The following is a 102,940-nucleotide window of genomic DNA, read 5'->3' as shown; positions in this document are numbered from 1 at the left end:
GCTTCGCCGTGCGAGCGCGGTCATGGTTCCGTGAGTTCCGCGAAATCGCGCTGATGTGTGTCGTCTATAACATCAAACGCCTCGTCAAACAGTGAATTCCAACGCCTTACAGCGATTCAACACGGCCTCTCGGGGGTATCGAGCGGCTCGCTCGTCGGGGATCAGGCATTTGTGTGCGTCGCCCCTTCGCCGATCCGATGGCAACCGGTAGCGAATCGGCGGGGAGTCGCGCGGGCGAGACGCCCGACGGCGTCCGCGCGGGCGTCGCGATCCACGGCGCGGGGAACTGTCCGGTCGTCGCGGCGTCGACCGCCCACGACGGCCCGATCACGGGCGTCAACTGGACGCACGCGGGCGACACGCACACCGAGGAGTTCCGCGCCCGCGACCCCGACGCGGTCGACCGGGCGGACGGCGTTCCGGCGGCCGCGTCCGTCGTCGACCTCGGCGACGAGCGGGTGTACCGGTACGACCGCCCGCGCGACGGGGAGTGCGCCTGTCGGGTGATCGAGGAGCTCGACTGCCCCATCGCCGACGCGCGCGCCGAGGACGGCGTGCTCCTGTTGACGCTCCACCTCCCCGACCTCGAACGCCTCCGCGACATCGTCTCGGCGCTCGACGGGATCGCGGACCGCGTCGAGGTCCGGTACCTCGTCCACGGCGCGGCGACCGACGACGCGGTCCCCGACCGGACCCTCGTCGACCGCGGCCGGCTCACCGACCGCCAGTGCGAGGTGTTACGGACCGCCTACCGGATGGGGTACTTCGAGCGCCCCCGAGACGCCAACGCGAGCGCGGTCGCCGAGGCGCTCGACATCGCTCCCTCGACGTTCGCCGAGCACCTCGCGGCGGCCCAGCGGAAGCTGCTGGAGGAGACGCTCGGCGAGGTCTGAGGTCGCGTCAGTCACCCCCGAGTTCGTTCGCTCTCCCGCCCTACGCCGCCTCTTGTCGGTCCAACGCCTCGTTGACCGCGAGCGGCACGACGACCCCGCCGCCGATGAACAGCGCGAGCGGGACCCACTCCGGGTACGCCAGGTTCAGCGACTCGACCGCGAGGGCGAGCGCGACGGTGAGGGTGATGCACGTCCCGATGACCGCGTTCTCGCGGGAGACCATGGGCGTGCGATCGGGACGAACCGATATGTGCATTTTGTCGCGGCGTCGCTCAGCCGTGGTCCCCGAGGCCGATCGCCGCGAGGTCGACGTTGTCGGCGACGAGGTCGGCGGCGCGGTCGTAGGGGGTGCGACCGTCGGTCGCGCCGGCGGCGTCCGCGTCGCCCTCGCCTCCCCCGACCGGCGGCCGCGGCTTTCCCGCCGCCGCGAATGTCCGGTCAACGAACGCCTCCCGGACGCCCTCGTTCTCGAAGAGGCCGTGGAGGTAGGTGCCGAGCGCCCGGTCGGTCGCCGCGCTCTCCGGGCCCAGCGGGGAGGCGACCGCCGCGGTCGGCGACGACCGGCCCATGTGGATCTCGTAGCCGGTCGCGGTCCCGTCCGCGCCGGCGAGCGGGCCGACTCCGTCGACCGACCGCGTCACGCGCTCCACGCGCTTCTCGGTCGAGAACCGCGTCTCGACCGGCAGCACGCCGACCCCCTCGACCTCGGTCGCCGCGCCGGTCCCCTCCACGTCGGCGTTCGTCAGCCGCTCGCCGAGGATCTGGTAGCCGCCGCAGAGGCCGACGATCGGCCCGGAAAACTCGCGGAGCGCGTCGTCGACGCCGGCGTCGCGGAGCGCGAGCAGGTCGTCGACGGTGTTCTTCGACCCCGGGATGACGACCGCGTCGGCGTCGCCGAGGGGATCGTCCTCCTCGCCGCGGGACGCGTCGAGCGGGACGTACGCGACCCGCACGCCGGGCTCGCGCGACAGCGGCTCTAGGTCGGTGAAGTTCGAGATCCGCGGGAGCCGGGGGACGGCGACCCGGACCGCGTCGGCGTCGGCGACCCCGTCGTCCGCGCCGAGGACGTTCGACCCGCCCTCGCTTCCTTCCTCGCCCGCGTCCGGCAGCGAGAGGCTGTCCTCCGCGGGGAGGCCGGGGTCGTCGTGCGGGATCACGCCGATGATCGGGACGCCCGTCCGCGCCTCGATCTCGTCGATGCCGGGCTCCAGCAGGGCGGGATCGCCGCGGAACTTCGTGACGACCGCGCCGGCGACGCGCTCGCGGACGTCGTCGGGGAGGAGTTCGAGGGTCCCGTAGAGGCTCGCGAAGGCGCCGCCCCGCTCGATGTCGACCGCGATCACGACTCGGGCGTCGGCGAACCGCGCGCACTCGATATTGGCGAGGTCCCGGTCGTGGAGGTTGATCTCGGCGATGCTGCCCGCCCCCTCGGCGACGATCACGTCGCGGTCGGCGGCGAGGCGGCGGTGCGCGGCCACCGCGGCCTCGCGGGCGCGCTCCCAGTGCGACTCGTAGTACTCGCCGGCCGCGTAGTGCCCGACCGCCTCGCCGTCGATCACCAGCTGGCTCTCGCCGTCGCCGCGCGGCTTGAGGAGCACGGGGTTCATGTCGGTCGTCGCCGGGACGCCCGCGGCCCGGGCCTGCACGTACTGGGAGATCCCGATCTCACCCCACTCGCCGTCCGGGGCGAGCGCGACCCGCGCGTTGTTGCTCATGTTCTGAGCCTTGAACGGGGCGACCGCGACGCCGTTCCGGGCGAGGTGCCGACAGAGCCCGGCCGCGACCGTGCTCTTGCCGGCGTGGCTCGCCGTGCCGGCGATCAGGAGCGTCTCGGCGTCGGGGTCGGAGTCGGTCACGGCCGCCTCCGCCGGGCCGCGCGTCGCCACCGGGGCATCTCAGTACTCCGTCCCCCGCCGCGCCCGGTGGCCGGCGTCGAAGGGGTGCGCCACCTTCCGGACGTTCGAGATCAGGTCGGCGACCCCCTCTAGGTACTCGGGCTCCGCGTGGCTCCCGGTGAGGACGAGTTCGAGGCCCTCGGGCTTCGACTCGGCGAGCGCGACGACGTCGTTCGGGTCGACGAGCCCGCGGTCGGCCGCGTACAGCAGCTCGTCCAAGATCAGCATGTGGACCCCCTCGTCGGGGTCGCCGTCGAGCGGGAGCGGCGCCGCCAGGTCGGCGTCGGCGGCGCCCGCGACGAGCGCCTCGGCGCGGTCGAAGGCGGCCGCGGCCTTCGCCTCGTGCTCGTCGTCCGCCGAGCCGTCGAGGAGGCCGTGCCAGCCGTAGTGACCGGCGTTCTCGTAGCTGAACCCCGGCATCGCGGCGATGGCGTTGTACTCGCCGCGGACGCCCTCGACGCTGTCGGCGCCCCCCTTCATGAACTGGAGCATGTGGACGCGGTAGCCGTGCCCCGCCGCCCGGAAGCCCATCCCCATCGCCGCCGTCGTCTTCCCCTTCCCGTCGCCCCACCAGGCCTGCACGAGCCCGAACTCCTCGGGCGCGGCCGGCTCGACGGGCTCCGGCTCGGGGGCCGCGCCGCCGCCGGGGGTCCGGGCGGCCGGGTCGCCGTCGCTCGAATCGCCGTCGGTCGGGTCGCCGGCCCTCGAACCGCCGTCGGCCGGATCGGTCTCGCTCGATTCGCCGCCGTCGGTGATGGTGTCGCTGTCGTCTGTCATGGGTCGAAGACCTCCGCCCGCCCGTCGGCGACGACGCCGTGCTCGGCGTCGCCGGCCGGCCCGGGCAGGTCGCCGTCCGGGTACCGCGACCGCAGGCTCGCGCGCACCGCGTCCCGGACGCAGACGCGGGCCGCCGCGCCGACCGGGGTGGCGCTGCCCGAGAACGCCGCCGGCTCGCCGTCCGGGTCGTCGGCGATCACGACCGCGTCGCTCGTGGTCCCCGGCACGCCCGCGGTCGCCAGCAGCGTCGCCGCCTTCGCCTCGGCCGCGACGGCGACGAGGTTCGCCGCGGCGCCGTCGGCGAGCCGCCGGGTCGTCCCGACGGTCAGGTTGACCGTGCCGGGTCGCCGGGGCGGTCCCTCGGTCGTCGCCTCGGGCTCGCGCTCCGGGTCGTCGGCGACCGCGTCGCCGCGGTCGGCCGCCGCTCCCCCCGGCTCCATCGGGAGCATCGCCGGGTTCGAGAGGCCGGCGGTCGCGTACGCGACGACCGGCCCGCGGCGCGCGCCCCGCGCGTGGTCCATCGCGACGCCGGTGAACAGGGTTGGCGGGTCGCGCTCGGCGTCCCCGTCGCGTGCCGGGCCGCCGCCGTTTTCGAACCCCGCCCGCGCCAGCCGCTCGTCGCGGTACGCGCCGAGGTCGGTGCGGTCGAACCCCTCGGGGACGGTCACGTTGTACGCGGCGGGACCCCGCGAGCGCCCGCCGTCCCACCCGGTCGAGAGCCAGCGCGTCCCCGGGCGTCGCAGGCGGAGGACGCCGTCGCGCACGGTCGCCTCAAACATCGTCGCCCTCCGAGTCGGTCGCCGTCTCGTCGGCCGCCTCCGCGCCGGCCGCGGTCTCGTCGCCGACGCCCAGCGCCGCCAGCAGCCGGTCGTTCTCGGCCGGCCGGCGCACCGCGACCCGGACGTGCGAGTCGAGCCCGCGGAAGGTGGTCGCGTCCCGGACCGCCACGCCGCGCTCGCGGGCGTCGGCGACGACCGCCTCGACCGACCGGCCGTCCCCGCTCACGTCGAGCAGGAGGAACGGCGCGTCGGAAGGGCGGACCGCGTAGCGCTCGGCGAGGGCCGCGCGCATCCGGGCCCGCTCCGAGCGCACGCGCTCGCGCGTCTCTCGGACGAACCCGTCACGCCCCATGCAGTACGCGCCGGTCGCGAGCGCCGGGGCGCTCAGGTTCCACGGGCGCCGGGCGCTCGCCAGCGCCGCGCCGAACGCGCCCGGCGCGACCGCGAAGCCGGTCCGGATCCCGGGGAGGCCGAACAGCTTCGTGAGCGACCGGGCGACGACGACCCCCTCGGTCCCCGCGAGCGACGGCCGGTCGGTGAACCCGAGGAACGCCTCGTCGACGAGGAGGCGCGCGTCGGCCTCGCGGCACCGCGCCGCGAACCGCTCCAGCGCCGCGCGGTCGTACCCGGTCCCGGTCGGGTTGTTCGGGTTGCACACCACGGCGAGCGCGTGGCCGCTCGGGTCGGCGTCGAGGACCTCGCTCGCCGGGACGAACGCCGGTTCGCCCCCCTGCAGCCGCACCTCGCGGGCGTACTCGCCGAAGCTCGGCGCCGGGAGGAGGGCGGTGTCGCCGGGGTCGACCGCGAGCGCGACCGCCGCCCGGATCGCGGCGAGCCCGCCGGGCGCCGGGATCACGGACTCGGGGTCGCAGTCGACGTAGTCGGCCGCGGCCTCGCGGAACCCCGCCGGCGGCTCCGGCGGGTACCCCCGCGCCTCGGCGAACGCCTCGCGGTAGACCGCCTCGACGCCGTCAGGCACTTCGGGGTTGGTGTTCGCCGAGAAGTCCAGCAGGTCGGGGTCGTCGCTGCTCCCGTGGGGCGCGCGGTCGAGGTCGGCGGCGGCGTCGAGGTTCATGGGTTCGGGTTCATCCGTCGGGCTCCGGGTCGTCGGGCTTCGGGTTGTCGGGCTCCCCGTCGCCGAGGAGGCGCTCGGCTACCCGCACGTCCGACGGGTAGTTGACGTTGACGGCGAGCCGGACGTCCTCGGTGACGTGGACGGCGGCGTCGCCGTCGTCGGTCTCGTCGCTGCCGTCGTCGGTCTCGTCGTTGCCGTCGTCGCTTCCGGCCGCTCCGTCCCCGACGACGTTGATCCCGGCGGGAACGACTTCGCGGCCGTCGACCTCGGTCACCGCGTCGGCGCTGACGCCGAGTTTGCGCTTGCGCGCGGCCGGAACGCAGACGGTGAGCGACCGCGGCGCGTCGCCGTCGCCGGCGGCCCGGGCCGCGTCGATCACGGCGTCGACGGCCGCGGCGTCGAGGAGCGGGAGGTCGGCGGCGACGGTGAGGAGGGGCGGCCCTCCGGATTCCGCGCCGCCGACCGCCGCCATCGCGTACTGCAGGTCGGCGACGTAGCCGTCGCCCGGCGCGTCGATCACGGGGAGGTCCGGGCGGCGCTCGTCGACGAGGTGCGCGCGCGTCGCCGACGCGTGCGGCGAGACGACCGCGTGCGCCGTCTCGGCGCGGCTCCCGTCGAGCGCGTCGCACACGCGGTCGACCATCGGCCGCCCCGCGACCGGCGTCAGCGGCTTCTCCGTCTCGCCGCCAAGGCGGGTGCCGCGGCCGCCGCACATCAGAAGCGCGTCCACGCGATCACCCCCGCGTGCAGCGCGGCGACCCGCGCCAGCTCGTTCGTCGCGCCCAGCACGTCCCCGGAGACGCCGCCGAGCCGTCGCCCGGCCCACCGCCGGACCAGCCCCGCCGTCGCCAGCGCCGCGAGGAGCGCGGCGACCCCCGGGAGGAGCCGCGGCCACCCGAGGAGCGCGGCGGGCGAAGCGAGCGCGAGCACCGGGAGCGCCGCCCCGGGGCCGACCTCCTCGGTCAGCGCGGAGCCGAGCCCCTCGTGGGCCGCGTCGCCGACGCAGACGAGCGTCGCGGTCGCGGCCTTCGCGCCGACCTCGCTCGCGACGACGATCCCGACCGCGACGGCGACGCCGCCGACGGCCCGCGTCCCGACCGCGCCCGCCGGCCTCGCGGCCTCGGCCAGCCCGAGCGCGGCGGTCGCCAGCCCGAGGACGACGGCGGCGAGCGCGACCGTCCCGCCGACGCCGAGCGCGGAGTCCCGCATCACGTCGCGACGCTCCTCGGGGCCGCCGTGGACGACCGCCGCGTCGCCGAGGTCGGCGACCCCGTCGAGGTGCGTGATCCCGGTCACGGCGTAGACGGCGACCGGGAACGCCAGCGCGACGGTCGGCGCGGGCACGGGCGCGAGCAGCGGGAGCGCGACGAGCGCGCCGACGAGGTAGCCGACGACCGGGAACGCCCACGGCGCCCCCGCGAACGCCGCCCACGACTCCTCGCCGCGACCGACCGGGACCCGCGTGAGGAAGCCGAGCGCGCCCCGGAGCGCGGCGACGGTCAGGACCACGCGACCACCCCCGCGACCGCCGCCAGCCACCCGGCCGTCCCCGCGACGGCGACCCCGCCGGCGACGCCGACGAGCCGGACCGCCCGCTCCGCGTCGGCGACGCTCGGCGCCGCCGCGGTCGGATTGAGCGCGTAGTGACCCGGCTTCGCCAGCCGCACGTCGAGCGCGGCCGCCGCGGTCGCCATCGGCCACCCGGAGTTCGGCGACCCCGGCTCTCGCGCCCACGACCGCGCCCGCGAGAGGGCCCCGACCGAGCCGGCCGCGACCGCGAGACAGCCGGCGGTCGCGCGGGCCGGGAGGAACATGACCGCGTCGTCGAGCCGGGCGCTCGCCCACCCGGCCGGCTTCGACCGGTAGCCGAGCATCGAGTCGAGCGTGTTGACGGCCTTCGCCCACGCCGCGCCGGCGACGCCCAGCGCGAGCGGGAGGACGGCCTCGGAACCCCCGACCGCGAGCCCGACCGTCGCGCCGGCCGCGAACCCCACGAGCGGGGCGACGAACCCGTCGGCGAGGTTCTCGGCCGCGCTCTCGACGGCCGCGCTCCGGAGGGCCCCCGGCGAGAGGTCTCCGGTATCCCGCCCCACGAGCGCCCGGATCGACTCGCGGGCCGCGTCCGGGTCGGTCTCGGTCAGCGCGACGACCTCGGCGGTGACCTCGCGCAGCATCCGGAGGCTGACGGTCGAGAAGAGCAGCCCGCCCGCGACGGGGACCGCGAGGAGACGCGCTCCGACGCCGAGGCGCGGCGCGAGCGCGGCCGCGCCCCACACGGTCCCCCCGGCGATCACCGCGGCGACGGTCGGGAGCCCGACCGCGGCCGCGACGCCGACGGATCGCGGCCGCGACCACGACCGGTCGATCGGCTCGACGAGCGAGCCGAACAGCGCGACGGGGTGGACGCGCGCCGGCGGCTCCCCGATCGCGAGGTCGAGGGCGACGGCGAGCGCTAGCGCGGCAAGGGGAGCGACGACGGGGAGCCCGAGGGTCGCGGGGAGCGACATCGCGATCAGAGCCCGTCGAGAAACGCGTCGAACGCCCCGCTCGCGGCGTGGACGTGACAGTACGTTCCGAGCGTTCGGTGTTCGATCAGCCCGTCGCGCTCGCCGTCGATCCCGGTCCCGCGCTCCACGTCGAAGGCGAACCGGGCGTCGCTCGCGACGTCGGCGTCGGAGTAGTGGAACTCGTGGCCCCGCAGCGTCTCGCCCGCCGACGCGGTCGGCGCGTCCCGCGTCGCCCGCAGCGCCACGTGGTCGAGCGCCTGGTACCGGTCGCGCATCGTCACGTCGGCCGGGAGCGCGCCCGCCATGGCGTGCGTCTCGCCCTCGACGGTCGTCAGCGACTCCGCGAGCGCCATCAGCCCGCCGCACTCGCCGAGCACCGGGACCCCCTCGGCGGCCGCGGCCGCGATGTCGTCGAGCGCCGGGCTCGCCGCGAGGGCCTCGGCGTGTAGCTCGGGGTAGCCGCCGGGGAGGTAGACGCCGTCGCACGGCGGGAGGGGGTCGCCCGCGGTCGGCGCGAACGGCTCGACGGTCGCCCGCTCGCGGAGGCGCTCGACCGTCGCCGGGTAGACGAACCGGAAGGCGTCGTCGCGGGCGACCGCGACGCGGGGGCGGTCGCCGTCGGTCGGCTCGTCCGCGGCGATCGGCTCGACCGCCCCCGCGGCCTCCGCGACCCCCGCCGGCTCCCGCGCGACGTCGAGCAGTCGGTCGGTCCGGAGCCCCTCGGCGGCGGCGTCGAGGGCGTCGTCGGGGAGGGGTGACTCCTCGCCCATGTGGAGCCCGAGGTGGCGCTCGGGGACCTCCAGGTCGCCGTTCGGCGGGACCCGGCCGAGGTAGGTCAGCTCCTCGGGGAGCGCCTCGCGGATCCCCTCCTCGTGGCGCCCGCCGTGCGCGCGCTGGGCGATGACTCCGGCGACGTCGATATCGCGGCCCGCGCGCTCGGCGTACGCCCGGAAGCCGAGCGCGGTCGCGGCGACGCTCTCCATCCCCGCGCTCGCGTCGACGACGAGGGCGACCGGGAGGTCGAGCGCCTCGGCGACCGCGGCCGTGCTCGACCCGTCGCCGTCGTATAGCCCCATCACGCCCTCGACGACGCAGACGTCGCCCTCGCCGCGGGCGTAGTTCCGCCGGAGCCCGCCCTCGCCCTGCAGCCACAGGTCGAGCGTCCGCGAGGGGCGCCCCGCCACGCGCTCGTGGTGGCTCGGGTCGATGAAGTCGGGGCCGGCCTTCGCCGGCTGGACCGCACGGCCCGCGTCGCCGAGCGCCCGGATCGCCGCGAGCGCCGCGACGGTCTTGCCGACGCCGGAGCTGACCCCGCCGAGGACGACCCCCTTCATCGCGGATCGACCCCCTTCGCCTCCGTCGCCGTCGCGTCCCGCCTCTCCGCCCCGCGCTCGCCGAGGAGTCGGTCGGTGACCGCGGCCACGCGCTCGCGGAGGGCGGCGTCCGAGACCCCGGCGCGGTCGGCCAGCGCCAGCGCGCCGCCCATCCCGACGCCCTCCTTCGCCTCGCCGCGGGCGTACGCCCGCATCCCCGGGCGGTCGCTCGCGTCGAATCCGGGGTCGGTCGCGGTCAGCGCGAGGTCGAGGTCGTCCGCGAGGGCCGCGACGTCCGCGGTCGGGTCGTCGGCGACGAACGCGGTCGTCGCCAGCGGGAGCCGCCCCTCGACCCCCGCGTGCCGCGCCAGCGCCGCGACCGTCGCCAGCTGGGTGCCGCCCGCGAGGGTCACGTCGATCCCGCGCTCGACCGCGCCGACGACGAGCCCGGCGGCCGCCGCAAGGACAGGATCGCCCGTCAGCCGGAGCGCGTCGACCGGGTCGTCGGCGCGGTCGCCGGGGTCGATCCCGCTCGCGGCCAGCCCCTCCCCGACGACCGCGCGCTTGGTCGCGAGCGGGTTCGCCGCCAGCGACGAGGAGACCGCCGGGCGCTCGCCGAGCGCGGTCAGGACGCCGAGCGCGGTCGTCGTCCCGCCGGGGACCGTTTCGGCGACGAGGAGTTCGCTCGGGGTGTCGGCGGCGTCGCCCGCGTCCGCGCCGTTTCCCGTGACGCCGCCGTTCCCCGCGATCGCTCCGGCCAGCTCCCGTCCCCGGTCGAAGATCGACGCCGCGTCCGGCACCGGTTCGGGGTCCCGGACGTCGCCGCCGGGCGCGGCGCCGGCGTCGTGGACGGTCGCGTCCGACGGCGCCGTCGGCACGGCGAGGCCGGCGTCGACGCCGACGAAGCCGAGGCCGACGAGCTCGCGGACCGCCCGCGTGACGACCGCCGGCGTCGGGCAGCCCGAGGGGCTGACCGGCACCGGCGACCCGGACGCGGGCCGCCCGTCCGCGACGATCTCCAGGTCGGCGCTCGGCGTGTGTCGCCGGAGCGTCGGGTCGGCGCCTGCGGCGCTGATCCCGTCGATCGCGGCCGTCTCGGTCGCGCCCGCGACGACGACGAGGGTCGCGTCGCTCACGCGACACCCCCGGCCCGCCGCGTCGATCGAGCCCGCACGTCGGCCGCCGCGTCGGTGATAACCACTAGCGGTTAGTTAGGACAAGTCGACTTTAATCGATCGGGTCGAGAGCGGTCGGCGTCGCCTCCCGTATCCGCCCGACTCACTCGACGGACGGCGCCGTCTCGTCGGTTCGCCCGGGAATCTCGACCTCTATCTCCAGCTCCTGTTCGCCGTACCCCTCGTACTCCACTTCGAGCTCGACCGGCTCTCCGAAACTGAACGGGAGCTTCCACTCGTCACCGGTAATGGTCAGCTCGTCGCTCTCCTGAAGCTGTTCACCGATCTCGACTAAGAAACGCCCCGCCTCGGCGGCGGACAGACGGTACTCCTGTTCGAAGTCCCGGCCCTCTCTGATGAGGGTCGGCTCGCTTTCCGTCTCGTCTTGAGCGTCGGCGTCGGACTGCGTCATCACGTGTTATTTTAGGTAGACCTAAATAAATGGTGTGGTACCGTCACCGCACAGCGAGCAGTGAGGATACCGCGGCCCCTCTCGGGGGAGCTCATTGCGCTCCGGCCTCTCAAGCGTAACCGCCCGTCTCGGTCCGCCCTTCGAATCTTACTCGTATTCGGGGCTCGCTCCCGACCGCTGGCGCAGGCGCTCGAAGGAGGTGCTACCGACACAGGACGGGTCCCGAACGCGTCTAACGGCCGAGGATCGACGATACCGGAACGGAACCGATCCCATGAGTATATACATCTCCACGCCGTCGTCGACCCGACTATTCGCCTATTATAAGCGCTCAAGTCGCGGCTGGGGGTGGGCACCAATGTAGAACGGATGACCCGCGACACTGATCGGACATCGGTGGGTACTGAGGCGAAAGGAGAGGAGTCGGCCGCCGGCGGGAGACGCGAGTTAGTCCACGAAATCAATAGACGGCCTTCCGCCCCGGACCGGGTGACGGTGTTCCCGGCCGGTGCGAGCGGCGACGCAAAGCGATCGACTTGGCTAAGCGTCGACGCGAACTGCGTCGTCAACTCCGAATGCTATCGATAGCGGCCGTCGCGACGAACTGTTACAATTCGCGTTGCGGTCCCCGCGCGGACGTTCGCCGGTCTTCATCCGCGCGGTCGCTTTCGTCACCTAACCTCGCCCGACGGTGGGTATGAAGCGACGAAGCCTTCTCGAAAAGGTAATTGACCGTATTGCGATCGGCGCCGGTGTGTCCGTATTCCTCAGTGAACTTCGAGAGTCGTACGCCGCCGTCTCACCAGATTCGAACGCGACTACGAAACCACCGCGAGTCGGCACGGGAGGCTTGGTTTCGCGGGAAGTCACCGAGAGCCGTTACGTGATGACGTACGAGTGGACCGACCGCCTACAGCGACGGTGGCGCTCCACGTTCGCGTTGGACCGAACCGCGTACTCGGAGGCGGCTCAGGAGCATCACGGATACCTCGGCGGATTCGAGACGGCGAAGACGAGCCGGGACGTCGAACGGTTCGCGGCGCGTCTCGCCGCTGCCGATCTGATGACGGAGGACGCCGCCCGGCCGATTTCTCGAACGGCTCGACTCGAACGGGCGATCGGATTCGTCCGCTCCCTCGGATACACGACCGATATCGACTCGAAAGGCGTTCCGGATTACGTCCGGACCGCCGAGGAGACGCTCGTCGACGGCCGCGGCGACTGCGAAGACCTCGCGTATCTCCTGATCGGGATTCTTTCGAATCCGCCGTTCGAATACCGGACGGCGACGGTGATTCCCCCCGGTCATATGCTGGCCGGTGTACACGGAGACGATCTCCCTGCCGTGTACGCCGATACGCCGACGCTTCCCGGGAACCGATACGTCGCGATAGAGAGCGTTACCTCCCGGCCGGTCGGCAGCTTTCAGGACGATCCCGTGTTGCTGATCTATAACGACGGTATCGAGTACGTCGATCGGTCAGCGATCGCCGAGGCGACCGGCGATGTTCTCCGCAACCCGTCGGAGTTCCAGACGATCGCCGATCTCCGCGGTTGACGTTCTTTCCTCCGACCCGCCGCAGTCCGATTTCCCGGATCGACGACGGAACGGGATGGTCGTCGTCAAAACGCGCAACGCTACGGCGTCGTTATCTCGGGTAAATTTGAGCCGTGATCTCCACGGGAAACACACCAACTCGTACTCCGTAGCGTTCTATACACCTATATCCGTCCCGACGGAGTCTGGCGATTATTCGGACTGGTGACCGCTCGAACGACAGCGGTCGCGTCCGGCAACCCCTTCATTTCGCATGCACGAACGGACCCTCCGGAACCGGTCGGACGTCCGTATCGCGTCCCGACCGCCCGTTCCCGCCACCGAAACGGCCGTGATACACGTCAGCGGCTACCGGGTGTCCGTTCGGCTCCGCCGCGAGCTTCGGTCAGTGACGGCTGCGGTCTCGCCGAACAGGGAATCGAGTCGGACGGTGATCTCTCGGAGGCCGGCTTGCGTCCGGTGTAACCGTGAGGACAGCGAGATCGAGGGCTTCTACGGAGCCGGCGGACAGTGCGCTCGATATCCGTTCTCAGGCCCCTCCGAGAACACGAAGGTGTGAGTCAGTGAGTCCGAAGCACACTCGGCGAAATCGGTCCGTATCACGCGCCCGTCGATCCCTTCGAACACGTACATGATCGCCGCGCCGGGCTCCCAGGCGCCGAACGAGGCCGTCGTCGTCTCGTTCGCCGGGACGGCCACCCGGCGTTCCGTCGCGTTCCACCCCCCACCGAGGGAGTGATTGAAATACGGTCCCTCAGTTTCGAGTCGAGCGAGTCCTACCGTTTTCCTAGCACCCGTCTCGTTCGTCACCTGAAACGTGATATTACCCGCGCCCACTGGCTCTTCGAACACGTAGACCGTCATCTGGTATCGCGACGACTCCGAATTCTCGACGGTCACGTCGGCCGAGGAGGCGTCGAACGCCGCACACCCGGCAGTCGTCAGAACGAGTAGGACGACGAGCGGGAGGGCCACGTCTCGGCGCGACATCGGTTCGGATACGACCGACCGTTCCAAAGTATCTGTGGGCTCCGTCGAAATTCTTTATTGGTTGTTCTGTTGGAATACTCAGGTATTGATACGAACCGGCTGCTGAATACAGAGTATGCAGTCAGCAACGGAACCTCGTTATTTTCCATCCAAATTCTGAACCAACCGATGGAACGGGCTTGCAGACTGACTGCTGACACTTCTACCAGAGTCGGTTGATGTTCAGAGTCGCGTGCGGGATACGGGGTGTGAATCGGCCATTGGTTAGCCCTCATTGTCGGTTCAGAGTGGTAGCCACAGCACTAAACGTATGATATTGAGGGTCCAATATCGCTCTATAGCAATCATAGAAACCGACATCCCTCGGCATCGTCTCCGGCAGCGTATGAGTAATGATCACGTGACGTTCGGATTTGTCTGTGTCCAGAACGCCGGGCGTAGTCAGATGTCCGCTGCCTTCGCAGAGCGGGAGCGACAGCGCCGCGGACTGGAGGACAGGGTGGAGATAATCACCGGGGGTACCCATCCCGCGGACGAGGTCCACGCTGAAGTTGTCGACGTGATGAAAGAGCTCGACATCAACCTCACGGGCCGCGTCCCACAGGAGGTCTCAACGGCGATGTTGAACGAATGTGACGTTGTTCTGACGATGGGATGCTCAACGTTGGAGTTGGACGCCTCAGTTGAGGTTCGGGATTGGGCGCTTGATGATCCACATGGTCAGGACATCGACCGCGTTCGAGAGATTCGCGGCGAGATCGAGGGGCGTGTCACCGACCTCTTCGACGAGTTCTTCGGTGACGAATAACGTCGGCTATTGTTCAGCGATACTATTGGAGACGAGCACCTGCCGCTGCAGAATGTACCCTCTGTCTGTAGCACGCCAGTTCTGACGCGAATTCGACACACGCCCCAGTGGTACCCCGACAGAACAGAACCGTCGGACATGGACAGGACCAGTCAGTTGGTTGAACTCGTCGTAATGTTCACAGATAGTCCCAACCTACAGTCGTTCAATAACCACGAATGAGCACGACCACAGCGAAGCTACGGACGGACCACCTCTCGTTCGTCGTCAGCGACGATCAAATTATAACCGATGTTAACCTCACCGTCCACGCCGGTAAGACACTCACTATCATCGGCCCCTCTGGCGCTGGGAAATCTACTCTGCTCCGCCTTCTGTGTCGGATTGAAGAGCCGACTGAGGGCACAGTCTACCTTGACGGAGCAGACTACCGGACGCTCGTCCCGACAGATCTCCGTGCTCGTGTCGGAATGGTGCCGCAGGACCCGGCGCTCCGAGACGGGACCGTCCGCGACAACGTTACGATCGGTCCCCGGCTCCGCGGCGAATCGGTCGAACCGAGTCGCGTAGAGGAGCTGTTGGGTCGCGTGGACCTGAGCGGCTACGCAGACCGCGAGGTCGCCGGGCTCTCCGGCGGCGAGGCCCAGCGCGTCGCAATCGCCCGCACGCTGATGATGGACCCCGAGGTGCTATTACTGGACGAGCCGACTGCCAGCCTCGACCCGCAGGCTCAGGCCGAGATCGAGGCGCTGCTAGAGGAGTTACTTGACACGTCGGAGCGGACAGCGGTCTTCGTCACCCACGATCAAGCACAGGTCGACCGGATCGCCGACCGAGTCGTTCGGTTCGTGGACGGCCGTATCCACGCGATAGGTACCGCACGTGAGGTGCTCGGATGAATCCATTCACGGACCTCCCGCTTCCGCCGGAACTCCGGGATCCCGTTTTAGTGAAAGGACTTCTCCAAGTCGCGGCCGCCACCGCCCTCGCGGCTGTCGTGCTCGGACTGTCGTACGTGCGTGACCTCGATTTGGAGCGGGAGCTCGGCGGCTCGTTCGCCCGCGGGTTCGTACAAGTTCTGGCGATGGGTGCGCTCATCGGTGTGTTGTTCTCGATTCCACTGGCGTTTTCGGGGATTGTTCTCGGAGCGATGATGGGGTACGCGGCGTGGGAGTCCCGCAAGCGTGGTGACGGGGTGCCACAGGCGTTCAGAGTCTCGCTGACCGCGATCGGACTCGGTGCGTCAGTGGTAATCGTGACGATGCTCGTCGCAGGAGCCATCGAATCGACGGTTCGGAACCTCGTGCCGGTTGGCGGGATGATCATCGCAAACGCGATGAAGACGAACTCGTTGGCGTTAGACCGGTTCAAAAGCGAAATCGAATCTAACCGCAACGAGATCGAGGCACTACTGGCGATCGGTGTGCCGCCACAGGCGGCAGTTTCCGAACACGTCACCGAATCGGTGCGGGCCTCGCTCATCCCCGTCGTTGATGCGATGCGGACGCTCGGACTGGTGTACATTCCCGGGATGATGGCAGGGATGATCCTCGGTGGGGCGAACCCGATCTACGCCGCCCAGTACCAGTTCGTGATTATGGGGATGATCTTCGCGGCTGGCGGGTTGACCAGTATGACGACGAGCCTGCTGATCGGCCGGTATGCGTTCACTGAAGCTGCCCAGCTCAGACACTTTGAGGAGTCACAGCCGACGGCACTCTCGATGCTTCGGTCACTCCGATGAATATATCCGCTGTATCTCGTACGTGGTTTCTGACGGAATGTGTGTATCTCGATGATATTCGTCGGTAGATAGATCCCCTGTACTGACCGACCTCTCTCCGGTGAATCAGCCCCGGTTCGTACCACATTCACGCCCTCTATTCAGCACGCCGCCGAAAGCAATATCACCGTTTGAAGATTTCAACAAATCCTTCTCAGTGATAGTTAAACCCCGGTCCCGCTCGGTACGGTCTCTATACCGCTCAATACCAATCTTAGATAGTGTCATGCTTGTTTTGATACTAGACATCGCACGAACGATGAGAGGGTAACGCTTGGTTTCGTTTGCGTACAGAACCCGGGCCGAAGTCAGATGGCGACAGCGTTTACCGAACGGGAACGCTCACGGCGCGGGCTCGAAGACGCAGTACACATCTTAACGGGGGAACACAGCCCGCTGAGGAGGTCCATCCCGAGGTCATCGAAGCGATGGCGGAGATCGATATCGACCTCTCTGACCGTGTACCACAAAAAGTCTCGACGACGGGCCTCAATAACGCGACCGTCGCCGCAACGATGGGCTGTTCGACACTGGAACTCGACGCGGACATCGAAGTCCGCGACTGGGTACTCAACGATCCGCACGGACGGTCATCAGAAGAGGTTCGCCGTATCCGAGACGAGATCCGGCAGCGCGTTTCAACGCTCTTCGACGAGTACGCTTCCGAGCAGTAGGCAAGTCTCGTAAACCGACTGTTTCAGACGGGAAATTTGTCCGAGGAACGGGATCTCAGCGGGCCCATCGGTGGGATACGGCCGCCCTGACTCCGTCCGCCTCATTCGACGCGCGCTTCATTTCCGGTCTATGAGGTTCAACGGAGCCGCTCGTTCGAGTCATCCCGTGGATGTCATTCATCGGCCGTATCGGGCGGCCGCTTCGACGGGAGATACAGGTGGACGACGTTCCCTTTCGGCGTTCGGGTGTCGAACATCACTTCGCCGCCGAGGGACTCGATACACCACTTCATCACGAACAGACCGATTCCGGATCCGTGAGACGTGTTCGTGGTCTCGGCCGGTGCGAACAGCGCCTCGATTTCTTCTGGCGGGATCGCCGGATTTGCGTCTTTAATCCGGATCTCGACGCGACCGGTGTTCGGTGAGGGCCCGACCGTTATCTCGACGGTCGGGACCCGTTCGGTGCTGTGAACGATCGCGTTTTCGACCGCGTGTCTGACCGCATACCCGAACGCGTCGTTCACTTCGACCCACATCTCTTCGCGCTCGTCGACGGATATCCTCGCCGCGGGGTACTCGGACCTCGTTCGGGCGGCGACGTCATCGACGATAGCCAGCACGGGCTGCCGGACGTGTTCCGCTCGGGCGTCCGTGATCGCCTGTTCGATCTCTTTCACCGACTCGGCCATACTACCGAGGTTTTCGCCGCGGGAGCGAATCGCAGCGATGCTCTCCGCTATCCCCTCGACTCTACTGTGTGTCGTGATCTGATCCGCATGCCCCAAGATGATCGCCGCCTCGTTTCGGAGGTTATGTCGGAGGATACGCCAGAACAGCTCGGCCCGGTGACGCGATTCGTAGTGATCGGTGATATCCCGGACCTCGACGATGACGCAGTCCCGCTCTGAGAAGCGCTGCTGAGATACATGCAGCTGAAGCCAGATGAGCTCGCCGTCGGCGCGTTTGGCCCGCCAGATGAACCGCTGCGGGTCGCCGTCGGCGCTCGTCCGGAGCCGGTCACGGAACTCGGACGCCGACTGCGGATACGTGTTCGCTGTGTACGTGTCCACCGAGAGCCTGCGTAGCGTATCGAGGGGGTATCCGAGTATCCGTTCCAACCGTTCGTTCGCATCTAGAATATCTCCGGAGCTCGGGTCGTACAGTCCGATACCGAGGTATAGTGTGTCGTATTCCGACGGGAGCGCCACCGACTTTTTTGAGGACATACGACGGGATGAAAGCGAGCGGTACGGCTCTTTACCCTTACTATGAGAGATATATACTCCTCTATCGAACCGGCTAGCGGTCGTGCGGTGCGCTCGTCATTTACTCGCTCCGGTTAGCCCGAATGACGGGGTCTCGGCTACCCGCGGATCCTAACCTACCGACTATCGTTCGTTGCGTCGACCGTCGATCCCCCGTTCGCCTCAGATCCGGGCTCGAAGCGACTATTCGCGCGAGCGGCGGGGAGCCACGCAGGCGGTGCGACGCCGCTCGCCGACCGAGACGTGACGCTGTACTGGAACCGCTTGGGCTCGCCGCCCTGGTCGTACAGGAGTTGAGCCTCTCGAACGACCCCGTCCTCGCCCACGGTCAGATATCCCCGAACGTCGGTCGCGTTCCGGACGGCGACGTCGGTGATCGCGTATCGGATGCGGCGTTCGCCAGCGTTCTCGGTGACCCGGACCGCTCGAAACTCGCCGATCGTCAGAATCCTGGAGACCACCGCCCACATCGAGTCGGCCGCGCGGAACCGGGTCTCGTCGACCGAGCCGTTCGTCGCCTCGAAAGCGGCCTGCCCGTTCCGCCCGCTACGGCTGTGTCGAACGTTCGACTCGACGTAAACGTCGCTCTGACTGACGTCGGCGTACCCGTTGTGCACGTCGAGACGGAACCGGGCCCGCGTCGCGCTCGCTTCGTACTGGTAGTCGGCGTACGCGCCGGGACGGAATCGTTCGAGAGCGACCCCGGACACCGGCTCCGTCCGGAGGAACGCGATCGACTGCCTGCGGGCCGTCGCGATCTCGATCTCCGACCGGGAGAACCCCTCCGGGAACTCGGCGTCGGCGAGCGCCTCGTTGGGGACGGCGGTCGCGTTCGATGTCGGATCCGTCGCCGAGGGGTCCGTTGTCCGGGCGTGGTCGTCGAAGGCGACGCCCCCACACCCTGCGAGAGCGAGGAGAAACACGACCGCGATCGCGGCGGAGATCCTCCGAGACACGTCGTTTTCTCGTGGTCACCGGATAATGAAGCTGTTGACGCCCCGCGCTGCGATCGCCACCGCCGACGCTGCACTAATCTGTCCCCCGATCGGGGGTCGGATCGGAAACGGAGTCATCGGGGGGCAATCCGGGCGACCCGTCCTCAGTCCCCGCTCGATCTGTCGGCCTGGATCCCCTCGCGTGCCCTCTGAATTACCTCGTCGACGCGACCCCAGGCGACCGGCGGGTCGACGGCCGAGAGCGCGTCGTCGAGCTCGTCCAGCCGCTCCTCGAACCGATCGTCCCAGTCCGGACGGTCCGCCAGCGCCGAGGCGCTCGCCGCCGCCTCGTCGCGGATCGATTCGATCCGCGCCTCGACATCGTCCGGGAACGACTTATCCTCGCGCTCCGCCCACTCGCGGAGGCCGGCCGCCTCGGTCCGGAGATCGGCGACGACGACATCGAGGACGCGCGCCTGCACGGCGGCGTCGAACCGCCGCTCCGGGTCGGGGTCATCCGCATTCCGAAGCGACTCGACGGTCTCTTCCAGGGACTCGGCGGACTCTTCCGCGGCCTCGACGTCGTCGACGAGCGCGTCGCGTCGCCGATTGGCCGACCCGAGCCACGCCTCGAACGCTTCGACCTCGGTTTCGAGGTCGTGGGCGACGCGGACGATCCGCTGCGCGTCGGTCGTTATCTCGTGGAGGTCGACAGCGGCCTCGTAGACATCGACCGGCGAGTCGAGGTCGTTCGCCGCGCCCGAAAGCTCCTCGCCGAGCCCCTCGACGTCCGACCGGAGGTCGGCGAGCCGCTCCTCGAAGGCGCGCTGTCGGACCCGAATAATCTCCAGATCCGGGGCGTCGGCGACGGCGTCGTTCGCCTCCTCGACGGTGCGCGTCGCGAGGTCCACCCGCGTCTCGGCGGTGGCGAGTATCTGGGAGACGTCGGTGACGGTCGCCTCGATCGCCTCGGGCGTGACGGTCCCGTCGTCGGTGAACGGGTCGAGCCACGTCCGGACCGACTCCGGGTCTTCACCCGTCCGGTCGGCGACGTCGTCGACGAGCTCGTCGAGGGGGACCTCCGGGGGCGCCGGCTCACTCATACCCCGCCGTTTCCGACGGGGGGTGGTATACTTTCCGTCAGAGTCGATCATTCATGAATTGTTCCCAGCATACCGATATTGCGTAGTATATAGCCGAAAGGGCGGCATATAGAAGGGGTACCGCTACGTGGTCCTCCACCTCCGAATATATCAAAATTATAAGCTGTTTTAGTGAGGCAAGGTGTGGACTCACGTGATGTCAGACCGGAACTGGACTGACGGCGGCGTATCGCGGCGGAAAGTCCTCATCACCTCGGGAGCGCTCGGCACCGCCGGCCTGGCGGGTTGCGGCGGTCAGAGCGAGAGCGGCGACGGCGGCTCCGGCGGATCTGGCGGCGACGGCGGTGACGAAATGGACGACGACTCCGGCAGCGACGGCGACGACGGCGGCTCCGGGCCGAGCACGGCGCTGCTCAACGCGGAGGGCTCCTCGACGGTGTACCCCATCTCGAACACCGGGAGCTCGTACTGGAACTCCAACGCCCCGCCGAGCGACGGCGAGTACTGGGGCGCGAACGATGAGGGCTCGGTCCCCGGCTGGAACGCGCTCGCGTCCGACGGCGCGGACGACATGCTCATCGCCGACTACTTCGCCTCGAAGTTCGGCTTCGAGCCGACCGACCAGCGCTCTTCGCCGCCGTTCCCGACGACGGTCGGCCTGAGTCACTCCGGGACCGGCTGCGAGGCCGTCACCGAGGGGCTCGTCGACATCGGCAACTCCTCCGGACCGATCACGGCCGAGCTCGGCTGGAGCGAGGAGAAGGCCCAGAGCGAGGTCGTCGACAACGTCGTCGGCCGCGACGGGCAGCCGGTCGTCGTCAGCTCCGACGTCGCGGACGCCGGCGTCAGCCAGCTGACGGGCGAGGACATCCGCGGGATCTATCAGGACGAGATCACCAACTGGAACGAGATCGAGGGCGTCGACTACGACCAGGAGATCTACGCCATCGGCCGCGCCGAGGGGTCCGGCACCGACACCTCGTTCCGGCTGAACATGCTCGGCGGGGCCGACGCCGCGATGCCCGGCGTCGACACCCGCTTCGGCCAGAACCAGCAGGTCGCGCAGGCGGTCGCCCAGAACGAGGGCGCCATCGCGTACATGGCGCTGGCGTTCACCGGCGAACAGGTCCAGCCCATCGCGATCGACTTCGACGGCACGCTGTACGAGACCAGCCGCGACGCGGAGAACACGATCTTCGACAGCAGCTACCCGCTCAACCGCGACCTCCACATGTACACCCTCATCGAGGAGAGCAACCCCGACGGCGGCGGGTACGACCGGCGCGAGGCGGCGTTCGTCAACATGTTCCTCAACGAGTTCGGACAGAGCGTCTTCGTCGAGGGGAACAACTACATCCCGCTCCCGACGAGCGACCTCGAATCGATGAAAGAGCAGGTCTCGTCGGTCGCCACCGAGGACCTGCTGACGCCCTGACGACGGGGGACTTCGGTCACGCGCTGTCGGGATCCGCCGCGCTCCCCGAGGGCTCGGCTCCCCTCGGACGCCTGCGCCCCTGTGGCGTTCGGAACCCGCCTTCGACGCAGACGACGTTTCTACGACACACGGAACACACATGCCACTCATCCCAACTCCATGGCACAGGTAACAGACCCCCGAGACGGACGGATCCGGAGCGCGGTCGACGAGCAGGTCCGGCGAACCAGGCGGTTCGTCGACGAGACCGAACCGGCCGCGCTGGCGGTCATCGCGGTGATGGCGCTATCGCTCCTCGGCGCCCTCGTCGGGTTCCTCGCCGTCTCGAACTGGACGATCGTCCCCTTCGCCGCCTTCCTCGCCTCGTCGGCGGTCGGCTGGGTCCGCTATCAGGAGGAGACGGCGTACGTCATCGCGCTGATGATGACCGTGTCGACGATCCTCATCCTCGGCCTGATCATCGTGTTCATCTTCCGGGAGTCGATCCCGGTGATCCGGTACGAGAGCGCGACGGTGTACGGGATCACCGTCCCCGGCCTCCGGATGTTCATCCAGCCGAACTGGGACGCGGTCTCGCCGCCCATCCGGTACTCGATGGTGCCGATGATCCACGGCACGGTGATGGTGACGCTCATCGCGTCCGCCGTCGCCGCGCCGCTCGGCGTCTCCGCGGCGCTGTTCCTCTCGGAGATCGCTCCCGCGACCGTCCGCGAGGTCGTCAAGCCCGGCGTCGAGATCCTCGCCGGCATCCCCTCAATCGTCTACGGGTTCATCGGCTTCACCGTGCTCGGGCCGTGGGCCTCCGACCAGTTCCAGACGACCGGCCAGGGGTCGTACCTCTTCGTCGGCATCGTCGTCGGCCTGATGGCGCTCCCGACCGTCGTCTCCGTCGCGGAGGACGCGCTGAGCAGCGTCCCGGAGTCGATGAAGAGCGGGTCGCTGGCGATGGGGACGACCGACTGGCAGACGATGACCTCGATCACGCTGCCGGCGGCGTTCTCCGGCGTCTCCGCCGCGGTCCTGCTCGGCGTCGGTCGCGCGATCGGCGAGACGATGGCCGCCACGGTGATGCTCCGCGGCGTCCCGCGCCTCACGGAGCCGCTCGTCAACGTCTTCTACGGCCAGGAGACGCTGACCTCGATCATCGCCCGGAACTACGGCGAGGCCGACGGGCTCCAGATGGACGCGCTGTTCGTCGCCGGCGTGATCCTGTTCGTCACCGTCCTCGTCATCTCGATCGGCGCGCAGTACATCGAGTGGCGGATGCACAAGCGGCTGGGGGGTGAGATCTGATGGCGGGAGCGGGCCGGACCGACACGCGGCTGGTCGAGTCGGAGACGACCGAGACGGACGCCGTCGCCGCGGTGGCCGTCGGGCTCTCGGCGGTCCTGTTCGCGCTCGCCGTCGCGGCGATGTTCGAGCGCGTCAGCCTCACCGGGTCGCTGCTCGGAGTCCGGACCGTGACGCTGCTCGGCGGCCTCCTGACGGCGCTCGGCGTCGCGGTGGCCGCCTTCGGCGTCGGGTCGCGGTTCGGCTACGTCGAGACGAATCCGGACCCGAGCGCCGGGCTCGTCGCCGGGTTCGGCGCCGCCGTCCCGTGGGTGCTGATCGGGGGCAGCGTCGCGAGCCAGACGCTCGGCCTCGGCGCGGGAGTCGGCGTCGTCGCCGGGGTCGCTACCGGCGCCGTCGCCTTCGCGCTCACCGTCCTCCCGCGCGAGGACCTCGGATCGACGCTCCCGCTCGGCGCCCTCCTCGCGCTGACGGGGCTCGTCTTCCTGACCGGGATCATCGGTCCGACGTGGACGTGGGAGCTCGGCTGGGAACAGCAGGCCGCGATCACCGCCGAGTTCCTCATCCCCGCGGCGACGCTGTTCACCGCGCTGTACGGCGGGTGGGCGTCGGCGAAGGCGTACGGCGGCTTCGGCGCCCGCGGGCGACACATGGGCGCGTACGTGCTCGTCTACGTGAACGCGCTCTCCATCGTTGCCTTCCTGTTCATCCTCGTCGCCTTCGTGGTCGTTCAGGGAATCCCCGGCCTGCTGAACGGCACCGAGTTCGGACTCGGGAGCGGACCGACGACGTCGATCTTCGGCGTGTCGGTCGCGCTCCCGGTCTCGGTTCCGTTCCTCATGAACGGCGTCGCCCTGTTCAACGACTTCCAGGGCGTGCTGCCGGCGATCGTCGGCACGGTTTGGCTCGTCGTCGGCGCGGTCGTGCTGGCGGTCCCGCTGGGCGTCGGCGCGGCGCTGTTCCTCACCGAGTACGCCGAGCGCGGCCGGTTCACCCAGGTCGTCGAGGTCGCCACCAACGGCCTGTGGAGCACCCCGAGCATCGTCTTCGGGCTGTTCGGGTTCGCCTTCCTCATCCCGCGGTTCGGCAACGGGAAGTCGCTGCTCTCGGGCATGATCACGCTCGGCTTCATGCTGCTGCCGCTCGTGGTCATCACCTCGCGCGAGGCGATGCTCTCAGTTCCCGACGAGTACCGCGACGCGAGCGCCGCCCTCGGCGTGTCGAAGTGGCAGACGATCCGGAGCGTCGTCCTCCCCGCGGCGCTCCCGGGCGTCGTCACCGGCGTCATCCTCGGCGTCGGCCGGATCGCCGGCGAGACGGCGCCGATCCTGCTGACGATGGCCGGCGGGACGTTCGTCCCGGGCTCCCAGACGGCCGACGTCATCGGCGGCTTCCAGTTCACGTCGGCGCCGCCGTTCGTCGCGAACCCGGAGCTCCTCCAGGCCACCTCGGCCCTCCCGTACCAGCTGTACGCGCTGATCACGGCCGGCGTCGGCGCGAGCAGCAACGTCGGCAACGCGGACGAGTTCCGCTGGGCGACGGCGCTCGTGCTGCTCGTCGTCGTCCTCTCCTTCTACGCGATCGGCATCGCGACGCGCTACTACTTCCGGCGGCGGCTCAGACACACCTGATCACCAATGAGCGAGAACACCAACCCACGGACCCAGACGGAACCGCAGACCGAGACCGCGACGACGGAGACCGACCAGCCGCTCACGACGACGACCGGCGAGACGGACGAGCAGGCGCAAGACGAGTGGACCGAGTACGAGTTCGCCGGCGAGGCGAAGATGACCGTCGAGGACCTCGACGTCCACTACGGCGACGACCACGCGCTGAAAGGGGTCTCGATGGAGATTCCTGAAAAGAGCGTCACGGCGCTGATCGGTCCCTCGGGTTGCGGCAAGTCGACGTATCTCCGGTGTCTCAACCGGATGAACGACCGAATCAAGTCGGCGGACGTCGACGGGTCCGTCCGTCTCGACGGCGAGGAGATCTACCAGGACGGCGTCAACCTCGTCGAGCTGCGGAAGCGGGTCGGCATGGTGTTCCAGTCGCCGAACCCCTTCCCGAAGTCGATCCGCGAGAACATCGCGTACGGGCCGAAGAAGCACGGCGACCTCGATACGGGCCTCCTCGCCAGGCTGTTGAACCGGAGCGACGCCGAGGAGCGCGACCGACTCGTCGAGCGGTGCCTCCGCGACGCGGCGCTGTGGGACGAGGTGAGCGACCGGCTCGACGACAACGCGCTCGGGCTCTCCGGCGGGCAGCAGCAGCGGCTCTGTATCGCCCGCTGCCTCTCCGTCGACCCGGAGATCATCCTGATGGACGAGCCCGCGTCGGCGCTCGACCCGATCGCCACGGCGAAGATCGAGGACCTGATCGACGACCTCTCCGAGGAGTACACGGTCGTCATCGTCACCCACAACATGCAGCAGGCCGCGCGGATCTCCGACCAGACCGCGGTGTTCCTCACGGGCGGCGAGCTCGTCGAGTACGGCGAGACGGACCAGGTGTTCGAGAACCCGCGCAGCGAGCGCGTGGAGGACTACATCACGGGGAAGTTCGGGTAATCGCATGCCCCGGGAACGCTATCAGGACTCGCTCGACGAGCTCCGGTCCGACGTGCTCGCGATGGGCGATCGGGTCGTCGAACGGCTCGATGAGGGCCTCGAAGCCATCGAGACCCGCGACGAGTCGCTGGCGCGGGACGTCGTCGACGGCGACGCCGAGATAAACGAGACGTACCTGCGGTTGGAGGACCGCTGCGTCGACCTGTTCGCGCTCCAGCAGCCGGTCGCCGGCGACCTCCGGTTCGTCACCGCCTCGTTCAAGATCATCACCGACCTCGAACGGGTCGGCGACCTCGCCGTCAACCTCGCGAACTACTCGCGGGCCGCGACGCGGACGGTCGCGCCCGACGCGGAGATCGACGCGATCGGGGAGGCGGCGCGCGCGCTTCTCGAACGCAGCCTCGCGGCGTACGCGGCGCGAGACGCCGACGAGTGTCGCGCGATCGCCGAGGCCGACGACGAGGTCGACGCGATGTGTCAGCACGCCAGCGAGAGCGTCACCCGAGACCTGATCGCGCAGAACGACGACGACTCGTGGGCCGCCGAGCGGCTGTTGGACGACGTCTCGCGCGTGCTGCTGACGATCCGAGACCTGGAGCGGGTCGCGGACCACGCCGTGAACATCGCGGCGCGCACCCTGTACATGGTCGAGAACGACCCGGAGCTGCTCTACTGATCATGGAGACGCGAAAGGTTCAGACCGTCGGAAACGGAACGTACACCGTCTCGCTCCCGAAGGCGTGGGCCGAGTCGCACGGCCTCTCCGCCGGCGACGTCGTGACGCTGCACGACCACGTCGACGGGGTGTTGGCGGTCCAAGCGCGGGAGCGAACGCACGACGAGGCGCCGGTCTCCGCCCGGATCGAGTCGAGCGACCCGGCGGTGATCGAGCGCGCGCTGCGGGCGGCGTACGCGGCCGGCGCGCGGGAGGTCGCGATCGAGCGCGACGGGCCGCTCACGCCGGAAGCCCGGCGCGTCGTCGAGCGGGTCGCCCGCGAGCGGATCGGGGTGTCGGTGGCCGCGGAGTCGGAGGCCGCGACGACGGTGCGGATCATGCTGGACTCTGAGGAGGTGTCGGTGAGCCAGTCGCTCCGGCAGCTGGCGTTCACCGTGCGCTCGGTCCACCGCGACGCCGTCGCCGCCCTCGCGTCGCCTCCGGACTCGCCGCCGATCGGCTCCCGGGACGAGCAGGTCGACCGCCTGTCGGCGATGGTCGAACGCTCCGTCTCCTGCGGCATGGCGGACCTTGGTGAGGTCGACTCCCTTGGTAAGAACCGCTCGGAGCTGTTCGAGACGTGGACCGCGATGCGCGAACTGGGCCGCGTCCGCGACGCCGCGGGAGCGATCGGCGACGCGGCGGCGTCCCTCGACGACCCCCCCACGGACGCGAGACTGGAGACGTGTCGCGACGTCGGCGACGCGGTCCGCGAGATCGTGTCCGACGGCGTGGACGTCGTCCTCGGCGACGCGGACGTCGACGCGGCGCGAGACGCCATCGGCGACCTCCGACGGGTCCGAGAGCGCCTCGACGCCTTCGATCGAACGCTGGACGACGCAGAGGGAGACACGGCGGCACTCCGCCGCGTCTCGCGGGGACTGCGCCGAACCGCGGAGTGCGGCGACCGGATCGCGGAGGTCGGGCTCCGCCGCGCGGTCCGTTGCGGGGAGCCGATAGGCGATCCGGAGCCGGAACGGCTGGACTAACGTCGCTGACCCCTCCTGACGTCGCGACGGTCGACCCGCGCCCACGAGGGCTACATAGCGATATAGTCCGCTATTAGAAACGGCTTAACCGGGCGAGCGGCTACGCGTGTTCGAACGCGTCCCCTAACACCACCATATGAGCACGAAACCTCAGTTCGGCGCCGACCTCGAAGCACGTCACGCGCGGTTCGACGTCGATCGGTACGAAGACGTCTACGTCGTCGGAGACGTTCACGGGAGCTTGGACGCTCTCAAGCGGCTCCTCGCGCGGCTCGAATTGAACGACGACGACCTCGTTATCTTCGTCGGCGACCTCGTGCGGAAGGGCCCCGACAGCCCCGGTGTCGTCGACTTCGTCCGCGCGGACCCGCGTCTCGTCAGCGTCCGCGGGAACAACGAACAGAAGATCCTGCGCGGCGACAAGGACCCCGACTGGCTCCGCGAGGGGGACCGGGAGTACTTCGAGTCGCTTCCGATCGCGATCTCGTTCGACGCCGCGCTCGTCGTTCACGGCGGCGTCGACCCCGAACGGTCGCTCGAAGACCACACCGCCGACGAGCTGCTGACGATGCGTTCCCCGCACGGCGACGGGTACGACGGGCCGTTCTGGTACGACGACTACGACGGACCGCACCGCGTCTTCTTCGGTCACACGGTCCACGATCGGCCGGTGGACCGCGAACACGCCGTCGGCCTCGACACCGGCTGCGTCTACGGCGGCGAGCTCACCGCGTACGACTACCGGAACGACGAGTTCCGTACCGTCGCGTCGAAGACCCATCAGGATCGCGCCAGCTCGAAGGTCGTCGACCCCGCCTGAGCGGTCTCACCGGCCTGCGGTCGAGTCCGTCTCCACGGAAGCGGAGCGACGACGACGCCGGCGATTCACTCCTCGTCTCGGTCCTCGGAGTCGTCGTACTCCGCCCGCAGCCGACGGCGCGCCCCGTCCCGCGTCCTGAAGTATCGTCGCTCGCCGTCGGTCGTCCGGACCGCCCAGCCGTACGTGTCGCTATCCGGACGATACCAGCGCTCGGCGTACGCGTCGAAGACGGACGCGTCCCCGCCGTCCGAACGCGGTCGCCCACCGTCGTCATCGGGAGCGATCTCGTCGGGGTCCGCGGAGTCAGCGTCCGGCTCCTCCTCTCCGACGTCCTCGACGAGCAGTTCCTCCTCGACGAGGTCCGGATCGACCGCTATCCCGGGTCCGTACCCGCGGTCGAGGGCCGTCTCCGTGGCCGCCATCAGCGCCTCTTGGACATCTCGTACTGGTCCGTCGTCGGCCGGGGCCCGTTCGTAACTCCCGTCGCTCCCCATCACCCACCGACGGCGGTTGTCGCTCAGAGAGGCCTCCAGGATGAACCGGAGCTGCTCTCGGAGCTCCGTGGCCTCGACGGGGGCGACCGCCTCGACGCGATAATCGAGGTTACGAGTCATCCAATCGGCCGACCCAATATACCACCGGGGTTCACCCCCGTTCTCGAAATAGAATATCCGGGCATGTTCGAGGAAGCGGCCGACGATCGAATGCACAGTGACGTTATCGCTTACCCCCTCGATACCGGGTCGGAGCCGACAGATGTCCCGGACGATCAGGTCGATCTCGACCCCGGCCATCGAGGCCCGGTACAGCTCCTCGACCATCGAGGGGTCTTCGAGCCCGTTCACCTTCACCACGATTCGCGCCCGCCGACCGGCCCGGGCGTGCTCGGCCTCTCGCCTGACCATCTCGGTGAACCGCTCCCGCATCGTGACGGGCGCGATCAGGAGCTTCCGGAAGCGGTCGTCGAGCGTCGGTCCGGTGAAGAAGTTGAACACCTTCGTGAGGTCGAACCCGATATCCCGGTCGGCGGTCAACAGCCCCAGGTCCGAGTACCCCTTCGCCGTCCCCGAGTGGTAGTTACCGGTGCCGACGTGCGAGTAGAGCTCGACGCCGTCGTCCTCCTGTCGAACGACGAGCGCCGTCTTGGTGTGCGTCTTCAGCCCCACGGTCCCGTAGGCGACGTGGATCCCCTCCTCTTCGAGCTGTCGGACCCATTCGAGGTTGTTCCGCTCGTCGAACCGGGCCTTGAGCTCGACCATCACCGCCACCTGTTTCCCGTTGTCGGCGGCGTCGATGAGGCTCTGGATCACCTTCGAGTCGCTCGCGGTCCGATAGATCGCGGCCTTCACCGCGAGCACGTCGGGGTCGTTCGCCGCCGCGTGAAGGAACCGCTGGACCGTCCCTTCGAAGGAGTGATACGGGTGATGCGCGAGGATATCGCCCGCTCGAATCTCTTCGAAGATATCGTTCGTCCCGTCTTGGCCGTCACTCGTCACCGATCCCAGTCGAGGATGTGGTTTCGGGGTCCATTCCGGGGGCTTGAGGTCGGGACGGTCGAGATCGACGAGCTCGAAGAAGTCCTCGAAGTCGATCGGACCGCTCCGGTGGAACACCTCGCTGTCGTCCACTTCGAGCTGTGTCTTCAGGATCGAGAGCGACTCCTCGGGCATGTCGTCGTCGACCTCCAGGCGGACGACCGTCGCGAAGCGACGCTGTTCGAGGACTTCCTCAACCATGTCGATGAGGTCCTCGGCCACCTCCTCGTCGCGCCGCACCTCGGCGTTCCGGGTGACCTTGAACTTGGACACGTCGCTGATCTCGAGGTCGGGGAGCAGGAGGTCGAGATTGGCCTCGATGAGGTCCTCGATGAGAACGTACTGCCCGCCCGCGTTGGGAACGGTTACGAGCCGGGGCTGGTTCGGCGGGATCTTGATCCGAGTGAACGTCGGCTCGTCGGTGTCGTTCGACGAGAGCACCGCGAGCGAGAGCGAGAGGTTCGAGATGAACGGAAACGGGTGCGCCGGATCGAACGCGAGCGGCGTCAGGGTGGGTAGGATGGACTCCTCGAAGTGGGTGCTCAGCTTTTCCTGTGTGTCCGCCTGCAACTCGTCGGGGGTGCGGATCTCGATCCCCTCGTCCGCGAGCGCCGGTCGCAGGACGGTCCGCCAGTACTCCGACTGCTCTCGAAAGAGCGGCCGCGCTTTCTCGAGCACCTCGGTCCACTGCTGTTCTGGCGTCCGGCCGTCCGCCGTCGTCTCGGTCACGCCGGCGTCGATCTGCTGTTTGAGACCGCCGACGCGTTTCATGAAGAACTCGTCCGTGTTCTTCGTAAAGAACGCGAGGAACCTGAGCCGTTCGAGCGGCGGGTTCCGCTCGTCCATCCCCTCGCGAAGGACGCGCTCCTGGAACGCGAGCTCGGAGAGCTCCCGATTGAGGTAGTAGTCGGGGTCGGTCAGATTGCGTTCACTCACCGCGACGCCCTCCAAGCGATACGCGGCCGTTTGAATCGGTCCCGGAGTCCGCGAGGTGTAACCTGCCTCGTCGTCTCGATTCACGCCGGATAGCTGTCGTCGGGTGCACGCCCAGCGGTCGCTCCGCGACCCTCACTGCGAGGGTCCCTCCTTGGAGGCGGAGCGGGGCGAGCCGGTCTCGACGGCCGGGTCGGACGACGACCCGACCCCGTCGCTCCCGAACTCGTGGCCACTGACCGCGTCGTCCGGGATCCCCGCCGCGTCGCGGTCCGTCCACTCGTCGACGGGAAGCCGTTGATACTCCTCCGGGGAGACGATCACTTCGACGGCGTTTGCGGCCACCGCGTGCTTCCGAATCGCGGCCTTCGACTCAATGAGTTCGTGTTCGATCAGGTGGCGCTTTGCGGTCGCACGAAGGGATCGCTTCGAAACCTCGGCCCGCTTACTTCTGATCGCCAGCACGGCGTCGCATACCGGACAGGCGAGGAGTACGGCACGTGGCATAATTACGCCCACAGAGCGCGGGTACAAGAATCCCGATTTATACTGGTATGTTCAGATATATAGGACTCTGATCAACAAATACGGATATCTCGCGTCTCGAAAACGCGGCTGCCGAGCAGGCCGGTGAACGCGTCGAGTCTCGTCGACGGGTGGTGCCCCGATCCCGCCCATCCCCGCCTCACTCCGCGTCCGCCGGTTCCGACAGCAGCTCGTCGAACAGCGCGCCGACGCGGCCCTCGATCTCGTCGCGGATCGCGCGCACGTCCTCGATCGGACGCTCGTGCGGGTCGTCGAGCCCCCAGTCGCGGCTCTCGCCGTTCCACGTCGCCGGGCAGACGTCCGACGCCGAACAGCCCATCGTGACGACGAGGTCGACCGCGCGCAGCTCCTCGGGCGTCACCTCTCGCGGCGTCCGACCGCCGAGGTCGATGTCCACCTCCCTCATCGCCTCGACGACGACGCCGTGAACGCGGTCGGCGGGCCGCGTCCCGCCGGTGACGATCTCGACCCGATCGCCCGCGTTACGACGGTCGAGCTCGCGCGCCGCGAACGCCGCCGCCATCTGGCTCCGTCCCGCGTTCTGCACGCAGACGAACGCGACCCGGTGGTCCGGTCGACCGTTGTGGTTGCTCACGAGTCGGTATCCGGGGGATACCACTATAACCGTTACTCGGGACCGCTCCCGAGCGTTACGGGGCGTTACCGAGCGCTACCGAGCGTTACCGAGCCCCGACGCGGTTCGGGGCGAGCGCGACCGGCGCCGCGGCGACGCGCTCGTCCCCGCGCGGCCGCGAACCCCCGATCGCGTCCGTCGCGGCGCCGACCCGCGTTTCGAGCGGGCGAGAAACCGCGTCCGGCTACTTCCGTCCGGCGTGCGTCCCGCTACTGTATGACACGGTACCAAGCGCTGCTCGGCACCGACATGGACGACGCCGCCGTCGACGAGTTCCTGACGGAGATCGGCGTCGGCGTGCTCTCGATGAGCGCCGACGGGGTTCCCTACGGCGTGCCGCTGTCGTTCGGCTACGACGGCGACGACACGCTGTACTTCGCCTTCCTCGGCGGGACCGACGAGCTCCGGAAGGCGACGTACGCGGCGCAGTCCGAGGTCGCGAGCTTCGCCGCGTTCGACGTCGATCCCGACGGGTCGTGGCGGAGCGCGATCGTCGCCGGCCCGATCGACCGCATCGCGCCGGGGGAGTGGGACGCCGCGCGCGAGGCGATGGCGGACAACGCCTATCAGGCGACCCATCTCACCGAGTACGAGTTCCGGGAGGACCCGAACGTCTGGGCGCTCGAAGCCCGCGACCGGGCCGGCCGCGCCGTCGGGCGGGGGTGACGCTCGCGTCGTCGACGGGTAACGGCCGTACCGGGACGCTCGCGGCTACACCAGCCCGCCGACGGCGAAGACGGCGTGACAGATCGCCACGAGCAGCCCGGAGTGGAGCAGCGCCTCGTAGCGCCCGCGGGAGGCGGTGCCGGCGAACCAGCCGGACGCGAGCATCGTCGCCTGCGTGACCACGTACAGCCGGAACCGTTCGAGCTCCGGGTGGACCGTCTCCGGCTCGGTCACGAGGTCGGTGGCGGCGGCGAGGTCGGCGAGCCGCGCGGCGTCGATCACCTGGGTGTTGACGACGGCGACGACGGCGGCGACCAGCGCGGCCGCCGCCCAGCCGACCGCGACGTACGGGTGCATCGACGAGCGGAGCGCGCGCTGCTCGCTGTACAGCTGTCCCACCTCGATCCGGAGCGTCTCGAAGACGGCGTCGGCGTCGCCGCCGGCGTTCAGCGCGCCGGTGACGAGCCCGAGCGTCCCCTCGGCGAGCGGGGTCCCCACGCGCTCGACGAACCGGTCGATGGCGGCCGCGCGCACGTCGGCGGGCCCCTCGTCGCCCCCGGTCGCCGTCGTCGATCTCAGCGCGAACGCGAGGTCGGCCACGTCGTCGTCGAGCACGCCGAGGTCGACGTCGCGAGCGACGGTCGCGACCGCGTCCGGGAACGGGCGCCCGTGCGCGACGTGGCCGGAGACGGCGTGGACGAAGTCGGCGAGCTCCCGGTCCTTCGCGTCGTCGATCCGGGTGCGCCTGACCGCGACCGCGCCCACGGGCACCGCGAACGCCGCGTACGCGAGCAGCGCCACGTTGACCAGGGTGGTCCCCGCGAGCGCGAGGCCGACCGCGAGCAGGGCGGCCGGCGGCGCGCAGAGGACCGCGGCGCTCGCCGGATTGCGCCCGACTGAGCCGAGGATCTCGCGCGGCGACCCCGGCAGGTCGTAGCTCGCGCGCTGGTTCGGCGGGCGGAGCGTCCCGACGGCGACCGCGCCGGCGAGGCCGATGGCGACGAGGAAGGCGACGGCCCCGTAGAGCACGACCGCCCGCGTCGGCACCACCCCGACCGGCGTCTCGACCGGCGGAAGCAGCTCGGGGACGACGACCGTGAGCGCGGTCGCCGCGATGACGAGCAGCGCCGGCAGCACCAGCACGGCGACGAACAGCTCCGTGAGCAGCTCCAAGAACCGCCGGGCGCGCTTGCGGGCCCGGTCCTGTCGGTGGGCGAGCATCCGGCTCTCGGTCCGGAGATACTCCGCGAGCGCCGCGTCGCCGGTCGCCGCGTGCTTGCGGAACTTCAGGAGGAAGGGGGCGAGCAGCTCCCGCGAGGGCGTGTCGCGCGCGACCCGCCGGAGCCCCTCGTCGAGGCTCCCGGCGAGCCGCGCCGCGTTGAGCGCCTTCCGCAGCGAGGTGGCCGTCCCGCCGTAGGCGTCGCTCGCGGCGGTCTTCTCGACCATCTCGCGGGGGCCGTCGCTCCCGGACGCGAGCAGTTCGAGGTACCGGACGGCCGCCGGGAGCGTCCGCTCGATGTCGGTCCGGCGCGTCGCCGTGAGCCACCGGAGGCGGAGCCCGCCGAGCCGCACCGTCGCCCGCTTCGCGAGGAGCCCGGCCGCCGCGGCGAGCCCGACGGCGACCGCCGCGGGCGACGCCGACCCGACCGGCGCGGCGCCCCCGACCGCCCGCTCGGCGACCGCGAGCAGCCCCGGCACCGCGCCGATCGCGACGAGGAGGGTCGGCGCGGCGACGGCGAGCGCGACGAGCCACGAGCACCCGTACACCCGCGACAGGTACGTCTCGAACCCGGTGTCCAGCGCGGTCCCGCGGTACCGCTTCCGGTCGGCGTCGTGCCGCCGGTCGCCCGCGTGCCGCGCGAACAGCGCGTAGAGGGCCCGGTCGATCACGGCCGAGCGACCCTCCCGCAGGAACCCGTCGGCCTCGGCGGCGTCGACGGCTCGCCCGAGCCCGCCGCTCCCGTCGTCGCCGTCGGCGGTCGGCTCCCGGCTCACGGCCGCCTCCGGTCGCCGCGCCGGTCGCCCCCGTCGGCTCCGTCGCCCTCTCCGGCTCGGTCGCCCCCGCCGGCGCCGCCGTCCTCGCGGCACATCGTCCGCGCCGCGCGCTCGACGGTCGCGGCCTCGTCGGTCCGGAGGTCGGCGAGGAACTCGAACAGCGCGTCGGCGTCGTCGACCCCCTCCCGGACGAGGTACTCGACGTACCGCCGCTTGGCGGCGAACTCCGACCGCACGGCGTCGACCTCGCGGTCGGTGTGGTCGGCGATCCGGTCGAACGCGCGGAGGCGCGGTCCCCCGTCGGTGGCGCCCGCCGCGTCGCCCTCCGGCGCGCCCGGGAACCGGAACGCCCCGTCCGCGTCGCGCCACGCGACCGCGTTGTAGTACACCGCCTCGCCGCCCTTGTCGACGACGCCGGCGCCGCCGCGCTCGGGGTTCCCGGCGGGGCTCCGCTTCGCCTCCGGGTCGAGGGCCTCGTACTCCTCGGCCGAGAGGAGCTCGACCGCCCGCGAGACGTACCGCTCGCCGTCGATCTGCCGCGGGAAGACGACGAGATCGATCTCGCGGAGGAGGTACGGCGGGAGCCCGCGCTCGACCACGCGGTTCGCGAGCGCCTCGACGTCCTCGGCGTGCGTCGACCCGATCACGCCGTGGCCCGTGTTCAGCGTCTCCGCGAACGTCTCGAAGCTCGCGGGCGTGTTGATCTCGGCGATAAGTGTCTTTTTGTGATTAAAATTTATGTACACAGAGGTTTGTTGTACTCACATGGGCGAGGGAGAGTACACCCGCGTCAACATGCGAGTTGAATCGGAGACGAAAGAGCGGTGGACGGACTTCGTCGACGAGTCGGACAATTACACGTCACTGTCGGGGCTAATCCGTACCGCCGTCAAGAACGAGATTGACCAAAGTCACGCGCCGAGTGGACAGACGAACGACGACGGTGACGGACAAGCGGATGATGATCGTCTCGCCGAGCTGCTAGAGCGGGTTCAACGGGTTGAGGAGCATGTCGTCGAGATTGAGGATGGTGTCACCCGCGTTGAGGACAGAGGTTCCGTGCCGAAAGAGGCACAAGTCGATGAGCCCCGTGCGTACCCTGACGGAGAGGTGTTCGAGGCACTCCCCGAAGGTGACGACGTCGGCGACGGCGAGACCGTCGGACAACTCGCCGAGAAACTCCCCTACGGCGAGGGTGTCGTCGGTCATACTGTTCGATTCATGGAACAAAAGAGCGGACGTGTCAAGACCGATCGGGTCGGTGAACAGTCAGTCTACTGGAAGGAGGTGTAACGATGGACGGACTACACGATGACGTCGACAGTATCGCCCCGAAAATAGTGAGCGGCCCCAGCGACGCTCGTGTGAGCCGACTTCGACAGTTTAGCAGCTGGTGGGAAGAGAACGGTGAGGGCTCCCCACTTAAGGCGGATACAGGTGATGTCGTTGACTTCCTAAACAGCGAAGATGACCGCGGGCTCGCCCCTCACTCACTTGTCGGCACGAAGCAGACGCTATCGGAAATGTTTGATGCGGCGATCGATCTTGGCTATACGGATCGTCAAGATAATCCTGTCAAAAATGCGAATATCGGAAGATATGTCGACAGCTATGGTACCACCACGAGGAAACAAGAGTTTGCCGACAAGGAAGGTGTTGTTTATCTGGAGGCCGAGGAGACTCGGAAGCTACGTGAGAGCGTCCCCGCGCCGAAGGTTCGTAACGAACTACTCGTAAAACTGATGATTCAGGTCGGGGCGAGACGAAACGAAGTTACGAGTATCAAGTTAGATGATATTGACCGCGACAAGCGGGCTGTTACCCTTCGAGATGACAAGAAACAGAAGGTCCGCACTGTTCCGTATTCTGACTTGTCGCCTGAGCTTGATCTGTGGCTCGACAAGTATCGGGCGAGTAACAAGCCTGCGCAGCGCAGTGAGTATCTGTTCGTGACGGAACAGTCTGAGCAACTGTCACCCAACCGTATCGGTGAGATCATCAAAAAAGCCGCCGAGGAAGCGGGGATTCAAGAAGTAATGTACCACGATGCGAGCGGTAATCCACGGCGGAAGGTGACGCCTCATACTCTTCGACATACGTTTGCGGTTCGGATGTTGGAGGAGGGCGTCGATATACGGTACCTCCAGCAGCTGATGGGCCATACGGACATTTCCCAAACAGAAGTGTACCTGAAGATCACTGACAAAGAAGCCCGTGAGGCATATCGAGAAGCAAACCCAACATTTGAGGAGTGACAGCGGTTGTGGGCGATTGAAACGCCTCTCGGCGACTGTCCCGAGTTCGAGGTGTCGGGCGTCTATACTGCGGTTCGAGATACGTCTGTAACGGCGCGCTGAGCGGATTCCGACTCTATACGATGTTTCCCTCTCGGTAGCGGTTGACTCGTCTTAGCGCGTCAATACACGCCGATATGAGGATGTTCTCATGCCTTGACGGAGGCTGTGCGAGGTCGACTGATCTCTATGGCGGTAGGCGCGTCGTTCAGGCCGAGCTTTTGCACAGCGTTTTACTTGAGTCAGTAAGAGCATGTAATATGGCTAATGCTTGGGTTTTGAACACGCTGGAATCGCACTGGGATCACTGCGTTCGAGGGCCGACCGACGGGACAAAGCATCCTGATCACCACCTTGGTGAGCCGTGGCATGGAATACCTGAAGGGGGCCGTTCCCCAGACCCGTCAAGGCTTGACCCGGGTGACTTGTTCATAGTACGTGAGAAGGGTATAGGCGTCCGTGGTATTTGGACGTTTGAAGAGGCCAGACGCGTTACCGACCAATCGATATTAGCAGATTCGTGGCGGGATCACGACGGTGAAATGTTGGACTACGAATGGATCCTTTACTGTCGGGGACAACCTGAAAGAGAGCTAAGTACACCCTTTAGGGAAGACTGGACGGGTGATTTCCCGCTTGAGACGCCGCACATTATGGGGACTGCCATCGGGAGCGAGGAGGTGATTGAAGCATACGTGAGTCATCTGCTATCTCACAGTATCTCGGAGTCGAGCAAATCCCGTCTGCGTGATGTGCTTGAGACAGAGATTGAGGAGGACAATCAACCAGCCGACTATGAGCAACCAGACCGAACACGTACGGAGTCGACGCGACCAATACGAGACACAACTCTGACTCGGGAAATGAAAGAAACGTACGATGACGTGTGTATGGTCTGCGGCGACACACGTCTCAAGTCCCCTAGCGATACATACTCAGAGGCGCATCATCTCAAGCCGCTCGGCCGACCGCATGAAGGCCCCGACAACAGGCGGAACATTCTGGTCCTCTGTCCGAACCATCATGCCGATTTTGACTACGGAATGATCCGTGTCGACCCTATGAGCTTGGAAATAACGCACACTCAGTCAGATACTGACGGAAGTACATTAGAGGTCGCTCCGGACCACGATATTGACGAGGAATTCCTGCGGTATCACAACGAGCAAATCGCTAAAATCTGATTTCGCCGCTTCACGCGCGTCACCCGGACGTCCGCGCATGCGCTGGCCGGACCGATGTCTGTGTGCTTGGCGCCGCACATCGGTATACTGCATGTGACAATAGTGTATGTGGAGCGTGAGCGCGCGATTTCCGCACACGCGCCAACCAAGGCGGTCCCATGTCGACGCCCGGATACCTATCACGTTGCGTATCAGTCGCCCATCGTCGCGCCCCCACTTTCGTCGCATATCGGTCACCCGCAGAGTGAGGGCCGTCAGTTGTCTTAACCAACAGTCGGACCTATCACCGCCGAGTGTTGGTTAACACCGCGGTCGACGGCCGTGCAACGACGAGCGACGGCGGTCAAGTGGATGTAGTGCGAGTTTGCAGTTGACTCGCGGTCCAGTACGATTAAGTACATGTCGCTGTCATGTTGGGCCAACACAAAATGTTCCTTGGCAACAACCAACAGTTAGCCAGCAAAGTGTCCTCAGCGATTGAGGACTGGACTCCCTCCGAAGCATACGGACATGAGTCAAAGTTCCAAAACGAGTTACAGGAGTACTTGGATCAACGGCTCAATTCGGGAAACGACATGATGCTCGGCCCTACTGAGGAGATCGTAGTTGAGCGTGAGCACGGTAACGTTAATGGTGACGTTGTGGTGAACGGTGATATTGGAATCGAAATGAAGCGTGACCTTAGCAACAGCCAAACAAAGAAGCTTCGAGGGCAGATCGAGGAGTACCAGAAAGAGTATACTCATGTGATTGCACTTGCCTGCGGGATTGATGACATGGATGGGTGGCGGAAACTGAAGAACGACTATGAGAATCAGATGGGAATGGGGATGGACCCGGATGCCGCTCCTGTCAAGTTCATTCACAAGAAGAAAACCAACTACGGAGAGGGAGCGTCAGCAGATCAGTATAACCGTGCTGATGGTAGCGGTCCCACTGGTGATGGATTCGAGGAACTGGCGAGCGTGGTGGAAGATGGCGTGAGGGGGTACCAATCGCTCACAGGCGACGGGACCATGGAGTCAGGCAAGGCAACGGCAGCTGTCGCAAAGGCGGTGTTTGTGGTTGGGTTTGTTCTTGTGCTGCTTGTTTATGTGTTCATCACCTTCATGTAAGTAGACGAGGCGAGAGACGGCCGTGCGACGCCGAGCGACGGCGGTCTCGGGCGTCTAACCCTAAGGTTGACCCACAGAGACGGCCGTCGAGAAGCCCTCCCACACCGTACGGGGGCTTTCCTGCCGAGCTATTTTTCACGGGAGTAGGTCGCAGAAACAAGGCCGTTGTGTCGCAGTCGTGCGACACACTCGGTATCTGTCGCGCCGACTTTACAGAATACTGATATGTCTGCCGCCCCCGAGTGACGGGCGTGCATGTTCGACCATGCCCGTGAACTCGACGACGACGAGACGGTGACTGAGACAATCAGACTCGCCGACGGTACCACGATTGTCGGCGTCGATCCATTTCGTCCGATCGATTCGCGTCTCGTTGACGACGACGGGGGTCGGGAGCCTGTCGACGTCGAGGAGACGACGGTCTCCCACTTCTAACGGCGGTCCCGCCCGTCCGACGTCCGTCCCGCGCCGAGAGACCGCCGTGGTGTCGACGTCAACGGCAGCAAGAGGCGGCTACGGCCGTACAGTGCTAAGGGGACTCGATCTGTAATTAGATCTTACTCACACAGATACACATATCTCGGCGATCACCTCGACGTCCGGATTCAGGTAGTTCGCCTCGGTCATCAGCTCCGACATGCTCACGGCCTTGTACGCCTCCTCGTGCTCGCGGGTCGTGAGCGACACCCCGGTCTCGTGCGGGAGCCGCACCTCCCGGGAGCCCTCGTCGATCGACACCGGCCGGTCGTCGAACGGGATTAAGGGGGTGTGCGCGTTGAGCAGCGTCGTCTTCCCCACGCCGGTCGGCCCGGCGAAGAGGACGACGCCGCGGTGCTCGTACAGCAGCCACAGCAGCGTGACGAGGTCGGCCGAGAGCGTCCCCCGCTCGATCAGGTCGACCGGCGTCATGGCGTCCGGGCTCTGCTTCCGGATCGAGACGTGGGGGCCGTCGGCGGAGATGACGGGCAGCGCCACCGCACAGCGGACCGTCTCGTCGACCCCCTCCACGTCGAGGTTCACCTTCGCCGACGGCGTCGAGGCGTTGAGCTCGGTGCCGTCGCGGGCCGCCAGCCCCGTGACGACGTTAACGAACGTCGTCTCGTCCTCGAACGCGAGGTTGGTGGGGACTCGGGCGCCGGCGTCGGGGGTCGCCGCGTCGCGGTCGCTCCCGCCCCCCGCGGCGCCGTCGCCCTCGGCGTCCGCCCCCCGCAGCACTGACGCCCGCGGGACGACCTTCACGCGCTCGCCGACCCGGTTGGCCTCCACGTCCTCCAGGTTCGGGTCCCGGATCGGGACCGTGAGGATCCCCTCGCCGACGAAGTCGCGGAGCACGTAGTACGCCAGGTCGTCGAGCCGGTCGCGGGCGTACCGCGAGTCGACCGGCGGCACGGCGAGCCCGCGGTCGGCCAGCGCGGACCGGACGCGGTGGGCCGCCGCGTCGAGCCACGCCCGGGTGTTGCGCGCGGTGAGCCGCCGCGAGAGGAACCGCCGCGCGTGCTCGGCGACGAACGCCTCGCGGTCGTCCACGGCGCCGTCGACGGTCGTCTCCCAGATCCGCTCTTTGCACTCCTCGATCAGCGCCGCGTCCCCCGGGAGGAGGTCCGGTTCCAACACCGCGTACTTCGTCTCGAACGCGTCGGAGCCGAGCAGCCGCTCGCGGTAGACGACCACGTCCACCGAGAGCCCCGCGAAGCCGACCGCGTACCGCGCGAGCCGCTCGGCGGCGACCCGCTCCACGTAGTCGGCGTCGGCGTCGATCCCCGTCTCCAGGGGCGCGAAGGTCTCCGTGTGGACGACCAGCTCGCGCTCGTCGCCCACGTCGGCCACCTCGATCCGGTCGTCCAGCGCGAGCGGCGTCACGTCGCCGAGTAGCCGGAGGTCACGCAGCGCGTGGTAGCCGACCCGCCGGCGCGCGGCGGCGCTCGCGTCGAGCAGGCGGTCGAGCGCGCGGTCGTACTTCGGCTCGAACCCCGCCTCGGCCCGTTCGACGACGCCGACGCGAGTGAGCGGGCGGCGGTGCCGGACCGCGGAGAAGTGGTCGCGGACGCGCTCCAGCGCCGCCTCGTCGGCGGGCGACAGCGGCGGCTCCCGCACGTCGTAGCCGAACCGCCCGCCGTCGCGCTCGCGCATAGTGGCGACGACGCCCGGCGCGGCCTCGTACTGCGCCCGCACCTCGGGCGCGTACCACGCCTCGGGGTCGTCCGGCGGGACGGGCGCCGGCACCGCGCCGTCCCGGTCCCCGTCGGACTCGTCGGCGATTCGGAGCGTCGGACCGTCGCTCACGGGCGGACCTCCCGCCCGCGCCGCCGGCGTGTCGGCGGGTCGCTGGACCGCGTCATCGTTCGATCGGCGGGTGACCGCCTGACCCGGTTAAGGGTTCTTTTCTGTCACTACCTCGATGTTTAATCGCGGAGAAACGAACGCGGGGCCGCCGCCGTCGCCGGCCGCCTCACCACCATCACCACCGACCGCACCGCCGCCGCCGACCGACCGCTTCGCTGCCGTCACCGACCGACCGCCTCGCCGCCGTCGCCAACTTCTTGCCCGTCTCGGACGGACGGGGCACCGATGACGGACACCATGCGAGCCGCGGTCGTCCCGGAACCCGGCGCCGAGTTCGAACTCGAAGAGCGAGCGGTCCCCGAGCCCGGTCCCGGCGAGGTCCGGGTCGCCGTCGAGGCGTGCGGGATCTGCCGCAGCGACGAGTTCGTCGTGGAGGGGGCGTACCCCGGCGTGAGCTACCCGCGCGTCCCCGGCCACGAGATCGCCGGGACGGTCGACGCGGTCGGCGACGCGGTCGAGGCGTGGGAGCCGGGCGAGCGCGTCGGCGCGGGCTGGCACGGCGGGCACTGCTTCACCTGCGAGCCGTGTCGCCGCGGGCAGTTCCTCCAGTGCGAGAACGCCGAGATCACCGGCCTGAGCTTCGACGGCGGCTACGCCGAGTACGCGACGGTCCCCGCCGAGGCGCTGGCTGCGATCCCCGACGCCCTCGACGCGGTCGACGCCGCGCCGCTGCTCTGCGCCGGGATCACGACCTACAACGCCCTGCGCAACTCGGACGCCCGGGCCGGCGACCTCGTCGCGGTCGTCGGCGTCGGCGGCCTCGGCCACCTCGGGGTCCAGTACGCCCACGCGGCCGGCTACGAGACGGTCGCGGTCTCGCGCAGCCCCGACAAGGAGTCGCTCGCGAGGGAGCTCGGCGCCGACCACTTCGTGAACGCCGCCGAGGAGGACCCGGCCGAACGGCTCTCGGAGCTGGGCGGCGCGAGCGCCGTCCTCACGACCGCGCCCGCGAGCGACGCCATCGAGTCGGTCGTGGGCGGGCTCGGGATCGACGGTTCCGTGATCGTCGCCGGGATCCCCGGCGAGCCGGTGGCGGTCGACGCCCAGCAGCTCGTCGGGACGCGCGGCGCGGTCGAGGGCTGGGGGTCGGGCCACGCCCGCGACTCGCAGGACACCCTTGAGTTCAGTGCCCTGCGCGACATCACCCCCGAGGTCGAGACGTACGCGCTCGACGACGTCGCCGCCGCGTACGACCGCATGGCCGACAACGAGGCGCGGTTCCGCGTCGTCCTGGAGCCGTAGGCGGCGCGGTCCGCATCGACTCGACCACCGGACCGCACCGGTCCGGCTACCGGCCCGCACCGACTCGACCACTGGACCGCACCGACTCGACCACCGACCCGAACCGGCCCGACCGTCGGCCGATCGATCGTCCGATTTCCGCCCCGACCGGGTTCCGTCACCCTCTCACTTTTGTCTCGCCCGCCGGAAACGGACCGCATGCGCGCAGCCGTCTTCAACGGTCCCGGCGAGATCGACGTCGAAGAGCGACCCCGCCCCGAGATCGAGGCCCCGACCGACGCGATCGTCCGGGTGACTCACACCGCGATCTGCGGCTCGGACCTCTGGTTCTACCGCGGCGACAGCGATCGCGACGAGGGGTCCCCGGTCGGCCACGAGCCGATGGGGATCGTCGAGGCGGTCGGCGACGACGTGACCTCGGTCGCCCCCGGCGACCGCGTGCTCGCGCCGTTCGCCATCTCCTGCGGCGAGTGCGAGTTCTGCCGGAAGGGGCTCCACACCTCCTGCGCGAACGGCGACTCGTGGGGCGGCGACAACGGCGGCGGCCAGGGCGAGTACGTCCGGTCGACCCACGCGGACGGGACGCTCGTGCGCGTCCCCGACCGCCACGCCGACGACGAGGAGACGCTCCGCTCGCTTTTACCCCTGACCGACGTGCTGGGGACCGGCCACCACGCGGCCGTCAGCGCGGGCGTCGAGGCGGGCTCGACGGTGGCCGTCGTCGGCGACGGCGCGGTCGGGCTCTGCGGCGTCCTCGCCGCGCGCCGGCTCGGCGCCGAGCGAATTATCGCGGTGGGCCACCACGAGGACAGGCTCGAACTCGCCGAGGAGTTCGGCGCCACCGAGACCGTCTCCGAGCGCGGGGAGGCCGCGGTCGAGCGGATTCGGGAGCTGACCTACGGCGGGCCGAACCGCGTGATGGAGTGCGTCGGCGCCGCGAGCGCGATGAACACCGCGATCGACGCCGTCCGCCCCGGCGGTCGGATCGGCTACATCGGGGTGCCGTACGGCGTCGAGGAGGAGGGCCTCGACGCCTTCGGCCTGTTCGGCGACAACGTCACGCTCGCCGGGGGCGTCGCCCCCGTCCGCGCGTACGCCGAGGAGCTGATGGCCGACGTGCTGCAGGGGACGCTCGACCCCGCGCCGGTCTTCACCGAGACGGTCGGGCTCGACGGGGTCGCCGAGGGGTACCGGATGATGGACGAGCGCGAGGCGATCAAGGTGCTGGTAAAACCGTAGCACTGCGGTCTCGGCCGCTTTAGACGCTGCTCTCGGCACAATGCTTATGAGCGACCGAGCCTTGCGAACAGTTGTCATGTGCCATCATCACATCGAGGCGCGCTCGATCGAGGAGATCCGAGAGCGTCACCGGTCCGAGGAGGCGGACGAACGGCTCGACGAGACCCCCGACGTCGAGGCCGTCGACGATTCGGCCGACGACGCGGAACCGCCGGCCGAGCCGCGCGCCCCGGCCGACGACTGACGCGGCCGGAGGCGACTCCGCCCCGAACCCCGACGATTTTTCGCGGTCGCCGCCCCCGCCAGCAATCGCGCCGCCAGCGACCGCGCCGCCGGTGCTCCGCCCGCGTCGAGGTCGGCGGACCCGCCGCCGGGGAACCGCGTCGCGCCGATATTCACTCGCTTCCGACTCAGAGAAAATACCCCCGCGTGAGGTAGCTTTATTTCCGTGGCCGAGCGTGGTAGAGCCGCTATATGACGGACGTCACTCTTCGCCGGACGCAGCTTGCAACGCCCGCGAGCGACGAGAAAATGATGCACTCGGCGGCCGACAGCGACGCCGACGAGGTGTTCCTCGACCTGGAGGACTCCGTGGCGCCGAACGCCAAGCCGGACGCGCGCGAGCCGCTTATCGAGGCCGCCCGCGAGGAGGACTGGAGCGACAAAGTCCTCAGCTTCCGGATGAACGGGATCGACACCAAGTGGTGGTACGACGACCTGATCACGGTCGTCGGCGAGGCGGGCGAGTTCATCGACGACATCATCGTCCCGAAGGTCAAGTCCGCCAGCGACGTCCACACCGTCGAGAACCTCCTCGCGCAGGTCGAGGAGAACAACGACCTGGAGGTCGGCGGCATCGGCCTCGAACCCCAGATCGAGGACGGCGAGGGGATCCACAACGTCCACGACATCGCGCACGCCTCCGACCGGCTCTCCTCCATCATCTTCGGCCCCGGCGACTACTCCGCGGCGATGGGGACGCCCGGACTCGACATCGGCCAGTTCCCGGAGTATCCGGGCCACTACTGGCACCACGCCCTCTCCGAGTGTAACTCCGCCGCGAAGTCGGCCGGGCTGCCGTGCCTCGACGGCCCGTACGCCGACATCGAAGACCCCGACGGCTTCCGCGACTCGGCCGAGCGCGCCAACATGATCGGCTGCGACGGCAAGTGGGCGATCCACCCGTCGCAGATCGAGATCGGCAACGAAGTGTTCGCGCCGGACCCGGAGACCGCCGAGCGCGCCAAGCGCATCGTCGACGCCTACGCCGAGGCGATGGAGGAGGGCAAAGGCGCCGTGAGCGTCGACGGGCAGATGGTCGACGAGGCGACCAACAAGATGGCCCAGGACATCGTCGAGACCGCCGAGGCCGCCGGCATCCTCTAACGGTCACGTCCGACGCCGAGCGATCTCTTTTTATTGCTTCTATCGGTCCCGAAACGCGATTTCCCGTCTCCTCCGCGCTCACCGGACCGCGGTCACTCGACGGGTGCCGGGAGGAACGGCGTCGGGTCGTCGTGGACGAACCGAACGGTGTCGTCGTTCAGTCGGCGACAGAAGAGCCGCACGACCCCCGCGTCCCTGATCGATTCGATCGTCTCCGCCGCCCGGCTCGGATCGTAGTACGCGGGGACGAACGCGGCCGTCTCGCTCTCGGGGGCGATCTCGACGACGAGCAGGTAGACCAGCCCGTCGCCCTCCGCCCGGAACACCTCGACGTCTCGGAACTCCCGGTCGCCGACGAGCGATTCGAGGTCCTCGAACTCCGGGCCGGGGAGGACGACGTCGAGGCCGGTCCGGCGGTCCGAGTCGACGAGGACCGAGTCGCCGGGGTGCAGTTCGAGCGTCGTCCACCCGCGCTCCCGGTACTCCGCCGCGGTCGCCTCCATGTCCTCGATGACCGCGGTCCACCCGTCTCCGACCTGTGCGTTCGCGGGTGCGTCGCCGCCTGCTGGTTCGCCCATACCTGGAGACGCGCCGGTAGTCGGTTGAATGTTTCCACTGGGGAGCGGCTCCCGTCCGCACGTCGGCGTCCCCGCCGCGCCGAACACGCGGACGCCCGAGCGACAGATTGAGTACCCTCGTGCGAATTGTTCGCAGACGTTCGCATGAGCCCGCCGAACGCCCGCCCCTTCGACCCGGTCGAAGCGACCGTTTCGGAGATCCGCGACGCGTACGAGACCGGCGAGACGACCGCCGAGGCGGTCGCCGACGCGCACCTCGCGCGGATCGACGAGCACGACGACGAGCTGAACGCGATCCTCGCGGTGAACCGGGACGCGCGGGACCGCGCACGCGAACTCGACGCCGCGTTCGACCGCGACGGGTTTGTCGGTCCCCTCCACGGGATCCCGGTCGTGCTCAAGGACAACCAGGACACGCGCGACATGCCGACGACCGCCGGCTCGACCGCCCTCGCCGAGTCGCGGCCGCCCCGGGACGCGTCCGTCGTCAGGCGGCTCCGCGAGGCCGGCGCCGTCGTCCTCGCCAAGGCCAACCTGCAGGAGCTCTCCTTCGGGGTCGACACGGTCAGCTCCCTCGGCGGGGCGACGCGGAACGCGTACGCCCTCGACCGGCGCCCGTCCGGGTCGAGCGGCGGGACCGCGGCCGCCGTCGCGGCGAGCTTCGCCGTCGTCGGGACCGGGACCGACACCTGCTCGTCGGTGCGGTCGCCGCCCGCGTTCAACGACGCCGTCGGGGTTCGGCCCACGACGGGGCTCGTCAGCCGGACGGGCATCGTCCCCCTGAGCGACACCCAGGACACGGCCGGCCCGATCGCCCGGACGGTCGAGGACGCGGCGCGGACGCTCGAAGCGATGGCCGGCTACGACCCGGCCGACCCCGTCACGGCCCGCGGCGTCGGTCGGATCCCGGACGAGGGGTACGCCGCGGGGCTCGACCCCGACGCGCTCACTGGGGCGCGGATCGGCGTCGCGCGGGAGTTCTTCGGCCTCCGAAACGACGAGAGCGCGCCGGCGCGCGCCGCCGAGCGCGTGACGGCGGTCGTCGAGGACGCGATCGGCGAGCTGGAGGCGGCGGGCGCGACGATCGTCGACCCCGTCGACGTCGTCGATCGGACCCGGCTCGAAAGCGCTCGGGTGCTCGAATACGAGTTCGCTCGCGACTTCGACGCGTACCTCGCCGAGCTGGGCGACGCGGCCCCGCACGACTCGCTGGCCGACGTCGTCGCGACCGGTGAGCTTCACCCGTCGGTCCAGGCCAGGTTCGAGGACGCGGCGATCCTCGACACCGACGTCGACGCGCTCGACGAGAACACCGGCTACCTGCGGAGCCTCCGCCGCCGCGAGGCGATCCGGGACGCCGTGCTCGCCCGGATGGCGGCCGACGACCTCGACGCGGTCCTCTACCCCCCGTCGCGGGTGCCGCCGGTCGAGATCCCCGACAACCAGCCCTTCGAGGAGATGAACTGCGAGCTCGCCGCGCACACGGGGCTCCCCGCGATCGTCGTCCCGGCCGGGTTCACCCCGGCGGGGCTGCCGGTCGGCGTCGAGCTGCTCGGTCGCGCGTTCGACGAGCGCCGGCTGTTCGAGCTCGCGTACGCCTTCGAGCGGGCGACCGACCACCGACGGCCGCCGGACCGGTTCGTCGAGTAGCGGAGGCGGTCGTTGGCGGGGAACGCGCTCGCCGACGCCTCGGCGGAATCTCCCATATGAGATCTGAAACGCCCCCCGAAACCGTCCGCACGTGAGCGCACACGAACCGTGACCCTCGACCGGGTATTTTTCCGTATAGAACCACTAACACGCGTAGTTACGATGTCGGTCGACGACCCCGAGGAAGCCACGGCTGCGCCGATCGAACTCTTACACGTCGACGACGATTCGGCGTTCCTCGACCTGACGGAATCGTTCCTGACGAACGAACTGGCGGCCGTCGACGTCACGACCGTGACCGACCCGGAGGCGGTGCTTCCGAAGCTCGACGCCGGGTCGTTCCACTGCGTCGTGAGCGATTACGACATGCCCGGCACGGACGGGCTCGAACTGCTCGCCGACGTCCGCGAGCGGTTCCCCGACCTCCCCTTCGTCCTCTACACGGGGAAGGGGAGCGAGGAGATCGCCGCACAGGCCATCAACGCCGGGGTGACCGGGTACCTCCAGAAGGGGGGACCGGACCAGCACCGCCGCCTCGCGAACCGGGTCAAACACGCCGCGCACGAGTACCGCGCCAAGATCGAGTCGGAGCGCTACTCGACGGTGCTCCGCGCGCTCGACTACCCGATCTACGTGGTCAACGCGGACGCCGAGTTCGAGTACGTCAACGAGGCGTTCCTCGACCTGGTCGGGTACGACCGCGACGAGGTCATCGGGAGCCCGCCGGGCAAGATCAAGACCGACGAGGGGGTCCGGCGGGCCAACGACATGCTCGCGTCGATCGTTTCGAGCGAGGGGCCGGAGACCCAGCAGTTCCGCGTGGACATCCGGACGAAGGACGGCGACACGGTGCCGTGTTACGACCACATGGCGGCGCTCCCGTTCGACGAGGCGTTCCGCGGCTCCGTGGGGATCCTCAGGGACGCGACCCGCGAACAGCGGCGGCGCGAGGAGCTCATCCGGCAGAACGAGCGGCTCGACGAGTTCACCTCGATCGTCTCGCACGACCTCCGGACCCCGCTGCAGAACGCCCGAACGGCGGCCGAGATGGCCCGCACGACGGGCGACGACGCGCACCTCGACACCCTCGACCGGGAGCACGAGCGGATGGAGCGGATGATCGACGAGCTGCTCACGCTCGCGAGGGAGGGCCGGACGGCGTCGGAGACCGAGCCCGTCGACGTCGGTGTGATCGCCGCCGAGGCGTGGGAGCCCTTCGGGACCCCGCGGGACGCGCTGGAGCTGCCGGACGGCGACCTCCGGATCGACGCCGATCGATCCCGCCTCCGACGCCTCTTCGAGAACCTCCTCCGAAACGTCGACGACCACTGCGCGTCCCCCGTGACGGTGCGCGTCGGCCGGTCCGAAGACGGGTTCTACGTCGCCGACGACGGACCGGGAATCGACGCGACGGAGTGCGAGACCCTCTTCGAGCCCGGATTTACCACCGCCGCCGACGGGACCGGGTTCGGGCTGACCATCGTCAAGCGGATCGCGGACGCCCACGGCTGGGCGGTCTCGATCGGCGAGAGCGCGACCGGCGGGACGCGGGTCGACTTCGAGACCGATCCGTCGACTCCGGCGACGAGCGACCCGGCCGTCCCGTCTCAGGGGTGACCGGCGACCGTCTCCAAAGATATTTTTCCGTGAGGCGCGCTACCGCCGGTAGTGACCGACCTCCTCTCCCTCTCGGCGCTCCGCACCCAGTTCAGGACCGAACGGGGCGCCGTCAAGGCCGTCGACGGCATCGACCTCTCGATCGAACACGGCGAGACCGTCGGCCTCGTCGGCGAGTCCGGCTCCGGAAAGAGCGTCACCGCCCTCTCGGCGATGGACCTCGTCGACGACCCCGGCGAGGTCGTCGGCGGGCGGATCGCCCTCGCCGACCCGTCGCTCGCCGCCGCCCTCCTCGACGAGTTCGACGACGCGTACGTGCCGTACCCCTCCGGCCTGATCGACGCGGTCGCGGCCGTGAGCAGCGACCTCCGGGCCGGCCGGCGCGTCCCCGACACGCCGGCCGAGCTCCGCGGCATGGCCGACGACCTCGCCGGCGAGGCCGACCCCGACGACCTCGCCGGCGACCTCGCGAGCGCCGCCGACCGCCTCGAAGGCGGCGCCGACCCGGAGACCGTCGGCGACGACCTGGAGGCGGCGCTCGCCGACGCCGTCGACGGCTTCGTCTTCCTCGACGCCGCGGCGCGCGAGCGCATCCGCGACGGCGCGAGGCCGAGCGACGTCGACATCGAGGAGGGGATCGTCGACGTGACGGCCGCCCCCGAGGCGGCCGTCCGCCGCGTCCGCGGCGGCGAGATGGGGATGATCTTCCAGGACCCGATGACCTCGCTCAACCCGGCGGTCACCGTCGGCGAGCAGATCGCCGAGTCGCTGCGGCTCCACCGGTACGGCGGGCAGAAGGACGACTCGTGGCTCAACGGGATCCGCGAGATCCTCCCGAAGGCCGGCGGCCGCGACGGCGACGAGGAGGTGATGGACGAGGTCGTCAGGATGCTGCAGGCGGTCGGCATCCCGGAGGCGAAACAGCGCGTGGACGACTACCCGCACGAGTTCTCCGGCGGGATGCGCCAGCGCGTGCTCGTCGCCATCGCGCTCGCCTGCCGGCCGAACCTCCTCATCGCCGACGAGCCGACGACCGCGCTCGACGTGACGATCCAGGCGCAGATCCTCGACCTGATCGACGACCTCCAAGCGGAGTTCGGGATGTCCGTCCTGATGATCACCCACGACCTCGGCGTCGTGGCCGAGACCTGCGACCGCGTGGCCGTGATGTACGCCGGCGAGATCGTCGAGGAGGGGCCGGTCGAGGAGATCTTCGCCAACCCCAGTCACCCCTACACGTACACCCTCCTGGAGTCGATCCCCACCGAGGAGAAGGAGCGGTTGACCCCGATCGAGGGGAACGTCCCCGACCTGATCGACATGCCCGACGGCTGCCACTTCGCGCCGCGCTGCCCGTGGGCCGAGCCGCGGTGTCGCGAGGGCGAGATCCCGTACCTCCAGCACGGCGGGGACGACGTCGACCACCGGTCGAAATGCGTCCACGACGAGTTCGACAAGGGCGCGTACGGGTCCGACGGCGTCGCGGCCGGCGCCAGGTCCGCCATCGGCGATCCCATCGTCGAGGTCCGCGGTATGCGGAAGTACTACGAACAGGAGGACGGTCCCCTCGACCGGGTGTTCGGCGGCGGCGACCCGAGCGTCAGGGCCGTCGACGGGATCGACCTCGACGTGCGCGAGCGGGAGACGCTGGGGCTCGTCGGCGAGTCCGGCTGCGGGAAGTCCACGGCCGGCCGAGCGATCCTCCACCTGGACCCGCCGACCGACGGCACCGTCGTGTTCGCCGGCGAGGAGCTCGGGTCGCTCTCGAAGTCGGAGCTCCGCAAGCGGCGGAAGGACATGCAGATGGTGTTCCAGGACCCGATGTCGAGCCTCGACCCGCGGATGACGGCCGGGCAGACGATCATGGAGCCGCTGAAGATCCACGGCCTCGCCGAGGGCCGCCGCCGCGAGCGCGTCTTCGAGCTGATGGACGCGGTCGGGTTGGAGCGCGGGCAGTTCGGCCGCTACCCGCACGAGCTCTCGGGCGGCCAGCGCCAGCGGGTCGGCATCGCGCGGGCGCTCGCGGTCGACCCCGACTTCATCGTCGCCGACGAGCCGGTCTCGGCGCTCGACGTCTCCGTGCAGGCGCAGATCATCAATCTCCTGGAGGACCTCCAGGAGGAGTTCGGGCTCACCTTCCTCTTTATCGCCCACGACCTGAGCGTCGTCCGGCACATCTCCGACCGGGTCGCCGTGATGTACCTCGGCGAGATCGTCGAGGTCGCCGAGACGGACGAGCTGTTCGAGACGCCGAAACACCCATACACGCGGGCGCTCCTCTCCGCGATCCCGGAGCCGGACCCCCTCGCCGACACGGCCGACCGGACGATCCTCAAGGGGGACGTCCCGTCGCCGATCGACCCGCCCTCCGGCTGTCGGTTCCGCACCCGGTGTCCGTCGGTCATCCCGCCGGACGACCTGGAGATCGACCAGGAGCGCTACCGGGAGGTGATGTTCTACCGACAGCGCCTGGAGTCGGGGGACATCGACCTCGACGCCATCGAGTCCGAGGTCCGCATCGAGGACGAGTCGGCGCCGACCGCCGTCGCCGACGGCGGCGAACACCCGACGCTCTTCGAGTACTTCTTCGACGGGCCGCTCTCGGGGGAGGCGCGGGCGGTCGTCGCCGACTCGTTCGAGCAGCTCAAGGACGGCCGGTGGGAGGCGGCCGAGGCGACGCTCCGCGAGGCGTTCGAGAGCGTCTGCGAGCGGGAGAACCCCGCGCTCGACGAGAGCGGCCACCCCGCCGCGTGCCACCTCTACGACGACGGCCGGGATAGGTAACGAAGTAAACAGTCGACCACTCAAGCGGCGTTTGTCCCGCGGTTCCGTCCTGTCGGACCATTAGAATTATCCGTCCCCCCAGTTTAGCGCCGATGTATGTCCCCCGATACGACAGAAACGTCACGACGCGGATTCCTGCAACGAGCCGGCGGCGCGACGGTCGCGACGGCCTCCGTCGCCTCCCTCGCCGGCTGCAGCGGCAACGGCGGCGACGGCGGCGACGGCGGTGACGGCGGCGATGGCGACGACGGCGGCGACGGTGGAGACGGCACGACCTCCCTCCGCTACGGCCGCGGCGCCCACTCCAGCACCCTCGACCCGCAGAACACGACCAGCGGCGAGGTCGCGAAGGTCACCAACCAGGCGTACGAGGGGCTGATCGCCTTCCAGCCGGGCGAGGCGTCGCTCACGGAGTCGCTCGCCACCGACTGGTCGCTCGACGGCGACTCGGTGACGCTCACGCTCCGAGAGGGCGTGAGCTTCCACGACGGGTCGGAGTTCACCGCCGACGACTTCATCGCCACCTACCGGCGGTTCGTCGACGACGACTACGAGTACCACTTCGAGGACGCCTCCGTCTACGGGCCGTTCACGCTCGGCAACTGGATCGACACCGTCGAGGCGCCGGGCGACTACGAGCTCTCGATCACGCTGACCCAGACGTACGCGCCGTTCCTCCGCAACCTCGCGATGTTCGCGGCCGTCGTCATCTCCCAGGACGCGATCGAGGGCGACACGAACCTCGGCGAGGAGATGGTCGGCACCGGGCCGTTCCAGCTGGAGACCCTCGACGACGCCAACAACCGCATCCGGCTCACCGCCTTCGACGACTACTGGGGCGAGAGCCCGAACGTCGACGAGGTGCTGTTCCTCACCCGCGGGCAGAACTCCACGCGCGCCCAGGCCCTCGTCGAGGAGGAGCTCGACATCATCGACGGGCTCGACCCCGACAGCATGCAGATCATCGAGGGGTCGGACACCGCCGAGAACCGGACGGCGACGGGGATCAACATCGGCTACATGGCGTTCAACCTCTCGCGCGTCGAGGCGTTCCGCGACCGCCGGGTCCGCCGCGCGATCAGCTACGCCATCGACACGCAGGCGATCGTCGAGAACATCTACTCGGGGATCGCCACGCAGGCCGACCAGCCGATCCCGCCCGCGCTGTTCGGCCACAACGACGACATCAGCCCCTACGAGTACGACCCCGAACAGGCGCAGAGCCTGCTCGACGAGGCCGGCTACGGCGACGGGTTCTCGTTCTCGCTGACCACGTTCCAGAACCCCCGCGGGTACAACCCGGCCCCGCTGCCGACCGCCGAGACGATCCGGTCGAACCTCTCCGAGGTCGGCATCGAGGTGTCGATCGACGACCGGCAGTTCTCCGACTACCTCACGTACACCAGCCAGGGGAACCACGACGCGACGCTCGCCGGCTGGTACACCGACAACGCCGACCCGGACAACTTCTGTTACGTCCTGCTCCACCCGCAGACCGACGTGCCGGAGGGCCAGGACTGGGTCTCCTGGGACACCGAGGGGTTCAACACATCGAACAACGCCGCGTGGGCCAACAGCGAGTACATGACCGTCGTCGAGGAGGCCCAGCGCACCACGAGCCAGGAGGACCGGGCCGAGCTGTACCGCGAGGCCGCTCAGATCGCCCACGACGAGGCGCCGTGGGTGTTCATCGACTACGCCGACGAGGTCCGCGGCGTCTCCAACCGCGTGAGCGGCTACACGGTCGCCGCGATCGGCGGCCCGTACCTCGAAGCGGTCGAGCTTGAGTAGTCGGCGCCGAACGCAGATTTTTTGACCGTCCCACGCGCCCGTTTCCCTGAATGGTCTCCAAACGCTTCGTCTTCAAACGGCTGCTCATGCTGTTCCCCGTGCTGTTCGGGGTCGCGACGGTGGTCTTCGCTATCCTCCACCTCTCTCCGGGCGATCCCGCGGTGGTCATCGCCGGCGAGCGAGCGAGCCAGGAGTTCGTCAACCAGGTCCGCTCGGACCTGGGACTCGACGACCCCCTCTGGCAGCAGTACGTCCGCTTCCTCGGCGACGTCGCGACGTTCGACTTCGGCCAGTCGTATCAGGTGAACCGGGGCGTGGCGGTGAGCCAGATCCTCGCGAACCGGCTCCCGATCACGATCGAACTCGCGCTGCTCGGCCAGTTCGCCGGCCTCCTGTTCGGGCTCCCGCTGGGAATCTTGAGCGCGGTCAAACAGGACACGTGGACCGACCACCTCACCCGCATCGGCGCGCTGAGCGGGATCAGCGTCCCGATCTACTGGAGCGGCCCGCTGCTCATCCTGCTGTTCGCGCAGTTCCTCGGGCTCCTCCCGACCAGCGGTCGCATCGGCTCCGAGTACTTCGTCGAACCGGTCACGGGGCTCATCCTCGTCGACACGCTGTTGGCGGGGAACCTCGCGGCGTTCCAGTCCGCGGTGATTCACCTGCTCTTACCGGTGGTGGTGCTCGGCATCTACCAGATGGCGCTGCTCTCGCGCATGATGCGTTCGTCGATGGTGGAGGTGATCCGCCAGGACTACATGCGGACCGCGCGGGCGAAGGGACAGGGCTCGAAGATCACCGTGATGAAACACGGCCTCCGCAACGCCTTCATCCCCGTCATCACCGTGATCGGCATCCAGTTCGGATCGCTGCTCGGCGGCGCGGTGCTCACGGAGACCGTCTTCGAGATCAACGGCATCGGCACCCTGCTCGTCGACGCGATCAACCGCAGCGACTACCCCGTCGTCCAGGGGACCGTCCTCGTCTTCGCCGTCCTGTACACGCTGGTCAACCTGGGCGTCGACCTGACCTACTCGGTCCTCGACCCCCGAATCGAACAATGAGCACGGAGACACAGACCGGCACCGTCGACCGAGGCATCGTCGAGCGGCTGCGCGCGAGCCCGTTCCTCTCGCAGCTCTTCTCGAACCGACTCGCGGTCACCGGGATCGTCATCATCGTCGGCGTCGTCCTGATCGCGATCTACGCGCGTCTCACCTACGACCTCAGCGACCTCATGGCGACCCAGTTCGGGACGAACCCCTCCGAGGCCCCCCCGAGCTCGGCGTACCCCTTCGGCACCGACGGGCAGGCCCGGGACATCTTCCCCCGCGTGCTGTACGGGGCCTGGTACGCGGTCCTCTACGGCACGGTCACCGTCGTCGCGTCGACGTTCCTCGGGGTGGGGCTGGGGATCGTCGCGGCGTACTACGGCGACCTCACCGACAACGTCATCATGCGGACGATGGACGTCCTGCTGTCGTTCCCGTCGCTACTCTTGGCGCTCGCGCTCGTCACCATCTTCCCGGAGGAGCTGGGCCTGTGGCGGGCCGTCGGCGCCCTGACGCTCGTCTACACGCCCCGGTTCGCCCGCGTCGTCCGCGGGGCCGCGCTGAAGGTGCTCGAAGACGAGTACACCGACGCCACGAAGGCGCTCGGCGCGACCGACCCCCGGCTGCTCATCCGGCACGTCCTCCCGAACTGCCTCGCGCCGATCACGGTCCAGTCGACGCTCAACTACGGGCTCGCGATCATCGACATCGCGGCGCTGTCGTTCCTCGGCTTCGGCGCCAGTCCGGGGGAGCCGACGTGGGGGATGATGCTCTCAAATGGCGTCGAGTTCGGGCTGTTCTCCGGGGCGTGGTGGTGGTCGTTCTTCCCCGGCCTGCTGCTCGCGCTGACGGTGCTCGGGTTCAACCTCCTCGGCGACGGGATGCGCGACGCGCTCGACCCCCGGATGCGAGAGACCGTTGACTGACCGCGACGTTCGGCCGTTCGGACGGACGGTCGCCCGGTGGGTCGGCGTCGGCGCCCTCCTCGGGCTCGTCGTCGCGGGGCTCCTCTTGCCGATCGCCGGCGCGCGCGGGGCGACCGACACCTCGTTCGCGCTCGGCGCGCTGCTGTTCGGCTTCGGGATCGCGACGTGGGGCGGGACGGTCGGCTTCGGCGACTCCATGTCGGCGGTCCAGGCGCACCTCGGCGGCGAGTCCGAGTGGAGTCGCGGGGGGGCGCGACAGGCGTTCGCCGTGTTGACCTGGGTCGGCGCGGGCTGGACGGGGACCGCGGTCGCGGCGTCGATACTGCTCGTCGGGTTATAGCGGCTCGATCAGCTCGACCGCGTGCCCGTCGGGGTCCTTCACGAACGCGGTGCGCGCGCCGGCCTCCGGCTGGTCGCCCGGCTCCTTCACGACGCCGTGGTGGTCGATCTCCTCGAACGTCGCGTCGACGTCGCCGACGCCGACGGCGACGTGGTCGTAGCGGTCCCCGTCGTCGCTCGGCTCCTCGCCGTCGGTGTCCGACAGCTGGAACTCGACGCCGGCGTCGTCGGAGACGTACACGTTCCGCGTGTCGCCGTCGGGGGTCGTGAACTCCCAAGAGCGCTCGAACCCGAGCTGCTCGACGTACCAGTCGGCGGTGCGGTCGGCGTCGGCCACGTTGAGACACGTGTGGAGTATCTCCATGCGTCGGGGTGTCGCGGCGCCGGGATAAATCCCCTCGGGATCGGTTCGCTCCCGCGGGGGCGTCGGGCGCTCGGCCCGCCCCTGCGGGGGCGTCTGACTCGGGCGACGACCCGCGACTATACTCATTTTTAACAAAGGATTTATTCTCCCTTCGACCCGGAGTCAGGGTATGGCAACTGAGCCCACGTGGGGAGCCGACACGCCGGACCTGGACACGTCGTCGGCCGCGCTCGGCCACGATCGACCGGACGTGCCCGCCTACCGGGCGCTCGCGGAGGACCTCCGCGAGCGCGTCGCGGGCGAGGTCCAGTTCGACGAGTACGCGCAGGTGTTGTACGCGACCGACGGCAGCATCTATCAGGCGCGTCCGGCCGGCGTCGTGACGCCCCGTTCGGTCGCGGACGTGCAGGCGACGATGCGGGTCGCGGCCGACCACGAGGTGCCCGTCATCCCGCGGGGCGCCGGCTCCTCGCTGGGCGGCCAGACCGTCGGCCCGGGCTGCGTCGTGCTCGACTTCTCGAAGTACATGGACGAGATCCTCGACGTCCGGCCCGACGACCGCCGGGCGGTGGTCCAGCCCGGCGTCGTCCAGGACCACCTCGACGACCGGCTGGCCGAGCACGGGCTGAAGTTCGCGCCCGACCCGGCCTCCTCGGCGCGCGCGACCGTCGTCGGCGGCATCGGCAACAACTCCACCGGCGCGCACTCGGTGCGGTACGGGATCACCGACGCGTACACGGAGCGGCTGACGGTCGTGCTCGCGGACGGGTCGCTGATCGAGACCCGCGAGGTCGTCCTCGACTCCCCGGAGTACGAGGAGATCGTCGGCCGGGACGACCGGGAGGCCGCGCTGTATGAAACGACTCGGGCGCTCGTCGAGGAGAATCGGGCCGAGATCGACGAGAAGTACCCGAACCTCAAGCGCTCCGTCTCGGGGTACAACCTCCACAAAGTGATCTACGAGAACGACGAGGGCGAGGAGGTGATCAACCTCTCGAAGCTGTTCGTCGGCGCCGAGGGGACGCTCGGGACGATCGTCGAGGCCGAGGTGTCGCTCGTCACGCGCCCCGAGGAGACGGCGCTCGCGCTGTACACCTTCGACTCGCTGGTCGACGCGATGAAGGCGGTCCCGGAGGCGCTGGAGTTCCCGGTGAGCGCGGTCGAGCTGATGGACGACGAGGTGTTCTCGCTCGCCGCGGGCTCACAGGAGTTCGCGCAGTACGCCGAGCCGATCCCGGACCGCGCCACGGCGGCGCTCATGCTGGAGTGGGACTCCGAGCTCGTCGACGACTTCGAGTCGGCGATCGCGGACACGAACGCCCACTTCGTCGACGAGGGCGACGCCTTCGACGTGCTGGAGGCGTACACCCCCGAGGACCAAGAGGACCTCTGGAAGCTCCGGAAGGCGGCCATCCCCCTCCTGATGAGCATGCAGGGCGACCCCAAGCCGTACCCGTTCATCGAGGACGCGACGGTGCCGCCCGAGGAGCTCGCGGAGTACGTCGGGCAGTTCGAGGACGTCCTCACCGACCACGACACCTCGGCCGCCTACTTCGCGCACGCCGGGAGCGGGACCCTCCACATCCGTCCGATCCTCTCGCTGAAGGAGGAGGAGGGCGTCGAGAAGATGCACTCCATCTCCGAGGACGTCACCGACCTCGTGATGGAGCACCACGGCGCCTTCTCCGGCGAGCACGGCGACGGGCTCGCGCGCACCGAGTTCAACCCGAAGATGTACGGCGAGGCCCTCTGGAGCGCGTTCCAGGAGCTCAAGTCGACGTTCGACCCCGAGTGGCGGATGAACCCCGGAAAAGTGGTGTACGTCGACGGCGACACCGCCGCCGAGCGCGGCTACCCGGACACCGCCGCCGACACGGACATGCGGGAGAACCTCCGGTACGGTCCCGCCTACGAGTCGATCGAGCCGCAGACCGAGCTCGACTTCTCCGACGAGGGCGGCTTCTCGCACCTCGTCGAGCTGTGTAACGGCTGCGGCACCTGCCGCGAGACCGACTCCGGCGTCATGTGCCCGACCTACCGCGCCTCCGAGGAGGAGATCCAGGCGACCCGCGGCCGCGCGAACATGCTCCGGGCCGCCATCAGCGGGGAGCTCGACGACGAGGAGATCCACTCCGACCGGTTCCAGGAGGAGGTGCTCGGGCTCTGCGTCGGCTGTAAGGGCTGTAAGAGCGACTGTCCGACCGGCGTCGACCTCGCGAAGCTGAAGGCCGAGGTGAAACACGAGCACCACGAGGAGGAGGGGGCCGGGTTCCGCGAGCGGATCTTCCGCGACATCGACCGCTTCTCGGCGCTCGGGAGCGCGCTCGCGCCGATCTCGAACGCGGCGACGAAGGTCCCGGGCGCCCGCCGGGTGATGGACGCGGTCGTGGGGATCGCCTCGGACCGCGAGCTGCCGACGTTCCGGTCGACCAGCTTCGAGGAGTGGTTCGACTCCCGCGGCGGGTCGACGGTCGCCCCGGAAGAGGCGGTCGACACGGTCGCGCTGTTCCCGGACACGTACACCAACTACAGCTACCCGGCCGCCGGGAAGGCCGCCGTCGAGGTGCTGGAGGCGGCCGGCGTCCGCGTCGAGGTGCCGGACGACCTGGCTCCCTCGGGCCGCGCGGCGTTCTCCACCGGGTTCCTCGACGACGCTCGGGAGCGCGCCGAGACCAACGTCGCGGCGCTCGCGCCCCGCGTCCGCGACGGGCAGTCCGTCGTCTTCGTGGAGCCATCGGACGCGGTGATGTTCCAGGACGAGTACCTCGACCTGCTCGACGGCGACGACGTCGAGGCCGTGTCGGCCGCCGCGTACGGGGTCCTGGAGTACCTCGACGCCGGCCGCGTCGACGAGCGGCTGGCGTTCGACGCGCCGAGCGAGTCGCTCACCTACCACGGCCACTGCAACCAGAAGGCGACGAACAAGGACCACCACGCGGTCGGCGTGCTCCGCCGGGCCGGCTACGACGTGGACCCGCTCGACTCCTCCTGTTGCGGGATGGCGGGCTCGTTCGGCTACGAGTCCGAACACTACGACATCTCGAAGGCGATCGGCCGGATCCTCTTCGACCAGGTCGACGAGAGCGACGGCGAGACGGTGACCGCCCCGGGCGCCTCCTGTCGCTCGCAGCTCGGCGACCGCGACGGCGACGCGGAGAACCCGCCGCACCCGATCGAGAAGCTCGCGGACGCGGTGACCGGCCCGTCGCCCGACGCCGTCGCCGACGCGAGCGCCGGATCGGCTACGACCCCCTCGCCCGCCGACGACTGAGCCGCCCGCCGACTGCGCTACCCGTCGACGAGTCGGCGTCGCGGCCCCGGAGCGCCCCGACGCCGTCTTCTGTCACCGACGCTGCGATTCTATAAAGAGCGAGCGACGCTGACGGACAGCTATACAGAACGATGTGGTCGGCGCGTGCCGCCGAGCGCCCGCAGGGCGCGAGGTGCACGCGTGAGGGAGTCGCGAACGAAGTGAGCGACGAGGCTGGGGAGGTGTGAGGTGCGGTTGCGGTGCTGTGCGGGGCGGGACTCAAAGGGGCGGCCGGGAGGACGAAGCACGGCGCAGTAAGCACCACAGCGAGGGAGCGAACGAAGTGAGCGACCGAGCGAGGAGCGCAGCAAGCCGCGCGAGTCCCGCGAGCAGCGCGAGCGGGACCACGAACGTCGCAGCCCGCGCAGCGAAGCGAGCAGGAACGACGTTCGGAGGTCCTCCCGGCTGGAGCTTTGGAGATGTTCTCCGTCGTCGAGTCACTAATCGCGTACAGCCGAGCGGCTGGGGCTTTGGAGGTTTTCACCGACGGTCCGAAATCAACCGCGTATAGCCGAGCGGCCAGGACTTTGCAATCCTACACTACCGATCCGCGAGTAGCCCTTTCGAAACCCGCCACGCAAACAAAAGAAATCCGCACGGCATCGCCGTCCTATTCCTGCGCTCAGAACACGCCGGGGAACAGCACGTAACTGAACAGCAGGCACAGCAGCCCGACGCCGGTCGCGTAGTACAGCAGGGGGATGAGGTTCAGCCGCATCACCCGGCCCTCCTGTCCGAGGAGGCCCACCGTCGCCAGCGCGGCGACGAGGTTGTGGATCGCGACGAGGTTCCCGATGGCGCCGCCGACGGCCTGCGCGCCGACGATGATCGTCCGCGGGAGCCCGAGCTGCGTCGCCGCCTCGAACTGGAACGCGCCGAAGGTGATGTTCGAGACGGTGTTCGACCCGGCCATCGCGGCGCCGAGCGCGCCGATGAGCGACGCGAACGCCGGGTAGCCGACGCCGAGGATGTCGGCGGTCGTCTGCGCGAGCAGGACGATCATGCTCCCCACTTCGGGCGCGCCCGGATGCGCGCCGGACTGGAGCATCACCTGGACCATCGCGATGACGAAGACGAGCGCGATGAACGGCGAGACGATCTTCCGACCGGCCTCCTTCCACGCCGCCGAGATCTCGTCGCCGGACATGCCGAAGATCGGGATCGCGAGCACGGCGCTCACGAGCAGCCAGAAGCCCGGCACGTTCATCCACGCGACGGCGCCGCTGAGGCTGGTTCCGAACATGTCGCTGACGGTGACGACGAAGGCGTCCCGGTTGATGAAGTTCGAGATCGGGTCGACCGCCCGCGTCACGACCAGCAGGACCACGAGCAGGACGTACGGCGACCACGCCTTCAGCAGCGACATGTCCTCGCCGCCGCTGAGCTCGGCCGCCTCGGCCTCGGGCGAGACGCCGCCGCGGGTCTCCGCGTCCTCACCGTTCGATCCGTTCGACTGTCCCGGCTCGATCGAGCCGACCCAGTGGTCGGCCCACCGCTCCCGGTCCGGGAACTCCCACTCCTCGTCGGGCAGGAGGTACCCCGCACGCAGGACGCTCAGGATGATCGCACCGCCGACCATCGAACCGATGAGCGACGGGAACTCGGCCGTGAGGAACCACGCCGAGATCCAGTACGGGACCGCGAAGGCGATCCCCGACGCCAGACAGAGCGGCGCGACCTCCCAGGCCGGCGCCAGCGAGCGGTCGTCCGGGTCGCCGAAGAAGTAGACGACCATGCCGACCGCGAACAATGGCATCACGAATCCGACCAAGGCGTGATACGTCGCCGCCCACGCCGCCACGTTGACGGAGAACTCCTGGACGGTCATCCCGCCGCTCTCGATCGCGCTGCGGGTGAACTCGACGCTCTCCATCGGGCTCTGAATCCCGACCACGATCGGCGTCCCCACCGCCCCGTACGTGACGGCGATGATGTGGCCGATGATCCCGGCGATGACCGCCGCGAGTGCCGGGAAACCGAGTCCCAAGAGCAGCGGCGCGACGACCGCGGCCGGCGTCCCGAAGCCGGCGGCGCCCTCGATGAACGTCGCCATGAAGAAGCCGATCAGCACGATCTGGACGCGCCTGTCGTCGCTGACGGTCGCGAACCCGCGGTTGATCCGGTCGAACGCGCCGGCCTCCATCAGGGTGTACAAGAGCACGAGCGCGCCGAAGACGATCCAGAGGATCTCGATCGCGGTCATCACGCCGACGCCGGACGCCGCGAACAGCCAGTTCACCGGCATGTTCCACGCCGCGTAGCCGACCACCATGGCCGCGACCCACGCCACCGGCATGGCGCGAGTCGCCGGCCAAAGGAAGCCGACCAACAGGATCCCCGCCAGGAGCAGCGGCACCGCGGCCACGGCGATGTCGATCCCCGTCGTCATAGCCTCCCCTCCCCGTTACTCTCGGTCACTCGATTCCGTAGACGACTCATGTGACGAACTGTCATCCTCATGCAACGCGGGGTACATCACGTTCATTAATTAAAAAAGTGGGTTTTCCGATCCGGAGCCGTCCCCGTCACGTGTCGCGAAAATCCCCACGATCGATTTGTTTATCACCGCTTATCGACCGACGCCGATCCCTCCGCGGCGGTCGCCGCCAGAGGAGTCATGTCGCTCGCGCGGTAACATCGCGCATGGACCGAAACGAGGTGCGGCGCGCGTGGGACGAGGTGGCGGCGACGTACGCCGCTCGCCGCGATCCGGACGGCTCCGACGCGGCGCTGATCGACGACCTCCTCGCGGAGCTTCCGACCGATCCCGACGTGCTCGACGTCGGCTGCGGCGACGGCGCTCGGACGCTCGCGAACCTCCCGGCCGGCAGCGTCGGGCTCGACGTCTCGCGGCGCGGGCTCGACCTGGCGAGCGAGACCGTTCCCGACGCCCGGCTCGTCCACGGCGAGATGTCCGCGCTCCCGTTCGGCGCCGACCGGTTCGACGCGGTGACGGCGTATCACGCGGTGTTTCACGTCGAGCGCGACCGCCACCCCGCCGTCTACGCCGAGTTCGCCCGCGTCCTCCGACCCGGCGGTCGGCTCCTGATGACGCTGCCGAGCGGCCGGTTCGAGACGGTGCGCCGCGGTTGGATGGGCGGTCGGATGTTCTTCTCGGCGCCCGGGCGCGACCGCACCCTCGGACAGCTCCGCGAGGCCGGGTTCGCGGACGTCGAGACCCGGACCGCGACCGACCCGCTGGGAAGTAGCACCGAGTTCGCGTTCGCGAGGGTGGCCGACGACCGGACCGACGACGACCGGACTCGACCGTGACCGATCCCGACGAGGTCCCACACGACGTCCGGGCGAGCCTCGGACAGCTGCTCGCGGAGGCGCGCGCGGCCGCCGAGCGCGGCGACGCGGACGCCGCCCGGGCGCTGCTCGACACCGCGGAGACGGTGGCGACGAACAAGCTCCCGCCCGGCGAGCGGCGCGACCGCGTGCGCTGGGGGTGCGCGGCCGCGCGCGACGCGCTTCCGAACGGCGACCTCGCGGCCGCGTACGCCGCCGCGGCCGCGGCGCGGCTCCCGGCCGAGTGACCCCGCCGGAGCGCTTTTCGCCCTCGCTCGCTGACGGTCCCCCATGCGCGTCGCCTCGCTCCTGCCATCCGCCACCGAGACGCTGTTCGCGCTCGGCGTCGAGCCGGTCGGCGTCTCGCACAGCTGCGACCACCCGCCCGCGGCCCGCGAGCTGCCGACGCTGACGAGCACGGTCGTCGCCCACGAGGGGCGCTCCGCCGCCGACATCGACGCGCAGATGCGCGCGGTCGACGGCGCGGTCTACGACCTCGACGCCGACCGGCTCGCCGAACTGGCGCCCGACCTCCTCGTCACGCAGGCGACCTGCGACGTCTGCGCGGTCGACGCGAGCGAGGTCCGCGCGGCCGCCACCGCGCTCGACCCCGAACCCGACGTGCTCGCCCTAGACCCGCACTCCTTCTCTGACGCGCTCGACGACGCGGTGCGGATCGGCGAGGCGGTCGGCGAGGAGGCGGCCGCGAGCGAGCTCCGGGCCGCCCTCCGCGAGCGCGTCGACGCGGTCCGCGAACGCGCGGAGCGCGCGGTCGCCGACGAGGGGCGCCCCCGGGCCGCCGTCTTGGACTGGACCGATCCGCCGATCCGGGCGGGACACTGGGTCCGCGACATGGTCGAGGTCGCCGGCGGCGACCCCTCGTTCCAGCCCGACGGCCCCTCCGAACCGGTCGCGTGGGCGGACGTGCGCGAGTTCGATCCCGAGGCGCTCGTCGTCGCCCCCTGCGGGTTCGACCGCGACCGCGCCGCCGACGCGATCGGCGACCTCGCGGCGCGGCCGGGCTGGCGCGACCTCGCCGCGGTCGCCGGCGACCGAACCTATGCGGTCGACGGGAACGCCCTGTTCAACCGCCCGAGCCACCGGCTGGTCGACTCGCTGGCGGCGCTGTTCGCGTGTCTCCACCCCGAGCACGCGGCGACGCCGCCCGCCGCGCACGATCGGGTCGCGCACGTGGACGCGACGACGCCTTCGGTGCGCGCCGACGGCGGATGACCCCGACCGCGGGCTGCCGATTCTAACCCGTTGAAACACTCGGAACCCGACGGGAGCTGGTGTCGAATACAGGGGGTGAGCGCTGAAGCGTGACCGCCGAATCCATCCGCCGTACGAGCCTGTACCGTTCGAGCCGATCACATCACGTACCGAACTGGTGACCGATACGCGCGCTCAACGACCCATTGCGAGGCGATTCATTGCCTCTCGTTTTTCTCTATCATATATTTGAAACCACGAAGCGTATTCTCACCGTTGGAAGTGATGTACGCGACCTTTCGTCGTCCTTGCTGGTCGAGGCTGACGGAACCGTCCTCCACGAGCGGGTCGAGAATCGCGGAATCGAGCTTCCGATATTTCCCCTTGAGATCACCGCCTTGATAATCAGCGATAAACGGCAGGTCTTGGCCCTCAGCGTATTCGATGAGCCGCTTCTTCGATACCGGGCCCTCCTCCGCGATGTACGCGAGCATCTGTACCTGCTCGGGGGTGGGTGCATCGATGGGATAGGTCGGTAGGTTCGAGATGTTGGTGACGTTCCGAGCGACCGGTTCCTGTCGGTGGTCACCGTACGTGTCCGCACTCACGTAGTACGGGATAGCCGCCTCCGTGACCATGCAGGCGATCATCCCGGCGATGGCGGTGACTTTCCCGCCAGTGGCCAGGTTGACGTATATATCGTCGCGGTCATGCTTCTGAATCAGCCCGGCGATCGTGCCAAGCGCGTCGTAGAGGTCGAATATATCGGCAGTTACTTCGGTCACTCGGACGGCAGACTCGTCGAAGGCCTCGAAGATATCATCGTAGTACTCGGGGTAGTCCTCGGGATCGTCTCCGTTGTGTTTCACCAGGACTACCGCGTCCGCTCCCATCCGTATGGGGGGAACGACGACTCGATCGCGTTCGTAGCCTAACGGGATGACGTGGACACGGTTGCGCACGTCCATGTCCATCTCGATACCGGCTGACGCCATCGAGTCAGCGGGCCCGGAAGCCCCTCCAGTGCCGTCGTTGGTCATATCGATGCCTAAGCGCTATTCATTCATGATAGTTGTCTTATTGACGCACTACTAATGACGATGAGAACGTTGTCACGTTGTCAGCATAATATACAAAAACACGAGCGACTTCGATAAGACTGGGCACTCCCTGACGCCCGTAATGGGCGGTACGGTCCCCGTGCTCGGCCCTCCATCAAGCGATTGTGTCGGTTCTTGATCCGATTCCCCTTCTCGATCTCGGGCTGATTAGCCACCACAGCGGCACTCTGTCGAGGATCACACAGCTCCGTTCACCCCTGCGGAGGGGCTGGTTCGACGATACGGCTCGGGACTGTTGACAACGGATTGGGGAGCTCAGAGGATACTCACAGCAGGACTAGTCAACCGATGTAGGATCTCGTCCAATCGCGGGCATCGGTTCAGCGTGACCGATACAGAGGGGTGTATTCAGCACGGCAGTCGTATTCATTCCGGAGGTAGTGAACTGAACTAACCGATGGAACGCGCCTGCGTATTAACCGCCGAGGGTTCCGCCAGCACAGAGGGATATTCCGATAGTCGCTCGGTGTTTACCGCGCGTAGCTTATCAGTTGAGTACCGGGGTATTTTACGATTAGCCGACATATTGACGTTATGAAACCTTCTCAGCGACTCACTGAGGCGATCAAGCAGACCAACCTCGCCATTAAAGATGTAGACCATCCCGATACCCGACAAACGCTTGAGCAGGGTGTCGACTCGCTCGAAGAAGGGTTGGACTCGCTCAACACGGATCCCGAAACCTAATCTGACCGTTTCCTGATTACATCCGTTGTACTGAGCGGTCCGTGAGTCCCCCGTACGAGCGATCGGTCTCTCCCGAAGATCGGCTTCGGTTCGCACCGCATTCGCGCCCTGCATCTATCACGCCGGACGATTGAAAGCCGGGAGATCCCTCGCGGACGATTTTGCGCTCCGTATTCCGCGCGAATCGAAGAGGCGTCGCCGTTGGGGGTTCAACGAAGCCAACCGAGCAGCGGACGACCGCCGCGAGGACGGCGGACGCTGGTCGAGCCAGTTAGTCGCCGGTCGCTGGTGCGGCTTCGTCGATGAGCGCGTCGCGAATGGCGTCGCGTTTGACGAGCGCGAAGCCGACGGCGATGACGAGGAAGCCGACGACGGTGGTCGCTGCGAGGCGTTCGTCGAGGAAGAGCCACCCGGTTATGGCGGCGAACACGGGGGCGACGTACCCGAAGAGGTTGACCTCGACGGGACCGAGGCGGTCGAGGAGCGTGTAGTAGAGGAGGTAGCCCACGACGCCGGCGGCGAACACGAGGAACCCGAACGCGATGAGCACGTCCGGGGTGAGTGCGACGGTCTGGGGTTCGCCGCGGGCGAGGCTGGCGGCGTGGAGGACGGTGCCGCCGACGAGCATCATCCAGCCCTGGCGGGCGGCGACGCCGAGCGCGGGGGTCTCGCGGCGGAGGGCGACGGCGGCGAGCGCGAACGCGACCGCGCTCGCGGTCATGAGTGCGACGCCGAGCGGGTCGGGCGGCTGTATGTCGGTGGGACCGGGTACGACGAGGACGCCGGTACCGACGAGGCCGAGGAGGATACCGAGGACGCGCGTGGGCGTCGGGCGGGCGGTGTCGAGGGCGACGACGGCGAACGCGACGCTCCAGATGGGAACGGTAGCGAGGACCACCGCGCCGACGGCCCCGGAGACCATGGTCTGGCCGACGAAGAGGAGGCCGTTGTGGACGGCGATCATGCCGACACCACCGATCAGGATCGTCGCGGCGTCGGCGCCGGTGGGGCGGACCTGCTGGCTGCGGGCGAGTGCGTACCCGAGGACGACGACGCCGATGGCGTCGAACCGGAGTGCGGCCATCAGCAGCGGCTCGACGCCCGCTTTCGCGGCGCGTATCGCGGGATAGGAGGCGCCCCAGAGGGCGGCGAGCGCGAGGAACCCGAGGGCGTTCTCGTAGCGCTTCACGTGCCGACGCAGGCGACCACGCAGAATAGCTCTTGCGTGGTGAGAACGCCCGACACGATCCGGGTCGTCACGGTACCCGCTACTGCTTCGCTTCCGGGAGTAGTCCGACAAGTCTCTTCCGGCAGATTCGCGCGCGCTATTCAGCGTCGCCTCTCCAAACCATCAGTCACAGTAACCTTCGATAGCGCCGGCGACCGCGACCGGCCGGTCAGCCCTCCGCCCGGTCGCGGAGCGCCGAGAGCGTCCCCGCGGCGCGGAGGTCGTCGACCGCGCAGTACCACGCGCCGCGCACGCCGTTCCGGTCGTTCTCGACCGGCGAGTCGAGGGGCACGAGCCCGTCGAACTCGAAGACGACGACGACCCGCTCCTCCGAGAACGGGTCGATCAGCGCCGCCCAGTCGCCCTCGTCCATCGGCCCGGGCTCGCCGCGGGTCTGCTCGACCCGGTCGACGACGCGGGCGTAGTGGGTGACCGCCGACACCGGCGCGGTCCGGTAGAAGGCCATGTAGTCGAAGTCGGCGCGGGTGCGGTCGTACGACCGCGGCGCCGGGTAGTACCCCTCTCGACAGCGCTCGAAGGTGTCCGACTGCGTCGCGACGACGCAGACCCGCGCGTCGCCGGGCGCGTCGTCGGCCGGGGCGTCCGCGGCGAATCGATCGAGATCCATCGCGCCCGGAGGTAGCCCCCGAACGCGGATATATCCCCGTTCGGCACGTATCGACCGGTAATGGCACGCGGCGCGGCGAGCGAGCGCGACGGCTCTCTGTCCGACGGCGTCCGCCCCGGCGAGGAGCCGGCGGACGCCGCTCCGCCGGCGCTCGCGATCGAGGGGCTCTCGAAGCGGTTCGGCGACGGCGCGGCATCCGTGCTCGCGGTCGACGACGTCGGCCTGACCGTCGAGCGCGGCTCGATCGTCGGGCTGCTCGGTCCCAACGGCGCCGGCAAGACGACGCTGATCAAGTGCACGCTCGGGATCGTCCTCCCCGACTCGGGGTCGGTCCGGGTGTTCGGCGCGGACGTGACCGACGGGCGGCGGGCGGCGTACGCGAACGTCGACGCGATGCTGGAGGGCGCGCGCAACGACTACTGGCGGCTCACCGTCCGCGAGAACCTGCGGTACTTCGCGACGATCGCCGGCGTCGACCCGGACTCGGTGCGGGGGCGACACGACCGCCTGCTCGACCGGCTCGAACTGACCGCGAAGGCCGACACGCCGGTTCGGGAGCTCTCGCGCGGGATGAAACAGAAGGTGTCGCTGGCGAGCGTGCTCGCGGGCGGCGCCGAGCTCGTCTTCCTCGACGAGCCGACGCTCGGCCTCGACGTCGAGAGCTCCCGGACGCTCCGCCGGGAGCTCCGCCGGCTCGCCCGCGAGGAGGGGCTCACAATCGTCCTCAGCAGCCACGACATGGACGTCGTCGAGGACGTCTGCGACCGCGTGGTGATGATGGCGAACGGGCGGATCGTCGCCGACGACACCGTCGCGGCGCTCCGCTCCGGAGCCGGCGACGTCGTCCGCGTCGTCAGCGCCGACGTCGACGACGCGGTCGTCGCGACCCTCCGGGAGCGGTTCGACGTGCGGGGGGTCGAGACGGACCTCGGCGCGGTCGAGCGCGACGGGGACCGGCGCGACGGAGGAGACCGACGCGGCCCGACCGCCGTCGAGGTCGCCGCCGGGGGCGACGCCCTGTACGACCTCATGGACGCGCTCCGCGCGGCGGGCGTCACCGTGGAGGGGATCGAGACCGTTCGCCCCGAGCTTGAGGACGTGTTCGTCGACCTCACCGGCGTGGAACCGGGCGAGGGGGGCTCGGACGAGGGGGGTTCGGGCGAGGGCGACCTCTCGGACGCGGCCGCCGACTCGCGGGGGCGGTCGCCGTGAGCGGCGGCGACACCGGCGCCGCGCCCGCCGCCGTCGACGCCGACGGGGAGCCCCGCCCGGCCACCTACGTCCACCTCGCGAAGGCCGTCCTCTACCGCGAGTACCTGATATTCGTCCGGTACCCGGCGAACGCGGTCGGCGGGATCGTCGTCGCGCTGTTCTTCTTCGGCGTCCTCTTCTACGGCGGGCGGCTCCTGGCCGGGCGGGCGCTGACGGACTCGCTGTCGGGGATCGTCGTCGGCTACTTCCTGTGGACGCTCTCCGTCGGCGCCTACTCGTCGGTGTCGAACGACATCGGCAGCGAGGTGCAGTGGGGGACTCTGGAGCGCCACATCACCACGCCGTTCGGCTTCGCGCCGGTGGCGCTCCTGAAGGGGGTCGCGAAGGTGGTTCGGACGTTCCTCACGAGCGCGGTCGTGCTCGCCGCTATGCTGCTGCTCACCGGGGCTCGGCTCAGCCTCGACCCGCTCACGGTGATCCCCGTCGCGGGGCTCGCGGTCACCTCGGTGCTCGGGCTCGGCTTCGCCGCCGGCGGCGTGACCGTGCTGTACAAGCGGATCGGCAACTGGCTGAACCTCCTGCAGTTCGGCTTCGTCGCGCTGGTCTCGGCGCCCGTCTTCGACGCGCCGTGGACCCGCGTCCTCCCCCTGGCCCACGGGAGCGCGATGCTCCAGCGCGCGATGGTCGACGGGGTCCGGCTGTGGGAGTTCGCCCCCGCCGACCTCGCGCTCCTCGTCGGCGTCGCGGTCGCCTACCTCCTCGGCGGCTACGTCGTCTTTCACTACGCGACGCGGCGGGCGCGGCGCCTCGGCGTGCTCGGGGACTACTGAGGCGGACCGGCCCGCGGGCCCGCTCTCCCCGTCCTCACCGGTCCTCGTCCGGTTCGCCCGCCAGCGCCTCCTCCCGGAGCTCCCGACACCGCTCGCCGGCGACCTCCAGCTCCGGCACGGGCGTCGGGTTCCCGTCGGCGTCGACGGCGACGAACACGAAGTACGACTCCGTCGTCGGCTCGCGCTCGCCGGTCCGCGGCGACTCGCGGAACGCGCGGATCCGCGTTCGGAGGCTCGTCCGCCCGACCGCGTACACGTACGACTCGACGATACAGGTGTCGCCCTGCGGCACCGGACGCTTGAAGTCGAGCCCGTTGATCTTGGCCGTGACGCAGGTCTCGCCGGCGGCGCGCATCGCCGACATCGCGCCGATCTCGTCCATCCACTTGACGACGTTCCCCCCATGGGCCGACTCGTAGTTGTTGGTGTGGGTCGGCTGGACCCGCTGGCGGTTCTCGATGTACGTCTCGCTGACCGTCGGCATGGCCGATCCAGGCGCCCGCCGGTGAAAGGGGCGTCGTCGAAGGCGAGTCGGACGCCGACCGGACGGGCGCCGGCGACGCGGGGCGGACGGACTTATGTCGCCCGCGTCCGGATCGGAACGCATGACAGAGCACGGGGACGCGCTCGACGCGGACCTCCGGGTGCCGTCCTGCGAGCGCTGCCCGGCGCTGGTCGAGTCGCGGAGTCGGATCGTCGACGGCGTCGGCCCGACGGACGCCGACCTCCTGTTCGTCGGCGAGGGGCCGGGCGCGACCGAGGACGAGCGGGGCGAGCCCTTCGTCGGGCGGTCGGGGGACGTGTTGGACGAGGCGTTACGGGACGCCGGCCTCGCGCGGGCGGACGTCCGGATCACGAACTGCGTGCGCTGCCGGCCGCCCGACAACCGCGACCCGACGGCCGAGGAGCTGGCGAACTGCCGCGGTCACCTCGAAGGCGAGATCGGCCGGCTCGACCCGGAGCTGATCGTGACGCTCGGGAAGGTGCCGAGCGAGCACCTGCTCGACCGCTCGGTGGCGATCACGTCTGAGTCCGGCGGCGTCGTCGACGCCCGCATCGCGGGCGCGTCGCGCCGCGTGCTCCTCTCAGTCCACCCGGCCGCGACGCTGTACGACCGGAGCCAGCGGGACGGCTTCTTCGAGTCGATCGCGCGGGCGGGCGAGCTGAGCGGCGTCGGCGAGCGAGACGAGGACGGCGGCGACGGCCAGTCCCGGCTCGGCGAGTACTGACCGTCAGTCCCGGTCGCGGCGGTCGCCGACGCCGAGCCACTTCCGCGGGTCGAACAGGCCGCGGATCGCTTCGAGCAGCCCCTTCCCCTCGTGTTCGCCGGGCCGGAGCCGGGCGCGGATGCGCGAGGAGATCAGCTCGATGCCGAGCACGACGATGAACACCATCACGAGGCCGGCGGCGGTCTGTTGGAACTCGAACAGGTCCTGGCTGTTCCGGATCATCAGCCCGAGGCCGCCGGCGCCGACGACGCCGAGCGAGATGGCGATCCGGGTGTTGATCTCCAGGATGTACAGCGTCCACGCGATGAACGACCGCGACACCTGACTGAGCATCCCGAAGCTCACGGTCTGGGTGCCGGAGGCGCCGGTCGACCGGATCGCCTCGATCGGCCCCTCCTCGATCTCTTCGAGGTCGTCGGTGAACAGGCGGCCGAGGTTCCCGATGCTGTCGGTCGCGATCGCGAGCACCGCGGTGACCTGGCCCGGCGGCCCGATGGGGATGTACAGGAAGATCCAGACGATCGCGGGGATGGCGCGGATGCCGCTGAGGGTGCCCCGAAAGACGAAGTTGAAGGGGAACGGGGTGACGCGCTCGCTGCCGAGCACGCCGAGAACGAGCGCGAACGGGAAGGCGAACACGGTGCCCATGAAGCCTAAGAGGAGCGTCACGAGGCTCGCCTTCACCAGCGACTGCCGCGACGACTGGAGGCTCTCGACGATATGGGCCCCGCCGTCGCCGAAGCTCGCGGGGATCGCCCGTAGTCCGGTGATCCCCTGGTCCTTGGTGTAGATCGTGAAGTTCTGGAAGTCGGGCGGGAAGAAGCCGGTCCTGATGAACTCGTACATCCCCGGCAGCCGCCCGGCGACGACGTTCGGCTGGAAGCCGATGAAGCCGAGCCCCCAGTAGGTGACGCCGAGGACCGCCGCGAGCAACACGCCCCACAGGACGTACTTGAGCCGGCGGAGCCGTTCGAGCGCCCGGAACTGGTCCGCGATCGCGGAGTCGGAGCTCACGCCCGACCCCCTCCGTCGGCGGCGGCGTCGGCGTCGCTCCCGTCGAACTCGTCGCCCGCCGCCCCGGTCGGGACCGCCTTGCCGCCCTGCGCCTCGCCGTAGTAGATCCGGTCCATCTCGTCCATCGTGAGGTCGTCGGCGTCGCCGTCGAAGATCACCTCGCCGTCGCGGATGCCGAGGAACCGGTCCCCGAACTCCCGCGCGATGTTCACCTGATGGAGGCTGGTGACCGTCGTGAGGTCCTGGTCGGTCGCGGCCTTCTTCAGGTAGCGCATCACGTCGCGGGCGGCCTTCGGGTCGAGGCTGGCGACCGGCTCGTCGGCGAGGACGACCTCCGGCTCCTGGACCAGCGCGCGGGCGATCCCGACCCGCTGTTTCTGCCCGCCGCTCATCGACTCGGCGCGCTGGCCGGCCTCGTCGAGGAGGCCGACCGTCTGGAGGGCTTCGAGGGCGGTCATCTTGTCCGCGTCGTCGTGCATCCCGAGGGCGCTCCGAAGGAGCCCGTTCCGCGAGAGCGCCCCGGACAGGGCGTTCCCGAACGCGGTCTTGCTCTCGATGAGGTAGTGTTCCTGGAACACCATCCCGACCTCGCTGCGGTTGCCGCTGAGCTCCTCGCCGCCGACCCGGACGGTCCCCTCGGTCGGTTGCGTGAGCCCGTTCAACACCCGGAGCATCGTCGACTTCCCGGCGCCGGAGGGCCCGAGCAGGATGACGAACTCCCCCTCGGAGATGGTGAAGGACACGTCGTCGAGGGCGACGGTGTCCTCGTCGTAGATCTTGGTGACGTTTTCGAATTCGATCGTTGGCATGGAGTGTGGCTTTGTGCGAGAACGGACCGATCGTGTGAAAAGCGATCCGAAACGGGGGTGGGGGGATCTACTGCTCGAAGATGTCGGTCCCGACGCCGAGCTCGTCGGCGACGTCGATGACGGACTGGTAGTCCTCCTGGTTCGCCTCGCGGACGCGGCTGAACCAGAGGTCGTCTCCGGTGCCGTCCTCGCCGTCGGCGCCGTAGTAGATGCTGTCCGGACCCTCCAGGAACGCCTCCTGGATGGCCGTCTGGACATCGTCGCTGAGCTCCGGGGAGACGACGATGGGCGCGCGCGGGAGCCCCTCGTCCTCGTGGAGCGTGGTCGCGACCTCCTGCCACTCCTCGGGCGCGGGGCCGGTCTTCGTGTCGCGGACGAACCCGCCCATCGCGGCGGCGTCCACCTGTCCCTGTTCGAGGAGGGTGTACGAGCCGACGTGGCCGCCGGCGAAGCGGGCGTCGAACTCGGCCTGCGACCCGTTGCCCTCGGGGAGCTCGCCGACGTCGAGGTCGCCCTCGCTCGACATGCTGTACAGCGGGTACAGCGCGCCGCTGGTCGAGAGGCGGTCGGAGAACGCGACCGTCTTACCGGAGAGGTCGGACAGCTCCTCGATGTCGCTGTCGTTCGGCGTCGCGATGATGCTCTTGTACGTCCAGCCGCCGTAGCCGTACCGCTGGAGGATGATCTCCGCGTTGTCGGTCTTCACGCCGAGCGCGGCCGCGAACGGCCCGGTCTCGGCGATGTCCAGCGTTCCCTGGCCGAGCGACTGGATGATGGCGCTGTAGTTGCTTCCGATGGTCCCCTCAACGCTGAGGTCGCTGGGGACATCGTAGTTCTCCCGGAGGTAGCTCCCGATGTGATCTTCGAGCGGGGAGTACTGCACGTTGAGGTCCTCCTGCGGGACCGACGGGGAGATGCCGAAGTCGACCGTGCCGTCGCCGCCGAAGGTCATCTCGGGCTCGCTCTCCGAGTCGCCGCCGTCGGAGCCGTCTGACCCGTCGGAGCTTCCGGAGCCGTCTGACCCGTCGGAGCTTCCGGAGCCGTCTGACCCGTCGCCGCCACCGCCGCCGCTACATCCCGCGAGTCCAACGATGCTTCCCGCACCCGCGATCTTGAGGAACTTGCGTCGTTTCGCCATGAGGAGTACGTCTGTGAATCCGACTAAGCTCTCAAAAGTTTTGCTGTTTAAATATACAGACAGATATGTACTGATATGTAAGGCGGGACGGATGGAAACTGACTTCCACGCAGGTGATCAAGCGGCGGCATGGACGACTCAGCAACGGACCGGGAGGTGTCCGTCGCGCTCGTGGACTACGGGCTCGGCAACCTCCGGTCGGCGACCCGCGGGCTGGAGCGCGCGGGCGCGTCCGTCGAGATCACCGACGACCCCGAGGCGTTCGCCGCCGCCGACGGGGTCGTCCTCCCGGGCGTCGGCGCGTTCCGCGAGGGGATGGAGAACGCCGGCCCGCTGCGCGAGGCGCTGACCGCCCACGCCGAGGCGGGTCGCCCCCTGTTCGGGATCTGCCTCGGGATGCAGATGCTCCTCACCTCCAGCGAGGAGGCCGACCACGAGGGGGAAGGCGAGGTGACGGGCCTGGACCTGATCCCCGGCACCAACGTCCGGTTCGACGTCGACCGCAAGGTCCCGCACATGGGGTGGAACGAGCTCGACATCGAGCGCGACCACCCGATCATCGACGGCGTGGAGGGCGAGCACGCCTACTTCGTCCACTCGTACTACGCCGCCCCCGACGACCCGGACGCGGTCGTCGCCACCGCCGACTACGGCGTCGATTTCCCGGCGGTCGTCGCCAACGAGGCGGGCAACGTGTTCGGCACGCAGTTCCACCCCGAGAAGAGCGGCGAGACGGGGCTCAAGATCCTGCGGAACTTCGTCGAGTACTGCGCCGACCGGTAGGCGCCGGCGGTCCCGACTTACCCGTCGTGAGCGGCCCGATTCACTCCTCGGTACCGCCCCGATTCACTCCCCGTCCGCGGCCTCGACCACGACGGCGCGCAGGTCGTTGACGTTCGTGCCGGTCGGACCGGTGCGGAGCAGCGCGTCGGCCTCGTCGAGCAGCGGATACGCGTCGTGGCGGTCGAGGGCGTCGCGGGCGGCGTCCGGGTCCAGCGTCGTCGCGTCCGCGATCCCCCCCGCGGCGTCGGTCGGGCCGTCGATCCCGTCGGTGTCGGCGGCGGCGACGACGATCCGGGGGTCGGCCTCTCCCCCGTCGCCCGCCGCCCCCTCGCGCTCGCCGAGCGGTCCCTCCGCCAGCGCGAGGCCGGCGCTCGCCGCGAACTCCGCGTTCGGCCCGCCGGTCCCGTCGGCGCCGCCGAGCGTCACGGTCGTCTCGCCGCCCGAGAGCAGTACGGCGGGCGGCTCGACGGGCGACCCCCGCACCGCACACTCCTCCGCGATCGCCGCGTGGGCGGTCCCGGCCGCCCGGGCCTCTCCCCGGACCCCGGCGGCGAGGGTCAGCGGCTCGTACCCGCGCTCGGCGGCGGCGTCCGCGGCGGCGTCGAGCGCGGTCCGGCCGTTACCGACGACGAACGCCCGCGTCCGGTCGAACGCCGGATCGCCCGCGGTCGGCGTCTCCGCGAGGTCGCCCGCCGCGCCCGCACTGAGCCGCTCGCGCACCGAGTCGGGGACGTCGAGGTCGTAGCGGTCCAGCACCGCCAGCGCCTCCCCGTAGGTGGAGGGGTCGGGGACGGTCGGCCCGCTCGCGATCACGTCGAGCGGGTCCCCGATCACGTCGCTGACGGCGAGCGTGGCGACGGTCGCGGGCGCCGCCGCCCGCGCGAGCCGCCCGCCCTTGACCGCCGAGCAGTGCTTGCGGACCGCGTTGATCTCGTCGATCGACGCGCCGCAGGCGAGCAGCGCCTCGGTCAGATCGCGGAGATCGTCGGGGGATATCGGGTCGGCGGGCGCCGCGAGCAGCGCGCTCCCGCCCCCGGTGACCGCGACGATCACGAGGTCGTCCGCGCCGGCGCGCTCGGCCAGATCGAGGGCGCGTCGCGCGCTCTCCACGCCCGCGTCGCTCGGCACCGGGTGGTCTCCGGGGAGAATCTCGACCCCAGGCGTCGACGGTCCCGTCTCCGGGTCCTCGGTGACGACGACGCCCTCGGCGATCCCGTAGTCGCCGTCTTCGAACACGCCGGCGAGCGCGGCGGCGACCTCCGCGGACGCCTTGCCCGCGCCGATCAGAAGCACGCGGTCGTAATCGTCGAGGTCGTACTCGCCGACCCCGTCGGCGCTCCCGACTCCCCTCCCCGTCTCTGCTCCCTCTATCCGGAGGATCCCGTCGCGCACCGACGCGGCGCCCGGGATCAGTCGGTCCGGGCGCGCGGCTGCGATCCCGGCCGCGAGACAGTCCAGGGCGACGCCGTGGGCCGGCGTTCGGACGAGGCGCTCGCGGTCGCGGAACGTCACGTCGGGGGCGGGGTCGCCCCGGTCGGGGCCGTCGGCCGTCGGGTCGCCGTCGTTCATGCCGAGGCCGTCGGGCGGGGGCGACATATATCCGGCGCGGCGGACGCGGTCGCGCGGGACCCGCCGTCACCCCCCCGCGACCGCCTCGCGGTGCGCGCTCGCCGCGAGCGCGGCGAGCCGGAGCGGCTCGGGCCGCCGGAACCCCTCCCGGACCGAGTCGCGGACGGCGGCGGCCGCGCGGCCGTCGTCGATCCCGACCGCGCGGACGAAGAGGGGGTCGGCGCCGCCGTTCTCGGTGTCGGCGTCGTCGACGTAGCCGCCCCCGGCGTCGTCGGCCCCGCCGGCGTCCGGCCCGTCGCGCTCGACCCGGACGCGCGGCGGGAGCGACCGGTAGACGCCGAGCCGGCGCTCCAGCGCGTCGCCGTCGAACGCCTCGCGGAGCGCGGGTTCGAGCCCGGGGCTCGGCTCGTAGCTCACGGCGTAGACGGGTCGGTCGAGGGCCTCGTGCAGTCGGCGGAGGTCGAGGACGTTGAACCACGCCGGGGCGACGCCGGCGCAGGCGACGTGTCGCACGTCCTCGCGGTCGAGCGCGTCGAAGAGCGCGATCGCGGCGTCGGTCGCGTCGGTGCCGCCGACCGCGCAGCGCTCGAAGGCGAGCCCGTCGAGGGTCCCGTCGGCCCTGACGACGGCGCCGGCTAGGCGGCTGGTTCGGTCGCCGTCGGAGAATGCGATTCCGAGCGTCCGGCTCGGCGTTGTCACCCGATCAGGTCTCCTCGGACTTGATCTCCTGGAGCCGGTCGAGGAGCTCGTCGTTCGAGGCGCCGGGCTCGTAGTCGACCTCGCCCTCGTGTACCTCTTCGGCCGCTCGGACTCCGTCCTCGTCGTCGAAATCCGCGTCCAGGTCCTGATTCTCCTGTTCGGATTCGTCGTAGCTTCCGAAGCCCATCTGTGTGTACGACTAACAGAGCGCGACTGATAAATCCCCTGCCGGAACGCCCTCCGGGCCCGCACACGTTTTTACGCCGCGAACGCCCTCGTGTGGGTATGGAGCCGATCACCGCCACCGCCGACGCGGAGGAGTTCACCTGCAACGCGTACCTCGTGCCGGGCGAGGCGCCGACCCTCGTGGACGCCGGGACGATGCCGGGCGTCGACGACGTCGTCGCCGACGCGCTCGACGACGCCGGCGTCGACGGGCTGGACCGTGTCGTGTTGACCCACCAACACCACGACCACGTCGGCGAGCTCGACGCGGTGCTCGACCGCTTCGACGCCACCCTCTACGCGAACGCCGCGCACCCGCGACGCGACGTGGCGATCGGCGACGGCGACGAGGTGCTCGTCGGCGGCGAGCCCTGCGAGGTCGTCGAGACGCCGGGTCACGCCGACGACCACGTGGCTCTGGTAGGCGAGGAGCGGCTCTACTCCGGCGACGTGGTCGTCTACAACGACGGCGCGTTCGACGACGGATCCTTCGGCCGCACCGACATGGCGGGCCAGTCGCGCGAGACGCTGATCGAGAGCCTGCACGCGCTCCTCGACCGCCTGCCCGACACCGTCGAGGCGATGTACCCCGGACACGGCGACGTCTACCGCGCGAGCGACGGCCCCGACACGGTCCGTGAGGTCATCGAGCGCGCGACCGAGCGCGCCGAGCGCCGCGAGCCGAAGTACCCGGACGAATAGGGGGCGAATCGTGGGGGCGACAGCGGTGACTATTTATAAATAGATGTGCGGTGGCGTGCGCCTGCGAGCGGCCGCCCGTGGCGGCCGCGAGCCAGCACGCGCGAGGGAGTCGCGAGCGGGCGACCGAAGGGAGCCCGAGCGAGCGACGAGGCTGGGGAGGTGTGAGGCTGTGCGGCGCTGTGCGGGCGGGACTCAAAGGGGCAAGTCGCGATTCCCGCGAGCGGAGCGAGCGGGAAGACGAGAGACGAAGTCTCTCGGAAGGGCGAAGCACGGCGACGCAAGCAATGGAGGGAGCGAACGAAGTGAGCGACCGAAGCGCGCAGCGAGCCGCGCGAGTCCTCGCGACTGGGGCTTTGGCGGTGCCACGGTGAAGTAGCTAAAAAAGTATCACCGAGCTACCGGGGCGTTGGACGTATTCGTCGCACGGCCGATTATTTATAACTGAACGATCGCACCACGGTTTTGCTTATCAATGACCGTAACAGTTGAGTCTCGATCTAGTCCCAGAACGACTGCGTCCGCGCGTACTCGCGCTCCTGTCTGAGCACGTCGCGGTAGAACTCGTCTTCGTCCTCGCGCAGCTTGTTGATGATCCGCGCGGCGTTGTGCGGCCCGACCCCCCGCGCCGCCAGCGCGATCACGGCGCGCTTCCCGTGCGTCTGGACGAGGCTCGCCGCCCGATGCGCCCGCTCCGTCCGCCGCTCCTGCTCCTCGTCCTTCTCGTCGGCCCGGACCGCCGCGACCGTCTCGTCGTCCCACGGGTTCAGCGCGGCGACGCGGGTCGAGCCGCAGTCGGGGCACTCCGGCTGGTCGGGGACGCGCCGCACCTTCGTCGTGCGCCGCCAGTCGGCGCAGTGGAGACAGAAGAGGATGACGCGGTCGTTCCGGATGCGCTCGCGGACCGTCTCGATCACGTCGGCGTCGGCGTTCTCCGGGACGAGGAACTCGGTCCCGGCGGAGCGCCCGGCGGTCCCGAGCGGCGTGCGCTCGCGGGCGATCGCGGTCTCTATCGACCCGTCTTGCAGGTCGGCCAACAGCTCGGCCGTCTCCCCGACCGCGAGGTCGGCGTGGAACACCTCGCGGAGCGCCTCGTCGTAGACGGGCGTCCCCTCCAGCGCCGCGAGCAGGCGGTCGCCGCCGAACCGCCCCTTCCCCTCGCGGTAGCGCTTGACGGCGCCGAACTTCGCGGCGACCTGCGCGAGCGTGAACTTGAGCGCGTCCGACTTCTTCAGGGCGAGTTCGAGGTACGCCTCCAGCCGGTCGGGGTCGGTCGTCTCCAGCACCTCGCGGAAGGTCCCGGGGTTGACGCCGTGAGGGACCTCAAACTCGATCCGGTAGGGGTCCACGTCCATCCCGACCGACGAGCCCGCGCGCTGACCGACGAGCGCCGCGAGCAGGCGCGCGAGGGTCTCGTTCACCTCGTGGCCGAAGGCGGCGTTGACCGCGACGGTGCGCGCGCTCCCCTCGATCACGACTCGGCGGTCGGTGGGGACGGGGTGGCCGGCGTCGACGTGGTCGACGACCGGCTGCAGGGCGCTCGCGATCGTCTCCTCGTCGGCGGGGTAGCGCTCCGCGAGGTCCGCCGCGACCGCCTCGGGGGTCGACCCCGCGGCGAGCGCCTCGGCGGCCTCGCCGCGGATCCGTCCCACTTCCTCCGCGACGGGCTTCGGGACCGGGATCTCCTGACCGATCCACGAGGGCACCTCGCCCGCGGGGTCGGCGATGGGCGTGACGTTCACGCGCTCCTCCTCCTCGTCGACCTCCGTGATCCGCCACATCTCGCCGCGCTGGATGAACGTCTCGCCCGGGCCGGCGAAGTTGACGACGAACCGCTCGTCGAGGGTACCAATTCCCCGCCGCGAGGACATGTCGTACACCTCGTAGGTGGACTCGTCCGGGATCATCGAGAGGTTCGCGTAGAAGTACTGCCACGTGCCCCCGGACTTCTCGAGGGTGTCCGACTCCTCGTCGAGCCACAGCAGGCGGTTGCCGTCGAGCTCGCGGACGACCTCCTGGAACTGCGGCTCCGAGAGCTCCCGGAACGGATAGGCGCTCGTGACGATCTCGTACGCCTCGCGGGCGTGCACGTCGCCCTCGTCCATCACGACGCCGACGACCTGATTCGCGACCGTGTCGAGGCTCCCGTGGTGGATCGCGGCCGGCTCCACGAGCTCCTCGCCGGCGCGCCGGGCGATCGCCAGCGCTTCGAGCGTGTCGTCGCCCCCCTGCGTCACGACCGTCCCCTCCGAGACAAGATCGCGGCGGTGCCCCGCGCGCCCGACGCGCTGGAGCAGGCGGGCGACCTCGCGCGGGCTCCCGTACTGGACCACGTGGTCGACCCGCCCCACGTCGATGCCGAGCTCCATCGACGAGGTGCAGACGAGCCCGTCGAGCTCGCCCGACTTGAACCGGTCTTCCACGTCGATCCGCACGTCCTTCGAGAGCGAGCCGTGGTGGACCTCGATCTCGGTGGGGTCGCCGACTCCCTCGTCCGTCTCCTCCCGCTCCGCGAGCGCCTTGAACCGCGACCCGAGCGCCTCCGCGGTCTGTCGCGTGTTGACGAAGATCAGGGTCGACTCGTGGTTCGCGACGATCTCGCGGATCGTCCGGACGTGGCTCGCGGTCGTCTCGTCGACCGCGAGCTCGCCGGCGAGCGCGGAGTCGCGCTCGGTGATCTCGGGGTCGAGCACGCGTACGTCGGTCCGCGTCCCGGCCGCGACCTCGACGATCTCGAACGCACGGTCGCCCTCGCGGTCGGGGTCGCGCTTCCCGCTCCCGACGAGGAACCGCCCGACCTCCTCGGGAGTGCCCACGGTCGCCGACAGGCCGATCCGCTGGAACGGCCCCGAAACGCGCCGGAGGCGTTCGAGCCCGACCGTGAGCTGCGCGCCGCGCTTCGCCGAGGCCAGCTCGTGGACCTCGTCGACGACGACGTGCGCGACGTCTTCGAGGGCGACGCGCATCTTCGAGCCGGTCAGGATGGCCTGCAGGCTCTCCGGCGTCGTGATGAGCACGTCCGGCGGGTCGTCGGCCTGCTTCGACCGCTCGTACTGCGTGGTGTCGCCGTGGCGCACCGCCACCTCGACGCCGAGGCAGTCGCCCCACCACTCCAGCCGGTCCATCATGTCGCGGTTGAGCGCGCGGAGCGGGGTGATGTACAGCGCGGAGATACCCTCGCGAGGCCGGTCTCCGGGCGAATCCCGAGCGTCGACGATCGCGTCGAAGACGGGGAGCATCGCGGTCTCCGTCTTCCCGGTGCCCGTCGGGGCGAGGACGAGCGCGTTCCGCCCCTCGGCGAGCGGCGGGATCGCCTCGCGCTGCGGCTCCGTGGGAGTGGTGAACCCCTGGTCGGAGAGCGCCTCCCGGACCTCGCTCCTGAGGTGCGCGAACGCGTCCATGCCCGACGGTTCCGCCATTCTGTGATCGGTTCGGATTGGGTGCTCGGGCGATTAAGCCCGTCGCTATACGAATTCTGTTTATAAGTGGTTGGTAGTCGGTTATACGTTGATGACCGGTTGATAGTGGTGAACACCGCCAAAGCCCCGGCCGCTCGCTCATAAGCAGTTGACTACAGGTCGCCGGAGAACGCCGCCAAAGCCCCAGCCACGACGACTCGCGCGGCTTGCTGTGCTCCTCGTCACTCGCTTCGCTCGTTCCTGCGGTGCTTACTGCGCCGTGCTTCGTCCTCGTGGCTGCCCCTTTGAATCCCGCCCCGACTGCACGGCACCGCAGCCTCACACCTCCCCAGCCTCGCCGCGGCCGCCAAGGGCGGCCGCGGGCTCCCTCGCGCGTGCGACTCGCAGCCTTACGGCTGCTCATCGGCACGCGCCACCTCATATCTCGCTATAAATGGACGTCGCCCCCTACGTCACGCCGCCCTCGCTCGTCTCGTATTTTTCGTGCGCGCCGCTGTCGAGGATCGCCTCGATCTCGTCGACCACGTCGAGCACGTCGGCGAACGAGGTGTAGGGGGCCGCGGGACAGACGCGGACCACGTTCGGCGGACGGAAGTCGACGACCACGCCGCGGTCCTTGAGCGCCTCGCTGAGTCGCTCGGCGTGCGGGTGTTCCAGCGCGACGTGACCGCCGCGGGCGGCGTGCTCTCGGGGCGTGCCGACCGACACCTCGGGCAGCCGGTCGTCGACGAGGGCGATCAGGAAGTCGGTCAGGGCGAGCGACTTGGCGCGCAGGCGCTCGATTCCGGCCTCGCGCAGGAGCTCGACCGACCCCTCCAGCGGCGCGGCCGAGAACAGCGGCGGCGTCCCGATCTGCCACGCGCCAGCCGAGTCGGCGGGGGTGTACGTCATGTTCATCTCGAACTGGGTCGCCTTCTCGTGACCCCACCACCCCGCCAGCGCGGGCGTGAGCCCGTGGTGGCGCTCGGCGACGAACAGCGCGCCGATCGACCCCGGGCCGGCGTTGAGGTACTTGTACGTGCACCACACGGCGAAGTCGACGCCGGCCGCGCCGAACTCGTGCGGGACCGCCCCCGCGGAGTGGGCCGCGTCGAAGCCGGCGTACGCGCCCGCCTCGTGGGCGGCCCGGGTGATCCGCTCGACGTCGAACAGCTGTCCCGACCGGTACAGCGCGGTCGGCATGAAGACGATCCCCACGTCGTCGTGCGCTTCCAGCGCGGCCTCGACATCTCGGGGGTCGATCGTCCGCCCGTCGCGGCTCGGAACGACCCGGAGCTTCTCGTCGGGGTCGATCCCGCGCCCCCGGAGCTGCGCGCGGATCGCGTAGTGGTCGGAGGGGAAGTCGAGCTCGTTGACGAGGACGGCGGGGGTGACCCCGGCGTCCCGGCTCCCGTCGGCGCGCTCGACCCCCTCTCGCTCGGGCCCGTTCCCCGCCAGCAGCTCGTCGAGGAAGGTGCCGATCAGGGTGTGGATGTTCACCGTGATCGAGTTGCCGACGACGACCTCGTCCGGGTCGGCGCCGACGAGGAGCGCGAGCGCGTCGCCGAGCCGTTCCCCGACCGAGAACCACGGCGGGTCGGCGTCGGTCCACCCCGAGATGAGCAGCTCGCGCCACTCGTCGACGACGCGGTCGAGGCTCGCGAGGGCGGCGTCGCTCGCGGGGCCGAGCGAGTTGCCGTCCATGTAGAGCAGGTCGTCCGGGATCCGGTACCGGTCCGCGAACCCGGCGAGCGGGTCCGCGTCGTCGAGACGGGCGGCGAGGACCGCCGGGTCGGCGTCCGCGGAGTCGCGCGCGTCGCCGTCGGGCCCATCGCCGGCGAGTGCGTCGCGGGCGGGAGCGTACGGGTCGTCCATACGGGTTCGGGCGTCGCCGTCGACTAATCGCTTCCGGGCCGTCGGAGATATTCGAGAGCGGAGCCGGCCGCTACTCGACGATGTCGATCGCGGGCCGTCCCGGCTCGGCCTTCCGGACCGCGCTCTCGTCGGCGTCCGCGGCGCGCTCGACCCGGACCGGCGCGTCGAACTCGCGCTCGATCAGCCACGCGGCCGCACGGAGCGCGTCGTACTCCTCGTCGCCCGACAGGGTCGCCCGCAGCGCCTCGCGGTTCGCCTGCAGGTCCTGCCCGTACGAGGCGGCGGCGTCCCCCCGCTCGCGGATGTGCGACTCCGACATCAGCTCCGAGATGAGGTTGTCGGCGTCGCTGTCGATCGCGATCGACAGCGCGTCGTACTTCCAGTCGGGCGCGACGACCACGTCGATCCGCTCGGGGTCCTCGATGCCGGCGACGTCGACGATGTCGCGCACGTCCTCGCGGGTGTTCGCGACCAGCCGTCGGCGCTTCTCGACGGTGTCGCGGTCGACCGTCGCGGTCGGCCAGTCGGCCTCGACGACGAACCCGTCGCGGCCGAGCGCCTCCCACAGCTCCTCGGCGAGGTGCGGGACGACCGGCGCGAGCAGGCGGACGGCGACGTCGAGCCCGCGCTCGAAGGTGTCGGGGTCCGGGTCGGCGTGCTCGCGGTAGCTCCGGAGCGTCCCCACGAGGTCCTGCGCCTCGCGGAGCGCGACGTTGAACGTCAGGTCGTCGTACTCGTCGCCCGCGACGGCGACGGCGGCGTCGATCTCGTCGGCGACGTAGTCGTCGATCGTGTCGCGATCGGCGGTGGCGGCGTCGGCGGCGTCCGCGTCGCCCGCACCGTCCCCCGCCCCGCCGCCCGCCGCCTGCTCCTCCACGAGGTCGCTCAGCCGTGCCAGGAACCGGTGGGTGGACCGCACGCCCTCCTCGGACCAGTCGAAGTCGCGCTCGGGCCGGGCCGCCTGCAGCATGAACAGCCGGGCCGTGTCCGCGCCGTACTCGTCGACGATCCGCTGGGGGGAGACGACGTTCCCCTTCGACTTCGACATCTTCTCGCCCTCCAGCTGGACCATCCCCTGCGCCAGCAGGTTCGTGAACGGCTCGCGGTGCTCCAGTCCCTCCTCGTCGGCGAGCACCTTGGTGAAGAAGCGCGAGTACAGCAGGTGCATCACGGCGTGCTCGATGCCGCCGACGTACTGGTCGACCGGCATCCAGTCGTTCGCGCGCTCCAGGTCGAAGGGGGCGTCGTCGAGGCCGGGCGAGACGTAGCGCAGGAAGTACCACGAGGAGTCGACGAACGTGTCCATCGTGTCGGTCTCGCGGGTCGCGGGTTCGCCGCACTCCGGGCAGGTCGTCGCCTTCCACTCCTCGGCGGCGTCCAGCGGGTTCCCGGTGGTGTTGATGAACTCCGGCAGCTCGACGGGCAGGTCCTCGTCCGGGACGAGCACGGGGCCGCAGTCGTCGCAGTGGACGACCGGGATCGGGGTGCCCCAGTAGCGCTGGCGGGAGATCCCCCAGTCGCGCAGCTGGTACTGAGTGCTCTCCGCCGCGCTCTCGACCTCCGCGGTGAGTCGCTCGCGGGCCGTCTCGCTGTCGAGGCCGCTGTACTCGCCGGAGTTGACGAGGACCCCGTCGTCGGTGAACGGCTCCTCGCTCACGTCCGGCGCGTCCGGGACCGTCTCGCCGTCCCAGTCGTCCGGTTCGGGGGCGACGACGGGCACGATGTCGAGGCCCTTCTTCGTCGCGAACGCGTGGTCGCGCTCGTCGTGGCCGGGCACCGCCATCAGCGCGCCCGTCCCCACGTCCGAGAGGACGAAGTCGGCGACGAAGACGGGGATCTCCTCGCCCGTGACGGGGTTGGTCGCGGTCAGGCCGGTCTCGACGCCGTTCGGCTCGTCGCCATCGGGGTCGGCCTCGTGGTGGACGAACTGATGGACCGCGTCGTCCTCGGCGGCCAGCTCCTCGCTGATCGGGTGGTCCGGCGCGAGCGCGAAGAACGTCGCGCCGTGGACGGTGTCGACGCGGGTGGTGAACGCCTCGACGGGGCCGTGCCCGTCGACTTCGAAATCCAGCGTCGTGCCGTACTGCCGGCCGATCCAGTTGCGCTGCATCTGTCGGACCGAGTTGGGCCACCCCTCTAGGTCGTCGATGGCCTCAAGTAGCTCGTCGGCGTACTCGGTTATCTCCAGGAACCACTGGTCGAGGTCGCGGGTCTCGACGGGGGTGTCGCAGCGCCAGCATAGCTCGGCGTCGCCCTCGACCTGCTCGTCGGCGAGGACGGTCTCGCAGGAGGGACACCAGTTCACCTCGGCCTCGCGCCGCTCCACGAGGTCGGCGTCGGCGAAGCGGCCGAACAGCCACTGGTTCCACTCGTAGTACTCCGGCGTGCAGGTGGTGATCTCGCGGTCCCAGTCGTAGCCGAACCCCATCGACTTCATCTGCCCCTTCATCGTGTCGATGCAGTCGAACGTCCAGTCGCGGGGGTTGGTGTCGCGCTCCTTGGCGGCGTTCTCGGCCGGGAGGCCGAACGCGTCCCACCCCATCGGATGGAGCACGTCGTCGCCGCGCATCCGGCGGTACCGGGCGTACGCGTCCGTGATCGTGTAGTTGCGGACGTGGCCCATGTGGAGCTTCCCGGACGGGTACGGGTACATCCCGAGGACGTACGTCGGGTCGTCGGCCTCGTCCGGCGTGTGATACACGGCGGCGTCGTCCCACGCCTCCTGCCACCGATTCTCGACCGCGGTGTGGTCGTAACCCTCCTGAGACATCTGCTTATATACTCGTGGTCGGGTCGGCGTCGTATAGCTTTCCATCCACTGGTGCGGCGTGACACGCTCCCCCGTGGGCGAGGATCGGAATGGCTGCGCGCCGCCGCCCCCCTCGCGCGCTGGCGCCCCGGGCGGGGACCGTCCGGCCGCTACAGCTTCTCGGCGTTCCGCGCCTGCTCGACGCGCCGCGTCGCCTGCTCGACTCGCCTTCCGGTCGCGTTCGCGAGCCCCGGCGGGAGCCCGTCGCGGGCCGCCGCGAGCCGCTCCTCGATCCGCGCGATCCGGTCGAGCACGTTCGCTAACTGGCGTTCCGTCCCCTCGGCGTCGCCCTCGCGGGCGCGCTCCTCGGCCCGCCTCGCCTGGTCGACCGCGGCGGCGAGGGCGCGTTCGAGCCCGTTCACCGCGTTCGACGGGCCGCCGCCGGAACCGCCCCCGCCGGAACCGCCGCCTCCGCCGCCGCTCCCGCCGCCGGAGCCGTCGTCATCCTCGTCGCCGTCGTCACTGTCGTCGCCCTCCGCCGCCGCGGCCGCGACCGCGGCGCGCGTCTCCTCTGCCACGTCGGCGACGTAGCCGGCGAGCGGGGCCGCCCCCGTCTCCGGGCGCTCGATCCGGATCGGGCTGTTCCCGGGAGTTCCGTCCTCGTCGCCCGAGCCGTCGCCGCTCCCCCCCAACGACGGATCCGGATTGACCCGGTACGCGCCGACCTCGCCGTCGGCGTCGCGGATCTCGGTCGTGTACGCCCCGCCGGCGTGGACGTAGGCCGCGTCGCTCCCGTCGATCGCGGAGTCGTAGATCCGCCCGGCGAAGTCGTCCTCTATCGCCGTCCGCGCCAGGTCGACGTCGCTCTCCGCGTCCGACAGCTCCACCTTCCGCGCGTCACCGCGGGCGACGAGCGGGATCTCGCCGTCCGCGCCCGCGGCCGTCACGGGCTCGTCGGCCGAGACCGTCAGCTGCTCGCTGTGCGGCGCCCGTCCGGCGCCGTTCACCGTCAGGCGGTGGTCGCCCTCCGGGACCCCGTTCGCGACCGCGACCCCGCCGGCGAACGTCGGGACCGCCTCGGGGTCGCTCTCGATCAGGACGACCGACTCGACGCCCGCGTCGGTCGTCGTCAGCCCCTCGCCATCGGGGGCCTCATCGGTCTCGATCGCCCGCGTCACGCGAGCGACGACCGCGTCGAGCGCGCCGGCCGCCTCGCTCCCAACCGACTCGTCGGCGGCGATCGCGTCGTACCTGGCGGCGAGCTCCGCCCGGTGGTTCCCGGCGGTGACGTCGAGCGCGGGGTTCTCGTAGCGGGGCTGCTCCCACGGGACGCCAGTAGTCGTGATGTGGCTCGCGACGGCGTCCTCGACCGCCTGGGGGACGGCGAACTCGAAGCTGAGCTGCGGCCCGGTGAACGCCGCGATCTCCTCCAGCTCGGCGCTCTCGACGAGCTCGTAGCCGACGACCTCGTCGACGGTCTCGTCCGCGAGCGGGTCCTCCCGGTCGGCGTGGCGGAAGGCGATCCCCGTCTCCCGGAGCGGGAGGTCGGTCGGGGGCGACCGCAGCGCGTCGAGCGACCGGACCGTCAGGGCCCCGTCGACCAGCGACGACTCCGTGACCGAGGGGAGGTCGGGGTGCTCGTAGATCGGCTCGCCCTCGTACTCGGGGACGACGAAGGGGAGCCGCGCCCCCTCGTCGCGGGGGAGCCCGTACGCGATCGGGATCCCGAGGAGGTCCTCGACGGTGTCGATCGTGGTGTTGGTGATGTCCGCGAGCAGCCCGTCCTCGCCGACGCGCCGGAAGCCGTCGGGGATCTCGTTGACCGAGAGCGTGCTGGAGTGCGAGCCGAGCTCGGGGAGGATCCGCGGGACGACCTCGGGGTCCGGGTCGAGGAACTCGTTGTTCGGGACGCTCCGGGAGTGCGAGCTGGCGACGTACAGCTGCGGGTCGCCCGTGTCGAGGTCGACGAACACGTGGAGGACCTCCCAGTCGTGCCAGTGGAAGTTCGCCGTGAACTGGTCGAACGCGGAGTAGAACCAGAACTGGACGACCGCGAGCGGCGAGCCCTCGTACCGGACGCCGTTGTAGAACACCGTCGGGTCCGGCGGGGCGCCCGCCGCCTCGAACCGCTCGTGGTAGCCGTCGAACGCCGCGAAGCCGTCGACGACCGTCTCGCCGTCCGCCTCGGTCGCGTACGGACGCGGGTCCGTGGGGTACCACGGCTCCGCGGCGTCGAAGTACAGCGTCGGCGCGAAGCGGGCCGCGAGCTCGTCGAGCCGATCGGAGTCCAGGTCGCCCGTCGGCGCGTCGTCGGGCTCGGAGCCGGAGCAGCCGGCGACCGCGGCGGTCCCGGCGCCCGCGAGCGCGCCGAGGACGGTCCGGCGGTCGACGGTTCGCCCTTCGGATCCACCGCTCCGGCGGCCGGACTCGGTCACGTTCGTCCCTCGTCGGACCGCACGGGGACGCGTCTCGGTCGGGTTCGCGGTTCCGGTGCCATTTCCGAATGTAACGAATACCCCCGAGAATAAGTCTTCTGACGCCGGGACGGTGTGGGATCGCCCCCGGCCGAAGGTATTTGCGGTCGGACGCGTCACTCCCCGGTATGGACGGGAAGCAGGCCCTCTACTACGGCGCGGTCGCGCTCGCGGTCCTGATCGGCGTCAGCGTCCTCGTCTCCGTCGTCTCGGCGATCCTGAGCCTCGCGTGGGCGGTGATCTCCGGGGTCGTCACGCTCGCCGTTCTCGCCGGGGTCGTCTACGTCGCGTACAAGGCCGGGTCGTGGCTCTCCGGGAGCGACGACGCCTCGGTCGACGCGGGCTCGATCGGCGACTCGCGGTCGTCCTCGTCGACGTCGACCGACGACGCGGCGGAGCGCCGTCAAGACCGACTCCGACGGCAGTACGTCGAAGGGCAGATCAGCGAGGCGGAGTTCGAGCGTCGGATCGAGAGCGAGCTGGAGACGGAGGAGTTCGACGAGCTCGACCGCGAACTCGAACGCGAGCGGTAGACGTGAGTGGCGTGGGCGGGGGGGCGTGAGCGGGAACCCAGGTTCGCGCGGAAGGCGGTCAGAACCGCTCGCGGAGCTCCCCGCGCAGGTCGCCGAGGTCGAGGTCCTTCATCGCGAGCAGCACCAGCAGGTGGTAGACGAGGTCGGCGCTCTCGGCGGTGAGCTCGTCGCGGTCGTCGTCCTTCGCCGCGAGGATGGCCTCCGTCGACTCCTCGCCGATCTTCTCCAAGACGGCGTTCTCGCCCTTCTCGTGGGCGAACAGCGAGGCGGTGTACGACCCCTCGGGGAGCTCCGCCTTCCGCGACTCGATGGTGGCGAACAGCTCGTCGAGGACGGCCTCGGACGGGGCGTCGGGCTCTCCGTCAGCGTCCGCCTCCGTGTCGCTCACGCGACCACCTCGTCCTCGGGGAAGAACGCGAGGTCGTGGATCCGCGGGTCGTCGGTGAGCTCCGGGTGGAACGCGGTGGCGACGACGGGGCCGTCGCGCACGGCGACCGGTCGGCCGTCGACCGTCGCGAGCACCTCGACGTCGGCGCCCACGTCGTCGATGAGCGGCGCCCGGATGAACACGGCGTGAAACGGCTCGTCGAGCCCGGTCACCGGCATCTTCGCCTCGAACGAGTCCTTCTGGCGGCCGAACGCGTTGCGGTCGACGGAGACGTCGACGAGCCCGAGCGCGTCGACCCGGTCGTCCTTCGCGTCCCGCGAGCAGACGATGAGGCCGGCACAGGTCGCGAGCACGGGCTTCCCGCTCGCGACGTGGTCGCGGATCTCGGCGGCGATCCCCTCCCGGTGGATCAGCCGCGAGATGGTCGTCGACTCCCCGCCCGGCATGAGGAGGACGTCGCAGTCGGGCACGATCCCGGCGTCGCGGACCTCGACGACCGCCGCGGACTCGTCGTGGGCGGCCGCGGCGTTCCGGACGGCGGCGGCGTGCTCGGCCACGTCGCCCTGCACGGCGATGACGCCTGCTTTCATGCGATAGGTTCGGTCGGCGAGGGGCAAAAAGGACGCGCTACGGGGCTTTGCGAGTGCGGGAGACGAACCTCCGTCTCGGGCCGGTTACGCGACGGTCAGCGAGAGGACCTGCACGAAGACGCCGAAGAGGACGCAGAACGCGAGGACGGTCTTGGGGCTCATCGAGATCGCGTTCCGGTCCTCGTTGTCGAAGTAGCGGACGAGTCCCGCGCTGGACATCAGCCCGCCGGAGTTGGAACCACTGCTCATACCTGCGAGTGGCTTCCGAGGTGTTCTAAACGTTTCGTTCGCGGTCGCGGACGGGGGCGCGGGATCGGGATCTCGCTCAGAGCCCTCGGGCGCGTGCGCGGACGGGGCGAGCACCGGCGAGGCGTGCACCAGTGGGAAACCCTTATGCGCGGTCCGCCGGAATGACCGCCCGGATAATGACTGTTCGACTGCTGGATTTTCACGCTGACTGGTGCGGCCCGTGTAAGACGCAGGACCCGATCCTGGAGGAGATCCAGGAGGACCTCGGCGACGCCTTCGAGCTCCAGAAGGTGAACGTCGACGAGGAGCAGGACGTCGCCAACCAGTACCAGGTGCGCTCGCTCCCGACGCTGATCGTCGAGAACGACGACGGCGTCGTGGACCGGTTCGTCGGCGTCACCCAGCGCGAGGACATCGAGGCCGCGCTCTCCGAGGCCGGCGCCTGAGGCCCGGACTCGCCGTCTGATTCGGCGGCGCGAGCGGTCTCCGACCCGCCGCCGCGTCTCGCAACCTTTTACAGCGTCGCCGCGACAGTAGCCGTATGGCCAGCTTCGACGCCGCGGAACGCCGCAACCTCGACCGGCAGATCTGCATGCGCTGTAACGCCCGCAACTCCTCCGACGCGAAGCGCTGCCGCAAGTGCGGCTACACGAACCTCCGCCCGAAGGCGAAGGAACGCCGCGCGACGTAAGCGGTCTCTCATACGCGTTTTTCGTCTACTCCTCCGGGTTCGGTAGCTGCGGGTGCGATTCGTCTGATCTTCGCTCCGTTGATCGTTATAAACCGCTGTGCTCGCTCACGTCACTGGAATCTCCACCGCCCAAGCCGCTCGCTTATAAATTGTTGATGTCGTGATGACGACCTCCAAAGCCCCAGCCGTGAGGCGGGCGCACGCTCGCTGCGCGCTTCAGTCGCTCGCGGTGCTCGCTCCTTCCAGTGCTTACGTCGCCTGCGCCCGCCTCACGGCTGCCCCTTTGAGTCCCACCCCGTACCGCAACCGCACCTCATGCCTCCCCAGCCTCGTCACCGGACTACGTCCGGTTGCAAGCGAGAGCGAAGCTCTCGCCCTGTCGCTGGCGCCGCCGGCGCCAGCGACTCCCTCGCACGCGCTCCTCGTGGCCGCCGGAGGCGACCACTCGGAGGCGCGCGCCGCCGCGACTGTTTGTTTATAAACGGCCACCGCTCTCCTCGCTCGTAAACGAGCCGTGAGCCGTCCCGCAGGCTACCCCAACACCGCGATCGCGAGGAGCATCCCCCCGGCGGCGGCGGGCGGGATGGTGAGGTTGTCGTCGATCGCGACCCCGCGGACGATCGGGGGGAGCCCGTCGGCGACGGCGGCGGGGGCGGCGCCGGCGATCGCGACGGCGACGCCCACGTCGGGGCCGAACGCGGGGATCGTAAAGGGGACGGCGAGCCCGAAGCAGACGAGGAACATCGCGATCCACGCGGCGGGCCGCTTCGCCTCCGTGGCCTCGTTGTCCGCGAGCGCGCCGCTGACGGGGTCGCCCACGGACAGCATCCACATCGCGGGGATCGCGATCGTCGGCTCCAGGAGGAGGACCGCGCCGGTCATGCTCACCTGGTATAACGCGTAGCCGGCGAGCGCGTCCGACTCGTACTCCCGGGTGAGCTTCCGGTAGAGGGGGTGGTCGAGCCCGACGACGAGCCGGAGGAACTCCAGCGAGAGGACGACGGCGAGCGCGGCCACGAGGAAGTAGCGCGTCTCGGTCCACGTGAACCAGCCGAGCAGGTACGGCACCGGGTAGAGGGTCCCCCCGGCGTGGACCAGCCGCCGCTCGAACTCCACCTCGGCCCGCCACGCCGTCGCCGGGAGGGGCACGGGTTCAGTTCGTCTCGACGTCCGTCTCGACGGTCTCGTACCGGTCCAGCAGCGCGTCGAACGGCTCGCCCGCGCGGAGCGCGGCCAGCTCGGCGGCGAGGTCGTCCGCGGGCACCCGGACCTGCGCCGCCGAGTCGCGCTCGCGGACGGTGACGGTGTCGGGGCCGTCGCCCTTGATCCCGTCGCGGTCGACCGTGACGCAGAACGGCGTACCGACCTCGTCCTGCCGCCGGTAGCGCCGCCCGATCGAACCGGAGTCGTCGTACGCCACCGCGAGCCCCGCGGCCCGCAGGTCGCTCGCGACGCGCTCGGCGAGGCCGACGAGGCGGTCGTCGTTTGTCACCAGCGGGAACACCGCGGCGTCCTGCGGCGCGATCTCGGGCTCCAGGGAGAGGTACGTCCGCGACTCGCCGTCGACCTCGTCCTCGCGGTAGCCGTGCGCGAGGAGCGTCTGGACGGTGCGACCCACGCCGAAGGAGGGCTCGACGACGTGCGGCGTGATGTGCTCGCCGCTCTCGGTCGTCTCCTCGACGGCGAAGTTCGCGACGTCGACGTCGACCTCGCGCGTCTCCCCGTTCACGTCGACCGCCACCGTCTCGCCGTCGAAGGCGTCGGGGTCCCGCTCGGCGAGCGTCTGTAAGGCCTCGGCGACCGCGCCGGCGTCGCCGCCGAACTCGGGCCCGAGGACGGACATGTCGGGGTCGACCGTCGCGCGCTCGACCGTCTTCGGCTCGTCGTAGCGCTTGAAGACGGTGAAGGAGTCGTCGCCGTACTCGCCGTGCTTCGAGAGGTCGTAGTCGCCGCGGTAGGCGAAGCCGGCGATCTCGATCCAGTCGCCGTCGACCTCGCTCTCCGCGTCCCAGCAGTCGGCCGCGTAGTGGGCGCGCTCGCCGGCGAGGTGCTGGCGGAAGCGGAACCGCTCGGTGTCGACGCCGACGCGCTCGTACCACGCCTGCGCGACGCCGAGGTAGTAGCCGACCCACGGGGAGCCGATGACGCCCTCGTCGACCGCCTCGCCGACCGTCGTGTTCAGGTAGTCGCCGTCTTCGGCCTCCTGCTCGGTTGCGGGGTACAGCCGGACCTCCACGTCGCGCACCCGGTCGAGCGGCGGCTCGTCCTCCTCGGGGTCGATGAACTGCTCTAACTCCGCCTGCGTGAACTCGCGCAGCCGGAGGAGCCCGCCGCGCGGCGAGATCTCGTTGCGGTAGGCGGGACCGATCTGCGTGATCCCGAACGGGAGGTTCCCGCGGGCGTACTCCTTCAGCCGCGGGAACTCGACGAAGATCCCCTGCGCCGTCTCCGGGCGGAGGTAGCCGGGCTGGGCGTCGCCCGGTCCGATGTCGGTCGCGAACATCAGGTTGAACGCCTCCACCGGCTCGCCGGCGAGGGGGGTGCCGCAGGACGGGCAGGCGACGTCGTTGTCGGCGATGAGGCCCTCGACCTCCTCGCCGGGGAGCGCCTCGGCGTCCTCGATCTCCGTGGCCGCCTCCACGAGGTGGTCGGCGCGGTGCGACTCGCCGCACTCGCCGCACTCGACGAGCATGTCGTCGAACCCCTCCAGGTGGCCGGAGGCCTCGAAGACGGGCTCCGGCATCACCGTCGGCGCCTCGATCTCGCGGTTCCCCTCCTGGATGGTGAACCGGTCGCGCCACGCGTCCTCCAAGTTCCGCTTCAGCGCCGCGCCCTGCGGGCCGAACGTGTAGAAGCCGGCGGTGCCGCCGTACGCGCCGTTCGAGCCGAAGAAGAAGCCGCGCCGCTTCGCCAGCTCGACGAGGTCGTCCGCGGCCATCTAGAGGCCCTCCAGCAGGTCGACGTCGCGCACGATGCCGTCGAGGTCCGTGCCGCTGACGAGGGGGACCTGCTCGATGTCGTTGCTGATGAGCTCCTGGGCGACCTCCTTTGCGGTCCGGGTGCCGCTGACCGTGATCAGGTCCTCCGTCATGAAGTGGCGCGTGGGCTCCGCCGGGAGCTCCACGTTGCGGGTCGGGAGGTAGCGCGCGCCGGTCGCCTTGATCCCCTCCCAGGACCACTCGGAGTCCTGCTCGGCGATGGAGTCGCCCGTGCTCGCCTCGCCCTCGACGACGCGGGCGACCGCCAGCACGTCGACCTCGGTGAGCATCCCCGCGATCGCGGCGTCGTCGTCGAGCACGACGGCGTAGGGAACGTTCGCGAGCCCGATCTCCCGCTCGGCGACCGGCAGCGGCGTCTCCGTGTGGGTCGCGTTGACTGCCCGGGTCGCGAGCCCGCCCACCTCGGCGTCGCCGTCGATCTCGCCGCGGGCGATCGCCCGCACCACGTCGGTAACCGTGAGGATTCCGACGAGGGACTCGCCGTCGACGACCGGGAGGCGGCGCGACGACTCCGCGACCATCGTGGCCGCGGCGTCGACGATGTCGTCGTCGGCGCCGACGGTCGGGACCTCCCGCATCAGCAGCGCGAGCTGGTCCTCGTCCGGCTGCTCGATGAGGTCGTCGCGGGTGACGAGGCCGCGGTACACCTCGTCGCCGTCGACGTCCTTCACGACGGGGACCGAGGAGAAGCCGTGCTCCTGGATGTACTCCAGCACGTCGTTCCGGCTCCCCGGGATCTCGACGACGACGAGATCCGACCGCGGCGTCATGGCGTCTGATACGTTCATGCACCGTCTTTCAGCGTGACACCTCTTGTATACTGCGAAGGTGGTCGGCGACGGCGCGGGGAAGGGTCGCCGCCGTCGGCGCCGCTCGGATCCCGGAGGCGAGGCGCACACCCGACAGCGATCCGACCGGTCCGCCGCTCGACCGGTCCGCCGCTCGACCGGTCCGTCGGATCGACGCCGGACCGAGGCCGGGACCCGTCCGATCGACGGCGTCAGTCCGGATTCGCCGTCGATCCGTTCGCTCGGACCGGGAATTCGCCGACTGCGGACGTCTCCGGTTCGGAACGCTTATACCTACTGTGAACAATTAACAACCATGTCACGGAGTTCCACTCCTTGGGACGACCCGGACCCCGATCACCGTCGGACCGCGCTGCCGGCGGGTCCGACGCTCGACGCCGACGACTCGCCGGACGTGATGGCGTCGATCGACTCCTCGGCGTCGCGACCGGAGCTCGTGATCGCGGACGTCTCGCGGGAGAACGCGTGGGTCTCGGTCGACGAGACCGACGCGACCGTCCTCGAAGAGTGGTGCTGAGCCGGTAGCCGGTCGCCGCGGTCGCCTCGCGCGACCCCCATGACCGTCAGGCGGACTCGCGGACCCCTTCTCCGAGTTCCCACGCCCGGATCAGCGACGCCAGCGTCCGGCACGTCGGCGCCGCGGTCCCGAAGCGGTCCGCGCGGTCGACGACGGCGCCGTAGATCGCGTCGACCTCGGTCCGCCGCCCCTCGGCGACGTCCTCGTGCATCGACGAGCGGTTAGCGGCGGTGTCGTCGGCGACGCGCTCGACGGCCGCGACCGCCTCGTCCCCGCCGAGGTCCACGCCGTCGGCGCGCGCGACGCGGGCCACCTCGCGGGCCGCCTCGCGCGCGACCTCGCCGCCCGGTCCGTCGAGCGTCGCGCCGTTGGCGAGGCGCGCGAGCGCCGAGGGACCGTTGATCCCCGCGTTGACCGCGAGCTTCTCGTACCGGCGGCGGGGCATGTCCGCGGCGACGGTCGCCTCGATCCCGGCCTCGTCGAACGCGGCGCCGACGCGCTCCGCGAGCGGGTCCCGACCGCCGGCGAGCGAGCCGACGACGACCTCGCCGGTCCCCGTGCACGTCACCCGGCCGGGCTCGGCGAGCAGGGCGCCGTAGCTCGCGGTGCCCGCGAGCACGGTCGGGTCGAGCGCGGCGACGAGCCGCTCCTCCGTGAGCCCGTTCTGGAGCGAGCAGACCGCGTCGTACTCGCCGGTCGCGAGCGCCCGCGCCGCCGCGTCCGTGTCGTACGCCTTCGTCGTGACGAGGGCGAGATCGGCGCCGCGGTGCGTCCCGTCGGTGAGCGCTCGGGGGCGAACGCGCGCCTCGATCTCCCCGTCGATCCGGAGCCCGTCCCCTCGGATCCGCCGCATGTGGGGGTCGCGTCCGACGAGGGTGACGTCGTGGGCCCGGGCCAGCAGCCCGCCGATCAGGCTCCCGAGCGCGCCGGCGCCGTAGACGAGGACCTCCATACGCATCACCACGAGGCGCGACTGAAAAGGCGTGACGGTGGTGACGGCGCCCGGGCGTCGAACTCGCCCCGGCGCGGTCGGCGGCGCGGTCAGCCCTTCAGTCCGCTGCCGGTCAGCGGGACGACGACGTCGTCGTCGGGCGCGAGGACCCCGCGCTCGCGGAGCTCCCGGAGCGCGGCCGGCGCGACGGCGCAGGTCGGCTCGGTGTAAAAGCCCGCCCGGTGAAGGCGGTCGAGCTCGCGCTCGGCCGCCGACTCGGTCACCGCGAGCGCGTCGCCGTCGGTCTCCGCGATCGCGTCGAGGATCTCCCGCTTCCGAACCGGCTCCGCGATCTGGATCCCGTCGGCCGCGGCGTTGACGCGCCCCCCGGGGTCGGCCGCTTCGGCCCCGTGCAGCTCGCGGACGATCGGGGCGATCCCGGCCGCCTGCGCGCCGAACAGCCGCGGGACCGAGTCCGTCCAGCCCGCCCGCTCCAGCCGCCGGAACCCCCGGTACGCGCCGAGGAACAGGGTCCCGTGCCCGAGCGGGGCGACGACCGCGTCCGGGGCCTCCCAGCCGCGCTGGGCGGCGATCTCGTAGGCGACGGTGGCGGTCCCCTCGAAGAAGGCCGGGTTCCACGCGTGGCTGGCGTACCACGCGGAGCCCTCGGAACTCCCGTCCGTTCCGCCCGCGGTCCCTCCCTCTCGCCCGCCGTCCCCGAGCGCGGCGACGCAGGCGTCGGTCACGTCCCCCCGACTCCCCTCGATCCGGACCGGCTCCGCGCCGGCGCGGCGGATCGCGCGGAGCTTCGACTCCTTGACGTCGGCCGGGACGTACACCGCGGCGTCGATCCCCGCCCGGGCCGCGTACGTCGCGATCGCCGCGCCGGCGTTGCCCGAGGAGTCCTCGACGACGCGGTCGACGCCGAGCTCGCGGGCGCGCGTGAGCGTCGTCGTCGCGCCCCGGTCCTTGAACGACCCCGTCGGGAAGACGTACTCCAGCTTGAACGCGGCGTTCCACGCCTTCCCGTCGGCTCCGGCGTCGCCCCGCGGACCGTCCGCGTCGACGAGCGGCGTCCCCCCCTCGCCGAGCGTCACCCGGTCGGCCGGGTCGTCGCCGACCGCGAGGAACGGCGCGAACGCCCAGAGTCCGTCCCCGTCGCTGACGCCGAGCGGCTCGTCCCCCTCCGCCGGCTCCGGTGCCGGGCGACCCGGCTCCGGCACCGGTCGATCCGGGACCGGCGGATCGGCGAAGTTCAGCGGGGCGCTGCACTCGCAGCGCCACCGGTCGGCGACGGTCGCGCCGCAGTCGGAACAGGCGAGCCGCCTCGGGGTCGCGCCGCCCTCCTCCCCTCCCTCCGGCCCGTCGTCGGCCGCCATCAGTACCGGTCGACGTTGGTGCCGACCGAGCAGACGTACTCGCCGGCGGCGACCTGCGGGAGCCGTCGGGTGCGCCAGAAGATCCCGTCGTCGTCGGCGGTCACGCGGCCCTTCAGCTCGCCGAAGGTGTCCGTCACCTCGAAGAGGGCGTCGCCGGCCGAGACGCGCTCACCGAGGTCCCGCTGGAACCGGACGAGCCCGCCCGCGGGCGACCCGTACTGGTCGAACCCGCGCGCCCGGACCTGCCGCTCGAGGTCGACGTCGCCGTCGAGGAAGCCGTGGTGTCGGAGCACGTTGAACACCCCCTCGACGCCGTACCGGATCGACTCCTCGTCCCAGCCGACGGCGCCGCCGAGCTCGGGGTCGATCGTCGGGATCCCGTGCTCCGGGCCCGCCCGCGCGAGCTGGCCGTCCGGGCCCTTGATGTCGAGGACGTGCCCGCAGCCGAAGGCCTTCGCGAGCTCCAGGCAGTCCCCGTGGAGATGGTGGCGGATCCCGCACCGCACCCGCGTCTCGTTTATCATCCGACTGGTCGACCCCTGATGGAGGTCGAGGATGTAGTCCGCGCGCTTCGCCGCCTGGAACGTCGCGTGGGCGATCCGCTCGCTGGTCGTCCCGTCCTCGTCGCCGGGGTACCCCCGGTTCATCTTCCGGTCGTCGATCGGGTTCCGGTGTTCCGCGACCTGGAATCCGAAGTAGTTGACGATGCCGACGACGAGGACCGCGCCCGACAGCTCCGTCGGGTCGAGCCGCGGGACGACGCGGTTGACGACCCCCAGCCCGTTGAGCTCGTCGCCGTCGCTGACCGCCTGCACGTACAGCGTCTGTCCGTCCGTCGCGCCGTTGACGACGGCGACCGGCAGCCGCACGGGGCTCCCGTCCCGCGTCTCGCCCACTTCGAGACGGCCCGTATCCGTCTCGCCCGGCGGGGCGCGGGCCGTTCCAAGCGTGATCATTACGCGAACGTGGGCCGGCCGCCCCTTTATCCGTTCGGTCTACGGCGATCCACCGACACAAGCTTTATCGCCGTCTCGGCCGACGAACCGGTACCGAAGGTCGCGTTCGCCGAGCGCTCCGGTCCGTCTCGCCCCCTGACCGGCCGAACCGGACTCGCCGATCTGACCGGCCCGACCGGTAGTCGGACGCGGTCCACTCACATGAGCATCGACATCGACCCGCTGTCGGACGACGCCGGACTCGCGGTCACGGACCACATCGAGAACACCCAGTTCGAGGTGTACACCGACCGGACCGTCGAACCCCGCCCGAACCCCGCGGACGCCCACTACTTCCCCGTCGACGCCAGCGTCACCGTCGAGACCGCGTCCGTCGAGATCCCGCGCGTCGCGGTCGTCGAGACGCGCGACGGCGACGGTGCGCTCCTCACCCGAGGCGACGCCTACGACATGCCGCCCGGGACGTACCACGTCGGCATCGATCCGGCGCCGACCAAGCTGTACCTCGCGTTCGAGGCCGGCTTCTCGGTGTCGACGACGGACCGGACCACGCGGATCGACCTCGACGCGCCGAGCGAGGTCGCGCTCGGCTTCCGCTCGCTCCACCAGGTGCCCGCCGGCACCGTCGAGACGCCGACCGACCCCGAGTCGCTGATGGACGCCGTCTCGCTGCTCGGCTCCGCGCTCCAGACGACGAGCCCGGAGCGGTCGTTCCCCACCCTCCGCGGCCATCCCCCGCTGATCGGGCCGGGCGACGAGCTGCGCGTGCCCGACCCGATCGAACCGCCGGACTCCGGGGTCCGGATCGTCGTGCCGCCGACGTACGAACGCCTGTATCCGGTCGTCTCGCTCGCGTACTACTTCGCGGCCGACGTCGTCCCCGGGGAGGCGCCCCGGATCGAGGGCGACGGCTGGACGCACTACTTGGAGCCCGACTTCGAGCGTCGGACCGCCGAGGTCCTCCGGCAGTCGTTCCACCTCGACTGCCTCGCCCGCACCGAGGGGTTCTATCCGGTCGACCTCCACGAGCGACAGGCGACCGACGTCGACCTCGACTGGGGCCGGCTGTACGACCTCCCCCTCGCGGAGCGGCTGGGCGAGTACCTCGCGGTCCCCTTCGAGCGCGTCGAGCCGGAGCTCCCGCAGTGGACGCTGACGACCGACGTGCGACCCGACCCCGGGAACGTGGAGATGCTCCCGTTCGTCGCCGGCGAGCTGTCCGTCGTCCGGTCGCCGGAGACGGCCACTCCGGCGACCGCGAGCGAGGGGGGCGGCGTCGGGTTCTTCCGCGGGCCGGACGGCGATCCCGCACCGGTTCCGGCGTCGACCGGCCCGGACGAGTTCGTCCGGGGCGCCGCCGAGCCCGAGCCCGTTCGCGGCGCCGACGCCCCGGCCGACCGCGGCGCGGTACCGGCCGACGCCGACTTCGTGCGGCCCGAGCCGGTCGACACCGTCGAGCACGCGTGGGTCGGCGACGGCGTCCCGCTCGACGCCAACAAGGCCACCCTCGACGCGTACCACCGCCGGCTGGAGGCGGGCGCGGTCGAGCAGTCGCGGATCTCCGTCTTGGTCGTCTGCAACGACGAGCAGATGCGCGAGGAGGGCGCGGTCGCGGACCTGTACGGCCTCCGCGACATGGTCCAGTTCGACATCGAGGTGCGCCACGACCTCACCCGCGCGGAGATGCGCGAGGCGCTCCGGTCCGACGTCGACTTCCTCCACTACGTCGGCCACGTCGACCACCGCGGGATGCAGTGTACCGACGACTACCTCGACCTGACCGACGAGGAGCTCGACGTCGGCGTCAGCGCCTTCCTGCTCAACGCCTGCCAGTCCTATCAGCAGGGCGAGGCCCTCGTCCACCGCGGCTCCCGCGGCGGTATCGTCACCCTCTCCGACGTGGCGAACTCGCCGGCCACCCAGCTCGGCCGCATCATCGCGCGCCTGATGAACACCGGGTTCAACCTCCGCACCGCGCTTCACGTGGCGAAACGGGAGCTGATCACCGGACATCAGTACATCGTCGTCGGGGACGGCGGGACGACGATCTGTCAGAGCCGAAGTGGAGTAGCACTTGTCCTTAATTTAAGAGATCATGGTACAGACTGCTGGAGTCTGACTGCAGAGACATACCCTAATGGCCCGTATGGAACGGGCTCGCTGACATACCTGAATTTAGACAGCGACAATAATAATCACATTGTTCCTTCAAAAATAACCGCAAAAAAGGTCTCAACCGCTGAGGTTGAGCAGTTCCTGAATATGGAAGATACGCCGATCTTCCACGATGGGGAACTCACTTGGAACGACAGCTTTGATGGACTTACGGACCTGGGGTAGTAGCCGCTTGGTTCGCCGCCGCGGGCGCCGCCTGCGTCAGCAGGAGGAGCGCGGTGAACAGGACGCCGGCCATTTTCGGGTGCTCTGCCACGTACTCCGCTACACTTTCGTGCATATTTCACAAAAAATCGCGCGTAATTAAAGAATAAATTATTCTGCGGTGACTGGTTTTACATATTTGAATATCAAATATTATGAATAAATTTATTGCCGGCCGAGCCGCTCGACTTCTTCGACCTCGCTCGGCCGTATCACCGGTGTATTGAAGGTCGTTTCGTCACAGTTCCCGGTATGGGAACGGGTGACGACGTCGACCTCCTCGACCCGTTCCGGCAGTTCCTCTCGCTGCGGCGGGACGTGCTCGTGCTGTCGCTCGCGATGTTCGCGTTCAGCCTCGGCTTCCAGATGACGAACCGGTACGTCCCGGAGTACATGTCGGCGCTGGGCGCGAGCGCGTTCGTCGTCGGGCTGTTCGGGACCGTCGGCAACGTCATCGGCGCCGTCTACCCGTACCCGGGCGGCCGGCTCTCGGACCGGATCGGATCGCGGGTCGCGCTCACGCTGTTCGGGCTGGTGTCGAGCCTGGGGTTCGGCGTGTGGCTCGCCGCGCCGACCCTCGGGACCGTGACGGTCGGGGGCGTCGCCTTCGAGCCGTGGATCTGGATCTTCGTCGGCCTCTTCCTCGCGCAGGCGTGGAAGTCGTTCGGGCTCGGCGCGACGTTCGCGATCGTCAAGCAGTCGGTGCCGCCGGAGCGGCTGGCGCGCGGGTTCGCGAGCACGGAGGTGTTCCGCCGGACCGCGTTCCTGATCGGGCCGCTGATCGCGGCGGGGATCATCCAGTACGCCGCCGACTTCACCGTGAGCTTCCAGTACGTGCTCGCGGTGGCGCTCCTGTTCGGCGTCGTCGCCACCGCGCTCCAACACGTCCTCTACGACGCCGAGGGTGACACGCTCGGCAAGGAGTTCGAGGGGGTGAGCGAGGTGGTCGCGGACCTCCGGCGCCTCCCGCCGGAGCTCCGCCCGCTGCTCGTCGGCGACACGCTGGTGCGGTTCGCGAACGGGATGGTGTACGTCTTCTTCGTCATCGTGATCACGCGGTTCCTCGAAGTGGGGATCGACGTCGGCCCCGTCTCGCTGTCACCGGCGGCCTTCTTCGGCGTGCTGCTGGCAATCGAGATGCTGGTCGCGCTCGTCTCCATGCCACCCGCGGCGTTGGCCGCCGAGCGGGTCGGGCTCAAGCCGGTCGTCGCGCTCGGCTTCCTCGTGTACGCGGTCTTCCCGGTGCTCCTCATCAACGTCCCGGCCGACACGCCGCTGACCGCGCCGCTCGTCGTCGCGCTGTTCGCGTTCTCCGGGCTCCGGTTCGCCGGGCTCCCCGCGCACAAGGCCCTGATCGTCGGGCCCGCAGAGCGCGACACGGGCGGCCGCGTCTCGGGGTCGTACTACCTCCTCCGCAACGCGGTCGTCATCCCGAGCGCGGCGCTCGGCGGGCTGCTCTACGGCGGGTTCTCGGTGCCGGGGACCGAGGTCGCTGTCGCCGGGAGCCCCACGGTCGCCTTCGGACTCGCAAGCGCGGTCGGGCTCGTCGGCGTCGCGTACTTCGCGCTGTTCGGCGAGGAGTACGACGCGTACGCGTGAGACCCGAGCGCGCTCGGAGGAGCCGGCTCGACCGGCGTCGTCGCCTCGCGGATCGACTCGGTCGGCGGCGGCGCCTCGCGGGTCGACTCAGTCGTCGTCCGCGGCGCCCGGAACGGAGCCGGCCGCGTCGGGCCCCGCGACCGCGCCGTCGCCGCCGTCGAACGATTCGAGCCGCTCCCGGAGCCGGCGGGTCCGACGGGAGAGGTCGTCGATCCGGTCGCTCACCGCGTCGAGGTCGTCGTTCTGCTCTTCGACCAGCTTGGCGGCGTCCGCGGCCTCCGCGGTGGACGCCTCGCTCAGCTCCGCGACCTCGTCCATCATCGCGACGGTCTCCTCCGTCGCCGTCGCCTGCTCGTCGGTCGCCTTGCTGATCGACTGGACGCCGTCGTTCGCGTCCTCGACCGTGTCGACCATCTCCAGCAGGAGCTCCGCCGAGTCGTCGATCGTCTCGACGCCGCGCTCGACGCGCTCGCCGGTTTCGCGCATCTCGGAGACGGTCTCGCTGGCGGTCGACTGCAGCGTCTCGATCCGCGTCTCGATCTCGTCGGTCTTCTCCGCGGTCTCCTCCGCGAGGGACTTCACCTCGTTGGCGACGACCTCGAACCCCTCGCTCGCGTCCCCGCCCGCGCCGCCGCCGGCGCGCGCGGCCTCGATGTTGGCGTTCAGCGCGAGGATGTTCGTCTGCTCCGCGATGTCGTCGATGAGCGTCACGATCTCGCCGATGCGGTCCATCTCCGACTCCAGCTGCTCGACCTTCTCG

Annotated in this window: 92 protein-coding genes and 5 pseudogenes (1 of these 97 only partly in view); 47 read left to right on the top strand and 50 right to left on the bottom strand. The window is 69.7% G+C overall.

The genetic code is table 11. From position 1 onward, the window contains the following. A pseudogene (locus tag NO900_RS11000) lies at positions 1 to 95 on the top strand (IS5/IS1182 family transposase); the annotation flags it as partial. 102 nt (positions 96 to 197) lie between these two features. Beyond that, positions 198 to 893: a helix-turn-helix domain-containing protein gene (locus NO900_RS10995; protein WP_256409264.1), complete on the top strand. Its 696-nt coding sequence runs from the start codon at positions 198 to 200 to the stop codon at positions 891 to 893. Between the two features lie 40 nt (positions 894 to 933). On the opposite strand, the gene NO900_RS10990 is transcribed toward NO900_RS10995, so the two are convergent. The 11 genes from NO900_RS10990 to NO900_RS10940 form a co-directional block, all read right to left on the bottom strand. Continuing rightward, on the bottom strand, positions 934 to 1,116 hold the full coding sequence (locus NO900_RS10990) for a DUF7987 family protein (RefSeq protein ID WP_256409263.1): 183 nt from the start codon (positions 1,114 to 1,116) through the stop codon (positions 934 to 936). A 49-nt stretch (positions 1,117 to 1,165) separates the two neighbouring features. After that, a complete protein-coding gene (locus tag NO900_RS10985; protein WP_256409262.1) occupies positions 1,166 to 2,779 on the bottom strand; it encodes a cobyric acid synthase in 1,614 nt (537 codons plus the stop codon). 9 nt (positions 2,780 to 2,788) lie between these two features. Beyond that, positions 2,789 to 3,565: a cob(I)yrinic acid a,c-diamide adenosyltransferase gene (locus tag NO900_RS10980; RefSeq protein WP_256409261.1), complete on the bottom strand. Its 777-nt coding sequence runs from the start codon at positions 3,563 to 3,565 to the stop codon at positions 2,789 to 2,791. Next, entirely contained in the window at positions 3,562 to 4,344 is a 783-nt protein-coding gene (locus tag NO900_RS10975; protein ID WP_256409260.1) for an adenosylcobinamide amidohydrolase, read from the bottom strand. Before NO900_RS10975 ends, NO900_RS10980 begins: the two co-directional genes overlap by 4 nt. Continuing rightward, the gene (locus NO900_RS10970) at positions 4,337 to 5,419 is read right to left on the bottom strand and encodes an aminotransferase class I/II-fold pyridoxal phosphate-dependent enzyme (protein ID WP_256409259.1); all 1,083 of its coding nucleotides are present in this window, start codon (positions 5,417 to 5,419) and stop codon (positions 4,337 to 4,339) included. The genes NO900_RS10975 and NO900_RS10970 overlap by 8 nt, the downstream gene beginning before the upstream one ends. A 10-nt stretch (positions 5,420 to 5,429) precedes the next feature. Continuing rightward, on the bottom strand, positions 5,430 to 6,134 hold the full coding sequence (locus NO900_RS10965; protein ID WP_256409274.1) for an NTP transferase domain-containing protein: 705 nt from the start codon (positions 6,132 to 6,134) through the stop codon (positions 5,430 to 5,432). Next, on the bottom strand, positions 6,134 to 6,928 hold the full coding sequence (cobS, locus tag NO900_RS10960) for an adenosylcobinamide-GDP ribazoletransferase (protein WP_379791963.1): 795 nt from the start codon (positions 6,926 to 6,928) through the stop codon (positions 6,134 to 6,136). The genes NO900_RS10965 and cobS overlap by 1 nt, the downstream gene beginning before the upstream one ends. Further along, positions 6,919 to 7,926 (bottom strand): CobD/CbiB family cobalamin biosynthesis protein, encoded by a 1,008-nt coding sequence (locus NO900_RS10955; RefSeq protein WP_256409258.1) that lies wholly within the window; start codon positions 7,924 to 7,926, stop codon positions 6,919 to 6,921. Before NO900_RS10955 ends, cobS begins: the two co-directional genes overlap by 10 nt. Positions 7,927 to 7,931: 5 nt before the next feature. Beyond that, the gene (locus tag NO900_RS10950; RefSeq protein WP_256409257.1) at positions 7,932 to 9,260 is read right to left on the bottom strand and encodes a cobyrinic acid a,c-diamide synthase; all 1,329 of its coding nucleotides are present in this window, start codon (positions 9,258 to 9,260) and stop codon (positions 7,932 to 7,934) included. Continuing rightward, positions 9,257 to 10,375 carry a nicotinate-nucleotide--dimethylbenzimidazole phosphoribosyltransferase gene (locus tag NO900_RS10945; protein WP_256409256.1) on the bottom strand — a complete coding sequence of 373 codons (1,119 nt, stop codon included), beginning with the start codon at positions 10,373 to 10,375 and terminating at the stop codon, positions 9,257 to 9,259. Before NO900_RS10945 ends, NO900_RS10950 begins: the two co-directional genes overlap by 4 nt. 142 nt (positions 10,376 to 10,517) lie before the next feature. Continuing rightward, the gene (locus tag NO900_RS10940) at positions 10,518 to 10,826 is read right to left on the bottom strand and encodes an amphi-Trp domain-containing protein (protein WP_256409255.1); all 309 of its coding nucleotides are present in this window, start codon (positions 10,824 to 10,826) and stop codon (positions 10,518 to 10,520) included. A gap of 369 nt (positions 10,827 to 11,195) precedes the next feature. Here NO900_RS10940 and NO900_RS17605 point away from each other — a divergent pair, with 369 nt between their 5' ends. Beyond that, the gene (locus NO900_RS17605) at positions 11,196 to 11,414 is read left to right on the top strand and encodes a DUF7511 domain-containing protein (RefSeq protein ID WP_425492670.1); all 219 of its coding nucleotides are present in this window, start codon (positions 11,196 to 11,198) and stop codon (positions 11,412 to 11,414) included. A gap of 109 nt (positions 11,415 to 11,523) precedes the next feature. Then, complete coding sequence (locus NO900_RS10935; protein WP_256409254.1) at positions 11,524 to 12,384, top strand: hypothetical protein; 861 nt, start codon at positions 11,524 to 11,526, stop codon at positions 12,382 to 12,384. Between the two features lie 492 nt (positions 12,385 to 12,876). On the opposite strand, the gene NO900_RS10930 is transcribed toward NO900_RS10935, so the two are convergent. After that, positions 12,877 to 13,374 (bottom strand): hypothetical protein, encoded by a 498-nt coding sequence (locus NO900_RS10930; protein WP_256409253.1) that lies wholly within the window; start codon positions 13,372 to 13,374, stop codon positions 12,877 to 12,879. Positions 13,375 to 13,759: 385 nt separating this feature from the next. On the opposite strand from NO900_RS10930, the gene NO900_RS10925 reads away from it, so the two are divergent. From NO900_RS10925 to NO900_RS10910, 4 genes and pseudogenes are all read left to right on the top strand, one after another. Further along, on the top strand, positions 13,760 to 14,182 hold the full coding sequence (locus NO900_RS10925; RefSeq protein ID WP_256409252.1) for a low molecular weight phosphatase family protein: 423 nt from the start codon (positions 13,760 to 13,762) through the stop codon (positions 14,180 to 14,182). 218 nt (positions 14,183 to 14,400) lie between these two features. Then, the gene (locus NO900_RS10920) at positions 14,401 to 15,081 is read left to right on the top strand and encodes an ABC transporter ATP-binding protein (protein WP_256409251.1); all 681 of its coding nucleotides are present in this window, start codon (positions 14,401 to 14,403) and stop codon (positions 15,079 to 15,081) included. After that, on the top strand, positions 15,078 to 15,926 hold the full coding sequence (locus tag NO900_RS10915) for an ABC transporter permease (RefSeq protein WP_256409250.1): 849 nt from the start codon (positions 15,078 to 15,080) through the stop codon (positions 15,924 to 15,926). The genes NO900_RS10920 and NO900_RS10915 overlap by 4 nt, the downstream gene beginning before the upstream one ends. 351 nt (positions 15,927 to 16,277) lie before the next feature. Next, positions 16,278 to 16,639: pseudogene (locus NO900_RS10910) on the top strand (arsenate-mycothiol transferase ArsC). Between the two features lie 173 nt (positions 16,640 to 16,812). Here NO900_RS10910 and NO900_RS10905 read toward each other — a convergent pair. From NO900_RS10905 to NO900_RS10895, 3 genes are all read right to left on the bottom strand, one after another. Continuing rightward, a complete protein-coding gene (locus NO900_RS10905) occupies positions 16,813 to 17,868 on the bottom strand; it encodes a PAS domain-containing sensor histidine kinase (protein ID WP_256409249.1) in 1,056 nt (351 codons plus the stop codon). A 155-nt stretch (positions 17,869 to 18,023) separates the two neighbouring features. Beyond that, positions 18,024 to 18,863, bottom strand: coding sequence for a hypothetical protein (locus NO900_RS10900; RefSeq protein ID WP_256409248.1), 840 nt, complete (start codon positions 18,861 to 18,863; stop codon positions 18,024 to 18,026). Positions 18,864 to 19,006: 143 nt separating this feature from the next. Next, positions 19,007 to 19,945, bottom strand: coding sequence for a coiled-coil domain-containing protein (locus NO900_RS10895; RefSeq protein WP_256409247.1), 939 nt, complete (start codon positions 19,943 to 19,945; stop codon positions 19,007 to 19,009). Between the two features lie 196 nt (positions 19,946 to 20,141). Here NO900_RS10895 and NO900_RS10890 point away from each other — a divergent pair, with 196 nt between their 5' ends. The 7 genes from NO900_RS10890 (at position 20,142) to NO900_RS10860 (ending at position 27,767) form a co-directional block, all read left to right on the top strand. Further along, complete coding sequence (locus tag NO900_RS10890; protein WP_256409246.1) at positions 20,142 to 21,380, top strand: PstS family phosphate ABC transporter substrate-binding protein; 1,239 nt, start codon at positions 20,142 to 20,144, stop codon at positions 21,378 to 21,380. A 159-nt stretch (positions 21,381 to 21,539) separates the two neighbouring features. Next, positions 21,540 to 22,673 (top strand): phosphate ABC transporter permease subunit PstC, encoded by a 1,134-nt coding sequence (gene pstC / locus NO900_RS10885; RefSeq protein WP_256409245.1) that lies wholly within the window; start codon positions 21,540 to 21,542, stop codon positions 22,671 to 22,673. Beyond that, complete coding sequence (gene pstA / locus NO900_RS10880; protein WP_256409244.1) at positions 22,673 to 24,301, top strand: phosphate ABC transporter permease PstA; 1,629 nt, start codon at positions 22,673 to 22,675, stop codon at positions 24,299 to 24,301. The genes pstC and pstA overlap by 1 nt, the downstream gene beginning before the upstream one ends. Before the next feature lie 6 nt (positions 24,302 to 24,307). Continuing rightward, positions 24,308 to 25,243, top strand: coding sequence for a phosphate ABC transporter ATP-binding protein PstB (pstB, locus tag NO900_RS10875; protein ID WP_256409243.1), 936 nt, complete (start codon positions 24,308 to 24,310; stop codon positions 25,241 to 25,243). A 4-nt stretch (positions 25,244 to 25,247) separates the two neighbouring features. Then, the gene (gene phoU, locus NO900_RS10870) at positions 25,248 to 25,919 is read left to right on the top strand and encodes a phosphate signaling complex protein PhoU (protein ID WP_256409242.1); all 672 of its coding nucleotides are present in this window, start codon (positions 25,248 to 25,250) and stop codon (positions 25,917 to 25,919) included. A gap of 2 nt (positions 25,920 to 25,921) precedes the next feature. After that, positions 25,922 to 26,947 (top strand): AbrB/MazE/SpoVT family DNA-binding domain-containing protein, encoded by a 1,026-nt coding sequence (locus NO900_RS10865; RefSeq protein ID WP_256409241.1) that lies wholly within the window; start codon positions 25,922 to 25,924, stop codon positions 26,945 to 26,947. A gap of 136 nt (positions 26,948 to 27,083) precedes the next feature. Continuing rightward, on the top strand, positions 27,084 to 27,767 hold the full coding sequence (locus NO900_RS10860) for a metallophosphoesterase family protein (protein WP_256409240.1): 684 nt from the start codon (positions 27,084 to 27,086) through the stop codon (positions 27,765 to 27,767). A 65-nt stretch (positions 27,768 to 27,832) separates the two neighbouring features. Here the strand turns inward: NO900_RS10860 and ppk1 are convergent, their stop codons facing one another. The 3 genes from ppk1 to NO900_RS10845 all read right to left on the bottom strand — a co-directional run bounded on the left by ppk1 (position 27,833) and on the right by NO900_RS10845 (position 31,376). Beyond that, entirely contained in the window at positions 27,833 to 30,238 is a 2,406-nt protein-coding gene (gene ppk1 / locus NO900_RS10855) for a polyphosphate kinase 1 (RefSeq protein ID WP_256409239.1), read from the bottom strand. A 132-nt stretch (positions 30,239 to 30,370) separates the two neighbouring features. Next, positions 30,371 to 30,742 carry a hypothetical protein gene (locus NO900_RS10850; protein WP_256409238.1) on the bottom strand — a complete coding sequence of 124 codons (372 nt, stop codon included), beginning with the start codon at positions 30,740 to 30,742 and terminating at the stop codon, positions 30,371 to 30,373. 178 nt (positions 30,743 to 30,920) lie between these two features. After that, on the bottom strand, positions 30,921 to 31,376 hold the full coding sequence (locus NO900_RS10845; protein ID WP_256409237.1) for an arsenate reductase/protein-tyrosine-phosphatase family protein: 456 nt from the start codon (positions 31,374 to 31,376) through the stop codon (positions 30,921 to 30,923). Between the two features lie 255 nt (positions 31,377 to 31,631). On the opposite strand from NO900_RS10845, the gene NO900_RS10840 reads away from it, so the two are divergent. Then, complete coding sequence (locus tag NO900_RS10840; protein ID WP_256409236.1) at positions 31,632 to 32,081, top strand: pyridoxamine 5'-phosphate oxidase family protein; 450 nt, start codon at positions 31,632 to 31,634, stop codon at positions 32,079 to 32,081. A gap of 45 nt (positions 32,082 to 32,126) precedes the next feature. Here NO900_RS10840 and NO900_RS10835 read toward each other — a convergent pair whose 3' ends face one another. Beyond that, entirely contained in the window at positions 32,127 to 34,076 is a 1,950-nt protein-coding gene (locus NO900_RS10835) for a type II secretion system F family protein (RefSeq protein ID WP_256409235.1), read from the bottom strand. Further along, positions 34,073 to 34,792, bottom strand: a pseudogene (locus tag NO900_RS10830) (secretion system protein); the annotation flags it as partial. The gene NO900_RS10835 and the pseudogene NO900_RS10830, both read right to left, overlap by 4 nt. Before the next feature lie 49 nt (positions 34,793 to 34,841). On the opposite strand from NO900_RS10830, the gene NO900_RS10825 reads away from it, so the two are divergent. The 5 genes from NO900_RS10825 (at position 34,842) to NO900_RS10805 (ending at position 39,104) form a co-directional block, all read left to right on the top strand. Next, positions 34,842 to 35,369 carry a hypothetical protein gene (locus NO900_RS10825; RefSeq protein ID WP_256409234.1) on the top strand — a complete coding sequence of 176 codons (528 nt, stop codon included), beginning with the start codon at positions 34,842 to 34,844 and terminating at the stop codon, positions 35,367 to 35,369. Positions 35,370 to 35,371: 2 nt separating this feature from the next. Continuing rightward, the gene (locus NO900_RS10820) at positions 35,372 to 36,331 is read left to right on the top strand and encodes a tyrosine-type recombinase/integrase (RefSeq protein ID WP_256409233.1); all 960 of its coding nucleotides are present in this window, start codon (positions 35,372 to 35,374) and stop codon (positions 36,329 to 36,331) included. A 299-nt stretch (positions 36,332 to 36,630) separates the two neighbouring features. Further along, positions 36,631 to 37,554 (top strand): HNH endonuclease, encoded by a 924-nt coding sequence (locus NO900_RS10815; protein WP_256409232.1) that lies wholly within the window; start codon positions 36,631 to 36,633, stop codon positions 37,552 to 37,554. A gap of 428 nt (positions 37,555 to 37,982) precedes the next feature. Beyond that, entirely contained in the window at positions 37,983 to 38,669 is a 687-nt protein-coding gene (locus NO900_RS10810; RefSeq protein ID WP_256409231.1) for a hypothetical protein, read from the top strand. 255 nt (positions 38,670 to 38,924) lie between these two features. Next, positions 38,925 to 39,104: a hypothetical protein gene (locus NO900_RS10805; protein WP_256409230.1), complete on the top strand. Its 180-nt coding sequence runs from the start codon at positions 38,925 to 38,927 to the stop codon at positions 39,102 to 39,104. A gap of 141 nt (positions 39,105 to 39,245) precedes the next feature. On the opposite strand, the pseudogene NO900_RS10800 reads toward NO900_RS10805, so the two are convergent. Continuing rightward, positions 39,246 to 40,952: pseudogene (locus NO900_RS10800) on the bottom strand (type II/IV secretion system ATPase subunit); the annotation flags it as partial. 87 nt (positions 40,953 to 41,039) lie between these two features. Beyond that, positions 41,040 to 41,177 (bottom strand): hypothetical protein, encoded by a 138-nt coding sequence (locus NO900_RS10795; RefSeq protein ID WP_256409229.1) that lies wholly within the window; start codon positions 41,175 to 41,177, stop codon positions 41,040 to 41,042. Positions 41,178 to 41,249: 72 nt separating this feature from the next. On the opposite strand from NO900_RS10795, the gene NO900_RS10790 reads away from it, so the two are divergent. The 4 genes from NO900_RS10790 to NO900_RS10775 all read left to right on the top strand — a co-directional run bounded on the left by NO900_RS10790 (position 41,250) and on the right by NO900_RS10775 (position 44,879). Further along, on the top strand, positions 41,250 to 42,254 hold the full coding sequence (locus NO900_RS10790; RefSeq protein WP_256409272.1) for an alcohol dehydrogenase: 1,005 nt from the start codon (positions 41,250 to 41,252) through the stop codon (positions 42,252 to 42,254). A gap of 198 nt (positions 42,255 to 42,452) precedes the next feature. Beyond that, positions 42,453 to 43,493: a zinc-dependent alcohol dehydrogenase family protein gene (locus NO900_RS10785; protein ID WP_256409228.1), complete on the top strand. Its 1,041-nt coding sequence runs from the start codon at positions 42,453 to 42,455 to the stop codon at positions 43,491 to 43,493. Between the two features lie 46 nt (positions 43,494 to 43,539). Next, the gene (locus NO900_RS10780) at positions 43,540 to 43,737 is read left to right on the top strand and encodes a hypothetical protein (RefSeq protein WP_256409227.1); all 198 of its coding nucleotides are present in this window, start codon (positions 43,540 to 43,542) and stop codon (positions 43,735 to 43,737) included. A gap of 230 nt (positions 43,738 to 43,967) precedes the next feature. After that, positions 43,968 to 44,879 (top strand): HpcH/HpaI aldolase/citrate lyase family protein, encoded by a 912-nt coding sequence (locus tag NO900_RS10775; protein WP_256409226.1) that lies wholly within the window; start codon positions 43,968 to 43,970, stop codon positions 44,877 to 44,879. A 92-nt stretch (positions 44,880 to 44,971) separates the two neighbouring features. Here the strand turns inward: NO900_RS10775 and NO900_RS10770 are convergent, their stop codons facing one another. After that, entirely contained in the window at positions 44,972 to 45,457 is a 486-nt protein-coding gene (locus NO900_RS10770; RefSeq protein ID WP_256409225.1) for a DUF7529 family protein, read from the bottom strand. Positions 45,458 to 45,601: 144 nt separating this feature from the next. Here NO900_RS10770 and NO900_RS10765 point away from each other — a divergent pair, with 144 nt between their 5' ends. The 7 genes from NO900_RS10765 to NO900_RS10735 all read left to right on the top strand — a co-directional run bounded on the left by NO900_RS10765 (position 45,602) and on the right by NO900_RS10735 (position 55,617). Further along, positions 45,602 to 47,107 (top strand): amidase, encoded by a 1,506-nt coding sequence (locus NO900_RS10765; RefSeq protein WP_256409224.1) that lies wholly within the window; start codon positions 45,602 to 45,604, stop codon positions 47,105 to 47,107. A gap of 162 nt (positions 47,108 to 47,269) precedes the next feature. Beyond that, entirely contained in the window at positions 47,270 to 48,724 is a 1,455-nt protein-coding gene (locus NO900_RS10760; RefSeq protein ID WP_256409223.1) for a hybrid sensor histidine kinase/response regulator, read from the top strand. A gap of 51 nt (positions 48,725 to 48,775) precedes the next feature. Next, a complete protein-coding gene (locus tag NO900_RS10755) occupies positions 48,776 to 51,508 on the top strand; it encodes a dipeptide ABC transporter ATP-binding protein (RefSeq protein WP_256409222.1) in 2,733 nt (910 codons plus the stop codon). A gap of 96 nt (positions 51,509 to 51,604) precedes the next feature. Next, positions 51,605 to 53,299 (top strand): ABC transporter substrate-binding protein, encoded by a 1,695-nt coding sequence (locus tag NO900_RS10750; protein WP_256409221.1) that lies wholly within the window; start codon positions 51,605 to 51,607, stop codon positions 53,297 to 53,299. 50 nt (positions 53,300 to 53,349) lie between these two features. Continuing rightward, entirely contained in the window at positions 53,350 to 54,363 is a 1,014-nt protein-coding gene (locus tag NO900_RS10745) for an ABC transporter permease (RefSeq protein WP_256409220.1), read from the top strand. After that, complete coding sequence (locus NO900_RS10740; RefSeq protein ID WP_256409219.1) at positions 54,360 to 55,277, top strand: ABC transporter permease; 918 nt, start codon at positions 54,360 to 54,362, stop codon at positions 55,275 to 55,277. The genes NO900_RS10745 and NO900_RS10740 overlap by 4 nt, the downstream gene beginning before the upstream one ends. Next, positions 55,270 to 55,617 carry a DUF7268 family protein gene (locus tag NO900_RS10735; protein ID WP_256409218.1) on the top strand — a complete coding sequence of 116 codons (348 nt, stop codon included), beginning with the start codon at positions 55,270 to 55,272 and terminating at the stop codon, positions 55,615 to 55,617. Before NO900_RS10740 ends, NO900_RS10735 begins: the two co-directional genes overlap by 8 nt. On the opposite strand, the gene NO900_RS10730 is transcribed toward NO900_RS10735, so the two are convergent. Continuing rightward, on the bottom strand, positions 55,612 to 55,980 hold the full coding sequence (locus tag NO900_RS10730) for a VOC family protein (RefSeq protein ID WP_256409217.1): 369 nt from the start codon (positions 55,978 to 55,980) through the stop codon (positions 55,612 to 55,614). The two genes, NO900_RS10735 and NO900_RS10730, sit on opposite strands and share 6 nt — an antisense overlap. 169 nt (positions 55,981 to 56,149) lie before the next feature. On the opposite strand from NO900_RS10730, the gene NO900_RS10725 reads away from it, so the two are divergent. Next, a complete protein-coding gene (locus NO900_RS10725) occupies positions 56,150 to 59,251 on the top strand; it encodes an FAD-binding and (Fe-S)-binding domain-containing protein (RefSeq protein ID WP_256409216.1) in 3,102 nt (1,033 codons plus the stop codon). A gap of 661 nt (positions 59,252 to 59,912) precedes the next feature. On the opposite strand, the gene NO900_RS10720 is transcribed toward NO900_RS10725, so the two are convergent. Beyond that, positions 59,913 to 61,679 carry an L-lactate permease gene (locus NO900_RS10720; RefSeq protein ID WP_256409215.1) on the bottom strand — a complete coding sequence of 589 codons (1,767 nt, stop codon included), beginning with the start codon at positions 61,677 to 61,679 and terminating at the stop codon, positions 59,913 to 59,915. A 254-nt stretch (positions 61,680 to 61,933) separates the two neighbouring features. On the opposite strand from NO900_RS10720, the gene NO900_RS10715 reads away from it, so the two are divergent. Genes NO900_RS10715 through NO900_RS10705 form a run of 3 tightly spaced genes read left to right on the top strand, consistent with a single transcriptional unit; the run spans position 61,934 to position 63,814 of the window. Then, on the top strand, positions 61,934 to 62,563 hold the full coding sequence (locus NO900_RS10715; RefSeq protein ID WP_256409214.1) for a class I SAM-dependent methyltransferase: 630 nt from the start codon (positions 61,934 to 61,936) through the stop codon (positions 62,561 to 62,563). Continuing rightward, the gene (locus tag NO900_RS10710) at positions 62,560 to 62,829 is read left to right on the top strand and encodes a DUF8101 family protein (protein WP_256409213.1); all 270 of its coding nucleotides are present in this window, start codon (positions 62,560 to 62,562) and stop codon (positions 62,827 to 62,829) included. The genes NO900_RS10715 and NO900_RS10710 overlap by 4 nt, the downstream gene beginning before the upstream one ends. 43 nt (positions 62,830 to 62,872) lie before the next feature. Next, a complete protein-coding gene (locus tag NO900_RS10705; RefSeq protein ID WP_256409212.1) occupies positions 62,873 to 63,814 on the top strand; it encodes an ABC transporter substrate-binding protein in 942 nt (313 codons plus the stop codon). 197 nt (positions 63,815 to 64,011) lie between these two features. On the opposite strand, the gene NO900_RS10700 is transcribed toward NO900_RS10705, so the two are convergent. The 3 genes from NO900_RS10700 to NO900_RS10690 all read right to left on the bottom strand — a co-directional run bounded on the left by NO900_RS10700 (position 64,012) and on the right by NO900_RS10690 (position 67,457). Continuing rightward, a complete protein-coding gene (locus NO900_RS10700; RefSeq protein ID WP_256409211.1) occupies positions 64,012 to 64,833 on the bottom strand; it encodes an HFX_2341 family transcriptional regulator domain-containing protein in 822 nt (273 codons plus the stop codon). 1,039 nt (positions 64,834 to 65,872) lie between these two features. Next, positions 65,873 to 66,790: a DMT family transporter gene (locus tag NO900_RS10695; RefSeq protein WP_256409210.1), complete on the bottom strand. Its 918-nt coding sequence runs from the start codon at positions 66,788 to 66,790 to the stop codon at positions 65,873 to 65,875. Positions 66,791 to 66,998: 208 nt separating this feature from the next. Further along, positions 66,999 to 67,457: a hypothetical protein gene (locus NO900_RS10690; RefSeq protein ID WP_256409209.1), complete on the bottom strand. Its 459-nt coding sequence runs from the start codon at positions 67,455 to 67,457 to the stop codon at positions 66,999 to 67,001. 60 nt (positions 67,458 to 67,517) lie between these two features. On the opposite strand from NO900_RS10690, the gene NO900_RS10685 reads away from it, so the two are divergent. Next, complete coding sequence (locus tag NO900_RS10685; RefSeq protein WP_256409208.1) at positions 67,518 to 68,669, top strand: ABC transporter ATP-binding protein; 1,152 nt, start codon at positions 67,518 to 67,520, stop codon at positions 68,667 to 68,669. Further along, positions 68,666 to 69,499 carry an ABC transporter permease gene (locus tag NO900_RS10680; protein WP_256409207.1) on the top strand — a complete coding sequence of 278 codons (834 nt, stop codon included), beginning with the start codon at positions 68,666 to 68,668 and terminating at the stop codon, positions 69,497 to 69,499. The genes NO900_RS10685 and NO900_RS10680 overlap by 4 nt, the downstream gene beginning before the upstream one ends. Positions 69,500 to 69,533: 34 nt before the next feature. Here NO900_RS10680 and NO900_RS10675 read toward each other — a convergent pair whose 3' ends face one another. After that, entirely contained in the window at positions 69,534 to 69,983 is a 450-nt protein-coding gene (locus NO900_RS10675; RefSeq protein ID WP_256409206.1) for an acyl-CoA thioesterase, read from the bottom strand. Between the two features lie 121 nt (positions 69,984 to 70,104). Between NO900_RS10675 and NO900_RS10670 the strand changes: the two genes are divergently transcribed. Further along, positions 70,105 to 70,728 (top strand): uracil-DNA glycosylase, encoded by a 624-nt coding sequence (locus NO900_RS10670; RefSeq protein ID WP_256409205.1) that lies wholly within the window; start codon positions 70,105 to 70,107, stop codon positions 70,726 to 70,728. A gap of 3 nt (positions 70,729 to 70,731) precedes the next feature. Here the strand turns inward: NO900_RS10670 and NO900_RS10665 are convergent, their stop codons facing one another. The 3 genes from NO900_RS10665 to phnD all read right to left on the bottom strand — a co-directional run bounded on the left by NO900_RS10665 (position 70,732) and on the right by phnD (position 73,689). Further along, the gene (locus NO900_RS10665) at positions 70,732 to 71,742 is read right to left on the bottom strand and encodes a PhnE/PtxC family ABC transporter permease (protein ID WP_256409204.1); all 1,011 of its coding nucleotides are present in this window, start codon (positions 71,740 to 71,742) and stop codon (positions 70,732 to 70,734) included. Then, complete coding sequence (gene phnC / locus NO900_RS10660; RefSeq protein ID WP_256409203.1) at positions 71,739 to 72,551, bottom strand: phosphonate ABC transporter ATP-binding protein; 813 nt, start codon at positions 72,549 to 72,551, stop codon at positions 71,739 to 71,741. The genes NO900_RS10665 and phnC overlap by 4 nt, the downstream gene beginning before the upstream one ends. Before the next feature lie 67 nt (positions 72,552 to 72,618). Next, positions 72,619 to 73,689 (bottom strand): phosphate/phosphite/phosphonate ABC transporter substrate-binding protein, encoded by a 1,071-nt coding sequence (gene phnD, locus NO900_RS10655; RefSeq protein WP_256409202.1) that lies wholly within the window; start codon positions 73,687 to 73,689, stop codon positions 72,619 to 72,621. 129 nt (positions 73,690 to 73,818) lie between these two features. On the opposite strand from phnD, the gene hisH reads away from it, so the two are divergent. Next, positions 73,819 to 74,472: an imidazole glycerol phosphate synthase subunit HisH gene (gene hisH, locus NO900_RS10650; protein WP_256409201.1), complete on the top strand. Its 654-nt coding sequence runs from the start codon at positions 73,819 to 73,821 to the stop codon at positions 74,470 to 74,472. 63 nt (positions 74,473 to 74,535) lie between these two features. Here hisH and NO900_RS10645 read toward each other — a convergent pair whose 3' ends face one another. The 3 genes from NO900_RS10645 to NO900_RS10635 all read right to left on the bottom strand — a co-directional run bounded on the left by NO900_RS10645 (position 74,536) and on the right by NO900_RS10635 (position 76,927). Further along, positions 74,536 to 76,041: a glycerate kinase type-2 family protein gene (locus NO900_RS10645; protein WP_256409200.1), complete on the bottom strand. Its 1,506-nt coding sequence runs from the start codon at positions 76,039 to 76,041 to the stop codon at positions 74,536 to 74,538. Positions 76,042 to 76,107: 66 nt separating this feature from the next. Beyond that, positions 76,108 to 76,740, bottom strand: a complete 633-nt coding sequence (locus NO900_RS10640) for an endonuclease dU (protein WP_256409199.1) — start codon at positions 76,738 to 76,740, stop codon at positions 76,108 to 76,110. A gap of 4 nt (positions 76,741 to 76,744) precedes the next feature. Next, positions 76,745 to 76,927 carry a DUF5786 family protein gene (locus NO900_RS10635; RefSeq protein ID WP_256409198.1) on the bottom strand — a complete coding sequence of 61 codons (183 nt, stop codon included), beginning with the start codon at positions 76,925 to 76,927 and terminating at the stop codon, positions 76,745 to 76,747. 98 nt (positions 76,928 to 77,025) lie between these two features. Here NO900_RS10635 and NO900_RS10630 point away from each other — a divergent pair, with 98 nt between their 5' ends. Continuing rightward, positions 77,026 to 77,667 (top strand): MBL fold metallo-hydrolase, encoded by a 642-nt coding sequence (locus tag NO900_RS10630; protein ID WP_256409197.1) that lies wholly within the window; start codon positions 77,026 to 77,028, stop codon positions 77,665 to 77,667. Positions 77,668 to 78,164: 497 nt separating this feature from the next. On the opposite strand, the gene NO900_RS10625 is transcribed toward NO900_RS10630, so the two are convergent. The 4 genes from NO900_RS10625 to NO900_RS10610 form a co-directional block, all read right to left on the bottom strand. After that, positions 78,165 to 81,083: a DEAD/DEAH box helicase gene (locus tag NO900_RS10625; RefSeq protein ID WP_256409196.1), complete on the bottom strand. Its 2,919-nt coding sequence runs from the start codon at positions 81,081 to 81,083 to the stop codon at positions 78,165 to 78,167. 447 nt (positions 81,084 to 81,530) lie between these two features. Next, positions 81,531 to 82,937 (bottom strand): kynureninase, encoded by a 1,407-nt coding sequence (gene kynU, locus NO900_RS10620; RefSeq protein ID WP_256409195.1) that lies wholly within the window; start codon positions 82,935 to 82,937, stop codon positions 81,531 to 81,533. Positions 82,938 to 83,007: 70 nt separating this feature from the next. Beyond that, positions 83,008 to 85,707, bottom strand: a complete 2,700-nt coding sequence (leuS, locus tag NO900_RS10615) for a leucine--tRNA ligase (RefSeq protein ID WP_256409194.1) — start codon at positions 85,705 to 85,707, stop codon at positions 83,008 to 83,010. Positions 85,708 to 85,856: 149 nt separating this feature from the next. Continuing rightward, on the bottom strand, positions 85,857 to 88,121 hold the full coding sequence (locus NO900_RS10610; protein WP_256409193.1) for a hypothetical protein: 2,265 nt from the start codon (positions 88,119 to 88,121) through the stop codon (positions 85,857 to 85,859). 167 nt (positions 88,122 to 88,288) lie between these two features. Between NO900_RS10610 and NO900_RS10605 the strand changes: the two genes are divergently transcribed. After that, a complete protein-coding gene (locus tag NO900_RS10605; RefSeq protein ID WP_256409192.1) occupies positions 88,289 to 88,693 on the top strand; it encodes an SHOCT domain-containing protein in 405 nt (134 codons plus the stop codon). 58 nt (positions 88,694 to 88,751) lie between these two features. Here NO900_RS10605 and hisE read toward each other — a convergent pair whose 3' ends face one another. The 3 genes and pseudogenes from hisE to NO900_RS10590 form a co-directional block, all read right to left on the bottom strand. Beyond that, positions 88,752 to 89,081, bottom strand: coding sequence for a phosphoribosyl-ATP diphosphatase (gene hisE / locus NO900_RS10600; RefSeq protein ID WP_321169223.1), 330 nt, complete (start codon positions 89,079 to 89,081; stop codon positions 88,752 to 88,754). Further along, a pseudogene (gene pdxT, locus NO900_RS10595) lies at positions 89,078 to 89,722 on the bottom strand (pyridoxal 5'-phosphate synthase glutaminase subunit PdxT); the annotation flags it as partial. The gene hisE and the pseudogene pdxT, both read right to left, overlap by 4 nt. Positions 89,723 to 89,755: 33 nt before the next feature. Further along, on the bottom strand, positions 89,756 to 89,920 hold the full coding sequence (locus NO900_RS10590; RefSeq protein WP_123113924.1) for a preprotein translocase subunit Sec61beta: 165 nt from the start codon (positions 89,918 to 89,920) through the stop codon (positions 89,756 to 89,758). Positions 89,921 to 90,096: 176 nt separating this feature from the next. On the opposite strand from NO900_RS10590, the gene NO900_RS10585 reads away from it, so the two are divergent. Both NO900_RS10585 and NO900_RS10580 read left to right on the top strand, forming a co-directional pair. After that, positions 90,097 to 90,366: a thioredoxin family protein gene (locus NO900_RS10585; RefSeq protein WP_050033154.1), complete on the top strand. Its 270-nt coding sequence runs from the start codon at positions 90,097 to 90,099 to the stop codon at positions 90,364 to 90,366. 95 nt (positions 90,367 to 90,461) lie between these two features. Then, positions 90,462 to 90,611: a 50S ribosomal protein L40e gene (locus NO900_RS10580; protein WP_256409190.1), complete on the top strand. Its 150-nt coding sequence runs from the start codon at positions 90,462 to 90,464 to the stop codon at positions 90,609 to 90,611. Positions 90,612 to 91,142: 531 nt separating this feature from the next. On the opposite strand, the gene NO900_RS10575 is transcribed toward NO900_RS10580, so the two are convergent. From NO900_RS10575 to NO900_RS10565, 3 genes are read right to left on the bottom strand one after another with little or no spacing between them, the layout of a single operon-like run. Then, positions 91,143 to 91,760, bottom strand: a complete 618-nt coding sequence (locus NO900_RS10575; protein ID WP_256409189.1) for a dolichol kinase — start codon at positions 91,758 to 91,760, stop codon at positions 91,143 to 91,145. 4 nt (positions 91,761 to 91,764) lie between these two features. Continuing rightward, a complete protein-coding gene (gene glyS / locus NO900_RS10570) occupies positions 91,765 to 93,549 on the bottom strand; it encodes a glycine--tRNA ligase (protein WP_256409188.1) in 1,785 nt (594 codons plus the stop codon). Further along, positions 93,550 to 94,398: a CBS domain-containing protein gene (locus NO900_RS10565; protein ID WP_256409187.1), complete on the bottom strand. Its 849-nt coding sequence runs from the start codon at positions 94,396 to 94,398 to the stop codon at positions 93,550 to 93,552. A 316-nt stretch (positions 94,399 to 94,714) separates the two neighbouring features. Between NO900_RS10565 and NO900_RS10560 the strand changes: the two genes are divergently transcribed. Continuing rightward, positions 94,715 to 94,936 (top strand): DUF7556 family protein, encoded by a 222-nt coding sequence (locus tag NO900_RS10560; RefSeq protein WP_256409186.1) that lies wholly within the window; start codon positions 94,715 to 94,717, stop codon positions 94,934 to 94,936. 46 nt (positions 94,937 to 94,982) lie between these two features. Here the strand turns inward: NO900_RS10560 and NO900_RS10555 are convergent, their stop codons facing one another. From NO900_RS10555 to NO900_RS10545, 3 genes are all read right to left on the bottom strand, one after another. Next, positions 94,983 to 95,888 (bottom strand): ketopantoate reductase family protein, encoded by a 906-nt coding sequence (locus tag NO900_RS10555; protein ID WP_256409185.1) that lies wholly within the window; start codon positions 95,886 to 95,888, stop codon positions 94,983 to 94,985. 89 nt (positions 95,889 to 95,977) lie between these two features. Next, positions 95,978 to 97,246 (bottom strand): threonine synthase, encoded by a 1,269-nt coding sequence (locus tag NO900_RS10550; protein WP_256409184.1) that lies wholly within the window; start codon positions 97,244 to 97,246, stop codon positions 95,978 to 95,980. Then, on the bottom strand, positions 97,246 to 98,202 hold the full coding sequence (locus NO900_RS10545) for a succinylglutamate desuccinylase/aspartoacylase family protein (protein WP_256409183.1): 957 nt from the start codon (positions 98,200 to 98,202) through the stop codon (positions 97,246 to 97,248). The genes NO900_RS10550 and NO900_RS10545 overlap by 1 nt, the downstream gene beginning before the upstream one ends. A gap of 201 nt (positions 98,203 to 98,403) precedes the next feature. Here NO900_RS10545 and NO900_RS10540 point away from each other — a divergent pair, with 201 nt between their 5' ends. After that, positions 98,404 to 100,542 (top strand): caspase family protein, encoded by a 2,139-nt coding sequence (locus tag NO900_RS10540; protein WP_256409182.1) that lies wholly within the window; start codon positions 98,404 to 98,406, stop codon positions 100,540 to 100,542. Here the strand turns inward: NO900_RS10540 and NO900_RS10535 are convergent. Further along, complete coding sequence (locus NO900_RS10535) at positions 100,526 to 100,657, bottom strand: DUF7503 family protein (protein ID WP_256409181.1); 132 nt, start codon at positions 100,655 to 100,657, stop codon at positions 100,526 to 100,528. The two genes, NO900_RS10540 and NO900_RS10535, sit on opposite strands and share 17 nt — an antisense overlap. 176 nt (positions 100,658 to 100,833) lie before the next feature. Here NO900_RS10535 and NO900_RS10530 point away from each other — a divergent pair, with 176 nt between their 5' ends. Further along, positions 100,834 to 102,180 (top strand): MFS transporter, encoded by a 1,347-nt coding sequence (locus tag NO900_RS10530; RefSeq protein WP_256409180.1) that lies wholly within the window; start codon positions 100,834 to 100,836, stop codon positions 102,178 to 102,180. 87 nt (positions 102,181 to 102,267) lie between these two features. On the opposite strand, the gene NO900_RS10525 is transcribed toward NO900_RS10530, so the two are convergent. After that, on the bottom strand, positions 102,268 to 102,940 hold the end of the coding sequence (locus NO900_RS10525; protein WP_256409179.1) for a methyl-accepting chemotaxis protein. The gene runs 932 nt beyond the window's last position; only the last 673 of its 1,605 coding nucleotides appear in the window; the start codon falls outside the window, past its right edge — the gene reads right to left on this strand; it ends in the stop codon at positions 102,268 to 102,270.

The organism is Halorubrum rutilum (genome assembly GCF_024494565.1).
The sequence above is the reverse complement of the archived record's forward strand: the minus strand, read 5'-3'. Positions and strand labels throughout refer to the sequence as shown.

What these genes read in the sequence shown, in the direction of transcription:
- NO900_RS10995 (WP_256409264.1), top strand. Translation starts at nt 198, where the DNA reads ATGGCAACCGGTAGCGAATCGGCGGGGAGTCGCGCGGGCGAGACGCCC.
- NO900_RS10990 (WP_256409263.1), bottom strand. Translation starts at nt 1,116, where the DNA reads ATGGTCTCCCGCGAGAACGCGGTCATCGGGACGTGCATCACCCTCACC.
- NO900_RS10980 (WP_256409261.1), bottom strand. Translation starts at nt 3,565, where the DNA reads ATGACAGACGACAGCGACACCATCACCGACGGCGGCGAATCGAGCGAG.
- NO900_RS10975 (WP_256409260.1), bottom strand. Translation starts at nt 4,344, where the DNA reads ATGTTTGAGGCGACCGTGCGCGACGGCGTCCTCCGCCTGCGACGCCCG.
- NO900_RS10970 (WP_256409259.1), bottom strand. Translation starts at nt 5,419, where the DNA reads ATGAACCTCGACGCCGCCGCCGACCTCGACCGCGCGCCCCACGGGAGC.
- NO900_RS10965 (WP_256409274.1), bottom strand. Translation starts at nt 6,134, where the DNA reads ATGTGCGGCGGCCGCGGCACCCGCCTTGGCGGCGAGACGGAGAAGCCG.
- NO900_RS10955 (WP_256409258.1), bottom strand. Translation starts at nt 7,926, where the DNA reads ATGTCGCTCCCCGCGACCCTCGGGCTCCCCGTCGTCGCTCCCCTTGCC.
- NO900_RS10950 (WP_256409257.1), bottom strand. Translation starts at nt 9,260, where the DNA reads ATGAAGGGGGTCGTCCTCGGCGGGGTCAGCTCCGGCGTCGGCAAGACC.
- NO900_RS10940 (WP_256409255.1), bottom strand. Translation starts at nt 10,826, where the DNA reads ATGACGCAGTCCGACGCCGACGCTCAAGACGAGACGGAAAGCGAGCCG.
- NO900_RS17605 (WP_425492670.1), top strand. Translation starts at nt 11,196, where the DNA reads ATGACCCGCGACACTGATCGGACATCGGTGGGTACTGAGGCGAAAGGA.
- NO900_RS10935 (WP_256409254.1), top strand. Translation starts at nt 11,524, where the DNA reads ATGAAGCGACGAAGCCTTCTCGAAAAGGTAATTGACCGTATTGCGATC.
- NO900_RS10930 (WP_256409253.1), bottom strand. Translation starts at nt 13,374, where the DNA reads ATGTCGCGCCGAGACGTGGCCCTCCCGCTCGTCGTCCTACTCGTTCTG.
- NO900_RS10925 (WP_256409252.1), top strand. Translation starts at nt 13,760, where the DNA reads ATGAGTAATGATCACGTGACGTTCGGATTTGTCTGTGTCCAGAACGCC.
- NO900_RS10920 (WP_256409251.1), top strand. Translation starts at nt 14,401, where the DNA reads ATGAGCACGACCACAGCGAAGCTACGGACGGACCACCTCTCGTTCGTC.
- NO900_RS10915 (WP_256409250.1), top strand. Translation starts at nt 15,078, where the DNA reads ATGAATCCATTCACGGACCTCCCGCTTCCGCCGGAACTCCGGGATCCC.
- NO900_RS10905 (WP_256409249.1), bottom strand. Translation starts at nt 17,868, where the DNA reads ATGTCCTCAAAAAAGTCGGTGGCGCTCCCGTCGGAATACGACACACTA.
- NO900_RS10895 (WP_256409247.1), bottom strand. Translation starts at nt 19,945, where the DNA reads ATGAGTGAGCCGGCGCCCCCGGAGGTCCCCCTCGACGAGCTCGTCGAC.
- NO900_RS10890 (WP_256409246.1), top strand. Translation starts at nt 20,142, where the DNA reads ATGTCAGACCGGAACTGGACTGACGGCGGCGTATCGCGGCGGAAAGTC.
- pstC (WP_256409245.1), top strand. Translation starts at nt 21,540, where the DNA reads ATGGCACAGGTAACAGACCCCCGAGACGGACGGATCCGGAGCGCGGTC.
- pstA (WP_256409244.1), top strand. Translation starts at nt 22,673, where the DNA reads ATGGCGGGAGCGGGCCGGACCGACACGCGGCTGGTCGAGTCGGAGACG.
- pstB (WP_256409243.1), top strand. Translation starts at nt 24,308, where the DNA reads ATGAGCGAGAACACCAACCCACGGACCCAGACGGAACCGCAGACCGAG.
- phoU (WP_256409242.1), top strand. Translation starts at nt 25,248, where the DNA reads ATGCCCCGGGAACGCTATCAGGACTCGCTCGACGAGCTCCGGTCCGAC.
- NO900_RS10865 (WP_256409241.1), top strand. Translation starts at nt 25,922, where the DNA reads ATGGAGACGCGAAAGGTTCAGACCGTCGGAAACGGAACGTACACCGTC.
- NO900_RS10860 (WP_256409240.1), top strand. Translation starts at nt 27,084, where the DNA reads ATGAGCACGAAACCTCAGTTCGGCGCCGACCTCGAAGCACGTCACGCG.
- NO900_RS10850 (WP_256409238.1), bottom strand. Translation starts at nt 30,742, where the DNA reads ATGCCACGTGCCGTACTCCTCGCCTGTCCGGTATGCGACGCCGTGCTG.
- NO900_RS10840 (WP_256409236.1), top strand. Translation starts at nt 31,632, where the DNA reads ATGACACGGTACCAAGCGCTGCTCGGCACCGACATGGACGACGCCGCC.
- NO900_RS10825 (WP_256409234.1), top strand. Translation starts at nt 34,842, where the DNA reads ATGGGCGAGGGAGAGTACACCCGCGTCAACATGCGAGTTGAATCGGAG.
- NO900_RS10820 (WP_256409233.1), top strand. Translation starts at nt 35,372, where the DNA reads ATGGACGGACTACACGATGACGTCGACAGTATCGCCCCGAAAATAGTG.
- NO900_RS10815 (WP_256409232.1), top strand. Translation starts at nt 36,631, where the DNA reads ATGGCTAATGCTTGGGTTTTGAACACGCTGGAATCGCACTGGGATCAC.
- NO900_RS10810 (WP_256409231.1), top strand. Translation starts at nt 37,983, where the DNA reads ATGTTCCTTGGCAACAACCAACAGTTAGCCAGCAAAGTGTCCTCAGCG.
- NO900_RS10805 (WP_256409230.1), top strand. Translation starts at nt 38,925, where the DNA reads ATGTTCGACCATGCCCGTGAACTCGACGACGACGAGACGGTGACTGAG.
- NO900_RS10790 (WP_256409272.1), top strand. Translation starts at nt 41,250, where the DNA reads ATGCGAGCCGCGGTCGTCCCGGAACCCGGCGCCGAGTTCGAACTCGAA.
- NO900_RS10785 (WP_256409228.1), top strand. Translation starts at nt 42,453, where the DNA reads ATGCGCGCAGCCGTCTTCAACGGTCCCGGCGAGATCGACGTCGAAGAG.
- NO900_RS10780 (WP_256409227.1), top strand. Translation starts at nt 43,540, where the DNA reads ATGAGCGACCGAGCCTTGCGAACAGTTGTCATGTGCCATCATCACATC.
- NO900_RS10775 (WP_256409226.1), top strand. Translation starts at nt 43,968, where the DNA reads ATGACGGACGTCACTCTTCGCCGGACGCAGCTTGCAACGCCCGCGAGC.
- NO900_RS10770 (WP_256409225.1), bottom strand. Translation starts at nt 45,457, where the DNA reads ATGGGCGAACCAGCAGGCGGCGACGCACCCGCGAACGCACAGGTCGGA.
- NO900_RS10765 (WP_256409224.1), top strand. Translation starts at nt 45,602, where the DNA reads ATGAGCCCGCCGAACGCCCGCCCCTTCGACCCGGTCGAAGCGACCGTT.
- NO900_RS10760 (WP_256409223.1), top strand. Translation starts at nt 47,270, where the DNA reads ATGTCGGTCGACGACCCCGAGGAAGCCACGGCTGCGCCGATCGAACTC.
- NO900_RS10750 (WP_256409221.1), top strand. Translation starts at nt 51,605, where the DNA reads ATGTCCCCCGATACGACAGAAACGTCACGACGCGGATTCCTGCAACGA.
- NO900_RS10745 (WP_256409220.1), top strand. Translation starts at nt 53,350, where the DNA reads ATGGTCTCCAAACGCTTCGTCTTCAAACGGCTGCTCATGCTGTTCCCC.
- NO900_RS10740 (WP_256409219.1), top strand. Translation starts at nt 54,360, where the DNA reads ATGAGCACGGAGACACAGACCGGCACCGTCGACCGAGGCATCGTCGAG.
- NO900_RS10730 (WP_256409217.1), bottom strand. Translation starts at nt 55,980, where the DNA reads ATGGAGATACTCCACACGTGTCTCAACGTGGCCGACGCCGACCGCACC.
- NO900_RS10725 (WP_256409216.1), top strand. Translation starts at nt 56,150, where the DNA reads ATGGCAACTGAGCCCACGTGGGGAGCCGACACGCCGGACCTGGACACG.
- NO900_RS10720 (WP_256409215.1), bottom strand. Translation starts at nt 61,679, where the DNA reads ATGACGACGGGGATCGACATCGCCGTGGCCGCGGTGCCGCTGCTCCTG.
- NO900_RS10715 (WP_256409214.1), top strand. Translation starts at nt 61,934, where the DNA reads ATGGACCGAAACGAGGTGCGGCGCGCGTGGGACGAGGTGGCGGCGACG.
- NO900_RS10705 (WP_256409212.1), top strand. Translation starts at nt 62,873, where the DNA reads ATGCGCGTCGCCTCGCTCCTGCCATCCGCCACCGAGACGCTGTTCGCG.
- NO900_RS10700 (WP_256409211.1), bottom strand. Translation starts at nt 64,833, where the DNA reads ATGACCAACGACGGCACTGGAGGGGCTTCCGGGCCCGCTGACTCGATG.
- NO900_RS10690 (WP_256409209.1), bottom strand. Translation starts at nt 67,457, where the DNA reads ATGGATCTCGATCGATTCGCCGCGGACGCCCCGGCCGACGACGCGCCC.
- NO900_RS10685 (WP_256409208.1), top strand. Translation starts at nt 67,518, where the DNA reads ATGGCACGCGGCGCGGCGAGCGAGCGCGACGGCTCTCTGTCCGACGGC.
- NO900_RS10675 (WP_256409206.1), bottom strand. Translation starts at nt 69,983, where the DNA reads ATGCCGACGGTCAGCGAGACGTACATCGAGAACCGCCAGCGGGTCCAG.
- NO900_RS10670 (WP_256409205.1), top strand. Translation starts at nt 70,105, where the DNA reads ATGACAGAGCACGGGGACGCGCTCGACGCGGACCTCCGGGTGCCGTCC.
- phnC (WP_256409203.1), bottom strand. Translation starts at nt 72,551, where the DNA reads ATGCCAACGATCGAATTCGAAAACGTCACCAAGATCTACGACGAGGAC.
- phnD (WP_256409202.1), bottom strand. Translation starts at nt 73,689, where the DNA reads ATGGCGAAACGACGCAAGTTCCTCAAGATCGCGGGTGCGGGAAGCATC.
- hisH (WP_256409201.1), top strand. Translation starts at nt 73,819, where the DNA reads ATGGACGACTCAGCAACGGACCGGGAGGTGTCCGTCGCGCTCGTGGAC.
- NO900_RS10645 (WP_256409200.1), bottom strand. Translation starts at nt 76,041, where the DNA reads ATGAACGACGGCGACCCGACGGCCGACGGCCCCGACCGGGGCGACCCC.
- NO900_RS10635 (WP_256409198.1), bottom strand. Translation starts at nt 76,927, where the DNA reads ATGGGCTTCGGAAGCTACGACGAATCCGAACAGGAGAATCAGGACCTG.
- NO900_RS10630 (WP_256409197.1), top strand. Translation starts at nt 77,026, where the DNA reads ATGGAGCCGATCACCGCCACCGCCGACGCGGAGGAGTTCACCTGCAAC.
- NO900_RS10625 (WP_256409196.1), bottom strand. Translation starts at nt 81,083, where the DNA reads ATGGCGGAACCGTCGGGCATGGACGCGTTCGCGCACCTCAGGAGCGAG.
- kynU (WP_256409195.1), bottom strand. Translation starts at nt 82,937, where the DNA reads ATGGACGACCCGTACGCTCCCGCCCGCGACGCACTCGCCGGCGATGGG.
- leuS (WP_256409194.1), bottom strand. Translation starts at nt 85,707, where the DNA reads ATGTCTCAGGAGGGTTACGACCACACCGCGGTCGAGAATCGGTGGCAG.
- NO900_RS10605 (WP_256409192.1), top strand. Translation starts at nt 88,289, where the DNA reads ATGGACGGGAAGCAGGCCCTCTACTACGGCGCGGTCGCGCTCGCGGTC.
- NO900_RS10590 (WP_123113924.1), bottom strand. Translation starts at nt 89,920, where the DNA reads ATGAGCAGTGGTTCCAACTCCGGCGGGCTGATGTCCAGCGCGGGACTC.
- NO900_RS10585 (WP_050033154.1), top strand. Translation starts at nt 90,097, where the DNA reads ATGACTGTTCGACTGCTGGATTTTCACGCTGACTGGTGCGGCCCGTGT.
- NO900_RS10580 (WP_256409190.1), top strand. Translation starts at nt 90,462, where the DNA reads ATGGCCAGCTTCGACGCCGCGGAACGCCGCAACCTCGACCGGCAGATC.
- glyS (WP_256409188.1), bottom strand. Translation starts at nt 93,549, where the DNA reads ATGGCCGCGGACGACCTCGTCGAGCTGGCGAAGCGGCGCGGCTTCTTC.
- NO900_RS10565 (WP_256409187.1), bottom strand. Translation starts at nt 94,398, where the DNA reads ATGAACGTATCAGACGCCATGACGCCGCGGTCGGATCTCGTCGTCGTC.
- NO900_RS10560 (WP_256409186.1), top strand. Translation starts at nt 94,715, where the DNA reads ATGTCACGGAGTTCCACTCCTTGGGACGACCCGGACCCCGATCACCGT.
- NO900_RS10555 (WP_256409185.1), bottom strand. Translation starts at nt 95,888, where the DNA reads ATGGAGGTCCTCGTCTACGGCGCCGGCGCGCTCGGGAGCCTGATCGGC.
- NO900_RS10550 (WP_256409184.1), bottom strand. Translation starts at nt 97,246, where the DNA reads ATGGCGGCCGACGACGGGCCGGAGGGAGGGGAGGAGGGCGGCGCGACC.
- NO900_RS10545 (WP_256409183.1), bottom strand. Translation starts at nt 98,202, where the DNA reads ATGATCACGCTTGGAACGGCCCGCGCCCCGCCGGGCGAGACGGATACG.
- NO900_RS10540 (WP_256409182.1), top strand. Translation starts at nt 98,404, where the DNA reads ATGAGCATCGACATCGACCCGCTGTCGGACGACGCCGGACTCGCGGTC.
- NO900_RS10535 (WP_256409181.1), bottom strand. Translation starts at nt 100,657, where the DNA reads ATGCACGAAAGTGTAGCGGAGTACGTGGCAGAGCACCCGAAAATGGCC.
- NO900_RS10530 (WP_256409180.1), top strand. Translation starts at nt 100,834, where the DNA reads ATGGGAACGGGTGACGACGTCGACCTCCTCGACCCGTTCCGGCAGTTC.